108 protein-coding genes, 15 pseudogenes and 1 riboswitch (1 of these 124 cut by a window edge) are annotated in these 112,892 nt (G+C 60.5%); of the genes and pseudogenes, 69 read left to right on the top strand and 54 right to left on the bottom strand.

The window, feature by feature from the left end; all coding sequences use genetic code 11:
* Window positions 1-297: the 5' portion of a type II toxin-antitoxin system VapC family toxin gene (locus OKW35_RS03125; protein WP_090812537.1), read on the bottom strand. Its footprint begins 84 nt before the window's first position; only the first 297 of its 381 coding nucleotides appear in the window; the start codon lies at window positions 295-297; its stop codon lies beyond the left edge, outside the window.
* Window positions 294-500, bottom strand: coding sequence for a type II toxin-antitoxin system VapB family antitoxin (locus OKW35_RS03120; RefSeq protein WP_018420240.1), 207 nt, complete (start codon window positions 498-500; stop codon window positions 294-296). The genes OKW35_RS03125 and OKW35_RS03120 overlap by 4 nt, the downstream gene beginning before the upstream one ends.
* Window positions 501-1,149: 649 nt before the next feature.
* On the opposite strand from OKW35_RS03120, the gene OKW35_RS03115 reads away from it, so the two are divergent.
* On the top strand, window positions 1,150-1,830 hold the full coding sequence (locus OKW35_RS03115; RefSeq protein WP_143037356.1) for a hypothetical protein: 681 nt from the start codon (window positions 1,150-1,152) through the stop codon (window positions 1,828-1,830).
* 68 nt (window positions 1,831-1,898) lie between these two features.
* Window positions 1,899-1,979 (top strand): annotated as a pseudogene (locus tag OKW35_RS03110) (IS6 family transposase); the annotation flags it as partial.
* 131 nt (window positions 1,980-2,110) lie between these two features.
* On the opposite strand, the gene OKW35_RS03105 reads toward OKW35_RS03110, so the two are convergent.
* Window positions 2,111-2,290 (bottom strand): DUF2934 domain-containing protein, encoded by a 180-nt coding sequence (locus OKW35_RS03105; RefSeq protein ID WP_429332147.1) that lies wholly within the window; start codon window positions 2,288-2,290, stop codon window positions 2,111-2,113.
* 11 nt (window positions 2,291-2,301) lie between these two features.
* Window positions 2,302-2,586, bottom strand: a complete 285-nt coding sequence (locus OKW35_RS03100) for a hypothetical protein (RefSeq protein WP_143037355.1) — start codon at window positions 2,584-2,586, stop codon at window positions 2,302-2,304.
* 29 nt (window positions 2,587-2,615) lie between these two features.
* On the opposite strand from OKW35_RS03100, the gene OKW35_RS03095 reads away from it, so the two are divergent.
* A complete protein-coding gene (locus tag OKW35_RS03095; RefSeq protein WP_425199409.1) occupies window positions 2,616-2,792 on the top strand; it encodes a KUP/HAK/KT family potassium transporter in 177 nt (58 codons plus the stop codon).
* 670 nt (window positions 2,793-3,462) lie between these two features.
* Here OKW35_RS03095 and OKW35_RS03090 read toward each other — a convergent pair.
* Window positions 3,463-4,122 carry a TetR/AcrR family transcriptional regulator gene (locus OKW35_RS03090; RefSeq protein ID WP_090812534.1) on the bottom strand — a complete coding sequence of 220 codons (660 nt, stop codon included), beginning with the start codon at window positions 4,120-4,122 and terminating at the stop codon, window positions 3,463-3,465.
* A gap of 420 nt (window positions 4,123-4,542) precedes the next feature.
* Here OKW35_RS03090 and OKW35_RS03085 point away from each other — a divergent pair, with 420 nt between their 5' ends.
* The 4 genes from OKW35_RS03085 to OKW35_RS03070 all read left to right on the top strand — a co-directional run bounded on the left by OKW35_RS03085 (window position 4,543) and on the right by OKW35_RS03070 (window position 7,484).
* Window positions 4,543-5,817, top strand: a complete 1,275-nt coding sequence (locus tag OKW35_RS03085) for a polyhydroxyalkanoate depolymerase (RefSeq protein ID WP_429551236.1) — start codon at window positions 4,543-4,545, stop codon at window positions 5,815-5,817.
* A 56-nt stretch (window positions 5,818-5,873) separates the two neighbouring features.
* Entirely contained in the window at window positions 5,874-6,113 is a 240-nt protein-coding gene (locus tag OKW35_RS03080; protein ID WP_090812650.1) for a hypothetical protein, read from the top strand.
* Between the two features lie 574 nt (window positions 6,114-6,687).
* Entirely contained in the window at window positions 6,688-7,008 is a 321-nt protein-coding gene (locus OKW35_RS03075) for a hypothetical protein (protein ID WP_176078963.1), read from the top strand.
* 26 nt (window positions 7,009-7,034) lie between these two features.
* Window positions 7,035-7,484 carry a hypothetical protein gene (locus tag OKW35_RS03070; RefSeq protein WP_090812532.1) on the top strand — a complete coding sequence of 150 codons (450 nt, stop codon included), beginning with the start codon at window positions 7,035-7,037 and terminating at the stop codon, window positions 7,482-7,484.
* A gap of 1,052 nt (window positions 7,485-8,536) precedes the next feature.
* Here the strand turns inward: OKW35_RS03070 and OKW35_RS03065 are convergent.
* From OKW35_RS03065 to phaP, 6 genes and pseudogenes are all read right to left on the bottom strand, one after another.
* A pseudogene (locus OKW35_RS03065) lies at window positions 8,537-9,046 on the bottom strand (IS6 family transposase).
* A gap of 47 nt (window positions 9,047-9,093) precedes the next feature.
* A complete protein-coding gene (locus tag OKW35_RS03060) occupies window positions 9,094-9,294 on the bottom strand; it encodes a hypothetical protein (protein WP_090812531.1) in 201 nt (66 codons plus the stop codon).
* Window positions 9,295-9,659: 365 nt separating this feature from the next.
* Entirely contained in the window at window positions 9,660-9,908 is a 249-nt protein-coding gene (locus tag OKW35_RS03055; RefSeq protein ID WP_090812529.1) for a hypothetical protein, read from the bottom strand.
* Between the two features lie 171 nt (window positions 9,909-10,079).
* A complete protein-coding gene (locus OKW35_RS03050) occupies window positions 10,080-10,352 on the bottom strand; it encodes a DUF1488 family protein (protein ID WP_429551213.1) in 273 nt (90 codons plus the stop codon).
* Window positions 10,353-10,689: 337 nt separating this feature from the next.
* The gene (locus OKW35_RS03045) at window positions 10,690-10,959 is read right to left on the bottom strand and encodes a hypothetical protein (protein ID WP_090812527.1); all 270 of its coding nucleotides are present in this window, start codon (window positions 10,957-10,959) and stop codon (window positions 10,690-10,692) included.
* A 701-nt stretch (window positions 10,960-11,660) separates the two neighbouring features.
* The gene (gene phaP / locus OKW35_RS03040; protein ID WP_429551235.1) at window positions 11,661-12,236 is read right to left on the bottom strand and encodes a TIGR01841 family phasin; all 576 of its coding nucleotides are present in this window, start codon (window positions 12,234-12,236) and stop codon (window positions 11,661-11,663) included.
* A 1,815-nt stretch (window positions 12,237-14,051) separates the two neighbouring features.
* On the opposite strand from phaP, the gene OKW35_RS03035 reads away from it, so the two are divergent.
* From OKW35_RS03035 to OKW35_RS03020, 4 genes and pseudogenes are all read left to right on the top strand, one after another.
* Complete coding sequence (locus OKW35_RS03035; protein WP_090812524.1) at window positions 14,052-14,792, top strand: 3-ketoacyl-ACP reductase; 741 nt, start codon at window positions 14,052-14,054, stop codon at window positions 14,790-14,792.
* 250 nt (window positions 14,793-15,042) lie between these two features.
* A complete protein-coding gene (locus tag OKW35_RS03030; protein ID WP_090812647.1) occupies window positions 15,043-15,246 on the top strand; it encodes a cold-shock protein in 204 nt (67 codons plus the stop codon).
* Window positions 15,247-15,328: 82 nt separating this feature from the next.
* Entirely contained in the window at window positions 15,329-15,664 is a 336-nt protein-coding gene (locus OKW35_RS03025) for a hypothetical protein (RefSeq protein ID WP_090812523.1), read from the top strand.
* A 228-nt stretch (window positions 15,665-15,892) separates the two neighbouring features.
* Window positions 15,893-16,647 (top strand): annotated as a pseudogene (locus OKW35_RS03020) (IS6 family transposase).
* Window positions 16,648-16,794: 147 nt separating this feature from the next.
* Here OKW35_RS03020 and OKW35_RS03015 read toward each other — a convergent pair.
* Window positions 16,795-18,177, bottom strand: a complete 1,383-nt coding sequence (locus OKW35_RS03015; protein WP_090812646.1) for a hypothetical protein — start codon at window positions 18,175-18,177, stop codon at window positions 16,795-16,797.
* A 257-nt stretch (window positions 18,178-18,434) separates the two neighbouring features.
* Between OKW35_RS03015 and OKW35_RS03010 the strand changes: the two genes are divergently transcribed.
* The gene (locus tag OKW35_RS03010) at window positions 18,435-18,629 is read left to right on the top strand and encodes a hypothetical protein (RefSeq protein ID WP_429551212.1); all 195 of its coding nucleotides are present in this window, start codon (window positions 18,435-18,437) and stop codon (window positions 18,627-18,629) included.
* Window positions 18,630-18,693: 64 nt separating this feature from the next.
* Here the strand turns inward: OKW35_RS03010 and OKW35_RS03005 are convergent, their stop codons facing one another.
* The gene (locus OKW35_RS03005) at window positions 18,694-19,374 is read right to left on the bottom strand and encodes a sel1 repeat family protein (protein WP_244145042.1); all 681 of its coding nucleotides are present in this window, start codon (window positions 19,372-19,374) and stop codon (window positions 18,694-18,696) included.
* 78 nt (window positions 19,375-19,452) lie between these two features.
* Here OKW35_RS03005 and OKW35_RS03000 point away from each other — a divergent pair.
* Window positions 19,453-20,001, top strand: a pseudogene (locus tag OKW35_RS03000) (electron transfer flavoprotein subunit beta/FixA family protein); the annotation flags it as partial.
* A gap of 26 nt (window positions 20,002-20,027) precedes the next feature.
* Here the strand turns inward: OKW35_RS03000 and OKW35_RS02995 are convergent.
* The 6 genes from OKW35_RS02995 to OKW35_RS02970 form a co-directional block, all read right to left on the bottom strand.
* Window positions 20,028-20,501 (bottom strand): hypothetical protein, encoded by a 474-nt coding sequence (locus OKW35_RS02995; RefSeq protein WP_429551211.1) that lies wholly within the window; start codon window positions 20,499-20,501, stop codon window positions 20,028-20,030.
* Window positions 20,502-20,852: 351 nt separating this feature from the next.
* The gene (locus OKW35_RS02990; protein WP_090812519.1) at window positions 20,853-21,242 is read right to left on the bottom strand and encodes a type II toxin-antitoxin system VapC family toxin; all 390 of its coding nucleotides are present in this window, start codon (window positions 21,240-21,242) and stop codon (window positions 20,853-20,855) included.
* Entirely contained in the window at window positions 21,239-21,508 is a 270-nt protein-coding gene (locus OKW35_RS02985) for a type II toxin-antitoxin system Phd/YefM family antitoxin (protein ID WP_090812518.1), read from the bottom strand. The genes OKW35_RS02990 and OKW35_RS02985 overlap by 4 nt, the downstream gene beginning before the upstream one ends.
* A 501-nt stretch (window positions 21,509-22,009) precedes the next feature.
* The gene (locus OKW35_RS02980) at window positions 22,010-22,537 is read right to left on the bottom strand and encodes a hypothetical protein (protein WP_429551210.1); all 528 of its coding nucleotides are present in this window, start codon (window positions 22,535-22,537) and stop codon (window positions 22,010-22,012) included.
* Window positions 22,538-22,716: 179 nt separating this feature from the next.
* Window positions 22,717-23,013 (bottom strand): hypothetical protein, encoded by a 297-nt coding sequence (locus OKW35_RS02975; RefSeq protein WP_429354593.1) that lies wholly within the window; start codon window positions 23,011-23,013, stop codon window positions 22,717-22,719.
* A gap of 213 nt (window positions 23,014-23,226) precedes the next feature.
* Entirely contained in the window at window positions 23,227-23,451 is a 225-nt protein-coding gene (locus OKW35_RS02970) for a hypothetical protein (protein WP_429551209.1), read from the bottom strand.
* Between OKW35_RS02970 and OKW35_RS02965 the strand changes: the two genes are divergently transcribed.
* From OKW35_RS02965 to istA (OKW35_RS02955), 3 genes are read left to right on the top strand one after another with little or no spacing between them, the layout of a single operon-like run.
* Window positions 23,450-23,959: a hypothetical protein gene (locus OKW35_RS02965; RefSeq protein WP_429551208.1), complete on the top strand. Its 510-nt coding sequence runs from the start codon at window positions 23,450-23,452 to the stop codon at window positions 23,957-23,959. The two genes, OKW35_RS02970 and OKW35_RS02965, sit on opposite strands and share 2 nt — an antisense overlap.
* On the top strand, window positions 23,931-24,320 hold the full coding sequence (locus OKW35_RS02960; protein ID WP_429332952.1) for a hypothetical protein: 390 nt from the start codon (window positions 23,931-23,933) through the stop codon (window positions 24,318-24,320). The genes OKW35_RS02965 and OKW35_RS02960 overlap by 29 nt, the downstream gene beginning before the upstream one ends.
* Window positions 24,313-25,197: an IS21 family transposase gene (gene istA / locus OKW35_RS02955; protein ID WP_429551207.1), complete on the top strand. Its 885-nt coding sequence runs from the start codon at window positions 24,313-24,315 to the stop codon at window positions 25,195-25,197. Before OKW35_RS02960 ends, istA (OKW35_RS02955) begins: the two co-directional genes overlap by 8 nt.
* On the opposite strand, the gene OKW35_RS02950 is transcribed toward istA (OKW35_RS02955), so the two are convergent.
* The 5 genes and pseudogenes from OKW35_RS02950 to OKW35_RS02930 all read right to left on the bottom strand — a co-directional run.
* Window positions 25,082-26,077, bottom strand: coding sequence for a tyrosine-type recombinase/integrase (locus OKW35_RS02950; protein ID WP_429551206.1), 996 nt, complete (start codon window positions 26,075-26,077; stop codon window positions 25,082-25,084). The two genes, istA (OKW35_RS02955) and OKW35_RS02950, sit on opposite strands and share 116 nt — an antisense overlap.
* Window positions 26,070-27,011, bottom strand: a complete 942-nt coding sequence (locus OKW35_RS02945; protein ID WP_429551205.1) for a tyrosine-type recombinase/integrase — start codon at window positions 27,009-27,011, stop codon at window positions 26,070-26,072. The genes OKW35_RS02950 and OKW35_RS02945 overlap by 8 nt, the downstream gene beginning before the upstream one ends.
* Window positions 27,008-28,249, bottom strand: coding sequence for a tyrosine-type recombinase/integrase (locus tag OKW35_RS02940; protein ID WP_429551204.1), 1,242 nt, complete (start codon window positions 28,247-28,249; stop codon window positions 27,008-27,010). The genes OKW35_RS02945 and OKW35_RS02940 overlap by 4 nt, the downstream gene beginning before the upstream one ends.
* A 113-nt stretch (window positions 28,250-28,362) precedes the next feature.
* Window positions 28,363-29,088 (bottom strand): annotated as a pseudogene (gene istA / locus OKW35_RS02935) (IS21 family transposase); the annotation flags it as partial.
* A gap of 115 nt (window positions 29,089-29,203) precedes the next feature.
* Window positions 29,204-29,992, bottom strand: a pseudogene (locus tag OKW35_RS02930) (IS110 family transposase); the annotation flags it as partial.
* 113 nt (window positions 29,993-30,105) lie between these two features.
* Between OKW35_RS02930 and OKW35_RS02925 the strand changes: the two are divergent.
* The 3 genes and pseudogenes from OKW35_RS02925 to OKW35_RS02915 all read left to right on the top strand — a co-directional run.
* Window positions 30,106-30,369, top strand: a pseudogene (locus tag OKW35_RS02925) (transposase); the annotation flags it as partial.
* 582 nt (window positions 30,370-30,951) lie between these two features.
* Entirely contained in the window at window positions 30,952-31,173 is a 222-nt protein-coding gene (locus OKW35_RS02920; protein ID WP_429551203.1) for a hypothetical protein, read from the top strand.
* Window positions 31,160-31,519, top strand: coding sequence for a DUF1488 family protein (locus OKW35_RS02915; RefSeq protein ID WP_429551202.1), 360 nt, complete (start codon window positions 31,160-31,162; stop codon window positions 31,517-31,519). The genes OKW35_RS02920 and OKW35_RS02915 overlap by 14 nt, the downstream gene beginning before the upstream one ends.
* Here OKW35_RS02915 and OKW35_RS02910 read toward each other — a convergent pair.
* Entirely contained in the window at window positions 31,450-32,646 is a 1,197-nt protein-coding gene (locus tag OKW35_RS02910) for a tyrosine-type recombinase/integrase (protein ID WP_429551234.1), read from the bottom strand. The two genes, OKW35_RS02915 and OKW35_RS02910, sit on opposite strands and share 70 nt — an antisense overlap.
* 38 nt (window positions 32,647-32,684) lie before the next feature.
* On the opposite strand from OKW35_RS02910, the gene OKW35_RS02905 reads away from it, so the two are divergent.
* Window positions 32,685-33,356 carry a hypothetical protein gene (locus tag OKW35_RS02905; RefSeq protein ID WP_429551201.1) on the top strand — a complete coding sequence of 224 codons (672 nt, stop codon included), beginning with the start codon at window positions 32,685-32,687 and terminating at the stop codon, window positions 33,354-33,356.
* A gap of 290 nt (window positions 33,357-33,646) precedes the next feature.
* Here the strand turns inward: OKW35_RS02905 and OKW35_RS02900 are convergent, their stop codons facing one another.
* The 5 genes from OKW35_RS02900 to OKW35_RS02880 form a co-directional block, all read right to left on the bottom strand.
* Window positions 33,647-33,991 carry a cupin domain-containing protein gene (locus OKW35_RS02900; RefSeq protein WP_429551200.1) on the bottom strand — a complete coding sequence of 115 codons (345 nt, stop codon included), beginning with the start codon at window positions 33,989-33,991 and terminating at the stop codon, window positions 33,647-33,649.
* 413 nt (window positions 33,992-34,404) lie between these two features.
* Window positions 34,405-35,223 carry an IS21-like element helper ATPase IstB gene (istB, locus tag OKW35_RS02895; RefSeq protein ID WP_063500950.1) on the bottom strand — a complete coding sequence of 273 codons (819 nt, stop codon included), beginning with the start codon at window positions 35,221-35,223 and terminating at the stop codon, window positions 34,405-34,407.
* A complete protein-coding gene (istA, locus tag OKW35_RS02890) occupies window positions 35,220-36,719 on the bottom strand; it encodes an IS21 family transposase (protein ID WP_429401526.1) in 1,500 nt (499 codons plus the stop codon). Before istA (OKW35_RS02890) ends, istB begins: the two co-directional genes overlap by 4 nt.
* 324 nt (window positions 36,720-37,043) lie before the next feature.
* Entirely contained in the window at window positions 37,044-38,174 is a 1,131-nt protein-coding gene (locus OKW35_RS02885) for a DSD1 family PLP-dependent enzyme (protein ID WP_429551199.1), read from the bottom strand.
* A gap of 144 nt (window positions 38,175-38,318) precedes the next feature.
* The gene (locus tag OKW35_RS02880) at window positions 38,319-39,239 is read right to left on the bottom strand and encodes a LysR substrate-binding domain-containing protein (RefSeq protein ID WP_429551233.1); all 921 of its coding nucleotides are present in this window, start codon (window positions 39,237-39,239) and stop codon (window positions 38,319-38,321) included.
* Window positions 39,240-39,437: 198 nt separating this feature from the next.
* On the opposite strand from OKW35_RS02880, the gene OKW35_RS02875 reads away from it, so the two are divergent.
* From OKW35_RS02875 to OKW35_RS02830, 10 genes and pseudogenes are all read left to right on the top strand, one after another.
* Complete coding sequence (locus tag OKW35_RS02875; RefSeq protein ID WP_429551232.1) at window positions 39,438-39,842, top strand: RidA family protein; 405 nt, start codon at window positions 39,438-39,440, stop codon at window positions 39,840-39,842.
* Between the two features lie 247 nt (window positions 39,843-40,089).
* Window positions 40,090-40,992: a GNAT family N-acetyltransferase gene (locus OKW35_RS02870; protein WP_429551198.1), complete on the top strand. Its 903-nt coding sequence runs from the start codon at window positions 40,090-40,092 to the stop codon at window positions 40,990-40,992.
* 191 nt (window positions 40,993-41,183) lie between these two features.
* Window positions 41,184-42,508 (top strand): annotated as a pseudogene (locus OKW35_RS02865) (NAD(P)/FAD-dependent oxidoreductase).
* 36 nt (window positions 42,509-42,544) lie between these two features.
* Window positions 42,545-43,822: an NAD(P)/FAD-dependent oxidoreductase gene (locus OKW35_RS02860; RefSeq protein WP_429551197.1), complete on the top strand. Its 1,278-nt coding sequence runs from the start codon at window positions 42,545-42,547 to the stop codon at window positions 43,820-43,822.
* Window positions 43,819-45,276: an aldehyde dehydrogenase family protein gene (locus OKW35_RS02855; RefSeq protein WP_429551196.1), complete on the top strand. Its 1,458-nt coding sequence runs from the start codon at window positions 43,819-43,821 to the stop codon at window positions 45,274-45,276. The genes OKW35_RS02860 and OKW35_RS02855 overlap by 4 nt, the downstream gene beginning before the upstream one ends.
* Window positions 45,277-45,377: 101 nt before the next feature.
* Complete coding sequence (locus tag OKW35_RS02850) at window positions 45,378-46,550, top strand: M20 aminoacylase family protein (protein WP_429551195.1); 1,173 nt, start codon at window positions 45,378-45,380, stop codon at window positions 46,548-46,550.
* 254 nt (window positions 46,551-46,804) lie between these two features.
* Window positions 46,805-47,473: a haloacid dehalogenase type II gene (locus tag OKW35_RS02845; protein ID WP_429551194.1), complete on the top strand. Its 669-nt coding sequence runs from the start codon at window positions 46,805-46,807 to the stop codon at window positions 47,471-47,473.
* Window positions 47,474-47,839: 366 nt separating this feature from the next.
* Window positions 47,840-47,980, top strand: coding sequence for a hypothetical protein (locus tag OKW35_RS02840; protein WP_167368862.1), 141 nt, complete (start codon window positions 47,840-47,842; stop codon window positions 47,978-47,980).
* A 26-nt stretch (window positions 47,981-48,006) separates the two neighbouring features.
* Entirely contained in the window at window positions 48,007-49,623 is a 1,617-nt protein-coding gene (locus OKW35_RS02835; RefSeq protein WP_429551193.1) for an ABC transporter substrate-binding protein, read from the top strand.
* A gap of 152 nt (window positions 49,624-49,775) precedes the next feature.
* A pseudogene (locus OKW35_RS02830) lies at window positions 49,776-49,966 on the top strand (DNA-binding protein); the annotation flags it as partial.
* A 48-nt stretch (window positions 49,967-50,014) separates the two neighbouring features.
* Here the strand turns inward: OKW35_RS02830 and aspA are convergent.
* The 5 genes and pseudogenes from aspA to OKW35_RS02805 all read right to left on the bottom strand — a co-directional run bounded on the left by aspA (window position 50,015) and on the right by OKW35_RS02805 (window position 56,064).
* Window positions 50,015-51,499: an aspartate ammonia-lyase gene (aspA, locus tag OKW35_RS02825; RefSeq protein ID WP_429551192.1), complete on the bottom strand. Its 1,485-nt coding sequence runs from the start codon at window positions 51,497-51,499 to the stop codon at window positions 50,015-50,017.
* A gap of 583 nt (window positions 51,500-52,082) precedes the next feature.
* Complete coding sequence (locus OKW35_RS02820; RefSeq protein ID WP_429551191.1) at window positions 52,083-52,427, bottom strand: cupin domain-containing protein; 345 nt, start codon at window positions 52,425-52,427, stop codon at window positions 52,083-52,085.
* Between the two features lie 12 nt (window positions 52,428-52,439).
* Window positions 52,440-53,460: pseudogene (locus OKW35_RS02815) on the bottom strand (M14 family metallopeptidase).
* Window positions 53,461-53,474: 14 nt separating this feature from the next.
* A complete protein-coding gene (locus OKW35_RS02810) occupies window positions 53,475-54,947 on the bottom strand; it encodes an NAD-dependent succinate-semialdehyde dehydrogenase (protein ID WP_429551190.1) in 1,473 nt (490 codons plus the stop codon).
* A 34-nt stretch (window positions 54,948-54,981) separates the two neighbouring features.
* Window positions 54,982-56,064: a tartrate dehydrogenase gene (locus OKW35_RS02805; protein WP_429551189.1), complete on the bottom strand. Its 1,083-nt coding sequence runs from the start codon at window positions 56,062-56,064 to the stop codon at window positions 54,982-54,984.
* Window positions 56,065-56,200: 136 nt separating this feature from the next.
* Between OKW35_RS02805 and OKW35_RS02800 the strand changes: the two genes are divergently transcribed.
* The gene (locus tag OKW35_RS02800; protein ID WP_429551188.1) at window positions 56,201-57,157 is read left to right on the top strand and encodes a LysR substrate-binding domain-containing protein; all 957 of its coding nucleotides are present in this window, start codon (window positions 56,201-56,203) and stop codon (window positions 57,155-57,157) included.
* Between the two features lie 36 nt (window positions 57,158-57,193).
* Here the strand turns inward: OKW35_RS02800 and OKW35_RS02795 are convergent, their stop codons facing one another.
* The 4 genes from OKW35_RS02795 to OKW35_RS02780 form a co-directional block, all read right to left on the bottom strand.
* On the bottom strand, window positions 57,194-57,691 hold the full coding sequence (locus OKW35_RS02795) for an Lrp/AsnC family transcriptional regulator (RefSeq protein WP_187619384.1): 498 nt from the start codon (window positions 57,689-57,691) through the stop codon (window positions 57,194-57,196).
* Window positions 57,692-57,744: 53 nt separating this feature from the next.
* Complete coding sequence (locus tag OKW35_RS02790) at window positions 57,745-59,142, bottom strand: aspartate aminotransferase family protein (protein WP_429551187.1); 1,398 nt, start codon at window positions 59,140-59,142, stop codon at window positions 57,745-57,747.
* A 183-nt stretch (window positions 59,143-59,325) separates the two neighbouring features.
* Window positions 59,326-60,252: a 2-hydroxyacid dehydrogenase gene (locus tag OKW35_RS02785; RefSeq protein WP_429551186.1), complete on the bottom strand. Its 927-nt coding sequence runs from the start codon at window positions 60,250-60,252 to the stop codon at window positions 59,326-59,328.
* A 6-nt stretch (window positions 60,253-60,258) separates the two neighbouring features.
* Entirely contained in the window at window positions 60,259-61,143 is an 885-nt protein-coding gene (locus tag OKW35_RS02780) for a GNAT family N-acetyltransferase (protein WP_429551185.1), read from the bottom strand.
* Between the two features lie 277 nt (window positions 61,144-61,420).
* Between OKW35_RS02780 and OKW35_RS02775 the strand changes: the two genes are divergently transcribed.
* From OKW35_RS02775 to OKW35_RS02705, 15 genes and pseudogenes are all read left to right on the top strand, one after another.
* On the top strand, window positions 61,421-62,911 hold the full coding sequence (locus tag OKW35_RS02775; RefSeq protein WP_429551184.1) for an aldehyde dehydrogenase family protein: 1,491 nt from the start codon (window positions 61,421-61,423) through the stop codon (window positions 62,909-62,911).
* A 288-nt stretch (window positions 62,912-63,199) separates the two neighbouring features.
* Window positions 63,200-63,868, top strand: a complete 669-nt coding sequence (locus OKW35_RS02770) for a haloacid dehalogenase type II (RefSeq protein WP_187619379.1) — start codon at window positions 63,200-63,202, stop codon at window positions 63,866-63,868.
* 66 nt (window positions 63,869-63,934) lie between these two features.
* Window positions 63,935-65,209, top strand: coding sequence for an NAD(P)/FAD-dependent oxidoreductase (locus OKW35_RS02765; protein WP_429551183.1), 1,275 nt, complete (start codon window positions 63,935-63,937; stop codon window positions 65,207-65,209).
* 67 nt (window positions 65,210-65,276) lie between these two features.
* Entirely contained in the window at window positions 65,277-66,893 is a 1,617-nt protein-coding gene (locus OKW35_RS02760; protein ID WP_429551182.1) for an ABC transporter substrate-binding protein, read from the top strand.
* A 122-nt stretch (window positions 66,894-67,015) separates the two neighbouring features.
* Window positions 67,016-67,969 (top strand): ABC transporter permease, encoded by a 954-nt coding sequence (locus OKW35_RS02755; protein WP_187619376.1) that lies wholly within the window; start codon window positions 67,016-67,018, stop codon window positions 67,967-67,969.
* Window positions 67,966-68,916 (top strand): ABC transporter permease, encoded by a 951-nt coding sequence (locus OKW35_RS02750; protein ID WP_429551181.1) that lies wholly within the window; start codon window positions 67,966-67,968, stop codon window positions 68,914-68,916. The genes OKW35_RS02755 and OKW35_RS02750 overlap by 4 nt, the downstream gene beginning before the upstream one ends.
* Window positions 68,913-70,769 carry an ABC transporter ATP-binding protein gene (locus OKW35_RS02745; protein WP_429551180.1) on the top strand — a complete coding sequence of 619 codons (1,857 nt, stop codon included), beginning with the start codon at window positions 68,913-68,915 and terminating at the stop codon, window positions 70,767-70,769. The genes OKW35_RS02750 and OKW35_RS02745 overlap by 4 nt, the downstream gene beginning before the upstream one ends.
* A complete protein-coding gene (locus OKW35_RS02740) occupies window positions 70,766-71,080 on the top strand; it encodes a (2Fe-2S)-binding protein (RefSeq protein ID WP_187619373.1) in 315 nt (104 codons plus the stop codon). The genes OKW35_RS02745 and OKW35_RS02740 overlap by 4 nt, the downstream gene beginning before the upstream one ends.
* Window positions 71,065-72,435 carry an FAD-dependent oxidoreductase gene (locus tag OKW35_RS02735; protein ID WP_429551179.1) on the top strand — a complete coding sequence of 457 codons (1,371 nt, stop codon included), beginning with the start codon at window positions 71,065-71,067 and terminating at the stop codon, window positions 72,433-72,435. Before OKW35_RS02740 ends, OKW35_RS02735 begins: the two co-directional genes overlap by 16 nt.
* Entirely contained in the window at window positions 72,432-73,601 is a 1,170-nt protein-coding gene (locus OKW35_RS02730) for an NAD(P)/FAD-dependent oxidoreductase (RefSeq protein ID WP_429551178.1), read from the top strand. The genes OKW35_RS02735 and OKW35_RS02730 overlap by 4 nt, the downstream gene beginning before the upstream one ends.
* Window positions 73,598-73,948 (top strand): helix-turn-helix domain-containing protein, encoded by a 351-nt coding sequence (locus OKW35_RS02725; RefSeq protein WP_187619370.1) that lies wholly within the window; start codon window positions 73,598-73,600, stop codon window positions 73,946-73,948. Before OKW35_RS02730 ends, OKW35_RS02725 begins: the two co-directional genes overlap by 4 nt.
* Before the next feature lie 10 nt (window positions 73,949-73,958).
* Window positions 73,959-74,132: a DUF2848 family protein gene (locus OKW35_RS02720; protein ID WP_429551177.1), complete on the top strand. Its 174-nt coding sequence runs from the start codon at window positions 73,959-73,961 to the stop codon at window positions 74,130-74,132.
* Window positions 74,133-74,253: 121 nt separating this feature from the next.
* Window positions 74,254-74,586 carry a hypothetical protein gene (locus tag OKW35_RS02715; RefSeq protein WP_429551176.1) on the top strand — a complete coding sequence of 111 codons (333 nt, stop codon included), beginning with the start codon at window positions 74,254-74,256 and terminating at the stop codon, window positions 74,584-74,586.
* 16 nt (window positions 74,587-74,602) lie between these two features.
* A complete protein-coding gene (locus OKW35_RS02710; protein ID WP_429551175.1) occupies window positions 74,603-75,355 on the top strand; it encodes a cupin domain-containing protein in 753 nt (250 codons plus the stop codon).
* A gap of 139 nt (window positions 75,356-75,494) precedes the next feature.
* Window positions 75,495-77,189 (top strand): annotated as a pseudogene (locus OKW35_RS02705) (methyl-accepting chemotaxis protein).
* Between the two features lie 604 nt (window positions 77,190-77,793).
* On the opposite strand, the gene OKW35_RS02700 reads toward OKW35_RS02705, so the two are convergent.
* Window positions 77,794-78,396, bottom strand: a complete 603-nt coding sequence (locus OKW35_RS02700) for an SCO family protein (protein ID WP_429551174.1) — start codon at window positions 78,394-78,396, stop codon at window positions 77,794-77,796.
* A gap of 262 nt (window positions 78,397-78,658) precedes the next feature.
* Between OKW35_RS02700 and OKW35_RS02695 the strand changes: the two genes are divergently transcribed.
* The 6 genes from OKW35_RS02695 (at window position 78,659) to OKW35_RS02670 (ending at window position 86,267) form a co-directional block, all read left to right on the top strand.
* Window positions 78,659-79,018 (top strand): DUF2946 domain-containing protein, encoded by a 360-nt coding sequence (locus OKW35_RS02695; RefSeq protein ID WP_429551173.1) that lies wholly within the window; start codon window positions 78,659-78,661, stop codon window positions 79,016-79,018.
* Window positions 79,019-79,099: 81 nt separating this feature from the next.
* Window positions 79,100-81,481, top strand: coding sequence for a TonB-dependent receptor (locus OKW35_RS02690; RefSeq protein ID WP_429551172.1), 2,382 nt, complete (start codon window positions 79,100-79,102; stop codon window positions 81,479-81,481).
* Between the two features lie 15 nt (window positions 81,482-81,496).
* On the top strand, window positions 81,497-82,966 hold the full coding sequence (locus OKW35_RS02685) for a PepSY-associated TM helix domain-containing protein (protein ID WP_429551171.1): 1,470 nt from the start codon (window positions 81,497-81,499) through the stop codon (window positions 82,964-82,966).
* Window positions 82,967-83,000: 34 nt separating this feature from the next.
* Window positions 83,001-83,447, top strand: a complete 447-nt coding sequence (locus tag OKW35_RS02680; protein WP_429551170.1) for a copper chaperone PCu(A)C — start codon at window positions 83,001-83,003, stop codon at window positions 83,445-83,447.
* 295 nt (window positions 83,448-83,742) lie between these two features.
* A riboswitch (cobalamin riboswitch) is annotated at window positions 83,743-83,930 on the top strand.
* A gap of 54 nt (window positions 83,931-83,984) precedes the next feature.
* Window positions 83,985-85,046 (top strand): HoxN/HupN/NixA family nickel/cobalt transporter, encoded by a 1,062-nt coding sequence (locus OKW35_RS02675; protein WP_429551169.1) that lies wholly within the window; start codon window positions 83,985-83,987, stop codon window positions 85,044-85,046.
* Window positions 85,047-85,543: 497 nt separating this feature from the next.
* Window positions 85,544-86,267 (top strand): IS6 family transposase gene (locus tag OKW35_RS02670; protein WP_429551168.1). Its coding sequence is split into 2 segments (ribosomal slippage): window positions 85,544-86,053 and window positions 86,055-86,267, totalling 723 coding nucleotides; the frame shifts between segments, so codons are not numbered across the junction.
* A gap of 104 nt (window positions 86,268-86,371) precedes the next feature.
* Here the strand turns inward: OKW35_RS02670 and OKW35_RS02665 are convergent.
* Both OKW35_RS02665 and OKW35_RS02660 read right to left on the bottom strand, forming a co-directional pair.
* The gene (locus tag OKW35_RS02665; protein ID WP_146014416.1) at window positions 86,372-86,596 is read right to left on the bottom strand and encodes a hypothetical protein; all 225 of its coding nucleotides are present in this window, start codon (window positions 86,594-86,596) and stop codon (window positions 86,372-86,374) included.
* A gap of 267 nt (window positions 86,597-86,863) precedes the next feature.
* The gene (locus OKW35_RS02660; RefSeq protein WP_429551167.1) at window positions 86,864-87,202 is read right to left on the bottom strand and encodes an HNH endonuclease; all 339 of its coding nucleotides are present in this window, start codon (window positions 87,200-87,202) and stop codon (window positions 86,864-86,866) included.
* Between the two features lie 91 nt (window positions 87,203-87,293).
* Between OKW35_RS02660 and OKW35_RS02655 the strand changes: the two genes are divergently transcribed.
* On the top strand, window positions 87,294-87,458 hold the full coding sequence (locus OKW35_RS02655) for an IS1096 element passenger TnpR family protein (protein ID WP_187638983.1): 165 nt from the start codon (window positions 87,294-87,296) through the stop codon (window positions 87,456-87,458).
* Window positions 87,459-87,527: 69 nt separating this feature from the next.
* Window positions 87,528-87,956, top strand: a complete 429-nt coding sequence (locus OKW35_RS02650; RefSeq protein ID WP_187638982.1) for an antitoxin Xre/MbcA/ParS toxin-binding domain-containing protein — start codon at window positions 87,528-87,530, stop codon at window positions 87,954-87,956.
* Between the two features lie 604 nt (window positions 87,957-88,560).
* Here the strand turns inward: OKW35_RS02650 and OKW35_RS02645 are convergent.
* Window positions 88,561-89,583 (bottom strand): IS91 family transposase, encoded by a 1,023-nt coding sequence (locus OKW35_RS02645; protein WP_429551166.1) that lies wholly within the window; start codon window positions 89,581-89,583, stop codon window positions 88,561-88,563.
* Window positions 89,584-89,764: 181 nt separating this feature from the next.
* Between OKW35_RS02645 and OKW35_RS02640 the strand changes: the two genes are divergently transcribed.
* The 6 genes from OKW35_RS02640 to OKW35_RS02615 all read left to right on the top strand — a co-directional run bounded on the left by OKW35_RS02640 (window position 89,765) and on the right by OKW35_RS02615 (window position 94,043).
* Window positions 89,765-91,012 carry a site-specific integrase gene (locus OKW35_RS02640; protein WP_429551165.1) on the top strand — a complete coding sequence of 416 codons (1,248 nt, stop codon included), beginning with the start codon at window positions 89,765-89,767 and terminating at the stop codon, window positions 91,010-91,012.
* Entirely contained in the window at window positions 91,009-91,917 is a 909-nt protein-coding gene (locus OKW35_RS02635) for a tyrosine-type recombinase/integrase (RefSeq protein ID WP_429355210.1), read from the top strand. Before OKW35_RS02640 ends, OKW35_RS02635 begins: the two co-directional genes overlap by 4 nt.
* On the top strand, window positions 91,914-92,669 hold the full coding sequence (locus tag OKW35_RS02630) for a tyrosine-type recombinase/integrase (protein ID WP_429551164.1): 756 nt from the start codon (window positions 91,914-91,916) through the stop codon (window positions 92,667-92,669). The genes OKW35_RS02635 and OKW35_RS02630 overlap by 4 nt, the downstream gene beginning before the upstream one ends.
* Window positions 92,670-92,698: 29 nt before the next feature.
* A protein-coding gene (locus OKW35_RS02625; protein ID WP_429551163.1) for an IS5 family transposase occupies window positions 92,699-93,516 on the top strand; the annotation gives its coding sequence in 2 pieces (ribosomal slippage) (window positions 92,699-93,029 and window positions 93,029-93,516; 819 coding nt in all).
* Complete coding sequence (locus tag OKW35_RS02620) at window positions 93,513-93,818, top strand: tyrosine-type recombinase/integrase (RefSeq protein WP_429551162.1); 306 nt, start codon at window positions 93,513-93,515, stop codon at window positions 93,816-93,818. Before OKW35_RS02625 ends, OKW35_RS02620 begins: the two co-directional genes overlap by 4 nt.
* Window positions 93,819-93,872: 54 nt before the next feature.
* Window positions 93,873-94,043, top strand: a complete 171-nt coding sequence (locus OKW35_RS02615) for a hypothetical protein (protein WP_429551161.1) — start codon at window positions 93,873-93,875, stop codon at window positions 94,041-94,043.
* 124 nt (window positions 94,044-94,167) lie between these two features.
* Here OKW35_RS02615 and OKW35_RS02610 read toward each other — a convergent pair.
* The 3 genes and pseudogenes from OKW35_RS02610 to OKW35_RS02600 all read right to left on the bottom strand — a co-directional run.
* Window positions 94,168-94,362: pseudogene (locus OKW35_RS02610) on the bottom strand (transposase zinc-binding domain-containing protein); the annotation flags it as partial.
* An 8-nt stretch (window positions 94,363-94,370) separates the two neighbouring features.
* Entirely contained in the window at window positions 94,371-94,532 is a 162-nt protein-coding gene (locus tag OKW35_RS02605; protein WP_429551231.1) for a hypothetical protein, read from the bottom strand.
* 112 nt (window positions 94,533-94,644) lie between these two features.
* Window positions 94,645-95,367 carry an IS6 family transposase gene (locus OKW35_RS02600; RefSeq protein WP_429551160.1) on the bottom strand — a complete coding sequence of 241 codons (723 nt, stop codon included), beginning with the start codon at window positions 95,365-95,367 and terminating at the stop codon, window positions 94,645-94,647.
* Window positions 95,368-95,941: 574 nt separating this feature from the next.
* Between OKW35_RS02600 and OKW35_RS02595 the strand changes: the two genes are divergently transcribed.
* On the top strand, window positions 95,942-96,970 hold the full coding sequence (locus OKW35_RS02595) for a pentapeptide repeat-containing protein (protein WP_429551159.1): 1,029 nt from the start codon (window positions 95,942-95,944) through the stop codon (window positions 96,968-96,970).
* Window positions 96,971-97,381: 411 nt separating this feature from the next.
* Here the strand turns inward: OKW35_RS02595 and OKW35_RS02590 are convergent, their stop codons facing one another.
* Complete coding sequence (locus tag OKW35_RS02590; RefSeq protein ID WP_429551158.1) at window positions 97,382-97,642, bottom strand: hypothetical protein; 261 nt, start codon at window positions 97,640-97,642, stop codon at window positions 97,382-97,384.
* A 573-nt stretch (window positions 97,643-98,215) separates the two neighbouring features.
* A pseudogene (locus OKW35_RS02585) lies at window positions 98,216-98,407 on the bottom strand (helix-turn-helix domain-containing protein); the annotation flags it as partial.
* A 220-nt stretch (window positions 98,408-98,627) separates the two neighbouring features.
* On the opposite strand from OKW35_RS02585, the gene OKW35_RS02580 reads away from it, so the two are divergent.
* Both OKW35_RS02580 and OKW35_RS02575 read left to right on the top strand, forming a co-directional pair.
* Window positions 98,628-99,485 (top strand): hypothetical protein, encoded by an 858-nt coding sequence (locus OKW35_RS02580; protein ID WP_429551157.1) that lies wholly within the window; start codon window positions 98,628-98,630, stop codon window positions 99,483-99,485.
* Window positions 99,486-99,538: 53 nt separating this feature from the next.
* Entirely contained in the window at window positions 99,539-101,467 is a 1,929-nt protein-coding gene (locus OKW35_RS02575) for a WD40/YVTN/BNR-like repeat-containing protein (RefSeq protein ID WP_429551156.1), read from the top strand.
* A 202-nt stretch (window positions 101,468-101,669) separates the two neighbouring features.
* Here the strand turns inward: OKW35_RS02575 and OKW35_RS02570 are convergent, their stop codons facing one another.
* The 4 genes and pseudogenes from OKW35_RS02570 to OKW35_RS02555 form a co-directional block, all read right to left on the bottom strand.
* Window positions 101,670-102,290: a hypothetical protein gene (locus tag OKW35_RS02570; protein WP_429551155.1), complete on the bottom strand. Its 621-nt coding sequence runs from the start codon at window positions 102,288-102,290 to the stop codon at window positions 101,670-101,672.
* Window positions 102,291-103,040: 750 nt separating this feature from the next.
* Window positions 103,041-103,175, bottom strand: a pseudogene (locus tag OKW35_RS02565) (IS6 family transposase); the annotation flags it as partial.
* A gap of 1,166 nt (window positions 103,176-104,341) precedes the next feature.
* Window positions 104,342-105,472, bottom strand: a complete 1,131-nt coding sequence (locus tag OKW35_RS02560; RefSeq protein ID WP_429551154.1) for an IS110 family transposase — start codon at window positions 105,470-105,472, stop codon at window positions 104,342-104,344.
* A 224-nt stretch (window positions 105,473-105,696) separates the two neighbouring features.
* Window positions 105,697-106,332: a TetR/AcrR family transcriptional regulator gene (locus tag OKW35_RS02555; protein WP_090812293.1), complete on the bottom strand. Its 636-nt coding sequence runs from the start codon at window positions 106,330-106,332 to the stop codon at window positions 105,697-105,699.
* A 93-nt stretch (window positions 106,333-106,425) separates the two neighbouring features.
* Here OKW35_RS02555 and OKW35_RS02550 point away from each other — a divergent pair, with 93 nt between their 5' ends.
* Both OKW35_RS02550 and OKW35_RS02545 read left to right on the top strand, forming a co-directional pair.
* Window positions 106,426-107,199 (top strand): SDR family oxidoreductase, encoded by a 774-nt coding sequence (locus OKW35_RS02550; RefSeq protein WP_090812294.1) that lies wholly within the window; start codon window positions 106,426-106,428, stop codon window positions 107,197-107,199.
* Between the two features lie 722 nt (window positions 107,200-107,921).
* Window positions 107,922-108,194 (top strand): hypothetical protein, encoded by a 273-nt coding sequence (locus tag OKW35_RS02545; RefSeq protein WP_167368816.1) that lies wholly within the window; start codon window positions 107,922-107,924, stop codon window positions 108,192-108,194.
* A gap of 243 nt (window positions 108,195-108,437) precedes the next feature.
* On the opposite strand, the gene OKW35_RS02540 is transcribed toward OKW35_RS02545, so the two are convergent.
* Together OKW35_RS02540 and OKW35_RS02535 are read right to left on the bottom strand one after the other, a co-directional pair.
* A complete protein-coding gene (locus OKW35_RS02540) occupies window positions 108,438-109,274 on the bottom strand; it encodes an MFS transporter (RefSeq protein WP_429551153.1) in 837 nt (278 codons plus the stop codon).
* Window positions 109,271-110,125, bottom strand: a complete 855-nt coding sequence (locus tag OKW35_RS02535; RefSeq protein ID WP_090812296.1) for a class I SAM-dependent methyltransferase — start codon at window positions 110,123-110,125, stop codon at window positions 109,271-109,273. Before OKW35_RS02535 ends, OKW35_RS02540 begins: the two co-directional genes overlap by 4 nt.
* 132 nt (window positions 110,126-110,257) lie before the next feature.
* Here OKW35_RS02535 and OKW35_RS02530 point away from each other — a divergent pair.
* The 4 genes and pseudogenes from OKW35_RS02530 to OKW35_RS02515 all read left to right on the top strand — a co-directional run.
* Window positions 110,258-111,169, top strand: a pseudogene (locus tag OKW35_RS02530) (LysR family transcriptional regulator); the annotation flags it as partial.
* A gap of 218 nt (window positions 111,170-111,387) precedes the next feature.
* On the top strand, window positions 111,388-111,588 hold the full coding sequence (locus OKW35_RS02525) for a hypothetical protein (protein WP_090812297.1): 201 nt from the start codon (window positions 111,388-111,390) through the stop codon (window positions 111,586-111,588).
* 42 nt (window positions 111,589-111,630) lie between these two features.
* Window positions 111,631-112,278: an NADPH-dependent F420 reductase gene (locus tag OKW35_RS02520; protein ID WP_090812298.1), complete on the top strand. Its 648-nt coding sequence runs from the start codon at window positions 111,631-111,633 to the stop codon at window positions 112,276-112,278.
* 9 nt (window positions 112,279-112,287) lie between these two features.
* On the top strand, window positions 112,288-112,698 hold the full coding sequence (locus OKW35_RS02515) for an ester cyclase (protein WP_090812299.1): 411 nt from the start codon (window positions 112,288-112,290) through the stop codon (window positions 112,696-112,698).
* The last annotated feature ends 194 nt before the right edge of the window (window positions 112,699-112,892 follow it).

Below are 112,892 nucleotides of genomic sequence, written 5' to 3'. Positions count from 1 at the left end.
GGGAGTCATCAAAGTTGACGCAAGCAGCGTAAGATCGCTGCTGCCGCAGCCTCGACCATAAATTTGTCTTGCCTCGATCAACTCCATCACCTCGGTCCATGTCGCGTGCGTCGCATGTTGCAGCAGCCCGATGTCGTGGAGCGTACGTGCGCGGGGTGCAGGCGGAGTGCCGCAGGCGAGTTCAACAAGCACGACTGGATGTGTGAGCGCCTGATCGCTGGTGATCAGCTGGGCAAGTCTCATATTCGCGCGACGGAAATGATCAACCCACACAGATGTATCGATGAGGACGCTCATTGAGCCGCAGGCTCCGAGCGGCGCCGCGGGATGTCGGGCATACCGGGCTCGGTGCCACCCAGGGACGCCAGACGCTTACCAGCCTGAACGCGAACAAACGTCTGCATCGCCACCCGAAACAGGTCGGCCTTATCCATGTCAGGGTCGGCGAGCTCAAGAGCGCGCTCGTAAAGGTTGTCGTCGATCGTAACAGTGGTTCGCATTTTGATGACTCCCGGTTGATGCTGAATCGCATCAATTATAGCATCAAATATTTAACGCTTCTTCCTGGGCGAAGGATGAAGCAGGCCGCACGGAGTGTCGAGGGGACTGGGCTGCGTCGGAGGACTATTCCGCCATGGCACCCCGTTATACCTATTGCCGTGAGCCTCTCCCAGCATGGGGCGACAGAGCAGCGAAGAAGGACGGCGCTATGCCTCTCGAACGTTGGCGCCTCGGACCGTGATTCATGGCTGTAGCTGGCGCTAGCCGGCCATCCACGGCCGTTTGCGCGCCCCTGTCAAGTGGACATTCGAACGTCGGCTTCGCTCAGGTAACCGACCTTCCTCGAAAATTATGTTCGATGCGTCCCTCGCTTTTTACCAACTTTCGCAACAGCGCTTTCAGAAACCCATAACGGAAGCGTAAAACCCGTGATCGTTCCGGTAATTTGCGGCCAGGACTGCTGAGGTGCGTTCAACAATTAGGGATGGATTCATTTCGTATACCGGTTGGCCGTAAACCGGGCATGTGCGTCGTTGCACCGTCAAGCCGCGTGGGTCAAGCCCGCGCTGAGGACATGAAGATGACGCGCTCACCTACCGTTCTGTAGCTGACCCGACCATATCAACGAAACTGACGATCAAGCTTCCCGTGGCGTTCGCAGCCTCGCTATTTCCGATGATCGCCGGTGCGATGTACGGACTTCATTCGCAGGATCAGTCGATTACGGCATACCACACCGTTGTCCGCGATAACGTCGCCAACGAACGGGTAGTCACCAGCATACTGGTGACATTCAAGATGCAGGTTCAGGAGTGGAAGGACATTCTGCTGCGCGGGAAGAACCCCGCGAAACTCACGAGCGGATGGGCGGCTTTCGAGCAGCAGGAGCGTTCCGTCCACGAGCAGACCGCCATGCTGCTGGCGAAACTGGGCGACGGCAGGAGCCGTAAGTTGATGGAGCAGTTCGCCACTGCACATTCGATCATGGGTGCGGGTTACAGAAAGGGGCTTGAAGCCTTCAAGGCGGCAGGTTTCGATACCTCCGTGGGGCGCAGTATGCGTGCCGGTGTTCTGCGTCGGACTGTCGCCAGTCGATACTGGCGGACGTCGCTTGAGCGAGGCGCTTCAGGAAGCGGTGGGGCGCAGCGATGTCCCCGCAGGCGGCTATTATCCCGCGCAGGAGTTCGATGGCATTGTCAGCGTCGGCGCGGGGGCGGTTTTCATCTTGATGTGCTAAAAGCCGCATCGCTACAACGGAATGCATCTGGTGAAGCGCCAGGCGCAAATGCGAAAAAGCAGTTGTCGCTGGATCTGAACGGGGCGGGCTGATTTCGAAGCCAACGACGGCATGGTTGGCACAAGCAAGGGAGGTGTCTTATGCGACAGCGGAAGCTTGCATGATCGCCAACGGACAGATGAAGTGTGCTCGCGGAACCCATCTGTCCACCGCCGATCAATTTTACGACCTCGCAATATAAGCAGTACTGTGCATATCGAGCTCGTTCACCCCGCATTCCTCACTGCGACAAAACCCTTTCGAATGCCGGGCAGGCCCGACGGCGCGCCCCCAGGCAGTGGACCGCGCGGGCGGCGGATCGCGGGAGATCCGTCACAGCGTTCCGGGTGGCTCCGTGGGCACACCCGAAGCGTCGGCATGCGCGTCTTCATCGTCGATCTCGGCACGCGCCTGTTCCCAGTATTCCTCAGGTGTCCCCTTGGGCTCGGTCGCCTTTTCCCACAAACGGTAAGCCCTGGTCCTGATGCGTTCTTCCACCGACATGTATTCCATGTTCATGCTCCTCACGAGACCAGAAAAAAGACCTGCTCCGGGTTTGCGGAACTTGCCGTTTGAAACGGATTGCGCGGCGGCAACATGGAGTGCAGCAAGCGCTGTTCCTTGCTGGGGCCGACCGCCGGCACAGGTCGTCCGTCTTCGCGCGCGGTACGAATTTTTCCTCCACTGCCCTTGCCCTTGCCGACAGAAGGTGAAAAGCCATGATCCAACGAACGATCTCCGATGGCGTCGGGCCGCGCATCGCGCGGAACAATTTTTGCAGCACGCCTTCGTATCTGAGGCTCACCCAAGCCCCCATTCATGCGCGAACACGTAGGTCATCGGAGCGCCTGGGCCTGAGCGCAACGAACACCGCGCCGGAACGCCCCTCTTAATCCTCGGCGCACTCGGCGTGGTGCTCGGCGACATCGGCACCAGCCCGATCTATGCGCTGCGGCAAGGCGTGCTCGATGTCGGCGCGCCGACTGAGCAAATCGTCATGCGTAGAACGCGTTAAAGCCGTCAACGTTGAGACAATAAAAATGTCAATTCGCTGTACCACATTGAACGACTTCGCAGCCCACGGCGTGCGTGCTGAAGCAGCGCCGGCTGGCGAATCAGACGTTGCCGTCTTCCTCGCCAGCCTCTCTTCGGCATGGAAGGAAGGTGAGGCACGTCCAACGCACCGAAAGCAACCTAAGGCAAAGCACTGGTGGAGAAGTCGGGTGGATCCGTTCGCCGACGTGGCCGCTAATCGAAGGACGGTTGAATCCGCCCTCTATGCCGGCCAACGTATTGATGGATCGGTTGGCCGAGATGTTTCCGCAGGCGTACGCAAGTCAGGCACAACTACGAACGCTGCAGCGCCGGGGCAAGGCATGGCGAGCAGAGCGCGTAAAAGAACTGATTCTGGGCGGCCTGCGAAAGTCCGCTGATGCGCCAGCCGAAGTGTAGTTGCGGAGACGTCGAAAGTCGCCGGGGGCCGGGCGCTCCGCGCCCGGCAAACCACGAAAGAAGAGAAGAAAGAAAGCGAAACGACAACAATCCGTCCGGGTAACATTCCTTCATGAGGCAACACGACCGGACGTAGTCATTGTCGCCGCCCACAAGGGTTTGCCGCGTTGAGACGACGAGGCAGGGACGCCCGCGGCGACCCGCTCGTATCAGGTGGTCGAATTTGAACGCGCTTATTGAGGCGCTTTACTCAGCGCTTTCCAAACGACTTTTGCGGCGGTCTGAAATGCGCCCAGATCAGGCGCGTTATCTCCAGCTCGACGGATAAAAACGACCAGGCCCTGCAAGTGCGAGACGAGCAAAGCACCTCGGAGCGCGCATTCCCCAGACGTCAGCGCCGGGTTTATTTTCGCAACAAGACTCGTAAAGATTTCCTGGAATTCTCCCGTGATTTCCGCCGTCAAATCGCGCGCAAACTCCTCATGCTCGGCCAAACTCCACGATTCGAGGGCGAAGGCGCTCGTGCTGGTGCCAGGCCGCGTCAGTGCAGCAAACGCCTCGTCGACGATCGCATCGAGGCGGGCTTCCGGCGATCGAAGCTTATCCCTGGCGAGCGTTCGATAAAGCTCAAGGTAGCGGTTGGCCATCGCTCTCAACGTGGCTCGCAACAGGTCTTCCCGGGTACCGAAATAGTGCTGCAAGGTGCTCAGGCGAATACCCGCATCGCTCGCCACACGGCGTTGTGTGAACCCTGCGTTACCTTCGGTAGCGAAAACGCTGATCGCGACCTCGAGGATCTCCGGCACGCGCGTTGTTCTGTTGCCTCGCCGCCGGGGCTCGCCTGGCGCGCTCGAGCCTAGCATTTCCGCCGATGTGATCGTCATTTCTTTCATCTGCGCCCAACTCCTCAGTGACGGGTTATCTCCGCAGGACAGTTCCTTCCGGCCGCCGAAATGGTGCGCCTGACTCGGCTCGCGCCTGGCTCAAGAGGGGATCCGTCAGTCAGTGTCGCCGGGCCGCCGCAAAGCGGAAGCAGCCGTCCCTTCCTGTCATTCGACCTATGTATGGTAGGTCAATAAACCAATTAAGCACAGTTAACATACTGCCCAACACCGGCTTAACGACCAATTGCTTGGGCTTGACCCACCGAGCAGTCGCTAAATCCTCGTACTTATTGGTATTTCTCCCCTCGTTACTGGTCTTGATTATTGGTCTAACGACCACTAGTATTTGGTCATAAGACCTATTTCAGCAGCTCAGGTTGCTGAATGCGTCGAGGCGGCTGCCGTAGTCAAGGAGAAGCTGACGTGTTGATGTCCTACCCCCTGCGCGAGTTGCAAACTGCGATCTGGGCGCCGTTCCTTCCCTGGCTGCAGGCCACCGCCAGCTTCCTTGCAGGTTCCGGCAACGCCGCTTCCGCGCTGCCCACCAGTCAGCTCGTGGCCGGCTGCGAGCTGTTGGCGCGGCTCTGCAAGCGCTACCCGAAACCGGAATTCGGCCTGACCGACGCCGTCGTCGAGGGTCAGCAGGTCGCGGTGACTGAAACTGTCGTGCTGGACCAGCCGTTCTGCCGGCTGCTGCATTTCGAGCGCGCCACGCCCCACAGGCATCCCGTCGCGCTGGTCGTCGCGCCCCTGTCGGGCCATCACGCGACGCTGCTGCGTGACACCGTGGCGGCGATGCTGCAGGATTTCGACGTCTACATCACCGACTGGCGCGATGCCCGCACGGTTCCGCTCGCCGAGGGCGCCTTTCACCTGGACGACTACGTCGCGTATCTGCGCGAATTTCTGCGTTTCGTGGGACCGGACGTTCATGTTGTATCGGTCTGCCAGTCGACCGTGCCGGTGCTCGCCGCTATTTCGCTGATGGCTGCCCATGGCGAGACGACGCCCAGAAGCATGACGCTGATCGGCGGCCCGATCGACGCGCGTCGCGGCCCGACGACCGTCAACGAATTCGCCGTCAGCAAACCGCTCGACTGGTTCGCACACGAACTGATCGAGACCGTGCCGGGTAACTATCCCGGTGCCGGCCGCCAGGTGTATCCCGGCTTCCTGCAGCACGCGGCCTTCGTGGCGATGAATCCCGAGCGCCACCTGGATTCGCACGTGCGCTACTACTGCGACGTGGCAGCCGGCAACAGCGAAGCCGCCGACGCGCATCGCCGCTTCTACGACGAGTACAACGCCGTGCTCGACATGGCGGCCGAATACTATCTGGAAACGGTTCGGGTGGTCTTTCAGGAGTTCTGCCTGGCGCGCGGCACCTGGCAGGTGCGCGGCGAACACGTCCGCCCGGGCGCCATCAAGGCCACTGCACTGATCACCGTCGAAGGTGAGCGGGACGACATCTGCGGGCGGGGCCAGACCCACGCGGCTCACGATCTGTGCACGGGACTCGACGCGTTGCTCAAACACCGGGTGACGGCCCGCGGCTGCGGCCACTACGGGATTTTCTCGGGCCATGCCTGGCGCACTGCGATCTATCAGCAACTTCGTGACCTGATCTATCAGCACGAATCGCACGTCAGCAACGAATCGGCGGCCGACTTGCACACCGGTGTCCTCGAGGACGTGGCGGCCTGACGGCGCACGGCAAGGGGCGCGCCCGATCAACGGCCATGGGGTTGAAGGAGCAGCAGATGAACACCGATCAGAAGTCCTTGCGATGGTTGATCGACAAATGGCTGGCGCCCACGCCGGCCATGCCGGTCCGCCTGACCCGATACGGTCGTGCAAACTCGAGCCATAGACGCTGCGTGCGCGTGGAGTCGTTGCGAACGACCGGCTCGCTGGCCATTTTCTTCTTCCGGCACGATGACGGATCGTGGCGCGTGTTCCCGCCCGCGTCCAGACGGCCAGTGATGCATGCCTACCCATGAACTGGATAGACAGACCTGGCAAGTCAGCTTGGGAAGTCTGGGCGGCCTGGTCGGCCGTGTGATAACACGGCCGGGCTCGCATTTTTAGTACAAGCCGCGGTTTCGCGTTACGGACGTCTGGAATCGCCCGGCCTTAAATGCTGCCTGGTGCTCGCCATATTTGCGGATGGCGAGCGCCAAGGAGATCCTGCCTCGGAGGGGACTGCGATGAAACGGCGTGCGGGCGGTGTTGGAGCAGTGGGGGGCGGTGGCCGTTGTGAGGGTCCTGGCAGTACGACGAACCTGGGACCTGTCCAATGAGCAGGTATTCGAAGCGCACTGCGCTTATCACGCGTGGAACTGCATGTCTATCGTCCCGTTCCCGGCTGGGCACTTTCCTATGTTCCCAGGAGTTCATCGAGACTAGTAGAGATCGTGGGCCGGATCCTGCTGGCAAGGCAATGCCGGCATCAGGTCGGACCGATTTCTGTTTGAGGAACCCGGTCTTGCTGGATGCTGGGAGGTCCGCGATGCGTGCTTACCGGCTTGCGGCGTGAGCGACGGGTCGATAGTCGAGCGATCTGAGGAGAACGGAATGAACATCCTGGAACTGGCGGGGAATGCCGGAATGCTGGTCGTACTTGATGGCAGGATCGGTTGCACCGACTACCGAAGCGTCCATGGAACCCTGGATGCGTTTCAGCGTTTTGTTCATGCGTTGGAGTCGGCATTGAAGAATGGTGAGGAATCCGATTGGTCTCGGTGTCGGGGAGGCCTGTGCGCCGAGTCTTCGTCATCCATGAAGACATGGTGCCGGAGCGCCACCAGGGAGGCCCTCACGCTGACCTGGAATGCGCATATGAGCGCTGGCCATGAAACCGGAGCGGGTGCAGGACATGCTGGTTCCGGATCGTGAGCAAGCTCGATTGAGTGGAGCGACTGATGAAGGTTTCCGCAATCTACACCTGGGTAACGGTGCTTACTGCTATCGCCGCGGGGCTCGCTTCGGGCTCGTCCTACGCCTACGCGCTCGATCCGCAACTCGACTGTCGATCGAACGCACACGCGTTCATCGCCCCGCTGCTAAAGAGCCAGTATATCGATCCGAATCCGATGCGCGTCGAAGCAAACTCGGTCAATGCATTTCGACCGGCGCACGGCAGCAAGTTGACGGCATTTGGCTTTCCCGTCTACGCCGTCCTCGGGTATGAACACGACGATGCACTGTTCAAACGCGGAGATGGCCGGCCCGTCCCGGACTCAGCCTATGGGGTGGTAGTAATCGGCCCCACCGAGTCAGTAGAAGCGCACGCGCGCCAGACCGGCAGCGGCGCTGTCATTCATCAAGTTGTCCCCCTCTTGCTAACGGCCATTTTCTGCAGCGGACCGTGACGCGCCCAGCGATGCCGTCATGCATGCAGTGGGATGGCGTTGTTACATGAGTGTTTGCGTCGCCGTAGTGCAATCAATGGGCCTTCCGGCGTGGTCGACTTGACGTGGGCCGCATGAGTTCTGCAGATAACGTATGGCATCCATCATTAATGGTCACGGTTGGCGGCTTCGACAATTGTCCGCCGCTGCCAGGCGGTGAGTCGCGCCTCAAGTTCGTTTCGATGGCACGATGCGTTCATCCGGTGTCTGGGTAATGCGAAGTGCTGACGGAACGGTCCGACCGCAACGCCTGCGTGCGCTGCGATGCGGAATCCTTTCATGCGTGTGATACAGGGATTTTGCTTTCTTCATCCAGACATCTTACCCGAGCGCCTTCTCAACCTGACAGCGCCGTCTCGGCCGCGCGCAACCGGGCCGCTGACGCAGAAGCCGGTGACTGCTTCGCTTGTCGAAAATTCGAGGAATGCCGCGAAAGTGGCAGGGACGTACGGCCTGTCATCGAGCTAAAGCCAACACTCGCGTAATCGCAACGTGCAAGTAATATGGATTACCAATTACATGGCAGTCAAATGCCGCAGCCCCGCGCAGGAATGACTCAACACTGCCGACGAGGCCGCGGCCACGCTAACCGGCAAGAATTGCATCGGCTAAGTTTTGCAACGAGATACGGCTGTTGTGAGAAGTAAATTATCCAAATAGCCTGGTTTCGCGATGCTTTTTTTCACTCGTCCCCATCGTTCACGCAACTAATCTTGTAGCTAAATTTCAACTAAAGTTGTAACGCCCCGCGTGTCTTGCTACCACGTGTGCGCTTTTTCCTGCGTATGCGCCTGAGCAGGTCACTCGGCTTCCGTGCCATGACCGCTTTGGGCGCCCGGGCCGGCCATTGCGTTGCAACTTTGGTTGGAATCGCACATGGCATTACAACTTTAGTTGACGGCGTCGTCCCGGGAGCGGGAACGGAGAGCACCGATGCCACAGGGGACCGGGGATAAAGGGCTTTGTCGCGGTAAGGTTCAAAGAGCGAGCGGAATCGATATGCGAAGTACTGCTTATGTTGCGAGCTCGTAGAATTGGTCAGCGGCGGACGGATGGGCTCCGCGAGCACATTTCATCTGTCCTTTGGCGATCATGTGCATAATCTCAATGCCGGCCAGAAGGATCCGGGCACAGCGAAAGGTCTTGAACCCCAGCATGGGCCGCGTTCGTCGCTTGATCGCCCGATGATCCTGCTCGACCAGGTGTTGCCGTCCTTGTCGACGGCCCGGTAAAGATACCGCCAGTCCCCCTTGACGCGTACTGTACGTTTCGTCCATCCGCCAGCTCTTACCCACGGGGCGCTTGCGGCGGCGAAACGCTTTCTCCAGCACCGGCAACACCTTGATGGCCCAGCGGTGCACAGTCGAATGATCGACCGAAACGCCGCGCTCAGCCGTCATGTCTTCAAGGTGCCGTAGGCTCAGCGGATAAGCCACGTACCAGCGCACGCAAGTCAGCATCACGTCGAGCGGATAGTGCAGGCGTTTGAGCACTCGGGCCATCGCCGGATTCATCGTCTTCATCGAGCTTTCAGTCGTCCGTGTCGTTCCGCCCATCATAGCGGACCGCCTTACTGCAACAGAACCGCCTTGGCGTACGCGATGGCGAATTTGAGCGCGGCCTTCTCCGAGGCAAAATAGGCGAGTATGCCGAATGCGCTGCGCTTTCCGGTCGGGCTGGTGACAAACGCGCTTGCCGCATACCCTGGCACCGACATCGAGGGGAGAGGCACGATGACGTGTTCTTTGTGATGGATTGGCTTGGACTCCATGCCGTGCCTCGGGTATATGCGATGTGTCAGTCTAAAACGTCGCAGCGCTTCGTTATGTTCGGAATGTTACGTTCGCGGGCAATCCCGACCGTCAATGAATTGGATTTCTGTTGCTCGGAAACGCCCAGGCCGGACCACAATAATTTCCGCGCCCTCTCGACAGCGGCATCGTGTCCGAATGGGCACAGGCGAGCCATCTTGTCTCTGGACAACATCTGAAGAAACCCGTCTTGCACAGAGGGTGGAAGGGCCATCAGGAACTCCAGCTTAATGGGTGTGAACAGTCGATGGTAATGCGGCTGCGGCATTCCATCAGGGCGAGTGCGGGAAAAAGCTAATGTCTAGCGACTGCCGCCTCACAAAGCTCACTCGTGAGATTGCCGTCTGGGTGAGGTCAGGTCTGTTTTCTCGAGCAGCGCATCGAAGGCTTCCCGCGCGTCCTTCAGTTCCTGCATGGCCGCCGCGAATCTGGCCAATGCCAAGGTCGATGGTTGCTCATGTGGGTCTCCTGCGTAGTGCGCTTCCAGCCGTAGTGACGCGGCTTGTACTTCTCGCGCGGCGGTCACCACGCGCTCGAGGGCGTGTGCCTCCGCCGAGACCTTTTTCTCTTTCATCGTCGTTGTTTCCTGGGGACTGGGCGCGACCACCGTCCGGACGCTTCGGTTGGCGTTTGGCGTTGCTTCCCTGAGGCTGCCTGCATTGGAAGCACGCAATGTGCCGACTCTAAAAGATGCGTCCGATTTAATCGGTGCGAGACGTCATAGATGGTCGCCGCTGGAGCCGCGTCATCGGTCCGCAAAGTCTGCTGCCGACAATACTATCGGGGCGCCGGTCTTCTTGAGCATTCTTCTTTCGACGGCTGCCGTTATGCGCTGGTGTCCGTCAGCAAATGCTTTCAATGTGCGCGCCTCGTTAGCACCGGCCGGTAACCAGAAATGCCGTTCGAGCGCGTCGCGGGTGATTGAGCATTGCACCGACTGGTTGCGAAAAGATGCAACGAAAGCAACGACTTTTCCGTCTGAAGAAACGCACGTTTCCGCGGTGAAGGTGTCGTCCATAGTTGCATAGATTCCTTATTGACCGAACGCAGGGTTGCCGCCGAAAGCACCCGCTGGCTTACCCGGTCAATAATAAATCAGATGGCCCCCGGGGTTGACCGCTGTCGAGCCCTATCGTTAAGCGGAAGCGTCACCGCAGCCCATAGAGTAACCGGGCGCAGTGCAGTCGGGATGGTTCGCAGCGGCGCCTGTCCCGAACGATAGCCCGAGACTTTTTTCCCTTGTAGTTGCATCTGCAACCAACTCGCGACTTCGATGGCGTGGTGCAATAGAAACTCCGAAGTGGCTATCGATGAGGCGAGTTCCGCCTAAATGTGCGAGCCCTCCGCGGGTTTGCCTAACTCATCGCCTGTTCCGGACTGGAGACGGATATTTCAGGCGGGAATGCATCGATGCTTTCCAGCAGTCTCTGCAGTCGTTGTTGCTGGTTCGGTGAAAGTCCCTGCGTCGCAAGTGCCTGAAGCACGCGCCTGCGCCAGTAAGTTCTGGTGAATAGAGACTCCGCTCCTTCCGCACCCAGCACCTGCTCGAGATGGTCAGTCGCGGGGTCGATATTACGGAATGTGTAGGGACTCACGCCCGTCGGGTTTCTGTCAGTGAAGGTCATTGCGTGCGCTCTGATTTACCTGCTTTTACTTTCCCGCGTGTGTCCGAAAAAACGGTCGCGCCCAACTTTACTGATATGAAAAATACGAAAAATAGGTCGGGATTTTGAAATCAAGCAATACAGCAAACAGACTGCTGCGATGACCCAATCACACGGCGCTAGCGCCAGCACATACGCCTGCCGCGCGGGTCTCGGGCGGGGAAGACGTGCCATGTGCCGTCATCGTGCCGGAAGAAAAAAAGCGCAACCGAACCTTCCGGTCGCTGTACCTCGACACGTGCGTAACGCCTGCGGCTGGCGCCTGTGCGACTGAATCGGATTACCCGAACCGGCGTCGCCGCAGTTGGCGTCAGCCATTTTTCAACCAGCGAACGCAGGGACCTTTCTGCCGTGTTCATCCGCTCCTCCTTCAGTTTCGTTACCGTCGGCTCGGCGTTGCCCCGTGGCACTCACCTCGATGTGCCTGCGGCCTCGAAGAAAGTGGTCACTTCGCGTGATGGATGCCGGACAAAATCAAACGAAGCTACGGCAGGCGACCTGCGCAACGGCGCTTGAAAATTTCTGGCGCAGGAGACGAGTTCCGCGACCGCGTGCGAGGCGCACCGGGCGCCTCGCACCGCCACAGGCGGCCACCCCGCAAACAAGGCGGGCGGGGTGCTCGCCTGAACGATTTGACAGTAGTGAGCTACGACAAAACGCTATTACTTCTCACTGGTTTCGACCGGTGCTGCAAGCTGTCGAGTCCGCTTTGCCGTGGTCGACGCCGCCGCGCTGATATTGCTCTCCGCAGTCTCTACCGCCTGCTTTGCGGCCTTCCTCGCAGCTTCATACGTCGTGTTCGCCGTCTCGCTTGCCGTGGTGATGAAGGTCTTCCACGCAGCCACGGCGTTTTCGCTTCCTGCCGGCGCGTTCTTCGCGATGCTGTCGACAAATGCCTGTGCATCGTGCTGGAACTGCTTGATTTTTGCTTCGGCGACGGCGGCGAATTCGGCTTGAGTGCTGGAGATAATTTCGTAAACGTGGCGCCAGTATGACTGTGCTTTTTCTATGGCGGGTTGAGCCTGGCCTGCCTGTTGAGCAAAAAACTCCTGCGGCGCTCCGGCCGAACACGCCTTGACCAGGATTTCCTGATTTTCGGCGAGGCCTGATTTGACCGCTTGCACGTTCAACCCGACCAGCTTTTCGATGGCGTCAAATGATTTGGTCAGGATGCCAAATGTTGTGTCAACACCAGCTTTCTGCGCAGCGACGATTTGTTCCGGGGGAATACTGCTCATCATTAACTCCATAGAGGATGCGGGACCAGCGTCCCAAGGTTCCGATGCACGGAATCGCGAGCTATCAGCCACCAAAAGCCACAACGTCGAGCAATTGATGCGATGCAGCAAAATCATTCTAGAGCGGCTCGGGCGAATGTCAATGACCTTTCGGCACGCATCAGGCGCGACCTAGGAGGTCGACGCCGAAAGCCTTACTGGCATTGGCGAAGATGAATTTAAGTAGAAACCCCAGCAGTCAAACGGTACAGACTTCCCACATATTGGTGTTTACGATGACTTGTGCAGCGCCGCAGAAAATTTGTACAGTCATGCTCGTTCCGACGTTGTGCGGAGTTGTTTCCGCTCGCGCGTTCAGTTGCTGGTCGCGACGCGGTACCTACCCGGTTCGCCAGAAGGCTGGTGCACGGCTTCATGCTTCAATGGTGGAGGCATCGAGGAAGCTAGAGGGCGAGACCGCAGCGTCCGCACCCGGCGTGAAAGCGTCATCGGCCCCATCGCCTTAACGGCGCCCTGTTTGGGCAAGGGGGGGACAGTGCTGGCATCGAGCTTCAACGGACGGGTGATTGCCATCGTGAGGGCGGTTCGCCACGTTTCGTAAGCGGAAAAGTCCGGCTCACCGCTTGATGTTGCGTTCGGATTTTCCAGGAACTGTTTTTCGCTTGACGCCGATGTTTGTTCCGGTAAATCATTGTGCTACCAGACGGGACAGCATTTCGGAGTACTGACAAGGTGATGTAGGTGCGCCACATTGAGTCACGAGGTTGTCATGACGAACCAGTAACGTCACTCGACGCCGCGGACAAACCGGCGCTGAAATCTATAAAAGAATAAAGCTGAGAGACCTGAGCGATGAATCGGCATCTACAAAATATTGGCCACCTCGAGCGTAGCGTCGAGGACGACCGCCTCAGGCGCGCGTTGGCCGCACGGCTTGACAGGGCATTCAAACGGGCCCGAATCAGCTCAGCCCACGCAGCGAAGAGGTTAGGCGTGAGTGAAGACGATGTGCAGTATTGGCGCAGCGGCATCACAGTGCCTCCGCTGAACGCCTGTACGCGTCTCGCCGCTGCTCTTAATCTGGATATTCACTGGCTCTGCACCGGGCAGACTCACGTCGTCTAGCGAGCATACTCGCGCGCAGCAAGTCAGGCAGTCCTCCCGTCGGTCTGGATGCCTCTTGCTGCTCCCTTCCTGCTCGGCGTCCCGTCTGCACGAACGCCGCCTGCGGGTAGTGCAGTCCGCCCAGGATTTACCGTTGAGTCGGGTAGCGCTTTGAAAGCTGGCAAACACAACCTCGCATCCGCTAAGGCGCGGTGCCTCGGGCATTACCAGAGGGACCTGGCGCGAACTGCCTCGCTCATTTCGAGCACGCTGTGCGCGGAAAGCATGGCGGCAGCGATAAGGGAAACCGTTCTCCTGTTTGAGGCATCTCGCGGACGCGACGACCTGGAGCCGTTCGCGCGCGCACTTCTTGATAGGTTGGGAAAGCGTGGGAAGCCTGAAGCAGTGAAGGTGCTTCTCGACTTCATCGAGCGTGGCCGCTTGCCAGAGGCGCCACCCACTGCGCCCTCCGGCCCCATCTCTGCTCGCAGGCCCCGAAAGCGTCCAGAGCTTGCACTCCCGGAACGCCAGGACGCAGAGGGCGGACTGAGCAGAAGAGTGAAAATCTCTGGCGCGATGCCGCTGGACACGGGAGCGTCGCTCTTCGCACTGGAAAAGCAGTCATACCGAAGCCGCCACGTCGGTGTCCCGAGTGACTTAACGAGGAAAACTATTCTATTCCCTAACCGTAACAGCAACTGAGGGCAGAGCATGTCAAAGCGAATCGCTTACGTAACCGGGGGTATGGGTGGAATTGGTACTGCGATATGTCAGCGGCTTTACAAGGACGGGCTAACTGTCGTGGCCGGATGTGGACCGAACTCGCCGCGACGGGAACGGTGGTTGGCCGAGCAGGCTGAGCTTGGGTTCTCCTTCACGGCTTCAGAGGGCAATGTCAGCGACTGGGAGTCGACAGAGGCCGCTTTCGCGAAAGTGAAGAAAGCGGTCGGTGAGATTGACGTGCTGGTGAATAACGCCGGCATTACGCGGGACGGGACGTTTCGCAAGATGTCCAGGGAGAACTGGAACGATGTCATTGACACGAACTTGACAAGCCTCTTCAACGTGACCAAGCAGGTCATCGAGGGGATGGTCAGCAGGGAGTGGGGGCGAATCATCAATATCTCATCCGTGAACGGTCAGAAAGGACAGTTCGGCCAAACGAACTACGCCACAGCGAAGGCTGGCATTCACGGCTTTACGATGTCGCTCGCGCAGGAGGTAGCGACAAAGGGCATCACGGTGAATACGGTCTCACCAGGCTATATCGGAACCGACATGGTTCGGGCGGTGCGCCCCGAAGTGCTGGACGCAATCATTCAGGGCATTCCGGTGCGCCGTATTGGGGAGGCGTCGGAAATTGCGTCAATTGTCTCGTGGCTTGCCGGCGATGAATCCGGCTTTGCGACCGGTGCTGATTTTTCGCTCAACGGTGGGCTTCATATGGGTTGAGGCCTCTTTGGACGCGTGGTCCGCGCAGGTCGCTAGAGGTCCCGGCCTGCGTTTTTGACAAGGTGACGACGAGATTCAAGCCGCTTTGCGGCACGCACATTGATGGCTCAATACAGGACCAGTCGCGTCACATTAACGACCGATGTGACGCGCAGAAACGGTGTCAGCGTGGTAAGCCTCTTCCTCCTGATTCGCTGCGCTGTGAAATCCAGCAAACGAAAATGCGGCATTAAACTTTCGTGGAATGAATATGGCAACCGGGGCAGTAAAATGGTTTAACGACGCCAAGGGCTTCGGCTTTATCACGCCGGACGACGGCGGAGAAGACCTGTTCGCCCATTTCTCTGAGGTTCAGGGCAGCGGCTTCAAATCATTGCAGGAGAATCAGAAGGTAAGCTTCGAAGTGAAGCAGGGACCGAAGGGCAAGCAGGCTGCCAACATCAAGCCGCTGTAACAAGCCCGACACTCGTCGCGATGAATGGGCCCGTAATGCGGCCCATTTCGCAAAACAGACGGACAACCAACCGGAGACCGGCATGTGCGATGTGCCGCATATCGAACCCTCGTCCTACCAGGGTACCCGCAAGACGTTGCGCTTTCTTGCACGCGACGCCCGAAATCCTGGCGCAGCCCTGGTTTACTGGCTGGGGGTGACGGAGCCCTCTGCGGAACCCAGCTTTTTCAACGCCATGCAAACATACGGACCGTTGATGCAGCTGGTTCTACCCGACGAACGTCCAGGCGTCTTCGTGAAACGGGACGCCGTTCAAAAAGTCCAGGATTGTGGAGTTGTAAAGCGACTCGTTTTCATGGACGAGTCATCGCTCGACGTTCGATATGGCGGCCCGTGCCGCGACCTCTTCAACGAGTGAGTGACGCTGGCGTGCCTCTGTGGTCGCGGGAGACGGATAGCGTCCGTGAATAACGGCAACGGAACGGTGATGCGACTTCGCAGCTAGCGGCGCCATTGTTCCAGGCGAGCCTTCGCTGCACGGCTGGACATGACCATCAAGCGCGCAAAGGTTACTTCCAGTCGGGTGGGTTTTGTCGCATTAACGCGGTCAAGTAAAATCCGTCGACCGCAACGCATGATAAGCATCATGGCAAAGACGAAAACGCCGCGCAAGACGCCGCCCGCTGGCATTGGCAAGGTACTGAAGCGGCTGCACTACCCGTTGGACGTGATCCTGCTGTGCGTGCGGTGGTACGTGGCGTACTCACTGAGCCTACGTAACCTCGAGGAAATGATGGCCGAGCGGGGTATCGAGGTGGATCATTCGAGCGTACACCGGTGGGTTATCAAGCTGCTGCCGGTGCTTGAAGAAGCATTCCGCAAACGCAAACGGCCTGTGGGCAAGAGCTGGCGCGTCGATGAGACCTACGTCAAGGTCAAAGGCCAATGGAAATACTTGTACCGTACAAGGTCAAAGGCCAATGGAAATACTTGTACCGTGCCGTCGACAAGACAGGTAATACGGTGGATTTCCTGCTGCGCGCCCATCGGGACAAGGCCGCGGCGCGCCGCTACTTCGAGAAGGCGATTGAACAGAACGGCGAGCCCGAGACAATCACCGTGGACAGGAGCGGCGCGAATCTGGCTGCGCTTGAAGCGCTCAATGCCGAGCGTTTAACACCGATCAAGGTCCGTCAAAACAAATACCTGAACAACGTCGTCGAGCAGGATCACAGTGCCATCAAACGCATCATCAAACCGATGCTGGGGTTCAAGGATTTCCGCTGTGCGCGCATCATCCTGTCTGGCATAGAAATCGCACACATGATCCGCAAGGGGCAGATGTGTGACGATGACGTCGCCCCGACTGCAGCTGAACAATTCTACTCGTTGGTAGCGTGAGGAGTACTACCGCTATCACGCTTTGCTCAGGCTGTAATCGTTAGCGCGACAGAACCCGAACTTTCGCGCACCGGGCCCCGCCACCTCGATGCGCTTGATGCGCTTGATGCATCATGGCACGAGGGGGCCTGCCACGCTACCACTTACTCACAACAGGACAGCTTGCTGCAAAAGCTCGAGCGCTTTCAATTCGTCCAATTGCCCCGTGCGTGCTTTACTTGCAAGCGTCTTGATCAATGCTTCCGCTATCGGTTCAATACCATGAAGATTGTCCAGGCTGGTCATGCAAGCGAAGGGGACCAGTACCGGGTTTGGCTGCGGTATGGCGGAGGCGGGGAGCGACTCAAGGGTTGCCGGTGTGGTTGCCGCGGCTTCCCCATTACTTTCTTCAAGTGAGTGACTGGCAAGATCGTCGGGGAAATCACTTGCATGATCTTGCGGGCTGACGACGATCGTCTCATTCTCTGCTGCAACATCCGCCGAAACAGGTGAGGGCCTTTCCAGATCGCCCAGGGCGCCCGCCCGCGCGCGCCCCGTGCGCGCCTTCGCATTGGCGAGCTTTCCTGGTACGCCATCATTTGCAGCGGCCGCAAGCGGCTCGTGTTGTTGAACCGATACGCGACCGCGCGAAGCAGGCGTAAGCATACGCGACACCGACTCTGGGATCTCGGCCTCGGAGCGCGGCGTGTCCAACCAGCCAACTGGCAATCCCAACTGCTCCGTGAACCGGTTTGCTTCGACACTGTCCATGCGCTTCTTGCCATGTAGTCGATCGGCTATGTTGAATGCACTCATCTCCATGACCACGCCAAGTCTTACTTTCGATCCGTTGCGACTCGTGAGAACGTGGAGGTTAGCGCGTCGGATGTTCTCCACCTCAGCGCTGTCGCTCAAAGCCAGCGGTTGCTGTTGGGGTGTCTTAGGAGACGTCTTGTATTTCGAAGGCGAAGCTTTGAGCGGCGCGTGAGGTTTAGTCTCTCCGGCCATTTCGCTTCGACTATTCTTGACGGCTCTGGGTGACACGCCAGTTGCTTTCTTTGGCATTTGCGCTTCCTCGGATAAACTATCTTTAAGAAATGATTGCTGATCGACGTTCAGGGCAGAAGCCCGCGTGGTTGCTTCAGGCACGTTTGATTCGTCGTCCGTTTGAATGAAGTCGAGCGGTGACTTCAGACGAGTGATTGTCTCTGCCGCGAGTACGGGATTGGGCTGGTCAAAAAAGCCGTGCGGCAATCCAAGCGTGGTTTCCATGTGAAAGGCGGTCTCGGGCGTGAACCGCTCGCCCTTCATCAGTTCGGCCACGCGCGTCATGTTCGATTCAAGTGCTATCGCGATATTCTCCGCGCCCACCGCATCGACCAGAAACTGAAACGATCTTGTTTTGAAAATTGAGGCAGTCTGGGCGGGGTCTCGAGGAGGCGCCTTCACATACGGTTGTCCCTGCCGGCTGGGCGGGGATTTTTTTTCGTGGCGAGGTTGGCGTTGGCCGCTGTCCCGGGATCCCGCATATCGCCCGCGGGCTTGACTCATAACGTAGGGCTCCATGCGATGTTGATACTCTGAATATCTTGATTATAGAGGCGACGTTGTCATCTAATGCGTCAGTTGCTACATATGCGTCCTCCGCCACCGGCCTCCAGCGCCCAAAAGACCGTCCTCATGCTGTCACATTTCGACGTTAAGCTTTTTCGCCCTCGGTAGTAAGCCCACCGTTGTGTCGGTCACCGAACGCCCGTCACCGCAACACCTGACGACGATCGTTTCTCCCTTTGCATCAGGAGCATCCCGTGCTGAGCGCCCACGAATTTGCAACATTGATGCTGGTCAAGGACTCCGCCGATCACATTGCCGATCGGGAAGAACTTGGAACATTGCTTGAACGCCAGCTTGTCGCACTGGAGCGACTTGCGGGCGGGGCAGTATGCCATCGCATCACGGAGGACGGGGAGTCTCTTCTCCGTAACCTTGCTTTTATCAATTGATGAGAGAAAACCGTCGGGTGCCTGTCAGGATTTTCCACCCGCCCGACTCGCAGGCGGTACTGCCTCAACGCAGCGCTTCCAGGCGACGTTGGCAACGTTTGTCGTCTCCACCGCGTCGATAGCTCTGCATGGCCTTTGTGCGGTCCGGGGCAACGCTCCTGTCTTCTGCGCCCCACACGCCTTCCCAGAAAAGACCGAGATTGTGTGCCGAGGCTTTATGCCCCAGTTCAATGGCCTGCTCGTAAAGCGAGCGCGCGCGGCTCACGTCCACCTGCATGCCTCTTCCGAGGCGCGCGCTATCGGCCAGCGCGGCGGCGGCCATGCCGCGCAGACGACCTTCGGCGGTTTCATCCTTCATCACATCCTCGAGAATCGCGTTACCTCTTCCCAGGTCCGGCTCCGCTCCAGTCGGGGTGACCAGAGAAATGGCCATTGCCAGTCGCCAGGCTGGATGACGGTTCGCGCCAAGGCGCTCGAGTAACCAGCGTCCCAGATCGGGTGCGCGGTTTAACGTGCTGGTGAGCAGCGCATTTGCGATGGCAGCGAGCGACTCCGGTGACAGGAATCCAGTCTTGTTTGCCGCAATGACGTGACGGGAGAACTTTTCGACATCCAGTGTAGGGTCGGCGCGGCGCAACTGATGCCATTCACGCTCGATCGTCCCAACCCAGCTTTCCATTTGCACGGTGAGCAATCCGTTGGTGAAGAATGCACCTGATTCTAGCTCACCTTTTGTCGATTGCAACCTGCGGATCAGATAGAGACTGCACGAAGACCCTAGCGGTGCGATTTTTCTACATAAGTGGTATCGCAATGAAGATCGATGGCTGCAGCGCGGTGCCCGTCATCGGAAGAGCGCGTTGAAAATACCTGGGGCAGTCAACGGGTGGTTGACTACAACGTGAAGGTCCGCGTGAAGTCGGACAACACGGGTGTCGACATTGCGAGTGTGAAGGTGTCGATGAACCCGTTCGACGAAATCGCCGTTGAAGAGGCGGTACATCTGAAGGAAGCCGGCGTGGCGACGGAAGTGGCCGCCGTGTCGGCGGGCGGTCGCCCAATGTCAGGAAACGCTGCGCACGGCGCTGGCGATCGGGCGCGTACCGCGCGCTTCTGATCGAATCGAATGAAGGCCTGCAGTCGCGAAGCTGCTGAAGGCGCTGGTCGACGAGGAGCGACCGCAAGTGGTGAACCTCGGCAAGCAGGCCATCGACGACGATTCGAACCAGACGGGCCAGATGCCGGCTGCGCTGGCGAATCTGCCGCAGGCGATCTTCGCGTCGAAGGTTGTGTGGCTGACGGCAAGGCGACGACGGTGTCGCGTGAAGTCGATGGCGACGCGGAAACGTTGTCGCTGAAGTTGCCCGTTATGTCGCAGTCCGGACGATAATATTGAATTCATCGCAACGGTGGCTGTTTTATCCCATCCATAAATTGGACGGTCTCGTAGTCACGCACGAGTTTTTCGAAACCACCGCGGACGACGTCGGCTTCCATCGCGTGAAGACCTTTTTCGCCTTGAAAGTTGGATCTGAAGGCTTGATTGAACCGGTTGTTCAAGTAGGAACTGACTTCCTCAATCTTTTCGGGACTCCCTGAGTTCGTGAAGAGAACTGACCTGGGTGAAGCAGCGTCATAGAAAAGGTTGTGCGGCCACTTGGGTACAAAGTTCGCGGGCCTCTCGTCGGTAATCCACATGGAACCGATAAGCTTAAGCTTCCCCTTCATCCCCTTAGGCGTTGTGAACGTCCACACCTTGCGCGGCAGCCGCTCCTGAAGTTCAGCCAGCTTGTGAGTATCGGCGCCAAGTGTACCTATCCGCCCTTCGTTTACATCCGATACGAAGTCTTTCCAGTAGTAGAAGATGTCCAAATCTACTCCGTTCTCAAATTGACGATTTCGGGTCAAACGTCGGGACGGTCGACTGGAGGCCGACGCTTGGCAATTCAGTTCCCAAAGGCGCCTCCAATCTTCGAATGACCGGCGCAGCGGACCTGCAGACGGTGGAAGCGGCTCGCGACACCTGGTACCTCTACCGCTTGAACCGTATCCGGTCGAAGCCATCCGGGCGTACCTGAAGGAACATGAGATTGCACAACCGGTGCCCTACGCATCTTCCCGAAGTCAGTGACTTCGCGCGCCGACGGCTGAAGCCGATGCAGCGTCGCCCGAGTGCGCGGCGACACCCGTTAGAGCGAGCCGGTGTCAAGCAAACAGGCGAAGTCAGGCTTGCAGCATCAGGGTGGGGTGATAGCGCCACACCTTCGGGTCGGCGCTCAGCAGGGGCATCCCCTCGTGCAGCGCCTGGGCGATCATGAGGCGGTCGAACGGATCCGCGTGATCCGCATGGAAAGGAAGCATCGAGACTGCCTCCGTATGTTCACCCGTGATCGGCAGTTCGACGAAACCGGACAGGCGGAACGCCGAGCGGGCATCGCGCGGATGCACGCGCAGGTTGCCTTTCGAATGCTTGATGGCAATCTCCCAGATCGCGGCTGCGCTGACCAGCAACGTATTGGCCGGATCCTCGATCAGGCTGGCGGCCTGCGGTGACAGCTGTGGCGCACCTTCGGCGGCCCACAGCGCGATATGCGTATCGAGCAGCACTTTCACGGAGTGAGTCCCTGCTGCGCGCTTGCCTCGAAGTCGGCGGCGATCGCGTCATCAGCGGCGTTGAACGCCTCGACGGTGGCGGGCACGGCCAGGCCGGCCAGCAGGTGCCGCGCGGCGCCGATGCGCCGCGGCGCCGCGAACGGCAGCAGCCGCGCGACGGGCGTGCCGTTGCGGGCGATGATGACCTCGTTTTCCTGGCCGACCTCCAGCCGCTCGACCAGGCTTGATAGTTTCGACTTGGCGTCGTGCATGTTGATCGTGAGCATGGCACCACCTACGTATTAGCTAATCAATGTTAGCTAGTATGCAGGCATGGGCCGCCAAAGGCAAGCACCAGCATGGGGGTAATCGTTCGAATCGTGCAAATTCTGGCGGTTTGCACGAAAAACGGCCGACAGATCAATGACTTGCGAAACTCATGGTCACGCGACATCCAGGAAACGGCAAACCCTTGTTCGGCAAGCCTCTGCGCCCTGCAACCGCCAGATAATGCACGGGAAGTACGAATACCCCTGTTCAGCTCGCAGAATTCCTTGCGCGAGCCGGTGAAGCGATTCGGCTCGCTTGTATCGACGCATGAACGCGGCGGCCACGATCGCAAAAATGAGACCGCCTGCCCCCGCTCGAGCATTGATTTGACATAATGAAAGTTATCAATTTTTCTGTATGTAGTTTATTCATAAGTTTGGAGCGGATGCCCGATCAGCCACGTCTGTAGTTTCATCCGTTGGCCCGCTCAGACGGCATAGTCGATCTCGCTACGCCTTTTACAATTTCCTGGCTCGATTGCGGATGGCAGCCGGCGTGGACAGGGTGAGCGCGCGAAACCCGCTTTCCTCCAGCTCCGCCCATTCGTTCGTGAACGGTAGATAGAGCCTAATGATCCAGGAGCGACCATCACTTCGTCCATCTCGACGCGCGGCGTACGGATGCAGGATCTCGCCATCGGCTCGCACGCGGTCGAACTGCAATAAACGCTTGTGCGGGTACGGACCACTGTCGAGCTTCTCGTCCATCATCCGGCATAGCGCCGCATGAGAAAAGCCGGGATGGCCTGGCAGGCGCGCCTCATCGATGCTCGCGCGAATCTTTTCGGCTTCGCTTCGATGCGCGTCTTCCAGTTCGGCCTCGTCGAGAACTACTTCATTGACCATGTACGGCGGACCTTCGTACCAGACTGGATCATCCTCGACGAGCCGGATGGCGGTCACTGTACGCGTACCGGTGTCTGTGCAGCGCCACCAAAACGGGCCGCACGTGAATTCGAGACCAATGTGAAATTCAGAAGGCTTCATGGACATGCTCAGTCCTTCGGACAGTTCCGGTTCAAGTCAAGAGCATCGAATCTGGAATCTGCTCTCGTCGAAGAGATGAACGAGACCACACTTGCAGAGATCGTCCGCATCCGGACGATCAGCCGTTTCCCGGCCAGACGCAGCCGGGCCCTTCGTACTCTGAGATCATTCAGCTCAGTTTAGCCTTTGCCGACGGTTGACCGGCACGGCGTCGTGGTGCACACAAAGTCGTAGCCGGACGGCAACGGCCGTAGTGCGAGGAACGCGGGCGCGGTCGCCGCTGCCGCATGCGCGCCGTGCACATGGGATCGACGTTCGCGAGACTCGCCTTTACACAATGGCGATAGTTTTCTTTCCATAGCAGCCAGTTGCAAAATCAGAACCATCGGACCCTCATTCGATCGCGATGTCACGTCGATCGTCCACTTCAGCACATACCGCCGCTGCGGCACGATGATGGATGGATTGGCCAGCAATCACACTTCGCAAGTATCTCTGATTTTATGCGCGTCCTATCCTGGATGGGAGCCGCGCGGAAGCCGGCCGCGAAGGAGTACGGACGGGAAGACCGTTGATTGGGGGCGCGGTAGCGGGGCCACGGAAACGCCTGCATGAACAACGTGGGCGTTTTCTTTTGGCGGGTTTACATCGAGCGTCACATTAACCTTGAAGCCACAATCCTGCGCCTGTCATCGGCAACTTGAAAGTCGTCGAGATCTGACGGTGCGAACGTCATCTTCTTCGTGGTGGTTTTTCTTCCGGGTGCGTTTTCTTCCGGCTTTTGTTTCATAAAGGCCTGGCTGTTCTTCGCTTTTCGCTTCTTCTTCGGCTGTTGCTTTTTGTTCGTGCCGAGCCTGACGGCGAGGCTCGGGCGTAGGCGCGCGCATGATCTGCCCCCAAGGAGGGTCGGTCATGAAGCGCGTCGGACAGCGAAAGTGCCGGCATTGCGGGGCCTGGTTTCGTCCCGATCCCCGCAATGCGCGGCACCAACGGTACTGCAGCGAACCCGCGTGTCGCCGGGCGAGCAAAGCCGTCAGCCAGCGGCAATGGCTGGCCAAACCCGAGAACCAGGACTATTTCCACGGTGCGGAGCACGTCGCGCGGGTGCGGCATTGGCGCGCCGAGCATCCGGGCTACGGGCGCCGAACGCAGCAGAAGTCCGAGAAGTCTGGGGATGCGTTACAAGAGAACTGCCGCGCGCCAACCCTTGCCCCACAAGGCTCGGGGGCCGATTCGGGAGGCGCTGCGTTACAAGAAGTCTTATCGGCGCAACCGGCCGTCCTGATTGGGCTGATCGCCCATTTGACCGACAGCCCGTTACAAGAAGACATCGTGCGCAGCAGCCGGCGGTTGCTACAACTGGGGCAGGACATCTTGCATGGGAGGGGGGAGCATGCCGAGCAAGCGTGTGATTTGCCCTGAGCGGATCCGGCAGATTCCGGCGCACTTCAGTTGGGTCGATCACCGGCTGGTGCGCGAGCGCTACATCGAGCGCTGTGACGCCTGTGCGGCTGCGCTGTACCTGTTTCTGGTCACCGTCGCCGATGCGCAGGGCCTGAGCTACTACGCCGACGCGACGCTCGCACGGCGCCTGTCGATGGCGCCGGCGCGTCTGGAGATGGCCCGCAGCGACCTGATTCGCGTCGGCCTGATCGCCTGGCAAAGGCCGATCTATCAGGTGCTGGCGCTGGATGCGCCGGTGCCGGCGCCGCCGCTGCCTCACGCGGATGTGACGACGCAGCTTGAGCGGTTGCACGCGGCGCTGGGGAAGCGTCGTGCTTGATTATGAAACGTACTGCAAGATTCGCGACTGCCATGATCGGCAGCACCTGACGATCACGCAGACGGCGCGCGCGCTCGGCCTGCATCCGCAAACGGTGTCCAAGTGGTTGAAGGCCGCGCGGTACGCACATCGCGCGCAGCCGCCACGCGCCAGCCGGCTCGATCCGTTCAAGGCGCAGGTGGTGCGCTGGCTCGATGCGCACCCGTACAGCGCGCAGCAGATCTTCCAGCGCTTGCGTGAAGCGGGCTTCGACGGCGGCTATACGATCGTGCGCGACTACGTGAGCAAGATCCGCCCGCCGCGGCGCGAGGCATTCCTGAAGCTCGCGTTCGCCCCGGGCGAGTGTGCCCAGGTCGACTGGGGCGAATACGGTTCGATCGCCGTGGGCTCGACGCGGCGGCGGCTCTCGTTCTTCGTCATGGTGCTGTGCTACAGCCGGCTGATGTATCTGGAGTTCACCGTCTCACAGACGATGGAGCACTTCCTCGCCTGCCACGAACATGCCTTTGCCGCCTTCGGTGGTTGTCCGGCCAAGATTATGGTGGACAATCTGAAGTCCGCGGTGCTGCAGCGGCTGATCGGCCAGGCGCCGGTATTCAATCCGCGCTACCTCGATGCAGCGCGCCACTGGGGGTTCGAGATCGTCGCCTGCAACGTCGGCAAAGGCAACGAGTATGGTGTGGTAAAAAATATGTGCCGGTCGCTTGCCAGCGAGGCTAGGGCAGCATCTTCGCGGAAATCGAACAGCACATATTATTCGGCTACAGGGTGCGGAGGAAGGACATCAGGTCGGGCTGGTCGCGCCATTGCTTTTGTCCTCCGGCAACGCCTTCCACTTCGCATGTCGCCAGCGCCCGCGCCTTTGTTTCCAGATTGATCTCGGCATAGATATTGGTCGTCTCCAACGAAACGTGTCCAAGCCAGCCGCGTATCGTATTGATGTCGACACCGGCCTGGAGTAGTTGCGAGGCGGTCGTATGGCGGATCACATGTGGGTGCACACTCTTTCCGGCAAGTGATGGCGCGTTGGGGACAGCACGGACAGCGCAGCGCTTGACCAAGGCGTGAATGCCGGAGCGCGTCATCGTCTGGTGGAACCGGTTGAGGAACACCGGCGCGGCTGCGGCTCTCCCCTCGGACTGTAAGTGCAACGCGTCGAGCGTGGATTTCCAGAGCGGGCAGCGGCGATGTTTGTTCCCCTTGCCGACAATTCTGACCGAGCGCGTGTGCCAGTCAACGTCGCCAATCTTGAGCTGCGCAGCTTCGCTTGCACGCGCTCCGGAGTTATACATGAACAGCAGTAACGCATGTTCGCGTTGCCCTTGCGCCGTATTCACGTCGGAGGCAGCAAGCAGAGCGTCCATTTCCTGCTTGCTAAGATAGCTGATCTCCGGCCGACTGGTTCTCTTGACGGGGATCAGATGAATCTGCGCCCACCAGTCGACGTATTCCGGTGCATGTTCGCCGACGAAGCGGGCCAGCGCGTGAATGCTGCCGAGCCGCTGATTTCGTGTGCTGACCGTGCAGTGGCGCTGTTCTTCCATGTGCGTCAGGAACAGGCGCACCATTTGCGCGGAGAGATCGTCAACGGTCAGGCGGTCGATACGCTTGTCGACCTTGGCGGCCAGATACGGAAGCAACAGCACGAGCATGTCGCGGTAACTTCTTTGCGTATTGATGGCAAGGTTACGTTCGCCCACCAGATACTCGATCAGGAAACGTCGGATCCACGGGCCCAGCAGGGAGGAGTTATTCATGTTGCACCTCAAGGACGTAAGTTTCAAAGCGCGTGCCAGCTTCATTCAGCAACTCGGGCGTCAGGGTAAGGTAGCGTTGGGTGCCCGCGAGATCAATGTGGCCGAGATAGGTGGCGAGCTGCGGCAACAACAGTTGCAAATCCGCGCCGCTGCGATACCAGGCGATTAGTCGGTGCACCGCGCCTGAGTGCCGCAAATCATGTAGCCTCGGCTGGCAGGACGCACCACCTTCGCGTTGGATATTTGCCAGGGTGCGCTGTCGCTGAAAGGCCCTGCACACAGCTTTCTGGCTCAGGGGGCGACCATCGCGTAAGCAGAAGAACGGCGCAGCCGGTGCCTGCCCAAATCTCTGGTTGCGTTGCCGTGCATAAGCTTGCATTGCACTATTCAGATCTGCGCCTAGCGGAACCAGCCTCGATCTGTAGAATTTGCTCTCGCGCACGTGCAGGACGGCTTCGTCGAGATTGACGTCCTGCATGGTTAGCCGCAAGGCTTCGCCATGGCGGAGGCAAGCGCCGTACAGAATCAGAATGAGTGCACGCAAAACGTATGCATCCAGCAGACCGTATGGACTGCATGCCGCCGACGCCACGTCGAGCAGGCGCTTTAGCTCATCGTGCGAATAAATATAGGGTGTCAGCGGTGGCGGCAATTTCGGACTGTAGCGAGGAAGCGGAGAAGCCGTGACATACCCACGCGAGAGGGCGAAACGAAACAGGCAGTCAAGTACTGACCTTCTCTTGCCCCAATGGTTGGTCAGAGGCCTGTGGCCAGTCAGGAAGTCGTGTACCTGTTCGACTGTGACCGACTCCACATTAATGTTGCCATCAAGCCGGTGGCAGAATGAGGCAAGCGTGGCCGCCTCAGAATTGAAGCGCATGCCCAACGCACGTTTGTGGCTAACGTATTGGGCGACAAGTTCGGAGAGCTTCATAGTAGACTCCCCAGATCGATTTCGGCCACACACCGCAGTCCGGTCAGGTCAACCTTCGCATAGGCTCTCGTCGACGAAGCGCTGCGATGGCCGAGATGGTCCCCGATCTCCTTCAGGGCAAAGCCAGCGTCGAGTAAATGCCGGGCGTTGGCGTGCCTCAGGCAATGTGCGCCACGTCGCGGGATATCGATACCAAGCGTCGCGAGACGCGAGCGGACAATGCTACTTACGCGTCCGGGTGATCGCGGTCGGATCGGCGCTTCGACCGACAGGAACAGCTCGCGATGGGCGCTTCGCGGACGCGCTTCCTTCAGGTAGCGCAGAATCGCGTTTCCAACTGTTGCCACCAGCGGGTATTGCTGTGTGCAACGTTGTTTGGGACGATTGACATGAAGGATCTCGCCGCACCAGTCTATATCCTCCAGACGGAGCCGGACTACCTCGCCGCGCCGCAGTCCGTAGACAACCAGCAGCATGATCATCGCACGGTTGCGTAGATCGATTGTGCTGTCGCCGACAAAACTGGCGACGAATCTTTGCACATCTTCCCAATCCGGCCTGAGCGGCAAACCCTCCTCTCTGTACACCACTGGTGCTTCAATGCCCGACGCAACGTTGGTAGCCCACCCTTGTCCTTCTACGTACCGGAAGAAATTACGGAGCGTGCTCGCAAGCGCGTGTAACGAAGCTCTGGCCCAACCATGGTTGCTTTGGTACCCAAGATAGGCGTCGACATCGTGGATAGTAAGAGCAGCGAGTTCCTTGTCAGGGCGACAGACCGTTGCCAGAAAATGACCGATCTCATCACGACAGGTTGAAATCGTAGCAGGAGAAAGTCCTCGCTGGTCGCGCATGAAGTCGACGTAGTGCTCGACATAGCGAACAAATGGTTCTCTCGTGGGATGCCGTTCCTCCAGACACCCCAGAAAGCGCAGCCAGGCCGTGGCGGTATGGATGAACAGAAGCCGCGAGCTGCGGGACTCGTTCGTGCGCTCACTTCGGAGAAGTCGAAGCCGATGGTCAACTGCAAACGCGATTTCCTCGTGCGTTATTAACCGCGGGCGGGACAGGTCAATGCTCTGTGAAAAAACCAGCAGGATCCAGGCGATCTTCCGGACCGACTTGGGCGGATAACCCTGTTCCTGACAGTGGACGAGGAAGCGCTTCCTCGATTCCAGGCAGGGCGCCAGATTGTGGGCAGCAAGAACATGCGGACGCGTAAAGAGAGTCTCGAACATGATATTCCCGCATTGATGATCAGTGGAATATCAGTATCGGCCTGAAATTATGTCGTCATGAAACGTCAACCCGGAAGACCATGCAGGGGCATTGAGAGCTACCGCGACATATTTTTTACCACACCATACTCCCAGCCACTGGCGACGTTGCAGAAGTCCGGATCGAACAGGTAGTGCGAACACATCACTGCGAAACGCGGATTGACCGTGCGACCCTTGCCTTTGTGAACCTTGTCTACGGCCGTTTTCATATTGTCGTAGATGCCCCGGCGGGCCACCCCGCCGAAGGCCGCGAACGAGCGCGTATGGGCATCGAACAGCATCTCGTGCCCCTGGCTCGGATAGGCAACCAGCCAGAACGCCCGCGACGCACATAGCTTCATGTGCGACACCTGCAGCTTGCGGTAAATGCCGCCGACAACCAGTCCTTCCTCGGACCAGTCAAACTGGAATGCCTCGCCCAGCTCGAATCGCAACGGCACAAACGCCGATTTCGAAACCGCCTTGCCTTCGCCTTGCCGCCAGGCCCGGATGAAATCGGTCACCCGCGAGTAGCAGCCGTCGTAGCCGCCCGCCTTGATCTCCTGGAACAGCATCCAGGCGGTGCGCCGCTCCTTCTTCAGTCGCCGCGCGTCGACACTGAGCGCCTGCACCAGCACCTCATGAAACGGCGTCAACCGGGTCGGCTGGGAGCGCCGCTGATACTTCGGCTCCTCCTGAACATCCATGTTCAGATATTTACTAATCGTGTTGCGCGACAGGCTTGTGAGACGTGCTATCTCGCGTACCGACTTGTTCTGGCGGTGGAACATCCGCCGCACCTTGCCAATCATCGTCATCGGGATCATCCCCAAACACCCTGCCAGAAAAACTAGCAGGATAGGTTGATTGCCCGGCTCAATTTTCAGTCGGCGCGATCCCTACATGTGGCTGAATTTTCGGTCGGCGTAAACAGTGCAGGTTCACTTTTCCGCCCGAGCCGGTCTGCTTCGGCACGATGCCAACCCATGCGGCAAACTCCCGCCCCGAACTGAATGCTTTCGGATCACCCATCATTGAGACGACTGCCGTTGCCGTCAGCAGCCCGACGCCGCAAATTTCGCTAACCGCTTTCACCGCCTTGTCGTCCTTCTTCCACTCGCGCATCCGGCGCTCGATCTCGGCAACCTGTTCGTCCAGCTTCGCCAGTCCATTCCACTGCTCGCGAAACGTATCGATCAGCACGGCAGGCAGGCGCTCCGCGATCCGTTCGAGCACGACCGGTATCTCTTTGTTCAGCTTGTTCCGGCCCTTGCTCATGATCTCTCCATATTCCATCAGCAGTCCACGCAGGTTGTTGATCTGCATCGTGCGAAATTTGATCAGCTGCTGCCGCATACGGTGTAGCGCCAGCATCGCCTGCTGTATCTCGGTCTTCACCGCGACGGCCTTGCCGGGTTGCTGCACAGCCATCCAGATTGCACGGGCGTCTGCCGCATCGTTCTTGTTGCGGATGTTGAACGCCTTCACAAACTTCGCCGGCATCAGCTTTACCACGTGACCCATGTTCGTAAGTTGCCGGGCCCAGTGGTGCGATCCGCCGCACGCCTCCATGCCGATCAGGCACGGAGCCCGGTTCGCGAAGTACTCGAGAAACTTTGCCCGCTTGATCGGCTTGTTCACGATTTCTCCGGTTTCCTGATCGACGTAGTGGACCTGAAACACCGACTTTGCAATGTCAATCCCAACTGGCGTAAGCTTCACGACGGATCCTCCGGTTTGCCTGGAAACTTCGTATTTTCCACGTAGGCACATCGGCCTGTGAGGATCCAGCTTCCTTTGCGCTCATATACTCGGGTGGGACGCGTTCATTTCATTTCCTGCTCCATGTGCTGCCCGGTGGCTTCCATCGTATCCGTCACTACGGACTGCTCGCCAACCCGGTGCGCCGCGCCAGTCTCGCGAAGGTCCGCGAACTGCTGCACGTCGCGACCGACGTCAACACATCAGCTCACGAAACCGTCATCGAAACGCGCCCCGCCTTCATCTGCCGGCACTGCGGCGCGCCGATGATCGTCATCGATATCCTTGCGCGCACTGCACCGATCCGCGCACCACCCACGCGCCGGGGCGAGATATGAGCGTCACTGTTCCAGGACGAACAACCCGACCCTCGGCTTTGCGGCAACGCGGTCCACGAGCAGACCCTTGCGTCTGCCGCTTCGCACAGGCCCTTGCAGGTCCGTTCCGCCATCACGATGGCGCCACTGCACCGCTTCGGCACAACCTCAGCCCTCAGCCGGCCTCCCGCCTGACCACGCATCCCGCAACACCGCTCGCCATCCCGGGCAATCAATCGCCATAGCCCCGAAGACTCCATTGCATCAGAGCACTCCGCGGTTTCCTCCCTTCAGGTTTATTCAACGCCTGCCCGCACGCGCCGGCGCGCACCCCGAGTCCACGGACATGGGCAGGCATCGAACAAACCTCAAGACAAGCAACACTCTGCATCGCGAATCGAATGGCCGTTTCCAAGGTATCGACAACAGCTGGCGCAGAGTCGACTTCAACCGATCTCCCCACGCGAAACGAAAACCAGCCCGGCCTCCTTCATCCCGCGCGATTATCCAGCCCCGGGTGGCTTGACCAACTGATCGGGTTTCGAATTACCGCGTGCAGCTCGCGTCCCGCAAAGGCTCACCTTGAGGACTTGAGTCAGCCATATGGATGCAACTAACAGTCTGGCTTCATCACATCCGTATCAAGATCCAGACCCAAACCCTGCCTGCAAAGGCAGCGGGGCGGAGTTTACGCGACGGTTTATCTACGTGGCGGAAATCAGCGGCGCATCCGTCTTCCGTCTGTTCTCTAAAATTGAAGACAGGCGGCAGCAGCTTAAAGGCCCCTGGTTGAACTCACGAGGTCTAAAAAATGGACATGATTGACCTGATGCCAGATGTCGCGGCGGCCCGACATGAAATCTCGTTTCGCCTGGCCGGGCAATGCAGTGAGGTCGCCTGTGTGATCACGCGGGAAGCGCCTGAAGCGCAATTCTGGCTGCCCGGAGACGCTGATCAGGTCCGCATGCTCAAGGCATTTGCTGACGGACGGCGTCGCATTATCGCGGTCGCCGAAAGAAAAGTCCGACTGCGTCCGGGCAAACCGGTCAGGCTCACTACCAGGATTTCGAGGCCGGAGGTTAGTCCTCCGGCTGCCGCCCGTCACCAGTCAATGCGGTGTTTCTCATCAGTCTCGCGGTGCCGGCGATCATCGTCCACGTGCAGATACTGACTGGTTGTCGTCAGGGACGCATGTCCGAGGTTGTCGCGCACGAGTCGCAGATCCAGTTGCTGGTCTGCCATATGTGAGCCTGCGCTGTGACGCAGCCAGTGCGCCGACGCCTGCTCGAGGCGGTCTGCGCGCAACGCATGGTCGTCGCCGCGCGGGCGCAACGATCCTGCGGCGCCGCTGAAGACGTCCTTCACGATCCGGTGCAAGGCGGCGCGCGTGAGTGGCCTGAGAGACTGGCCGATCGGCAGCACAAGCGGCGTGTCCTCGCGGGGTGAGGGGAGCGCTGGCAGTCCACGGGCTCGCCGGTATGTGCCGAGTTCCATCATCATTTCCGCGGTGGCGGGCACCAGCCGCTCCTTGCCACCTTTGCCCATTCCTTCGAGCCACCAGCGCTCCTGGCCGTTTTCGTCGCCCCGACGGAAGAACCGGCCCATCGTATTCGTGCCGACCTCCGTGATCCGCAGGCCCCCCAGATAGAGCAGGGTGAAAAGCCAGCGCACGCGCCCGTGATGTTCGCGCTCGCGACTGGTTTCCCTGGGCATGCCCTGAATGTACGTTTTGACTTCGAGCCACAGTTCGGGCGACAGATACCGGACGATGCGCGGCCTGGCCCTGCGCGCGCGCTGGCGCGAGAGCGACAGGGGATTGCCGGCCAGATACCCGGCCTGCACCAGCCACGCAAACATGACGTTGAGGATCACCATCGCCTGCCGCTGGCTCGATGCCGACAGGGGGCCGTAGAACGGTCGCCAGCGCGGATCGTTGCGGGGATGCTTGCGTCCGCCATCAGCGGTCCACCGTGCCGCGGGTTGCGGATCGACGAGAAAGTGCTGGTAGACCAGCAGGTCTTCGTGCGTGAGCGAGGAGAGCGGTTTGCCTGGCTGCACGAGCGACCAGAGCAGCAGCCGCTCGGCTTCCTTGCGGTAGCTGTCGAAGGTCGCCGGCTTGTCGGCAAAGCGCGCGAGCCATGCCTGTATTGCCTCCAGGTCATTTGCCGCGGCAATCTGCGCATGGCCGCCGATCGCGCGGTTCGATCCCGTGCGACCGTCAAGCGCCGCAGGGATAGCGAGCGTTTCGAGCGGAGCGGGTTGCAGCGCAACGCCGCTGCGGGCGGCCGGATTCGACATGAAGGTGAGCTTTTCCGGGAAGCGCGTCGAGGCGCGCAATGGCAGGCGGTTCTGCGTGGCAATTTTCAACATTATCGGAAACGGCGCTTGAGCAGCGGACGGCCGCGCTGCTTGCCGCCCAGGTTGAGGTCCGCGAACTAGAGAAGGCACAGGCCCAGGGGCATGCGGCGCGGCAGGCGCTCGAGGGGGACAGCGTGCGGCTGAAGCATGAAGCGGTGGCACGGGACCGCGAACTGGACAAGGTGCGCGAAGGCTTCTCGCGGGACCTCGAGAAGCTGCGCGCGGATGCCGGGCGCGCCGGTGAGCGCCTGCGTGCCGCGGAAAGACGGGCGCTGCTCGAGATTGATCGCGAGCGTGGCGCCGCCGCGAAACTGCGGAAGGAACTCGATGCCGCGGCGAAGCGGGCCGACCAATGCGAGGCGGACCATCGCCGCGTGGTCGAGATCCTGCAGGCGCAGCTGGGTGACGCGCGCCATCAGGCCGGCGTGCTGCAGGGGCGCCTGGATGCCGCGCAGGCCACGAACGTGACGTTGCAGGAACAGCTGGTGGCACTTCGTCCGGCGGATACGCGCCCGGCCCGCGCGAAGGTGGCGCCTGCACGCCCGATTGCGGGCCGCGCGGCGGTGACACGCACGTCGCGTCAGGCAACGGCAGCACCGGCGGAACCGGCGACGGCCAGCAAGACCACGGTGCGCCGCAGGCGGGGGTAGGCGAGGTGGAGAAAAACAGCCGCCAGGAAAAAAGGCGCAAGGCCCCGGCTTGACCGCCGATCAGCGCACTGATGCGCTATGGCGAGCGGATCGTGCGCGTGATCGCCGAAGCGAGCGGCCAGCGCGTGATCATCGGGTCGGCGTTCACGCGGCCTGGATATGGAGGCCGGTTCCGATGGCGGATCAGCCGGAGCCGGACCAAGTCGTTCGCGCCAGGCGGGGGGCGACGTGCGTCACGCTGAGGCGGGGGGACCAAGGCTTCGCAGCAGCTTATGTCGCCCCGCTCGTCGTTAAAGAATGACGTAGACCTTGCGCATGGTCTCGTCGACCTCCCAGAGCCCTTGGGTGTTTGACGCAAAAAACATGGTGTCACCAGGCTCAAAGTGAACCGCATCTTCGTTGTCTGGGGTAAATCGTCCCCGCCCGGACAAGATATGCATCACTTCGGCTTCCTTTACCTTGCGTAGATACGATCCCGCAGTGCATTCGAAGATACCGGTGTTAACCGACTCGCTGCCCTCGATGGTCTTCCGCAAGCCGGAGATCCTGATTGGGTCGGCGCCTAAAGAATCTACCGTTCCACGATCCTCAAGACCTTCGAAAGTGACGCTCTGTTTGATCTGATGGACTTTCATGTTTTGCCTAATGTTGGAAGTTGACGGTTTAGCCACTGCTTAAACCAGCCTTCACCCACTGGATACTTCCGATGTTTGGGGCTCGAGGTCGATGAGCGAAGGGATTGATATGATTTTGCTGACGCTATGTGGGCCCATGACGCACCCACATTACATGGTGCTAGCTATAGCGCGACAACGCTCGAAAAACTCTAAAAAAGCGCGGATACGTCGTTCGGATTAGCTCGCGCAGCATTTCGTGTGGCGAACCCGCGGGAAGAATTCAACAGCCGTGATGCATGCACCGCCCGGTCCAGTTAGTGGGGGCGAGGCGTGTTTCGAGTTCCGCCCTCACCGGTCTGTGGATATCGTCAACTACGATGTCCGGTTGCGCGACAACTATGATGGCCGGTCGACGGGGGTAATTGTCGCTGTCAATTGGCTATAGTTGTCGCTCCGTTGTGGTCGTCCGTGGGTAATTGACGCCGCCGCTCTTTCTGTTTGTCGCTGGCGTTGCGGCGCCGATAGCTTTCGACATTCAGCTCGAAGATCGTCGAGTGATGAACAAGCCTGTCTATGGCGGCCACCGTCATGCCGGGGTCCGGGAAGACGTTATGCCAGCCCGAGAACGGCTGATTTGCCGTTATGAGAAGACTTTTGCGCTCATACCTTTCAGCTATCAACTCGAACAGCACGCTGGTTTCAGCCTGGTCCTTCCTGACGTAGGACAGATCGTCCAGGATGATCAGATCGAAGCGGTCGAGTTTGGCGAGTGCCGAGGGCAATTGCAGACTCTTTCGCGCAGCCTGAAGTTTCTGCACCAAGTCACTGGTACGCGTGCATAGAACGCGGTACCCTGCATCGATCAGCGCGTGTCCGATGGCGCTTCCAAGATGGCTCTTGCCCCCGCCAGGTGGCCCAAACAGGAGGATCGTGGCGCCCTTCTCGAGCCACGCATCGCCGGTGGCCAGCGCCATGACGTGTGCCTTCGATACCATGGGCACGACACTGAAGTCGAACGTGGCAAGAGTCTTGGTCGGGTCCAATTGTGATTCGACACGATGACGTTCCAGTCTGCGTTTCGCCCGTTCAGCCAGTTCATGCTCGAACAATACGCCCAACAGTTGCGAGGCTTGCCAGCCTTCTTTATCCGAGCGCTGGGCGAAGTCAGACCACAGCCGACCAATCGTTGGCAGACGCAGTTCATTGAGCATCAGTCCCATGCGGCCGATGTCGTAAGTTGGTGCGCTCATGCGAACACCTCTTCATCAAGCAACGCGTCGTAGATCGAGGCATCCGGCATCTCGACCGACACAACGGGACATTCGGCCTCACGCGGCGCGAATTCGTCGAAGAGCGCCTTCAGATCGGGCAGTTTCCCGAGCGCGAGCAAGGCGTCGAGCCGTTCTGCCAGTTGAGCCTCCACGCCGTGGTTCCCGGCCAGATCGAGCAGGCCCACCATGGTCTTGCAGGCGTTGCGCGGGCTCAGCGCTTGATCCAGGCGTTCCCATGTCCGGCGGTAAGCTTCGCGCGGAAACAGATCGTCACGAAACACGAGACCCCTGAAGGCCTGAGGTTTGCGTTTGAGCGACTCAATAAAATGCCGGTAGTCAATGGCGCGTCCGCGGCCTTTGCTCGTGCGTGTGACGCGCGCCGTGCTGTGTACCAGCGCGCCAGACAGATAGCAGTCAAGCCGATCGTTATAGAGCCGCACCTTCAGGCGATGTCCGATCAGGCGTGACGGCGCGCTGTAGAGGCTGTTGTCCACCGTAAAAGTGCCACAGCGCGTCACGCGCGCCTCGTCCTCGACGAAGTCGGTGGTACGGTGCTCAGGCAGATCCCGCAGGTACTCACGCTCGACCTGGAATGCGGCGGCATTGCGCCGGTTGCGGCGCATCACCACACTGCGCACAAATTCGTCATAGGCTGGCCGGTCGTCGAAATCCCGATGACCGCGCAGTAACAAGGCCTGATCGACCGCTTCCTTCAGCCATCGATGCGAGGATTCGACACTACCGTTCTCGTGGCCCAAGCCTCGATTGTTGCGCGTGCCTTCCATCCCATAGTGCTCAAGCAAGGCCTTATAGCGAACCGTGAAGTCTTCTTCTTCCTGAAGATTCTTAAAGGCGGCCGACAGGCTGTCAGAGCGGTGTTCGCTCGGGCAGCCCCCCGCCTGCCATAGAGCGTTTTGCAAACCTGCCGCAAGAGCCTGGAAGCTCTCTCCGCTATCAACGACGCTGGCGTACTCCCAGCGCGAGAACGCCAGCACAAAGTGATAGAGCATGTGTCCGAACGCGACGCCGGCGATCGTCACACCCAGTTTCTCCATATGCGTGAAGTCGGACAAGCCCCGTACGCCGGGCTGATACGTCTGGGGGAAGAACACTTCCTTGCTGGGCCCTTCCAGCGCACGCCACCGGCTGACATGCCGCTCCAACGTGCGCCGCATTCCGTCGGGGAAGCGACCAGAATGGTCTTCCTGCAGTTTGCGCAGCAAGGTGACCGCTTTGAGTTTCGGGAAACTGCGTAGTAATGGCACGACTTCGCTATCCCAAACATCAGCGAACGGATTGGCGCGCGTGCGCCATTGACGTTCTGGCTTCTGCGAGGGCAACTCAGTGGCGTTCGTCGCGCGACGTGCAGTGCGCACGCTCATACCCGCTTTCGCGGCGGCAACTTCCTGGGTGTGATCTTTGCGCTTGGTCATGTAGAGATGAACCTGTCGATCGGTAATGTGAGTACCAGGCATTGGTTGACTGTTCTTTTAGCTTCAGTCAGCCATCCTAAGCCCCCGCCGAATCGGCGCTGCCGGTGGCTCGTCGTCTGCGGCGGCTACGCCGCCTTCGACTCCTCACCACCGGCCATCATAGTTGTCGCAAAAGCGGACTTCCCAATTGTCGCGCACCACCGGTCTGGGGCTTGCAACGGCGGCGCACCCTGTTACGCGCCTGCGTCCGTGAAGTGAGGCGTGGCCGGGGCGGGGGATCCGCGCATTCGATCGCGTCATTCCTTGACGGCTTTACGCATGACCCTGCGTCACCACACGCGCGCTGCGTCCTGCGTTCGGAGCGCCTTACCAGCCGTAGAAACGCGGCCACGTTTCAACCGTATCGTCAGGACCGATGGCCTGATAAGCCGGATGCTGGGCTCCTGTGGCACACGCATGGTTGGGCAGGATGCGCAGACGTGTCCCGATTGGAAACCGCTTCTCGATCTCGTGGTCTGGCATGCCGGATCGGGAGATGATGCCGTGCTCCTGATTCGCGCCGCTCATCACATACTCGCCCAGCACTTCGCCGTTTTCCAGGCAGACGAGCCCGTAACCGAAGTTCTGCTTCTGGCCCTGTGTGCCGCGATCGCGGCTCATTGCCATCCAGCCCGCATCGACGATGGCCCAGCCTTTCTCCCTCTGGTGGCCAATCACGGTGGTCAATACGCTCAATGCGATTTCGGAGGTGTCGTTGATCCCCACGTTATGCATGACGAGATCGAACATCACATAGACGCCTGCGCGAACTTCCGTCACGCCTTCCAGATGCTCGGCAGCCAGCGCTGTCGGCGTCGATCCGATGCTCACGACGTCACACTGCAGGCCCGCTGCCCGAAGGCGCTCAGCGGCTCGCACGCAGCCCGAACGTTCCTGCTCGGCGATGCGCACCAGTTCGTCATGTGAATCGTAGTCGTAGCTGGAACCCGCATGGGCAATTACACCGCCGACGTGCATGCCGCCCTTCGATAAGGTCGATGCGACAGTGATGAGCAGGTCGTCGTCGGGTGCGATACCCGAACGATGGCCGTCCACATCTATCTCGATCCATACTTCGAATGCTTCATCATGGTCCCGGCCGAAGGCGACGATGGCCTCAGCGCATGGCACGCTGTCGGCGACAATCTTCAGGGCGCAGCCCTGTCGCCTCAGCGCCAGCGCCTGCGAGAGTTTCGTCGGGGCCATGCCCACAGCGTAGACGATGTCACGGATGCCGCTTGCGAAGAACTGTTCGGCTTCCTTGAGGGTGGACACGGTGATGCCGCGTGCGCCGGCGTCCATTTGGGCCCGTACCACCTGCTCGCACTTGGTTGTTTTCACGTGCGGGCGAAAACTCACGCCGAGCGCGTTCAAGCGTTGCTGCATCCGCTCGATGTTGTGGTTCATGCGCTCGACATCGATCAATGCTGCGGGCGTGTTCAGCGACTGCAATCTCATCTGCGGCTCCTTGCGATTCTTCGCGCGATTGGTGTCTCGGTGTCGGCATGGTGCCGTGCGGACAGAGTCGCCACTATAGGAGCTTGCTGCGAGCTTGTGTTTAACGAAGGGTAAAGCGACCGTTAAGCCATATTGAATGTCACGTCAATTGCGCCAGGGCGTGGGGCTGAAGGCTCGCTTTGCGGCATCGAGAAACACGCGCTGGCGGATCGTCAGGCCCTGACGCGTGGACGTCAGCGCCATTACCGGCGCGGGTTCGAGGCGCCATGCCAGCAAGACGCGCTTCAGCTTTCCCTCGGCGATCAGCCGTGCGGCATCCCACTCGGATCGTTCGATAATGCCCAGGCCGTCCACCGCCCAGTCAGTGACCACGGTACCGTCGTTCGACGACAACGCGCTATTGAGCCGGATCGTGACGGCTTTGCCTACGCGCTTTCCCGCGGCATTGTGTTGAGTGAAACGCAGGCGGGTCACGTCTTCGTCGTTTTCTCGCAAACTCAGGAATTCGTACCGTGTGAGCTGGGATGGATGCTCGAGCTTCGATAGACGACGCGCAAGGACCGGGCTTGCGCACAGGAAGCGGTCGTTCGGCGCGAGGTAATGTCCTATCCAGGAGGACCCTTTGACGTTGCCGATCGATACGACCGCGTCGGCGCCCGACGCTGCCGTGAGCGGGCTTTCCGACAGGATGAGCGAAATCGCAAGACTTGGGTGGGACAGACGCAGATCGCGGACCAGCGGTGCGACGTACGCGCGTCCAAAGCCGAACGGTGCCACGACGCGCAAATGGCCGCTCACCCCGCTCGACTCTCCAGAGACGCGGGAAGGAATCGACTCGATCCGTTCCAGGATTTCAATCGCTTCCTGAACAAGGTGCTGGCCCTCGTTGGTGAGTGAGATGCCTCTGGCCGCGCGCGTCACAAGGCGAAGCCCCAGCCGTTCTTCAATGCGTTGAAGGCGTACCGTGACCGCAGGCGGGGTGAGATCCAACAGCCTCGCGGCCGCGGCAAGCGATTGTGACGCGCCCAGCGCACGGAACAGTTGCATGTCTTCCAGTTGGAGCATTAAGAGATATTTAACGAGAGGTTTATTGGATATTAAACACGACAAAAACATTTTTTCCTATAGTTCGTCGCATGAACCTGACAACTGCGGTGGGCGCGTGATGCTGCAGGAGGGGTAGCACGAGTCAATAAAGCCCGATAGCAAGGTGCCTTCTGCTGGACAGTGGTCGGCGAGCTTCTTTTTAAAACGGTGGGCTTCATGGATCAGTACGAAAGCGGTACGCATTTCCCCGAGACGAGAAATCCCGCCGGACTGGCAACGCCGGGTGGGCACTACAGTCATGTTTCGATCGCAAATGGCCTGATTTTTGTGTCCGGTCAACTTCCAATCGATTCGCGCGGCGAAAAGCTCACGGACCGGCCGTTTGAAGCGCAGGCGGAGCAGGTGTTGGCAAATCTGGCTTCCGCGCTTGGCGGTGCGGGCAGCGATGTCAAGAAACTGGCCCAGGTCCGAGTCTATATCGTTGATGTTGCGCATTGGGCGAGCTTCAATGAGATCTACGCGCGTTGGGCCGGCGATGCCAGGCCCGCTCGCGCCGTGGTGCCGGTTCCCGCGCTCCATTTTGGTCTGAAGATCGAGATCGAAGCGGTCGCATTGGTCTAGCGTAACCAGTGCAGATTTGCGACGGCGCCAAGCGTCGCGCTTGAGACGCTTAGCAGCGGGCGCGACGAACGTAACGCTTACATCAGGTGCGGCGCGGGCCTGCCACTTTGTGGGCGCTAAAGGCGCAACCGCAACGTCAGCCCGCAAGGCTGGGCGCAAGCATCGTGTCCGTGCTTGCGTGAGAGATCCATTCTCGGGAATGGCTAGCCCGGGTAGCGTAAATAGCAGCATTGGGTAGGGTAACTTAATGAAACAGGAGCATGTCGTGAACGTTCCATCCCCGACGACGAAACTTCGGTATCGAACGTTCACCTCGGCCGATATACCGGCAGCTCATGCCCTCTCAATGGCGCTCAACTGGCCATACAGGCCGGAAGACTGGCAATTTTCTGCTGACTCGGCAAAAGGGTTCGTGGCTGAAGAATGTGGTGTCGTGATTGGTACGGCGCTGTGCTGGAAATTCGGAACGGACCGCGCTTCTCTCGGTCACGTAATTGTGTCATCCGGACATCAGGGGCGAGGCATCGGCCGTAAGCTGATGGAAGCCGTCCTCGATGAGCTGGGGCCACGCATCACTTTCCTGCATGCGACGTCAGCTGGCCAGCCGCTCTACGAAAAGCTGGGTTTTAACGTGTGCGGATCGTTGGAACAATATCAAGGGAACATCAGCAAGACTTTCCCGGTCCCGTTGCTCGATGGCGAGCGACTGCGGTTGGGGACTTCTGCCGATTTCCCTGAGCTCATTGGTCTGGCTGCGCGCGCTTCCGGGCTGGAGCGCAATGCGATTTTCTCCGCATTGCTGAAGTTCGGGGAAAGCGTCGTGCTCGAACGTGAGGGCGAAGTTGTCGGATTCTCGGTGCTCCGCCGCTTTGGCCGGGGTCATGTGATCGGCCCCGTTGTCGCACTGCGTTCGCGCGACGACGCTCGTGCGAGGGCTCTGACCGGCTATTGGCTGACCGGACGAGAGGGCGAATTCGTTCGTATCGACGTCCCTTCGGGAACGAGTTTGACCGACTGGCTAAGCGGACAGGGATTGAAGCGCGTGGACACAGTCTTGAAGATGGTTCGCAATGCGCCCGCTGGTGCACATCGTGGCGCGCCCGATCCGGTCTGCCGGCTGTACGGGCTTATCAGTCAGGCGATGTTCTAGGTGTTGCCACGCGCGACAAAATCTGCCGCCACGAACTTTGGATGGGCCGGATTGCGGCGTCGCACCATCTGACCATTAAGCCAGCCTTAACGGTGGGTTAATTGGTCCCTTAGCAACGCGAGCCTAAGGCGATCGATAATCCCTGACATACGATGCACCACAGAACAGAACTTGGGAAGGAGCTTCCGCAGATGCGCGTACCGTTGACCCGTGTTGATACCACACCGACGCTACCGCGAAGCGCTGATGTCGTCGTGATTGGCGGGGGGATCGTCGGTGTGTTTACCGCATGGTTTCTGGCGAAGCGGGGCGTGAAAGTCGCGCTCATCGAAAAAGGCATAGTCGGCGGGGAGCAGTCCAGCCGGAACTGGGGCTGGTGCCGCCAACAGAACCGCGACGCGCGCGAATTGCCGATTGCGACCGAGAGTCTGCGGCTGTGGGAGCAGTTTGAAGCCGAGTCCGGCGAGACCACCGGCTTTAGCCGCAGTGGCCTGCTGTACCTGAGCAACGACGACAGCGAACTCGCCACCTGGGCGCGCTGGTGCGAATTTGCGCGCACGGCGGGTGTCAGGACGGAGGTGCTCGGCAGCAAACAGGCTACCGAGCGGGCTATCGCGACAGGACGCAACTGGAAGGGCGGGGTGTTCGCTCCCACGGACGGCATTGCGGACCCGGCGAACGCCGCGCCGGCCGTGGCTCGCAGCATCATGAAGCTGGGTGGGACGGTTCATCAGAATTGCGCGGCACGTGGCATCGAAACCGAAGGCGGCCGGGTCAGCGGCGTGGTGACCGAACAAGGCACGATCCGCACGAAGACCGCGGTGCTGTCGGGCGGCGCATGGGCTTCCTCGTTTTGCCGGCAGCTCGGCATCCGGCTGCCCCAGGCAAGTATTCGCTCATCGGTCATGTCGGTCTTGCTGCCCAGGGGCACGTTGCCGGATGCGCTGCACACCTCGGCCATCACCATCACGCGACGTGGTGACGAAGAATATACGCTCTCAATCAGCGGATTGGCAAAGCTTGACCCGACGCTCCAAAAAATCCGCTACGCAAAGGACTTCATGCCGATGTTCGGACGCCGCTGGCGCAGCCTCAGTCCGGGAAATCTGGAAGGCGTACGTTCGGTCATGAAGCAATGGGGCGCTGGCGGCTCGACCGGCCGACGCCGATGGAAAAGATGCGGGTGCTGGACCCCTGTGTCGATGAAGCCACGCTCAGGGAAATTCGCAAGCGGGCGATCGATCTCTGTCCGGTGATCCGGGAAAGTCGGATTGCGGCATCGTGGGCGGGTTACATTGACACGACGCCGGACGGCGTTCCTGCCATCGGCGAAGCGAAGGAACTGCCTGGCTTCGTGCTGGCCGCAGGCCTGAGCGGTCACGGGTTCGGCATCGGGCCGGGATGCGGCCATCTCGTTGCGGATCTGGTTACGGGCGTGAAGCCGATCGTCGATCCCGAACCCTACCGTCCTGCGCGACTCAACGAATCGGTGCGGGGAAAGGTTGCCGACTTTTAAGACCAGTTTTTGCCGCTTGCGCGCTTGGAGTTTGTAATGCATTTCAGTTCTTACTGGCTGGACACGTCTGAGCCATTCGTTAGCAACTCGCCTGACGTGCCCGGTGGAAGTTGCGACGTGGTCGTCGTTGGCGGAGGTATAACGGGCACGGCGGCTGCATTGGCACTTGCGAAAAAAGGCGCACGCGTCATGGTCTGCGAAGCAGGAACCGTGGGGCAGGCGGCGTCGGGACGCAATGGCGGCATGTGCAACAACGGCTTCGCGCAGGATTACGCTTCACTGTCGCAGCGCATCGGCACGGAACTGGCGAACCGGCTATATCGCGCGTTCGACGCGGGCGTCGATACGGTGGAGCGGCTGGTCAGGGAAGAGTCGATCGATTGCGATTTCGTCCGCAGGGGAAAACTCAAGCTCGCGGCGAAGCCCGAGCATTACGACAAGCTGGTGCGAAGTCAGGCGTTGCTCGCCGCGAGCGTGGACCCGGATACGCGCCTTGTGACGAAGGCAGAGCTTCGTGACGAGATCGGCTCGGATCGTTATCACGGCGGGTTGATCTTTGAGAAGAGTGCCGGGATGCACGTCGGTCGCTATGTTCGTGGTCTCGCGAGGGCTGCGCAAGCGCGCGGAGCGCACATTCTGGAACATACGCCAGTGCTGGGGTTACAGAGGGAATCCCGGGGCGCATACGTGGTCCGAACGCCGCGGGGCGAGATCCGCGCGCCGCAGGTGCTTCTGGCAAGCGGCATCTCGCAGGTGGGACCGTTCGGCTGGATTCGACGCAGGATCGTGCCGGTTGGGGCCTTCATCATCGTCACCGAGCCCTTGTCGCCGGAACTGCTGAACCGGTTGCTGCCAACCCGCCGGATGGCCACCGACACCAAAAACTTCGTCAACTTCTTTCGTGTCACGCCCGACAACCGGATGCTATTTGGCGGTCGTGCGCGCTTCGCGACGTCAAACCCCAGTTCGGACGAAAAGAGCGGACTGATCTTGCGACAGCAGATGGCCACTGTGTTTCCCGAACTGGCGAACGTGCGCATCGACTATTGCTGGGGCGGCATGGTCGACATGACGGCCAACCGCCTGCCGCGCGCGGGCCAGCGAGACGGTGTCTACTACTCAATGGGTTATAGCGGCCACGGCACTCACATGGCCACGCTGATGGGCACACTGATGGCAGAGATCATGGACGGACGCGCCGATCTCAACCCGTGGAAAGACTTCGACTGGCCTGCTATCCCCGGTCACTTCGGCAAGCCATGGTTTTTGCCGTTCGTGGGCGCATGGTACCGACTCAAGGACACACTGCAATGAATTCACCTGTTCGTCACCTGATGCAAGCGGGAAGGCTGGACCGGTTCTTTATCGACGGCGAATGGATTATGCCCGAGGGTACCGATCGGGTCGCGGTCGTCTCCCCGTCCACCGAAGACACGCTCTGCGAGATTCCGCTCGGCAACGCACGCGACGTCGACCTGGCTGTGCAAGCCGCGCGCAGAGCGTTCGCGCGATGGTCCGTGACTTCGCCGCAGGAGCGCGCCACGTTGCTCGACCGCGTTCATACGTTGATCATCGAGCGCGCGGAACTGTTCGCCACGGCGCTGGCAACGGAAATGGGTGCGCCTATCAGCTATGCGCGCGCCGCGCACGTGCCGCTCGCGGCCGAACATATCCGGGTCGCGCGTGACAATGTGGCGAATTACCCGTTCCGCGTCCAGCGTGGAACGACCGCGATCGTGCGCGAGCCGATCGGCGTGTGCGCGCTGATCACGCCGTGGAACTGGCCGATCTATCAGATCACGGCGAAGGTCGGTCCGGCGCTGGCAGCGGGCTGCACCGTGGTCCTTAAACCCAGCGAGCTCTCGCCGCTGAGCGCGTTGCTGTTTGCGGAAGTCATCTCCGATGCCGGAATTCCTGCCGGCGTATTCAACCTGGTGAGCGGCACAGGCCCCGAAGTGGGCACCGCGCTGGCATCCCATCCGCAAGTTGATATGGTGTCGATCACCGGTTCGACGCACGCGGGCGTGCGGGTCGCACAGGCGGCCGCGCCGACTGTCAAGCGTGTGGCGCAGGAGCTCGGTGGCAAGTCCCCCAACGTCGTGTTGCCGGATGCCGATCTGCCGCGTGCCGTCTCGCTGGGCATCGCCGCCGCGTTCCGGAATATGGGCCAGTCGTGCAGCGCGCCTACCCGCCTCATTGTTCCGCGCAGTGTCCTCGACAAGGTTAATGAGCTGGCGGTGGCAGCGACGGAACAGATGATTGTTGGCGATCCGTTCGCCGAAGCGACGACGCACGGTCCGCTGGCGAATCGCATGCAGTTCGGCAGGGTGCAGCAGATGATCGACGCGGGCATCGACGAAGCGGCGAACCTGATCGTGGGTGGCCCCGGAAGGCCAGCCGGATTTGACAAGGGCTTCTACGCACGCCCGACGATCTTCTCGGATGTCCGTACCGATATGACCATTGCCCAGCAGGAGATATTCGGGCCGGTCCTTGCGATCATTCCTTATGACACGGGCGAAGAAGCGATCACCATCGCGAACGACACCGTCTATGGGCTCGGCGCGCATGTTCAAGGTACGGACAAGGAACTCATGCGTGCGGTAGCCGCGAGCATCCAGTCGGGTCAGGTGCATCTGAACTACCCGGCATGGGACCCGCAGGCTCCGTTCGGCGGGTACAAGCAATCCGGGAACGGGCGCGAGTATGGGATCGAAGGCATGGAAGAGTACATGGAGGTCAAGTCGATCCTCGGGTACTACGATTGAAACAGTCGCCAGGCCGGACGCGGTGACACTGCAGATTTGAAGCTGTTTGCTTTCTAAAGGTGCTGAGATTGGAACCCTCCGTAAACCCTGAGACATTGAGAATGCTTCAAGCGCACTGGGCGACGCTGCGACGCGACCTGCATGCCCATCCCGAGTTGCGATTTGAAGAACACAGGACGGCAGACGTCGTCGCGCGTGAGCTTGAAGAGCTGGGCTATGCGGTGTTGCGCGGGCTGGGAGGGACGGGAGTCGTCGCGAGCCTGCCCGGTGCGAACCCGGATCGGGGAATCGTGCTCCGTGCGGATCTGGATGCGTTGCCGATCCAGGAAGCCAATGACTTCGCGCATGCATCAGGCGCGGACGGAATCATGCATGCCTGCGGGCATGACGGCCATACGGTGATGTTGCTGGGTGCCGCGCGCATCCTGAAGGAACTGCCGCAGTTGCCTGGCACGGTTCATTTCGTGTTTCAGCCAGGAGAGGAGGGGGGCGCGGGCGCGCGGAAGATGATCGATGACGGGCTGTTCGAGCACTGCCTGACCGAGGCGGTGTTTGGCATGCACAACTGGCCCGGATTGCCTGCCGGACATTTCGGTTTGCGCACGGGCCCGATCATGGCCGCGGGCTCCCGATTCAGGATCTCGGTAACGGGCAAGGGCGCTCATGCGGCGCAGCCGCATCTCGGTCTCGATCCGATACCGCTGGCGTGTTCGATGGTTCTCCAGTGTCAGACCATCGCGGCACGGCACAAGGATCCCGTGGATCCCGCCGTCATTTCGGTCTGCATGTTCCACGCAGGCAATACGGACAATGTCATCCCGGACAGCGCCGAGTTGCGCGGGACGATTCGCACGCTGTCGTCGGGCTTGCAACAAAAGTTGCAGCGCGACATCGAACTCATGTGCGATGGGCTGGCCGCCGCCTATGGCGCGCAAGTCGAGGTGACGTTTTTCCAATACTACCCTGCGACAATCAACACGCCGGCCGAGACCGCACTTTGCGAAGCGGTCATTCGCGAGACCTTCGGCGACGAACGCCTTAACCCGGACGTTCCGGCGAACATGACATCCGAAGACTTCGGTTTCATGCTGGAGGAGCAGCCCGGCGCTTATGTGCTGATCGGTAATGCCCCTATGGGAATGGCCGCGCCGGGTCTGCATCACCCGAAATACGATTTCAACGACGACATCATTCCGGCCGGCGTCCGGTACTGGGTCGCTTTGGCACAGCATTACTTCGGTACCGTCCAGCGCAAGCGTCGCATCGAGGAATAGACCAGCGGCGCCTTTCAGCCGCAGAGAAGAGGTCGAATCGACCAGGATTGGATCATCGGGCTTAATCCAGTCCCTCTTCGAAAGGGCAACCCGGTGGGCACCGTGGAGGTGACCTTTGCAGAGTTGGACTTTTTCACAACGCGCAGTCGCCTAAGCCGTTTTAATTTGTAGTACTTAAAGTATATCCCAGGAATGCGCTTCCTGTTTTTGCCGGTGAACTCTACGCGGGTTCACAACACGAGAGGACTGAAACCATGATTGATTTTGAGCCCAAGTACATCACATTCGACTGCTACGGCACGCTGACGAATTTTCGCATAGGTGAGATGACTCGCGAGCTGTACGGAAATCGCCTCCAGGGCGCCGAATTGGAGCGCCTCGTCTCCTTCTTTACGGCTTACCGACGCGACGAAGCGCTCGGCGCCTGGAAGCCGTTTCGCGATGTGCTGGTCAACGCCGCGCGCCGGGCGTGCAAGCGCATGCATATCGAATTTAGCGAATCGGAAGCGGAAAAATTCTACCTCGCCGAGCCGACATGGGGCCCGCATCCGGACGTGCCGGAAGGCCTTTCGCGCCTCGCGAAGAAATACAGGCTGGTCATTCTGACGAACGCACCGGACGAGCACATCCAGAGCAACGTCGACCAGCTGGGCGCGCCGTTTCATCGTGTGTTCACCGCAGAGCAGGCTCAATCGTACAAGCCGCGCATGCAGGGCTTCGAGTACATGTTTGACCAGCTGGACTGCAACCCTGAGGACGTGCTGCATGTCTCATCGAGCCTGCGGTACGACCTGATGACGGCGCACGACATGGGCGTCAGGCATAAGGCGTTCGTCAACCGTGGCCACGAGCCGGGCACGCCGTACTACGAATACTACGAAGTCGAGACCATCGGCGATCTCGCCACCCAGATGGGCCTGTGATCCGTTGCCTTCAGTTACGCAGGGGCACCGATGAAACTCGACTCGCACCTCCTCGACACCGCGCCGGCCGGCGTCACGAGTTGCGAGGGCGCCGTCGAGGCTCATGTGGACGCCGCCATCATCGGTGGCGCTTTCACCGGGCTGACCGCGCCGCTCGCGCGGGGCAGCCGCGGGATGCAAAAAGCGACCGTATCCTGCAGTCGAACATGGCGGAGGTGTTTCCGGGCGTTGGCAACGCGCGTAGCAACTATCGCCGGACGGTGTCGTCGACAGGACGGCTGACTGTCTGGCTCGCGCAGGACGGCAGGATGAGATCGATGTTTCGATGGGCCACAGGCGCCACGGCACGCAGATGTCGACGCACTGATGGCTGATGTGAGCGCCGGAAACGCCAAGGCGAACCCATGGTGCGATTTGGACTGGCCTGCCATTCCTGGACATACCGGCAAACCATCGTTCCTGCCGCTCGTCGGCGCGTACTTCCGGATCAAAGACGCCTTTTATTGACGAACAACTCCGTGTGGAGGAGACAGATGCACAAGATAAATATGTCCGAGGCTGCCGCCAGCGTCGGCGATGAACTTCAACAACTCACCCGCGCAGGGGTGTCGCGACGCAATCTGCTTCGCGCGATGGCTGCCGGCGGCTTGCTCTCGATGACTGGCGCCGGACTGATGGCGGCGAGCGGGTCGGCATTCGCGCAACAGAATCCGAAAAAAGGCGGAAAGATTCGCGTCGCGATGCAAGCGTCGTCCACCGCTGATACGCTTGATCCTGCGAAGGGCGCGCTTGGCACGGACTATGCACGCGGATACATGTTCTACAACGGCCTGACCGAATTCGACTCGCATCTTGGCGCAAAAATGGCCCTGGCAGAGTCCATTGAAACGAAGGACGCGACCGTTTGGGTCGTCAGGCTGCGCAAGGGCGTGCAGTTTCACGACGGCAAGGCACTCGCGCCCGCCGATGTTGTCTATTCGATCATGCGCCACAAGGACCCGGCGACCGCCTCAAAGGCGAAGACGCTCGCGGACCAGATCACGGACGTGAAGGCGACGGGCGCGAATGAGGTGACGATCACGCTCGAAGGTGCGAACGCCGACCTGCCGGTGATTCTGGCGACCTCGTACTTCAAGATCATCAAGGACGGCACGAAGGATTTCACGACGGCTGTCGGCACGGGTCCCTTCAGGTTCAAGGAATTCTCGCCGGGCGTGCGCACCGTCGGCGTGCGCAACGAGACCTACTGGAAGACCGGACTGCCGCATCTCGATGAGATAGAACTCGTCGGCATCGGCGACGAAGCGGCGCGGGTCAATGCGCTACTTTCAGGTGACGTGCAACTGATCAATGCAGTGACGCACATCTCGGCGCAGCGGATCAGGGGGACACCTGGCTTTTCTGTACTCGAGACGAAGACAGGACAGTACACCGACCTGATCGTGCGGGACGAAGGCGGCATTACGGGCAACGAGGATTTCCGCCGCGGCATGATGTATCTGTTAGATCGCGAACAGATTCTTCACGCGGCTTTTGGCGGCTACGGGGTGATCGGCAACGACCAGCCTGTTGATCCGACCAACAGGTACTATCTGGCGGGTCTGCCGCAACGAGGGTTCGATCCGGACAAAGCGAAGTTTCATTTCCAGAAGGCAAAGCTCGGCGCCGCTCCGCTGCAACTGTACGCGTCGCCGCCGGCCACCGGCTCGGTCGAAATAGCGATGCTCCTCCAGGCGGTCGCGCCGCGCGCTGGGCTCAATCTTCAGGTGAGCCGTATGCCTCCAGACGGTTACTGGTCGAATCACTGGATGAAGCATCCGCTCAGCTTTGGCAATGTCGACGCAAGGCCGAGCGCCGATGTGCTCTTTACGCAGTTCTTCAAGTCCAACGCGCCTTGGAACGAAGCGAACTGGAAAAACCCGAAGTTCGATCAGATGCTCCTCGCCGCCCGCGGCGAACCGGACGATGCGAAGCGCAAGAAGATCTATGGCGACATGCAGGTGCTCGTGCACGAAACCGGTGGGATTGGCATTCCGTTGTTCCTGAGTTCACTCGATGCGCATACGTCGAAGCTCAAAGGGCTCGGCTCAATCCCGCTCGCTGGCCTGATGGGCTTCATGTTTGCGGAACACGTCTGGCTTGAGTCCTGACCGGGGCCGATTGCAGTCACGCGCCGCTGCCGCGCGGCGCACCCTTTCCATTCAGGAGGCGTTTGTATGAAAGCCAACGCCGCAACGGCCCACGCCATGTCAGTATTGATGCTGTGCTGCGCGCTCATTGCACAGATGGCGCGCGCATGATGGAGAGCCGTGTGCGCATCGACCATCTCGGCCTTCCTGCTGATCTCGGTGCGGCCGCCGGCGAACTGATCGCTACGCTTTGGACGCGCGCGGCGCATTGCGCGGCCAGCTCGAGGCGCAGCGCGTCGAGGCGGCGCTTGAGCAGCGCTCCCCGGCACTGCTTGCCCCGCAGGTCGAGGTGCGGAATGTGGATCTTCGACCATATCTCGCCTGCGTTCCGCAGGCGAGATATGGTTGGCGGCTATGGAATGGGATCGGCAGACGATAAGCTCTGCTCTGCGTCCTTTCCGCGAGTGGTGGAAACCAGATCGACCAGGTTCTCATAGACTCGGGGCTGAATAAGAGCCTCTGGACGCAGCGCCTCGTCGAGCTGGGCCTCCGTCATCAACTGTCGGCGAAGAACGACCTCCCTGATGGTCGTGCCGTGCGCGTGAGCTTCCGCTGCAACGGCCGTCGCGTTCTTGTAGCCGATGTACGGGTTCAATGCCGTTGCGAGCGCGAGGGACCGCTCCATCGTCGCGCGCAGATGCTCCGCATTCGCCGTGATACCCTTCACACACTTATCGGCGAGCGCCGTGCAAGCTGCAGTCAAATGTTTGAAGCTGCGAAACAGCGCGCTTGCCATGATGGGCTCAAAAGCATTGAGCTGGAGCTGGCCGCCCTCAGCGGCAAACGTGACGGTGATGTCGTTCCCAAAAACCTCAAACGCCACCTGGTTGACGACCTCCGGGATAACTGGATTGACCTTGCCAGGCATGATGGAAGAGCCCGCCTGCATGGGTGGCAAATTGATTTCCCCAAAGCCGGCGCGAGGACCGCTGGAAAGTAATCGCAGGTCGTTGCACGTCTTTGATAGCTTGACCGCGATGCGTTTCAGTACACCCGATATTTGAACGAATGCTCCGCAGTCCTGCGTAGCCTCAATCAGATTCGGTGCTGTACTTAGCTCTATACCGGTAATCCGTTTCAGTGCTTCCAGCGCCTTTTGTGCATATTCCGGGTGAGCGGTGATACCGGTGCCAATGGCCGTAGCTCCGAGGTTGATTTCCCGAATCAGCGCCGAAGCTTCGCGCAAGCGAGCCATATCCTCTTCGAGCATGACCGCGTAAGTTGAAAATTCTTGCCCCAAGGTCATCGGAACGGCGTCCTGAAGTTGCGTGCGGCCCAGCTTCAGCAGGCCGGCAAACTCCAATGCCTTATCATCGAATGCCGCATGCAGTCGCGCCATAGCTTCGAGCAGATGCTCGATGGCGAAGAATGTCGCGATTCGAAGTGCCGTCGGATAGACGTCGTTCGTGCTTTGTGCGAGATTGACGTGTTCATTCGGATGAAGATGCTTGTAGTCACCCCGCTTGTGGCCCATCAGTTCAAGGGCCCGGTTGCAAATAACTTCATTGGCGTTCATGTTGGTGGATGTCCCGGCGCCGCCCTGGATGACATCTACTATAAACTGCTCATGCAGACGACCATCACGCACTTCGATACATGCGGCGACTATGGCGTCGCGCAGTGTCAGCGGCAACAACCCAAGTTCCGTGTTGGCTTCGGCGGCGGCCTGTTTCACGGCCGCGAGTGCGATAACCAGGTTGGGATAGGACGAGACAGTGATTCCCGAAATTTCGAAATTTTCCTTCGCTCGTAGGGTGTGCACGCCATAATATGCTTGCTGCGGTAACTGCCGCTCGCCAAGAAGGTCGTGCTCGACACGGAACTCCTGATTGCTCATAGCTCTCTCCAACGGGTTTTTTGATAACAGTTCAGCTGTCCGGATGCTCGACGATGCGCCAGGGCACTTGGTCGGCTCCGGTGAACAATCGATTTGCCATCGCCGGGCGCGACGCTTTGAGGTGAGTCACGACTTATCGGCGGAGCGACGAGTGCGAACACGCCCGCCAGATGAGTCACGCTTTCGCTACGCGATAGCCCCGTAGCGACCGTCGGAAGATGGGTTTCGGCAAACTATCGCTTCGCTTCGATCGTCGGGATTCATTCACTATGCATTCAAGCCTTTCGCCTACACGATGATCAGTCTGCGGCACCAGGGCTGACGATTGGCGCCGGTGTGAGCGTCATGGCGATGACGTACGGCACTACCAGGCGGCACGTCGATATCATCTGCACGCCTTATAAAGCAGTGCCTCAATTAGCATACAAATCGGGCTTTCTCACACCTCCAACCGCTTCAGCTCATCCACGCCACGTCGCTTCACTGACTTTGGTTCGCGCTGGAGCGAAACCCGCAAGCAGCTGAACAAGCTTCAAAATAACTGGATTGGGCACCGCCAGACGCACTTCATAACGCGCGTAGTCTATAAGATCACGTACACCTTGCGCATCGTTTCCTCGACCTCCCATAGTCCTTCCGTATCGGCTTCAAAAAACAGCGTGTCGCCTGCCGTGAAATGGATCATTGTTTCGTTATCGGGCGTGAAGCGGCCGCGCCCTGCCAGGAAATGCATCACTTCCGCCTGTTTCACCGAGCGGCGGTAGGTGCCCGCCGTGCATTCGAAAATGCCGGTGTCGACTGCCTCACTGCCCTTGATGACGCACTGCACGCCCGACACGCCGACCGGCGAGGTGCCGGGCAGACCCGCCGTACCCCAGTCTTCCAGGTTTTGCAGACTGATGCTGTGTTTGATCGGTTGCACCTTCATTTCTCATTGCCTTTATTCGCAGTTTGGGTCGCGGAGGTTGCCCGTGGTTTGCCAGATTGCTGGCTGGAACGTTCGCTCGACTGTTTGCTCGACTTGCCCCAACCGCACGACCGTAACGCCGGGGCGCAGCTGGCGCAGCGAGGGCATCACGAGCATGCAGTTCGCGTAAGGCGTTGCCACCGCCTCGCCGTTCGACCAGCCGATTACGGTGCCGGCGTCCGGAATGGTTTCGAGACCCGTGTACGGGCCTGCGAAACGGAAATCCGTGCTCGTCGCGACGACCGGCTGTGACGCGCACGATATGCGGGCTTCCGGCAACGGTGCGAGCCAGCCAGCGGGCAGATCGGTGTCGTCGACCACGCCCGCGAGCAACAGGAAACGCGCGGTTGTATCGCGCGCCAGGGCCACCGCGGCGCGTTCCCAGTGTTGTCCGCATTCTATGAGCAACGCATTCTTCGGACTGTTCGCGTCGCCGAAACCTTCATAATCGCGCAGCCGGCGGCCTTCAGGATGGCCTGCGTCGCAAATCACGGTGGAGGGCGTGCCGAGCCGTATGGCGATGTCGATGCCTTTCCGCAGCGGCCCCGCGACGATCAGCGGCGCGCTTTTTTCATGCATCGAATGCAGATCGAGCAGCGCGTCCACCGTGTCGATCACTGGCCGCATTTCCCGCGCGCGGGCCAGTTCGCTCGAGGTGCGCGATGTGTCGTCGAGCACGGCCGCGGTCCACACGCGGTTGAAGTCCTGGTCGATGAAGCGGGCCGCGTCGGGCCTCGCGGGGTCGAAACTGCGATAGGCCGCGACGTTCGCAAAGGCGAGCGTGAGACGGCCGCGGCGCGGCTCCAGCCGATGACGCAACAACGCGTCCACCACGATCGCGCCGCACACCTCGTTGCCGTGTGTCAGCGCATTGATCATCACGTGTGGGCCGGGCACACCGGAATCAAACGTGTGCACATATGGGACCCCCCGATGTCGATTGCGCGTACACCGAGATATCGGGAAACTCGACTTCGATCGGATAGGCGTCCATGCTCGTGTCTGCGCTCATTCGAGATTGCCGTGGCAGAGGTATTTGATCGACAGGTAGTCGTCCAGGCCGTACTTCGAGCCTTCGCGTCCGTAGCCCGATTCCTTGACGCCGCCGAATGGTGCCGCCTCGCTCGAGACCGCGCCTTCGTTGATGCCGACGATCCCGGCTTCGAGCGCGCGCGACACGCGGTCGATGCGCTTGACGTTCTCGCTGTAGAAATACGCGGCGAGCCCAAACGGCGTGTCGTTCGCGGCGGCAACGGCTTCGGCTTCGTCGTCGAAACGGAACAGCGGCACGATCGGACCGAAGGTTTCCTCGCTGTTCAGCTGCATCCCGGCGGTGGCGTCGGCGAGCACGGTCGGCGCGTAGTAGTGCGGGCCAAGTTCCTTGAGATGCTTGCCGCCGGTCAGCACGCGCGCGCCGTGCAAGATCGCGTCGTCCACGTGGCGGGCGATCTTGTCGAGCGCGCGGTTGTTGATCATCGGGCCGATCTGCGCGGCGGGGTCCGTGGCGGGCGCCACTTTCAACGCGCCGACCCGCTCGGCCAGCATCGCGCCGAAGCGCTCATACACGCCGGCCTGCACATAGACGCGATTCGGGCACACGCAGGTCTGGCCGCCGTTGCGGAATTTCGCGGCCAGCAAGCCGGTGACGGCGGCGTCGAGGTCGGCGTCGTCGAACACGAGGAAGGGCGCGTTGCCCCCCAGTTCCAGCGAGAGTTTCTTCAGTGTCTCAGCGGATTCCCGCGCGAGATACTTGCCGACCGGCGTCGAGCCGGTGAAGGTAATCTTGCGCACGCGCGCATCGTGCAGCCAGTCGGCGACGGTGGCGACCGCGTGATCACGCGAGGCGGTGATCAGGTTCAGCACGCCCGCTGGTACACCGGCTTCATGCGCGAGCAGCACGAGCGCCGAGGCGGTGAGCGGCGTGTCTTCAGCGGGTTTGGCGACCACCGTGCAGCCGGCGGCGAGCGCCGGCGCGATCTTGCGCGCGATCATAGCCAGCGGAAAATTCCACGGCGTGATCGCCGCGACGATGCCGATCGGTTCCTTCAACGCTATCATGCGTTTGCCGCGCTGCTGCTGCGGAATCAGATCGCCGTAGATGCGCGTGGCTTCTTCCGCGAACCATGCGACATACGAAGCGCCGTACGCCACTTCGCCTTTGCCTTCCGCGAGCGGCTTGCCCTGTTCGAGCGAAATCAGCGTGCCGAGCGCGTCCTGATTCGCGACGATCAGCGCATGCCAGCGGTGCAGTACGGCGGCCCGTTCCTTTGGCAGTCGCGCCCGCCATGAGGGCAGGGCACGCGCGGCTGCATCGGTGGCGGCGCGGGCGTCGGCGGGACTGCTGTCGGCGACTTCGGCGATGACCTCGCCGGTGGCCGGGTCGGTCACGGCAAAGCGCGCGTCGTCTTGCGCGGGCGTCCAGTCGCCGTCGATGAAGTTGTCGGAGCGAATGAGTTCGCTCAGTTCGAATGTGCGTGCCATATGGCCTCCTGTTGCCTGAACGCAATTAAACCAGTTAAGCGAATCTCGCGGCGATCGACTGACCGACTTCGGTAGTGGTCGCTTTGCCACCGAGGTCGCCGGTATGCGGGCCTTCGATCAGCGTCGCCTCGATCGCGGCGAGAATCGCATCATGCGCCTCGCGTTCCGCCCCCTCGTGGTTGCCGAGGAAGTCGAGCATCATCGCGGCTGACCAGATCATCGCGATCGGATTGGCGATATTCTTGCCAGCGATGTCGGGCGCCGAACCGTGCACCGGTTCGAACAGCGAGGGAAACTTGCGGTCCGGATTCAGATTGCCCGACGGCGCGAGGCCGATCGTGCCCGTGCAGGCAGGACCGAGATCGGAGAGGATGTCGCCGAACAGATTGGTGGCGACCACCACGTCGAAGCGATCCGGGTTCAGCACGAAGCGCGCGCAGAGAATGTCGATGTGCTGCTTGTCCCAGGTCACATCCGGATACTGCGCCGCGATGCCGGCCGCGCATGTGTCCCACCACGGCATGCTGATCGCGATGCCGTTGCTCTTGGTGGCGACCGTGATCTTCTTGCGCTCGCGCCGTTGCGCGAGTTCGAACGCGAACTTCAACACGCGCTCGCTGCCGTGCCGCGTGAAGACGGATTCCTGCAGCACGAATTCGCGCTCCGTGCCTTCGAACATCACGCCGCCCACCGACGAGTATTCGCCCTCGGTGTTTTCACGCACGATCCAGAAGTCGATGTCGCCCGCCTTGCGGCCCGCGAGCGGCGAAGGCACGCCGGCAAAAAGGCGCGCCGGGCGCAGGTTGATGTACTGGTCGAATTCGCGGCGGAACTTCAGCAGCGAACCCCACAGCGAGATGTGATCGGGCACCGTGTCGGGCCAGCCGACCGCGCCGAACAGGATCGCGTCGGCCGTTTGGAGTTGCGCTTTCCAGTCGTCCGGCATCATGTTGCCGTGCTTTGCGTAGTACTCGCAGCTCGCCCATTCAATGTGCTGATATTCCAATTCGATGCCGAAGTGTTTCTTCACCGTGTCCAGCACGCGAATGGCTTCCGGCATCACCTCGACACCGATGCCGTCGCCGGGTATGACTGCAATGCGATATTTCTTCGACATGTTTTGCTCCTTGCTTGAGGCTTCTGAACGGTTCAAGAATAGTGATTTTATTCCTGTTGTTTGCGACTAAAATGATCGCTTTAGTTAAGCCACTGTGCACGATTCGTGTACAACCGTGTTGGCGACCAGGCGACCTATGAATATCAATCCGTCACCCGATCTCGGCGATTTGCGTGTGTTTTGTGAAGTGGCGCGCAAATCGAGCTTCAGCGCAGCGGCGGAGGCGCTGTCGGTGTCCGCGGCGTATGTCAGCAAACGCATCAATGTGCTCGAGACGACGCTCGGCACGCGCTTGTTGCATCGTTCCACGCGCCGGGTCGCGATCACGGAAGCGGGTGAACGGGTCTACACGTGGGCTGAAAGGATTCTCGACGATGTCGATCAACTGGTGGAGGACGTGTCTACCACCCGCCGCATTCCTGGCGGCAAGCTGCGCATTTCCAGCAGCTTCGGCTTCGGCCGCCGTTTCGTCGCGCCCGCGCTGGCCCGTTTCTCCGAGAGCTATCCCCAACTGAGCGTGCGGCTCGATCTGTTCGACCGTCTCGTCGACGTGGGCGGCGAAGGCTTCGACCTCGATATTCGCATCGGCGACGAGATCGCCCCGCATCTGATTGCGAAGCGGCTCGCGTCAAATCATCGTGTACTGTGCGCTTCGCCGGAATACCTCGCGCGGCACGGCGCGCCGCGGCAACTCGCCGATCTGTCCTCGCACGCATGTCTCGCAATCAAGGAGCGCGATCATCCATTCGGTCTATGGCGCTTGACGGTGCGCGGCGAAACGGCGTCGATCAAGGTCACGGGACCATTGTCGACCAATCACGGCGAGGTGGCGGTGCAATGGGCATTGGCCGGGCGTGGCATCGTGTTGCGTTCGATGTGGGAAGTGCGGCCCTTGCTCGACAGCGGCCAGTTGCAGCAGGTTCTTCCCGAAGTCGCGCAACCCGCGAACCTGTGGGCGGTGTACCCGGCGCGGCTCGCTCAGTCGGCAAAAGTGCGGGTATGCGTCGACTTTCTAAGCGAGGAATTCGCGCAATGGAGACCTCCGGCTGACGATGCGGCCGGCGTGAACATGGCCGGACCTGCCGCGCGTTAAGCGGCAAGCTCCAGGAGATCACGGGTAAAGCACCGCCTAGTGATGGTTCTGCGAGAACAGTGCTTCGAGCGGGTAGTGACTCTTCACGAATGGCGACTTGATAATCACGTAGCTGAAGTATTTGTCGATGCCGACATCGCGCTCCAGCAGACCCTCGACGATGCTTTGATAATGGCTCACGCTGCGCGTGACGAACTTCAGCAAATAGTCATAACCGCCGCTCGCCAGATGACACTCGACGATCTCGTCGACGTCTTTGATCGCGTTCACGAACTTGATGAAGTCTTCCCGCCGATGATCGGCGAGCGTGACCTCCGTAAACACAAGCTGCACGTCGCCGAGTTTTTCGAGCTGGATCTGCGCACCGTACCCGATGATGTAGCCGGCGTTCTCCAGACGCTTGACCCGGATCAGGCACGGACTGGGCGAAAGGCCGACCGCGTCGGCAAGCTCGACGTTGGTTATGCGGCCTTCCTTCTGCAACTGGGAAAGTATGCGCAGGTCAATCCGGTCCAGCTTGCAGTCGCTACTCATCGTAACGTTGTCGCTCCGGCGAAAGGTGAAAGGGACTCGAAGGGCCCTCTACTCTAGCACGCAGTGGCATGAGTTTTGACCTTCAGCGCGGCCCGTACATCGGCTTGTCCGAGAACGTCGTCGAGGGTTTTCTCGAGGCGCTCGAACATCAGATCGAACTCCGCTTCCGTGTACGACAGCGCCGGCGCAAAGCCGAGAATGTTGTCGCCGAACGCGCGGAAAATCAGGCGGTTTTCATACGCCGCGGCGGCGATCCGTTCTGACAGTTTCAGCGACGGGTCGAATCCGGCCTTGCTGTCTTTGTCCGACACCAGCTCGAGTGCACCGAGCAGGCCGCGATGGCGCGAGTCGCCCACCAGCGGATGCGCGAGCAACGCGTCGAGGCCGCGTGCGAACCGCGGGCCGCGGGCGACGCCGTTCGCGAGCAGGCCGCCTTCGTGATAGAGGCGTATTACCTCGAGACCGATCGCCGCGCTCACCGGATGCGCCGAGTACGTATGGCCGTGGCCGACAACCGCTTCGGCGTCGCCGTCGGCAATGCCTTGATAGATTTCGTCTGACATCAGCACGGCGCCCATCGGCGCATAGCCGGCGGTCAAGCCTTTTGCCATGGTCATCAGATCCGGCTCGACGTTCTCACCCTGGCAGGCGAATAGCGGACCGGTACGGCCGAAACCGGTGATGACTTCATCGGCGACGAACAGAATACCGAGCTGACGGCAACTGTCGCGCATCGCTTTTAGCCAGCCGACCGGCGGCACGATCACGCCGCCCGAACCCTGGATCGGTTCGCAGAAGAAGGCCGCGACGTTGTCCACGCCCAGTTCGGCCACTTTCGCTTCGAGCGCAGCCACCGAAGCGGCGATCAACGCGGCGTCGTCGGCGAAATCGTTACGGTACGCATACGGCGACGGCAGATGATGCTGGTTCGGCAACGGCAGATCAAAGTTGCGGTGAAACGCGGGCAACGCGGTGAGCCCCGCGCCCATCGTCGACGAACCGTGGTAGCCACGTTGCAGCGCGATGATGTGTTTCTTCGCCGGCCGCCCGGTTGCGTTGAAGTAGTGCGTGATGAAACGGATGGCCGAATCGACTGCATCGGACCCGCCGAGTGTGAAATACACATGTTGCAGCGAAACGGGCGACACTTCCACCAGCTTTTGTGCGAGTTCGATTGCCGGGGCCGAGCCGAAATGGAAATAGCCGGTCGCGTAGGGCAGTTTCTTCATCTGCTCGGTGGCAACGTCGACAATGCTTTGCTGGCCGTAACCCACGTTCACGCACCACAGACCTGAGAAGGCGTCGAGCAGCTCGTTGCCGGCCGCGTCGCGCAGGAACGCGCCGTGGGCGGACTCGAGGACGGTGACGCCGCGCGCCTCGTGCGCGCGGTAGCTGATAACCGGGTGAATCAGATGTTTGCGGTCGGCTTCAATGAGCGAATGAATCGGCATGATGGTTTCTCGTCGCGGAAAGGGGCTGTTGACCGCTCCATACTACTGACCTACGACGATCACGTGCTCACCTAAACAACCGTCCGAAAAGCGCGTCCGACGCGTTTTGATACCTGGTCTCGGCATTTTCTGCTGCGGACGCAGAAAAGCCGCGACGGGCGGGCGTTTCAGGCAGCGGCGCGTTCAATATCCCTGTGTCCGATCAATCTGACCGAGCATCGGCCGGCCTTCGCGATGGCGGCGCAGATTCTCGAGCACCACGTTGACGGCGCTCTCCGGCCGTGTCGCACTGGCAATATGGGGTGTGATACGCACACACGGATGCGTCCACAACGGATGGCCGGAGGGCAGCGGCTCGGGATCGGTGACGTCGAGAATGGCACTGTGCAACTGGCCGCTGTCCAGCGCCACCAGCAGATCGTCCTGATTCAGATGCGGACCGCGCCCGGTTTGAATCAGCGATGCGCCGCGCGGCAGCTTCGCGAACAGTTCGGCATCGAGCCGGCCGCGTGTCGCCGGTGTGAGCGGCAACAGGCAGATCAGGATGTCGGTGCGAGCGAGAAACTTATCAAGCGCGGCTTCGCCCGCACAGCATTCGACGCCTTCGATCTCGCGCGGCGATCGGCTCCAACCTGCGCAGGCGAAACCGAATAGCCGCAACTTGCCCAGCACCGCCGTGCCCAGCACGCCGAGCCCCAGCACGCCAACGCGGCGCTCGCCGGCCGGCTTGAGCGGCAGTTCACGCCAGATCTGTTGTTGCTGCTGGAGACCGTAGTCGAACAGATCGCGATGAATCGTCAGCACCGCTTGTGTGACGTATTCGACCATTCCTTCGATAATCCCCGGCTCGATCATCCGCACCACCGGTATATGCGCCGGCACGCCCGACAGGTCGAACTGATCGATGCCCGCGCCGACCGAGAAAACGATTTCCAGGTTCGGGAAGGTGCGGGTGGGATCTTGCGGCGGTTGCCAGGCGGCGAGGTAGCGGATCGCGGCCGGGTCGCCGAGATCGGGCCAGACGTGAAACGGCAGGTCCGGTGCTTTCTGCGCGAAGAGTCTGGCCCATTGCGCGCCACGCGCCGGGTCGGCCTTATAAAGGAAGGTCATGGTGGATCAGCAGATCGCCTGGTTGATGATGCCGTATTGCAGATAGGGGCCTCTTTTGCCCGCACCTGCAAGATCAGCCGGCGTGGCGGGTCGAACCATTTTGACGACCGTATCAACGCGCGGAACTCCCAACTGTGTCAGCCATTCGGTCAGCCCGCTCTCGCCTGGCGTATCGATACGTACGAACACGCCTTCGTTGAGCGCCAGCCAGTGGCTGATCAACGCCTTGGCGCGGCTCGAATCCTCCGACGCGGGCGCGACCACGGGCCCGATCGCAAAGCCTTTCCCGAAGCGGCGAAACAGCGCGAAGCCGACCAGTTCGCCGTCGCGATCGAGGGCGATGCCGTCGGCGGTATTCAGCAGCGCGGGCAGGACTTCGCCCCTGTCGAGGCCGCTTGCCTGCGATGCCAGTTCGACCATCCGCGCAGTATCGCTCGACCCGAGCGGACGCAGCCGCTCCCCGGGCGGCAAGGAAACGAGCGGCGGCTGGAATGCCGCGCCTTGATGCTGGTCGAGCATGCCGACCGCGCGAAAACCGAGCTTCTCGTACAAAGGTTGCCCCGCCGGTGTGGCATGCAGAAACGTGATCCGGCTGCCGAGTTCCTCCAGCACCAGATCCATCAGCTTGCTGCCGATGCCGCGCCCTTGCTGTTCCGAGGACACGATCACCATGCCGAGCGATGCCCGGTCGGCACCGTATTTCCAGCACAACGCCGTGCCGATCACGCCGCTCGCGTCTTCCGCGACGAAACCCGCACCCAGTTGCGCGACGAAACGCCAGTCGTCCGCGCGATGCGGCCATTTGAACTCAACACCCAGCGCATGCGCGGCGGCGATATCGTCGTGGGTGAAAGGTCGATAGGTAATCGAACCGGTATTCGAATCGGACACGCCGTACTCCCTGAATGGCTGAAAGCTTACGTCGTCACTCTGTCATCCGGTGCGCGGTGTGACTAGGACGATCGTTCTATCTTTGGCACTCGAAATGGCCGAATCCCGAATCAATACAAAACGCCGCGTTTGATGGCTCATTACAGGCGCGTTCTGCTGCGCGAGGATTTTTATCGGCGACATATGCCGCGCCTACGGCTCTATGATTTTGTCATAGCGGCGGCATCTAAAGACGCGCCGAGAGAGACCGACAGCCAGTCACACAGGAAACCTTCTCATGGACAGCTTCAATCCGGACGACGTCGCGATTCGCAGCGGACATTACATCGGCGGTGAGTATGTGGATGGTGACCTGCGCAGTGGCGGGCGCTGCATCGAGGTGGCGCGGCCCTCTGACGGCGCGATCTATGCCTGCGTGCCGCTTGCGGACGCCGGGGTGGTGGATCGCGCGGTGGAGAACGCGTGGCAGGCTTTCAGAACCAGCGGTTGGGCGCGCATGGCGCCGCGTGAGCGCGCAAAGATCTTGCGTCGTTTCGCTGAACTGATCGAAGCCGATGCGTCTTATTTAGGCCGTCTGGAGGCGCTCGGCTCGACCCGCCCGATTGTTCAGGCAATGGGCTGGGACGTGCCTTTCACCGCTGAAGGCATCCGCTTCTACGCCGAATTCGCCGACAAGCTGGGCGGCGACGTGGCGGCGACCGACCATGACCACCTCGGTATGACGATCGCCGAGCCGTACGGCGTGATCGGCGCGATTGCGCCATGGAATTTCCCACTGGTGATGGCTTCGTGGAAGATCGCGCCCGCTCTCGCCGCGGGGAACGCGGTGGTGCTGAAGCCTTCGGAGATGACACCGTTCTCGGCGTTGCGGCTTGCCGAACTGGCTGTGCAGGCGGGCGTGCCGGCGGGCATCCTGAACGTGGTGCAAGGCGACGGCCGCGTCACCGGCGACGAACTGGTGCGCCATCCGAAGATCAGCAAAGTCACCTTCACGGGCTCCACGCGCACCGGCGCCGCGATCATGGCGGCGTGCGCAAACAGCGGTACGAAGCCGGTCACGTTGGAGCTGGGCGGCAAGAGTCCGCAGATCGTGTTCGCCGACGCGTCGCGTCTCGACGACGTCGCACGGCGGATCGCAGGCGCCATCACTGGTAACGCCGGTCAGGTGTGCGTGGCGGGCTCGCGGCTGCTGGTCGAGCGAACCCTTGTCGAACCGCTGGCAGAGCGCATCGGCAAGGTCTTCGCCGAGTTGAAACCGGGCGCGACCTGGACCGCAAGCACCACGTTGTCGCCAATCATCTCCGCGCCCCAGGCAGCGCGCATTGAAGCGATCGTCGGCCGCACGCTGGATGCGGGCGCGACGCTGCGCTATGGCGGCGTCAGGACCGACGGTGGCGCTCACGGCGCGTTCTACAGCCCCACCTTGCTCGCGGACGTCACGGCTGATTCCGAAGCAGTACGCGAAGAGGTTTTCGGCCCGGTTCTGACGCTGCAGCCCTTCGATACCGAAGAAGAAGCGCTCGCGCTTGCGCAGCACCCCGAGTACGGGCTCGCTGCTGGCGTGCACACCGCCGACCTTGGCCGGGCGCTGCGCTTCGTGCGCAGCCTCGAGGCGGGCACGGTCTGGGTCAACCGCTACGGCCGCACCTCCGACTTCATGATGCCGACAGGAGGCTTCAAGCGCTCCGGCATCGGCAAGGACCTCGGGCGCCAGGCCTATGAGGCGAATCTGCGTTTCAAGAGCGTGCTGATCGACCTACTGGCCTGAACACCTGCCATGCGGATGGCGTGCGGCCGCAAACCGAGCAGGGAAAAGGCTTTCAGCCCGAGCGCCGCATTGTGTGCTGTCAGTGACCTCAAAACGCATGGTTTGTATCACCGGCAGTGCGCGAATCAGGAACATCTATGTTTTTGCGCTGGTTAAATCTTTTACAGGAATGAGATTTCCCTGTCGCTGGCGTTTGCGCTTTGACGCGTTACTCCGGCCCCTTGAAGTTAGTTGCTGTTTTCGCCAATGAACTCCAATGCGGGTTCCCCATCACGATAGGACTGCACCATGATCGACTTCGAACCGAAATACATCACCTTCGACTGCTACGGCACGCTCACCAAATTCCGCATGGCCGACATGACGCGCGAAATGTTTGGCCATCTGCTGAACGCCGAAGACCTCGAAAAGCTCGTCGCGTTCTATTCGGGCTATCGCCGCGACGAAGTGCTCGGTGCATGGAAGCCATATCGCGATGTGGTGGTCAACGCATTGCGCCGTGCCTGCAAGCGCATGAACGTCGAGTTCAATGAAGTGGAAGCAGAAAAGATTTATACGGCCGTGCCGACCTGGGGTCCGCATCCGGACGTGCCGGAAGGTCTCTCGCGTCTGGCGAAGAAATACAAGCTGGTGATTCTGTCGAACGCGTCGAACAACCAGATCCAGAGCAACGTCGACAAACTCGGCGCGCCGTTCCACGCGGTCTTCACGGCCGAGCAGGCGCAGTCGTACAAGCCGCGTATGCAGGGCTTCGAATACATGTTCGACCAACTGAACTGCAATCCGGAAGACGTGCTGCACGTGTCGTCGAGCCTGCGCTACGACCTGATGACTGTGCATGACATGGGCGTCAAGCACAAGGCATTCGTCAATCGCGGGCACGAGCCTTCAACGCCGTACTACCAGTACTACGAAGTCAGCGACATTCCGCATCTGGCTTCGGAACTTGGTCTGTAGGCGCCGCTTGCATACGCTGAAAACAGCCAATCCCCTCGCTCATTGCTGCGCTCAAGGACAGACCCGATGAAGCTCGATTCCTACTGGCTCGACACGGCACCGCCCTTGCTCTCGGCGTGCGAGGGTCCGCTCGAAGGTCAGACCGATGTGGTGGTAATCGGCGGCGGCTTCACCGGGCTGTCGGCGGCGCAGGCGTTGGGCAAGCGCGGCGCGTCGGTGACGGTGGTCGACGCCGGCCGCATCGGCGGTGGCGCGTCCGGGCGCAACGGAGGACAGGTCAACACTGGTGTCGCGCAGGATTTCGTCGCACTGGTCGCGCAACTCGGTCTGGAGCGGGCGAGCGCCTGCTACCGCGCGTTTTCCGATGCGGTCGACACAGTCGAGCGTCTGATCCGCGAGGAAAACATCGACTGCAACTACATCGCGACCGGCAAGCTGAAACTGGCGTCCAAGCCGCACCACCTCGCACGTCTCGAGAAAACGGCAGAGGCGATCAGGCGTGAAGTCGATACGGATATCGAACTGATCGATCGCAGCGGTATCCGCAGTGAAATCCAGTCGGACAGTTTTCACGGTGGATTGCTGCACCGGCACGGCGGCCAGATGCATATGGGCAAGTTCGTCGTCGGTCTCGCGGAGACCGCGGTGCGCCGCGGCGCCAGGCTATACGAAAACGCGGCGGTCACCGCGATCGTAAGAGACGGTGGCGGCTTTCGCATCACCACGGCGCGCGGCGACGTGCGCGCGAAGCAGGTCCTGATCGCAACGGGTCCGTCGCGGCATGGACCGTTCGGCTGGTACCGGCGGCGTCTCGCGCCGGTCGGTTCGTTCATCGTCGTGACGGAGCCCGTGTCACCGCAGTTGTTGGCACAAGTATTCCCGAACCAGCGCGCGTACACCACCACGCGGCTGATGCACAACTATTTCCGCGTGACACCCGATTCGCGTTTGCTGTTCGGCGGCCGGGCGCGTTTCACCGCGTCCGAACAGCCGTCCGATGCGAAGAGCGGACGCATCCTGCAGGAGGGTCTCGCCGGGATGTTCCCGGCGCTGGCCAACGCCCGCATCGACTATTGCTGGGGCGGTCTGGTGGACATGAGCGCTGACCGTCTGCCGCATGCCGGGCAGCACGATGGCATCTATTTTTCCATGGGATACAGCGGCCACGGCACGCAAATGTCGACGCATATGGGTCAGGTGATGGCCGATGTAATGGATGGCCACGACGGCAGAAACCCGTGGGGCGACTCCGCATGGGCTGCTATTCCGGGCCACACCGGGAAGCCCTGGTTCCTTCCGCTCGTAGGGACGTATTACCGTATCAAAGACATTTTTTATTGATTCTTCGTTGTTGCTTTTGCCATTAAAAACCACGCAGCTATCCCTGTCACCCCCGCGGAGAAGTTCGATGAATAAGGAAACCTCGCAACATGGCGCTCTTCAACTCGGTACTGAGTTGGAGCGGTTGACGTCAAAAGGCGCGTCACGGCGCGCCGCGCTGCGCGCGATGGCGGCGGCCGGGATGATGTCGGTGACGGGTGCAGGCCTGCTGAGCGCGAGCGGCGCGGCGTTCGCGCAGGCGAAGCCGAAGCAGGGCGGCAAGATCCGGGTGGCGACGCAGTCCGCTTCGGCCGCCGACACGCTCGATCCGGCCAAGGGCGCGCTTGCCACCGACTATGTCCGCGGCTTCATGTTCTACAACTGTCTGACCGAACTCGATTCGCATCTCGGCGCGAAGATGGCGCTCGCCACCTCGCTGGATACGAAAGACGCGACCGTGTGGGTCGTCAAGCTGCGTTCCGGCGTGCAGTTCCACGACGGCAAGGCGCTCGCGCCTGCCGACGTGGTGTATTCGATCATGCGTCACAAGGATCCGGCGACCGCATCGAAAGCGAAGACGCTGGCCGACCAGGTCAAGGAAGTGAAGGCGACCGGTCCGAACGAAGTGACGATTACCCTGGATGGCCCGAATGCCGATCTGCCGGTGATTCTGGCCACCTCGCATTTCCAGATCATCAAGGACGGCACCAAAGATTTCAAAACCGCGGTCGGCACCGGCCCATTCAAGCTCAAGGAATTCTCGCCAGGCGTGCGTACGGTCGGCGTGAGGAACGAGAAGTACTGGAAGCCGGGCCTGCCGCACCTGGACGAAATCGAACTGGTCGGCATTGGCGACGAATCGGCGCGTGTGAACGCGCTGCTCTCGGGCGACGTGCAGCTGATCAACGCGGTGCATCCACGGTCGACCACGCAGATCAAGGGCGCCGGCGGTTTTTCCGTGCTGGAGACGAAGACCGGCCAGTACACCGACCTGATTGTTCGCGACGAAGCCGGCATCACCGGCAACGACGATTTCCGGCGTGGCATGATGTACCTGCAGGATCGCGAGCAGATGCGCCGGGCGATCTTCCAGGGCTACGGCGCGATCGGCAACGATCAGCCGATCGACCCGACGAATAAATACTATCTGGCGGGCCTGCCGCAGCGACCCTTCGATCCTGACAAGGCGAAGTTTTATTTCCAGAAGGCAAAGCTCGGCAGCGCGCCGCTGCAGATCTTCGCGTCGCCGGCCGCAGACGGGTCGGTAGAAATGGCGATGCTGCTTCAGCAGGTTGCGCCGCAGGCGGGCCTCAACCTGCAGGTAAGCCGCGTCCCGGCCGACGGCTACTGGTCGAATCACTGGATGAAGCATCCGTTGGGCTTCGGCAATGTCAACGCGCGTCCCAGCGCTGACGTGATCTTCACCCAGTTTTTCAAGTCCGACGCACCATGGAACGAAGCGAACTGGAAGAGTCCCAAGTTCGACCAGATGCTGCTTGCGGCGCGTGGTGAGCCGGACGACGCGAAGCGCAAGAAGATCTACGGCGATATGCAGGTGCTGGTGCATGAAACCGGCGGCATCGGCATTCCGATGTTCCAGAGTTCGCTCGACGCCCATACCGACAAGCTCAAGGGGCTCGGCTCGATTCCGCTGGCCGGCCTGATGGGCTTCATGTTCTCGGAAAATGTCTGGCTGGAAACGTAACCTGAAAAGCTTTCGAGCCCGACCGGCTGGAAAGCCAAACGGAGCGAATCGGTCAACATCCGCGATATCAGGTACGCCGCTTCGAAGCGGCGCCCGGGTTCATAATAGGAGGAGACATTTCGATGAAAACACCTGTGCAACGACTCGTCGTCGCCCGCCTCGGCCTCGCGCTGCTCACGCTGCTGCTGGTGTCGGCGGTCGTGTTCGGCATCACGGGGTTGCTTCCCGGCGACGCGGCCCAACAGGCGCTCGGCCAGGCGGCAACCCCCGAAGCCGTCGCCGCCCTGCGGCATCAGTTCGGTCTCGACCAGCCCGCGCTGCAACGCTACTTCGAGTGGCTCCTTCATGTGGTCAGCGGCAACTTCGGCACGTCGTTGTCGAACAATCTGCCCGTCAGCCAGCTGATCGCGACGCGTCTGCCGAACTCGCTGGTACTGGCGGGTCTGACGGCGCTGGTCTCGGTGCCGATAGCGCTGTTGATCGGTATTTCATCGGCGATGTTCCGCGGCTCTCTACTCGACCGCACGCTCAACGTGCTGACGCTCTCCACGGTCGCCGTGCCCGAGTTTCTGATCGCCACCATCGCCGTGCTGATCTTCGCCGTCAAGCTGCGCTGGCTGCCGGCGTTGTCATATCTCTCGGAGGTCCATTCGTTCGGTGCGCTGCTGCGCATCTACGCAATGCCGGTGATGACGCTGTGCTGCGTGCTCGTCGCGCAGATGGCGCGCATGACGCGCGCCGCGGTGCTCGATCAGCTCAGTTCGTCGTACGTGGAAATGGCGGTGCTCAAGGGCGCCTCGCCGGCGCGTGTGGTGCTACGGCATGTGTTGCCCAACACCATCGGACCGATTGCCAATGCGGTGGCATTGAGCCTGTCGTATCTGTTTGGCGGCGTGGTGATCGTCGAGTCGATTTTCAATTATCCCGGGCTCGCGAGCCTGATGGTGGACGCGGTGACCAACCGCGACATGCCGCTCGTGCAGGGGTGCGTGATGGTGTTCTGCGCGGCGTATCTCGCCCTCGTGCTGATCGCCGATCTCTGTCAAATCGTCTCCAACCCGAGGCTACGTCGATGATGAGCCAACCTACCAATCCCCCCCCCATTCCGCACGCGGACACGGAACTGTACGACGTGCAGCGCGACGAACTGGTCGTCGAGCCCGCACCCGTCGAAGCGGTCGCGTTGAAGCAGGGCATGTTCAAACGTCTGGTGCAGCGCTTCTCCGTACTCGGACTGATCGGTCTGACGGTGGTCGCATTCTGGCTGCTGGTCGCGTTTGTCGGACCGCTGGTCGCGCCGTATAAAGGCGGTGCGCTGACGTCCACGGAAATTTTCGGCCGCTACAGCGCAGCGTATCCGCTCGGCACTGACTATCTGGGTCGCGACATGCTGAGCCGGATTCTCTACGGCGCGCGCTACACGGTCGGCCTCGCGCTCGCCGCGGCGGTGCTCGCCAGCGTAATCGGCACGTTCTTCGGACTGCTCGCGGCGGTGTCCGGCCGCTGGGTCGACGAAATTCTGAGCCGTCTGTTCGACGCGCTCATTTCGATTCCGAGCAAGGTGCTCGCGCTCGTCGTGATCGCCGCGTTCGGTTCGTCGATCCCGATGCTCACGACCGTGGCTGCCCTGGCTTATATCCCCGGCGCGTTCCGCATTTCGCGCTCGCTCGCGGTGAACCTGATGGGCCTCGAATATGTGCAGGTCGCGAGAGCGCGCGGCGAACGCATCTTCTATATTGCGCGGGTCGAGGTGCTGCCCAACATGATTCATCCGATGCTCGCCGATTTCGGCCTGCGCTTCGTGTTCATCGTACTGCTGCTGAGCGGGCTGAGTTTTCTCGGTCTCGGCGTGCAGCCGCCGAATGCCGACTGGGGTTCGCTCGTGCGCGAGAACATTGGCGGCCTGTCGGAAGGCGCGCCTGCCGTGCTGATGCCGGCTGTCGCGATCGCGACGCTGACCATCGGCATGAATCTGCTGATCGACAACTTGCGGCGTCGCCGCCATAGCCACGGAGGTGCATGATGGCTGATCGTGCTGAGCGGGACATGATTGAAGTGAAGGGACTGCGGGTTACCGCGGGTGTGGCACCGTGGCCGGTAAGCGAGATCGTCAAGGGCGTCGACTTTTCGGTGAAGAAGGGTGAGGTGCTGGCGCTGATCGGCGAATCGGGTTCGGGCAAGACGACCATCGCATTGTCGCTGCTCGGCTATGCGCGGGCGGGCTGTTCGATCAGCGGCGGCTCGGTGCGGATCGGCGAGGTCGACGTGTTGTCGCTCGATGCCAAAGGACGCCGCGCTTTGCGCGCGCGTACTGTCGCATATGTCGCGCAGAGCGCCGCGGCGGGTTTCAATCCGGCGCGTACGATCATGGATCAGGTGACGGAGCCGGCGCTGCTGCATCAATTGATGACGAAGGCGGCCGCGCGGAACAAAGCGGTTGGCCTCTTTCGCGCGCTTGCGCTGCCTGCACCCGATACGATTGGCGACCGTTATCCGCATCAGGTATCCGGCGGGCAGTTGCAGCGCCTGATGGCCGCAATGGCGTTGATCACCGATCCGGCTGTCGTCGTGTTCGACGAACCGACTACCGCGCTCGACGTGACCACGCAGATCGAAGTGCTCGCGGCCTTCAAGAAAGTGATCCGCGAACTCGGCACGACCGCCGTGTACGTGTCGCACGATCTGGCTGTGGTCGCGCAGATGGCGGACCGCATCGTGGTGCTGAACGGCGGTGCCGTCAAGGAGAACGGCGTGGTCGCGCAGGTGCTCGACGCACCTGTCAATGCCTACACACGTCAGTTGCTGGCCGCGAGGCGCCACCCGGAGTCGTCGTCAGAAATGCCACAGCAGGCCGGCAAGCCCGTTCCGCCGGTGCTCGAAATTCGGGGACTGGCCGCAGGCTATGGCCGCATCGACCGATCAGGCATACCCGCCGTGTGTGTGCTCCACGACGTAGGCCTCTCCATTCCTCGCGGTAGCGCGCTCGGGGTGATCGGCGAATCGGGTTCTGGGAAGACCACGCTCGCGCGCGTAGTGGCGGGCCTCGTCGACCGTACACGCGGCGAAGTACTTTTCAACGGTGAGCCATTGCCCGCACAGATGTCGCGCCGCACGCCCGAGCAGTACCGGCAGATCCAGATCGTGTTCCAGAACGCGGACACGGCGCTAAACCCGAGCCATTCGATCGCCGACATCCTGGGTCGTCCACTCGCGTTCTATCATCATCTGCGCGGCGCTGCCGCGAATAAGCGCATGCTTGCGTTGCTCGATCTGGTGAAGCTGCCCGCCTCGATCGCCACGCGCACACCTGCCGGTTTGTCCGGCGGCCAAAAGCAGCGCGTGAATCTCGCGCGCGCGCTCGCCGCCGATCCCTCGCTGATTCTCTGCGACGAGGTGACGTCCGCGCTCGATACGGTGGTCGGCGCGGCGATCCTCGACCTGCTCGCGGAATTGCGGCGCGAGCTGGCCGTGTCATACATGTTCATCAGCCACGACATTTCAACCGTACGCGCCATCTGCGACGAAGTAATCGTGCTGTACGCGGGACAGCGAGTGGAAGCGGGACAGCGCGACGTGCTCGCCGCGCCACCCTATCATCCGTACACGGGTTTGCTGGTCGATTCGGTGCCTGAGTTGAAACCGGGCTGGCTCGACGCGCGTCGCCATGTCGCTGCCTGCGCACTACCGGCGATGGGCGAAAGCGCCGCTGTCTCCGCGTTGTGCTCATTTCGCGCGCGCTGCCCGGTACGCATCGACGGTATGTGCAATACGACGCCGCCGCCGGTCAGAAAGTTACCTTCCGGTGCTGAGATTCTTTGCCACCATCCGGCCGCCGAGCTCAGCCGTTTGCAAGCGCTGGAGACGATCCCGGCATGAACCAGCGATTTGTACGGCTCGCGGAAACGGACCGCAAGACCTTCCCTATCATCGTGGACGGCGTCGTGCGCGAGGCCGCCGAAGGCGACACGCTGATGGTCGCGTTGCTCACCAGCGCGAGCGCGTTGCGCGATTCCGAATTCGGCGATGGCCGCCGCGCCGGTTTCTGTCTGATGGGCGCCTGCCAGGACTGCTGGGTGTGGTCCGCGCAAGGCGAGCGCGTGCGTGCGTGCAGTACGCCCGCGACGCCCGGCATGTCGATTGTCACGAAGCTGGCTGAAGCCGGGGAGGGCGTATGGCCCCGCGTGTAGTCATCATCGGGGCCGGGCCGGCGGGCGTGCGCGCCGCGCAGGCGCTGGTCGAGGCGGGGCTGCGGCCCACCGTCATCGACGAAGGGCGGCGTGACGGCGGGCAGATTTATCGGCGTCAGCCGGAAGGGTTTTCGCGCAGCTACGCGACGCTCTATGGCACCGAGGCCGAGCGTGCCGCGTCGCTGCATCAGGGCTTCGATGCGTTGAAGAGCCGGATCGACTATCTGCCGGACACACTCGTCTGGAACATCTCGCCGAACATCGTGCACCTGGTGACAGGGACGCGGTATCACACGCTTGCGTTCGACGCGCTGATCGTCTGCAGCGGCGCGACGGACCGGCTGATGCCAGTCAAGGGCTGGCACCAGGCCGGCACCTATAGCCTTGGCGGCGCGCAGGTCGCGCTGAAGTCACAAGGCTGCGCGATCGGTTCGCGCATCGTGATGATGGGCAGCGGTCCGCTTCTGTATCTGGTGGCCGCGCAGTACGTGAAAGCGGGCGCGCTGGTTGCCGCGGTGCTCGACACCGCGACGTTCATGCAGCGCGTGGCCGCGTTGCCGCGCCTGCTGGCGATTCCCGCCGCGCTCAGAAAAGGCATCGCGTTGACCCGCGTGCTGGCCGGCGCGCGCGTGCCGGTTCATCGTGGCGTGCAGCCGCTCGAAATCAAAGGCTCGCCGCAGGACGGCGTGAACGCGGTCGAGGTCGCGCTGCCCGGTGGCAAGCGCCTCGAATTGGCATGCGATGCCGTCGCGCTCGGTTATCACCTGCGGCCCGAGACACAACTCGCGGACCTTGCCGGCTGTCGTTTTTCGTTCGACGAGAACACGCAACAGTGGCTGCCGCAAATCGACGCCGACGGCCGTAGCAGCATCAAGGGCATCTATCTGGCGGGCGACGGCGCGCGCGTGCGCGGCGCCGACGCGGCGGAACGCTCCGGCCGTCTGGCGGCGCTGGCCGCTTTGCAGGATCACGGCATGCCGGTCGACGGCGTGGAGCGCTTGCGCGCCGAACTCGTGCGCTTCACGCGTTTTGCCGCGGGCTTGCGTGAGGCCTTTCCGTGGCCGTCGAAATTCGCAGCGTCGCTGCCGGACGAAACGATTGTCTGCCGTTGCGAAGCGATCACGGCGGGCGAACTGCGTCGCGTGGTGCGCGCGACCGGCGCGAAGGAAGCCAATCGCGCCAAGGCGTTTTCGCGCGTCGGCATGGGCCGCTGCCAGGGGCGCTATTGCGGGCATGCGGGTGCCGAAATCATTGCCGCAGCAGCTTCTGTGCCGCTGTCGTCCGTGGGACGGCTGCGCGGCCAGGCACCCGTCAAACCGCTGCCAGTCGCACTGACCGAGGAGGCTGGCGAATGAGCACGACAAGCAAAAACGAAGCCGATGTGATCGTGATCGGCGGCGGCATCGTGGGGACGACGACGACCTTCTTCCTGCGCCAGCGCAATCGCTCGGTCATCCTGCTCGAACGCGGCTTGACGGGCCAGCAGGCGAGCGGCGTGAACTACGGCGGCATTCGGCGGCAAGGCCGCGCATTGCCGCAACTGGCAATGGCGAACCGCGCGCTGCGTACGTGGCAACGCTCGGCGGAACTGCTCGGCGAGGACATCGAGTTTATGGCGTCGGGCCATACGCGCGTGTGCTATCACCAGAAGGACGTCGAGAATTTCGATCAGTACGCAATCGACGCGCGCGCCTGTGGTCTCGAGCTCGAAGTGCTGCACGGCGAAGCGACGTTCAGGCGTTTTCCGTTTCTCGGCCACGAGGTGCTGGCGGCCTCGATCTCGCCGCTCGACGGCCATGCCAATCCACGCCTTGCCGCGCCCGCGTTCGGCCGCGCGGCAGCGCGGCTAGGCGCACATGTGATCGAGGACACGGAAATCGTGCGCGTGGAAAAAGATGGCGGGCGGTTTCGCGTGGAAAGTGCGCGCGGCGATGTTTACTGGGCGGCGCAGCTCGTGATCTGCGCTGGCGTGTGGGCAACGCGTCTTACCGAACAGTTTGGCGAAACGGCGCCCATCACCGCGCGGGGTCCTCAAATGTGCGTGACTGAGCCGGTGCCGTACGTATTCAGGTCGTCAATGGGTGTGTTCACGTCGGTCAAGGAAGAGAGCATTTACTTCCGCCAGATCCCGCGCGGCAACATCATTGTCGGCGGCGGTCCTGCCGGTCCGGCCGATGCCGTGACGAGCCGCGCCTCCGTGTTGCCAATCAACACGGTGCGGCAACTGGCGCAGATGCGCCGGCTTGTGCCCGCGTTGGCACCGCTGAACGTGATTCGGGTGTGGAGTGGCGTGGAAGGCTACCTACCCGACGGAGAGCCGGTGATCGGTCCGAGCAGTCAGGTCGGCGGTCTGTTCTACGCGTTCGGCTTCAGTGGGGCCGGTTTTCAGATCGGTCCGGGCGTCGGCGAAACGCTGGCGGAACTCGTCGATACGGGCAGCACGGCCATTCCCCTCGACGCGTTTTCCATCCGGCGTTTCGAGAACCAACCGGCGGCCCGCTCGACCATCGTGACGTCATGAAACAGTCCATCAGCCTCACTGCCGCCCGCGCTTTCATCGAAGCCCATTTCGACGAACCGGTGACGCTCGCTCAACTCGCCGCGTTGTCGGCACTCAGCGTGTCACGCTTCGCCACGTTGTTCAGGCAGCAATACGGATCGTCGCCGTATCGCTATCTCTGCGGCCTGCGGATTCAGCGCGCGCAGACGCTCTTGCTCGAAGGCGTGCCGGGATCGATTGTCGCGACGGAGGTCGGCTTCTTCGATCAGAGCCATTTCGGCCGCCATTTCAAGCGATGCTGCGGCATGACGCCCAGCATGTTCGCTCGGCGCACCGCGACTCACGGCCGCCGCCTTGTCGGAAGGTGAGCTTAAGCAGATGGGCGCAAAGCCTGCCGCGGCCGAAGCTCGGCGATTCAACGAGGTCGCCTCTCACTGGGACCGGATATTTTTACGGGCATGGATCGTTGGAGATCGAGAACGAATGCTTTATCAGAAAGTCCAGGTTTCGGCCATGCTCGACCCTGCCAGCACTGCAGGACGCTTTGGCTGAATGCGAAGAAACGTTCCGCGGCGGCACAGTGGCGTAAAGCGGCACCTTCGATGAGATCGGCGGCCGGCGTCAATGCCGCTATGCCTGCGCTTGTCATATGAGCCAACGTTGGAACCACACAGTGATTTTCGATCGCAGCATTACTGTCGCGCAATGCGGTGCACGCGCCGATCGAAAGGCTGGAGAGGGATGGGTTCATTCGCGGACATGCGAGCAAAAAGGGTACACCCGCCTGCCGATTCGAGTGCGTGCCACGAGCGGCATTTTCTTCTGTTCGGGATGCGATAAACAGTTACACAAGCTGACGATCAGCGACTACGATCTGGCGGCTGAATGCAGAGGCGTGCGCCAACAAAGCGTTAGAACTGAAAGCCGAATCACGTCACGCCCAATTTCCGCCACAGTAGTTCCAGTTGCGGCCCAACACAACCTGCATCTGGCAAAAAGAATCTGAACGACTGGAACACAACATGTCCAAATTGCAGCAAGCAGTATCGGAGCATTGCAGTTCCCGATCGTTTGTCGATCTCCGGAAGTTCGCGTCGGATAAAAGCCAGGAGATTGAGGCGACTGGTTCGGCCGACGAGAGCCGCTTCCTTTCTAGTCGCCGCGTGCTAGATGGGCCGCCGGGCCCCGTGAGCGTGGGCGTGATAGCGCTCGACGCCGGATGCGGTAAGGTGCCGCCCCAGCCGGTAGATGAATTCATCATCGTTGCGGAAGGCGAGATCACGTTGACGCAGGCAGAGCATGCGCTAACGCTGGGGCCAGGCGACAGCGCGGTGTTGGGTCATGGCGCGGAGTTTTCCTGGTCGGCGCGAGGGCCCGTATCGATCATCTTCATGCGTTACCACGGCAGCCAGTATGCTGACGGGAAGATTGTCCCGATCGAGCACGCGCCGCAGCTGGAGCCGTCCGGAACGCCGCCTGCGGAATTGCTTCTCACGCCCGCGCCGGTCTGCCGCAACTTCACGGACTACCGCTCTGTGGATGGAGAATTTGTCTGCGGCACCTGGGATTCAACACCCTATCACCGGAGTGCAATGTTTTATCGCCATTGCGAGCTGATGTATCTCCTGGAAGGCAGTGTCACATTCGTGGACGAATCCGGCAGGACGGGGACCTTCGAGCGCGGTGACATTTTCCTCGTCGAGCAAGGCGCGCAGTGCAGTTGGGATAGTCGCGAGCACGTCGCAAAGGTATACGCGATTTATCGTCCGGCATAACGCCGCCAATCGTCCGCGGATCACGCCCCTGATGTAGCTTCGCCCGCAGGCAGTCCATGTCTGCGGGCTTTTTTTGACGCGCCAGCGTGGGTGCACTCGCGCAAATGCAAGTTCAGTCATAAGAGGCATAGACCCTACGATGCTATCGTCCATTCGCGCACGCGTTGTTCTTGCATGCGTAGCGCTGGTAGTTTTCTCCGTCGTCTCCAGTACTGCCACCGACTATTCGATCGCGAAGGCAAGCATGGGGGCTGCAATCTGGCGGCTGAGCCGGGGCCCATGCTTAAACAGATCGCGGTCGCGGGTGGATTCTTTGACGTCGGCGTCGGCTACCCGGACAGAACGGCAAAGTTCACCGACTGGCCGAACATTCCTACCAGCTACGATCCGACTAGCCGCCCCTGGTACAAAAGCGCCGTGCAAGCCGGCAAACCGGTTGTTCTCCCTTACGTCAGCACGAGCGGGGCGTTGCTGGTAGCTTTGGCAATTCCTGTGATACGTGACGGCGTGTTGAAGGCTGTGCTGGTGGGCGATGTTGCATTGGACAGCGTCGTGGAGAACGTGAAGTCGATTCATCCAACGCCGGAAAGTTTCGGAATGCTGATCGACCACGGCGGCCGCGTTATTGCGCATCCAGATCCAAAGCTGCGGTTCAAGCCGGTCACTGACATTGCGGCCGATTTCGCTGGGGTCGCGACCGGGTCGGCTGGCGCGGGGAACGCACCGATGAAACTGGCTATCGACGGAAAAACGAAACTGGTACGTGCAAAGGACGTGCCGGGTACCGACTGGGACGTCGTGGTCGCCCTCGACGAGTCCGAGGCGACTGCCGGAATGCGTTCGCTATTGGGTGCGTCACTCGTATCGCTCATTGTAATCGTCGGCATCGCATCGGTTATAGGGGCCGCCATCACCACGACTGCGTTCCGTCGCCTTGGGCACGTCTGTCAGGCAAATGACTGCGATCGGCTCGGGCACGGGCGACCTGACGCAGCGCCTGCCGGAGGAGGGCAGGGACGAAGTGGCCAACATCGCGCGTTCGTTCAACCAGTTCGTCGCCAAACTTCAAAGCGTGATGTTAGATATCCGTGGTGCCAGCGAATTGGTGCGTGCCGCTGCAAATGAAATTGCGGCGGCGAGCCACGACCTGTCGTCCCGCACTGAGGCGGCGGCGGCGAGCCTGCAGCAGACGGCCGCATCGATGGATCAGATCTCGGGGACGGTCGACCAGTCGGCCGCGGCGGCCCGCGAGGCCGACGAGCGATCGGGTATCGCGACGCAAATCGCCTCGCGCGGAGGTGAGATTGTGTCTGATGCGGTCGGCACAATGGGAGAGATCGAGGAAGCATCCGGCCGGATCGGTGAAATCGTTAGCGTAATCGACGGCATAGCGTTCCAGACCAACATTCTCGCGCTCAATGCTGCTGTCGAAGCCGCGCGCGCGGGAGAGCAAGGTCGCGGCTTCGCCGTGGTCGCACATGAAGTCCGTAGCCTGGCGCAGCGCAGCGCACAGGCTGCGCGCGAAGTGAAGCAACTTGTGGAGGCGACGGTCTCACGCGTTGCCGAGGGATCGTTCCAGGTGCGTCAGGCGGGCGAGACGATGAGCGAGATCGTCGCCAATGCTGTCGATGTTCAATCGGTCATCACGGGCATTGCTCGTGCAACGACCGAGCAGACACGCGGGATCCAGGAGGTCAATCTTGCGGTCATGCAACTCGATGGAATGGTGCAGCAGAACGCGGCACTCGTTGAACAGTCAGCAGCGGCGGCGACCTCCTTGCAAGCACAAGCAAGCTCGTTGGCATTTACCATTGGGAAATTCAAGGTTGAGTAATAGCGCTGCGCCCGACGGGCAATCACTGGATTTTTCGCACATTTTTTTCGCACCGCTTACGACGCTTCGCGCTTTCCGGTGTGGCACGGGTCTGGAAATCTTGCGACCTGTCCGTAGTGCCGCGCCCAATAAACACTGTACAGGTCACTAAACGCTGACGATGAACCGCACGATGACGGAAAACTTCTTTTCGTATCGCGTGCACAGATTGCAACCTTAGATGCTATGTACCCCTTTTTTGATGCCTGTTCTGGTTGTGTCGTGATGGTACGCCGACATCCTTACTTTAAGGTTTCCCCAGTTCGCCTCCTCCCGTTGCGAAGAAAGCCCCCATCCATCTGTCGAGCCCAATGACGCCTTTGTGTCAACCTGAGCCGGTCGTCGTCGGGCAATGTGCGGCCATTTCCTGACAGGCGAGGGACAAGGCGGAGCAACTGCTCTCCCGCAAAACTGGTATGCGTGGAACTTCGGGCGGCGACAACAAGCGCTCCTCCGGGCGAATCTGACCGGACTCTCCGACGTACGTCCGACTCTATCTGTTAAATACACCGTGGGTGCGCGGGCTCGTTCGCGGCCTCTTCAGCACCGTCGCGGGCGCCTGTCGTCAGGTCTCATCGGCCAATTGACGCAGATCGTGCACAAATGCGTCGACCGGATCGTCGTTCGCACCGATCAGGCGTGCATGCCCTTTCGCATCGAATATGTAGATCGCCGAGCTATGGGTTACCTCGTATCCACCGTTCGCGCGGGGCTTGTCAGCCTGGTACGCGACGCGATAGCGTTGCGCGAGCGCCTTGATCGCGCTGTCGGAACCGGTCAGGCCGACGTCGTGCTTTGCGTCAAACGCATCGACATACGCATGCATCACTGCGGGCGTGTCCCGCGCCGGGTCGACACTCACGAACAGGACCTTCACATGCTGTGCGGCGCCGCCCAGTTGATGCGTCACTTGGGCCAGTTTGGCCAGCGTCTCCGGGCATACGTCCGGGCAATGCGTGTAGCCGAAGTAGACGAGTGTGACATCACCTGCCAGGTTCGCCTGGCTAATCTGCTTGCCGGCGTCGGAGGTCAGCGCGAAATCCAGATCGGGCAAATGCCCCTGGACGTCCGTGAGCTTCCACGGCTCTTCATGGTGGCAGGCGGCAAGTGAAACAGAGAGCATTGCGCCGACAACGAGACGCACACAGCGATCAAAGAATGGGGGCATGGATTGGTGCGGCATTGCCGTCGCAAAGATCAGGATTGGGAAGTACAGTCTATTGCGGAGAGCTTTCATTCGTCTGCCCGCGTAGTGCCTCATCCGCTTTACAACTCTCAACGACAAGGCTCCATTCGAGGGCCGTTGCGCCACAGGCCGCGTCACACGAGCGCGTCAAAATGTCGCGCGTAAGGCGGGAAGCGAAGAGGGAGTGCTTAACCTGCTTACAGAACCAGTGCTAAACTGCGCCCGCTAACAAATTCAACCGCTCATGACCCTCCACTCCCGTCGTCGACTCTGCGCATGGCTTGGCACGCTCGCCATGTGCCTCGTCGTGTTCGTGCCGGCCGTGAGCCAGCTGGTTGCGTCGGCCCGCACCGGTGAACCGGTCGCAGTGCTCTGTTCGGCCACGCAAACGGATAGTGTCAGTCATCATGCGGGCGACCCGCTATCCGCCTGCGGCTACTGCGATCTGCTCGCGACCCACACGGCGCTGCCACCGATACCGCCGGCCGTTGCGCCGGTGCTTCTGTTGCCGGTCGCAGTTGCGGCAGCCGTGCTGTCCACACGCTTCATGCCGATCGGCGCTTTTCCGTCCGGCCGCCCACGGGACCCTCCCGCATTTTCCTGACCGTCGTTCGCCGCAGCAATAGTACGCGCCCATCCAGGGCGCGCATGCGGCCATTCATCAACGCACGCAGGAAAGAATCACATGCCTTGCTTCGCTCCGCGAAAAGTTTGCGGCGGCACGCGCACGCGCCGTGTCGCATTCGGATTGTTGCCCCTCGCGCTCCTCGGCCAACCTGCATTCGCAGATACAGCCGGTGTCACAGCCGCCCCCGCCGCAGCCTCTTCCGTTATCGCGACCGGCGCGGACCACGCCGTCACCACATTGCCACCGGTTTCCGTAACCGCGAGCGGCGCCGGGAGCTATCGCCCCGTCGTTGATCCGAATCTGCCCGCTTCGACCGAGACGGTCACGCGCGACCAGTTCGAAAACTGGAACGTCGTCAACACGGAAGACGTGCTGAAGTATCTGCCGAATCTTGCAGTGCGCAAACGCTTCATCGGCGATCTGAACTCGATCATCGCGGTGCGCGGCACGAGTAACGTACAAAGCGCGCGCGGTCTGGTCTATGCGGACGGGCTGCTGCTGTCGAATCTGCTCGGCAACAGCTATTCCTTTCCGCCGCGCTGGTCCATGGTGTTTCCGGATGAGATCCAGCAGGTAGACGTGATCTACGGCCCGTACTCCGCGCTCTATCCGGGCAATTCGCTCGGCGCAACCGTGCTGATCACGACGCGGATGCCGACCAGATTCGAAGCGGACGCGACCGTGAAAGCGTTCACGCAGCACTTCGACCTGTATGGGGTTAATCAGAATTTCAACGGCACTGAGACGAGCGCGACGATTGGCGATCGTATTGGAAAGTTTTCGTATTTTGTCGGCGCCAATCATTTCGAGAACACGAGCCAGCCTTTGCAGTTCGCCACGCTCGCAAAGTCGACCACGCCGGCAAAACCGGGCGACACGCCGGTCACCGGCGCATATTTCTATAACAACCAGACCAATGCGCCGACCGCAGTACTCGGCGTGAACGGCGAAGGGATCGAACGAACGATCCAGGACCAGCTGAAACTGAAGATGCAGTACGACTTCACGCCGACCGTGCAGGCCGGCTTCACGCTTGGCTACTGGCATCAGACCTATAACAGCGAGACGTCGACATTCCTGCGGGATGCGAACGGCAATCCGGTATATAGCGGCAAGGTTGCGATCAACGGCTTCGAGTACAACATTCCGGCCGCCGCGTTCGCACCGAGCCTCGGCACCAGCGAGAACTGGCTGTACGGCGCGTGGCTGAAGACGCACAACGCTACCGGCTGGAACGGCGAAGCGATCGCATCGTACTATGACGTGTCGAACAGCGTTGCACGCACCGCCAACGCTGGCGGACCCGGCAACGGACCCGGCGTCGTTACGTTCGGGGACGGCACCGGCTGGAAGACGCTGGACCTGAAGACCACCTACACACCGGCGACGCCGCAGGCAGGTTTCTGGAATCACGCCCTCACGTTCGGATATCACTACGACAACTATTTCCTCGACAACGAAACCTTCAACACCGCGGCATGGCGCGACGGTTCAGCTAGCAGCTTCGCCAACGCGTTCAAGGGCCGCACACAGACTCAGGCTGCCTATGCGCAGGACGCGTGGCGCTTTCTGTCGCGCTGGAAATTCGTCTACGGTGTGCGCTATGAGGACTGGCGTGCCTACGACGGCTCCCAGTCGCTCAGTGCGACGACTCTGCCCATTGCCGGAGCCGACCAGCATCATTTTTCGCCAAAGGCGTCACTGTCACTCGACGTCACCGACGATCTGACGCTGCGTGCATCGATCGCTCGCGCGTACCGTTTCCCGACAGTCGGAGAACTGTTCCAGGGGCAGATCAACGGTTCGTCGATCATCAACAACAACCCGAATCTGCAGCCCGAGGACGACCTCTCAAAAGAGTTGACCGCGGAATGGGCACACTGGAATGGTTTGTTCCGGCTGTCACTGTTTCAGGACGATGTGAAGAACACGATTTTCAGCCAGACCGACACGACCGTGATTCCGAACATCACGAACTTCCAGAACATCGGCAAGGTGCGCTCGCGCGGCGTGGAAACCAGCTATCAGGGGCAGGACGTGTTCGTGCACGGCCTCGACCTGATTGCGAACGCGGCGTACACGCAGTCGAAGATTCTCGCCAATGCGCAGAATCCCGCGACGGTGGGCAAATACTTCTACCGGATTCCGCTCTGGCGCGCGAACGTCGCGGCCACGTATCACTTCGACGCCCGTTCGGCGCTAACGCTCGCGGTGCGCTATTCGGGGCGGCAGTACAACACGCTGACCAATACCGACTCGAATCCGGATGTGTTCGGCGGGACGAGCACGTATACGGTTGCGGATGCGAAGTTCACGTTCCGGCCGACGAAGCTGAGCGAGATCGGCGTGGGCGTCGACAATATTTTCGACTCGCGCTACTTCGTCTATCACCCGTATCCGGGCCGCACCTTTTACGTCGAAGGTCGGCTGCACCTGTAAAGAAAGGGGTATCTCATGTCCACTACCGCAACCGACTCGAGTTCGACACCGGTCACCGCCGTAGCTGCGAGCCGCGGCTATCGCACGCTGTGGCGCTGGCATTTCTATGCCGGTCTGTTCGTGATGCCTTTTCTCGTGGTGCTCGCATTGACTGGCACGCTGTACTGTTTCCAGCCGCAGATCGAGCCGCTGCTGTATCCGCACAGGCTCGTGGTCGAGCCGCGCGATGTGCCGCGCCTCGCCGAAGATACGTTGCTGGCGAACGCGCGCCAGGCGCTGCCGGCGGGCTCGCTAGCAACGACCGCACGCATCTCGTCGCGCGCAGATCGCAGCGCGGAGTTCATTTTCCGCCTGCCGAATGGCGAAAAGCAGAGCCTCTACCTGAATCCGTACGACGGCACGGTGCTCGGCACGCTCAGTGTCGAACACCGCTTCATGCAGATCGACCGGATGATTCACCGCAAGCTGCTGCTCGGCAAGCTGGGCGAACTGCTGATGGAACTCGTTGCGTGCTGGACGCTCGTGATGATCGGCAGCGGTATCGCGTTGTGGTGGCCCCGCGCGGGCACGACGCTGCGTGGCGCGCTGGTGCCGCGCTTCACGCTGCGCGGCCGACCGCTTTGGAAAAGCATGCACGCGGCGCTTGGCATCTGGCTCGCCGCAGGTGCCCTCGCATTCGTCGTGACCGGCTTGCCATGGACGGGCTCATGGGGCAAGCATTTCAAGTCGCTCTCGGCAAGTGTCAACCTCGGCTCTCCACCGGGCTCGTGGGGCGGACTGCCGCTACACTCGAGACTGCCGCGGGGGGCCGCTCAACTCTCAGCCGTGGTGGGCAACGCGGCCGATAGCCAGAAGGCTGGCATGGATTCGATGCCCGGCATGACGATGGACGATCTGCCGCTGCCGCAGATACCGTGGGCCGCGGGCGCAGCGACGGTACCGCAGTCGCAGGATGCCGCCCCCACGGTATGGACGCTCGGCCGCGTCGTGACGCAAATGCGTGCGCTCGGTCTGCCCGATGACTACGACGTCGCATTGCCCGCCTCCGCCAGCGGCGTATATACGGTGTCGTATTTCCCGCCGGACCCGAAGCTCGAGCGCACGGTCTATATCGACCAGTACAGCGGTGCGATCCTGAAAGATATTCGCTACGGTGATTACGGCGCGGTGGGAAAGGCGGTGTCATACGGCACGTCGCTGCACATGGGTCGCTACTTCGGCCTCGCCAACCAGATCGTTTGCGCGGGGCTCTCGCTCGGCCTCGCGACGCTTGCCTTCACTGGCTGTGTGATGTGGTGGAAACGCCGACCGGCGGGCACGCTTGGGGCGCCCGGACGTGATCGCGCCATTGCGTCAATGCGCGGCTGGAAGCTCGCGCTCGTGCTGCTCGGTGCGGTGTTTCCATTGATGGGCGTCACGCTCATCGCGGTCTGGCTGGCCGACCGCATGCTATCTGGCCGCCCGCTCCAGCCGCTGGCGGACTGAAGACGCAGTGCAACCCTGAACCCAGGAGATCAACATGAAGCCCACACTCAAATTCATTCTGTTTGCCGCGCTTTGCGGTTGCGCGGCAGGTGCTGCAGCGGCTCCCGCATCCGTGATGGTTTCGGACTGCTGGATACGCCTGCTGCCGGGCGATTTACCATCGGGCGGCTATTTCAGCGTCATGAACATGAGCGGGAAGCCGATCGACCTGACCGCCGTGCAAACTGACGCGTACGGCATGGCGATGCTTCACCAGACGCAGAGCAACGGCAGCACGTCTAAAATGGTGATGGTCCATAAGGCAACCGTGCCTGTGAACGGCACGCTGTCGTTCACACCGGGCGGATACCACGTGATGCTGGAACAGCCGAAAAAGCCGCTCAAGGTGGGGATGTCGATTCCGTTCTCCTTCACATTCAGCGACGGCGAGCAGGTGAAGGCCGAGTGCGAGACGAAAAGTCCTGCAACAATGGATCACTGAGCTGCCCTTCGTTCGGCGCGCGGTCCGATTGAAACACCCGGCGGGCGCCGCACAAACCCCAAATTTCGACCGGAGCAATGTATGCGTGCTGTCGATCGGTTGACGCGTGCGACGTTCCATCTGAATGTGGGCGCCATGCTGGCCGCTACGGTGCTCTTCGTCCCTGTCCTTGCATGGCTGCGGTCGACCGGCGAATCCCGCGCCGCGCACCTGAACTGCGAGCCGTGCCCGCGCCTTCGTCACCAGCGCCTGCTCAGGATGCCGGTGAGGGAAGCTGTCCGCGCCAGTTCTGCGCGATAATCGGCGATGCGATGGCTGCCGCAAGGCATTAATAGGGAATATGGTGAGGCGACTGCCAAGGCCATAGCTGTGCCCGCAACTGTGAGCGCGAAGTCCGACGCCATGAAGCCACTGGGCAACCGGGAAGGCGACGCCGGACGATGACGCGTGAGCCAGGAGACCTGCCACGCCCGGGATGCAAACGCGCCCGGCCCAAGCCGCCCGTATCGGGAGGTTCAACTGGCATGCGAGGAATTCATGCAACGGCGCTATCTTTCACATCTTTTCGACGACGGTCCGCATGCGCTACGCGGCAAGGTCATCGGAATCTTGTCACTGCTCATTGCAGCCAATATCGGCATCTGGATCTGGGCACTGACCGCACTTCATGGCCGGTCCGCCCTGATCGGTACCGCGTTGCTTGCCTACACGTTCGGCTCGCGTCACGCGGTCGACGCCGACCACATTGCAGCGATCGACAATACGACGCGCAAACTGATGCAGGGCGGAAAACGGCCGGTTGCCGTGGGGTTTTTCTTTTCGCTGGGTCATTCGACGATCGTCATCGCGCTGTCGATTGCCGTTGCTTTCGCAGCGGTTACGCTGAAAGCGCGCTTCGAAGGCATGAAAGCGATCGGCAGCGTAATCAGCACCTCCGTTTCAGCAGGCTTCCTGCTGGTGCTGGCAATCGTGAACGTGATGATTCTCGTATCGGTCGTGAAGACTTTCCGGCGTGTCCAACGCGGCGAGCGCCTGGTCGAGGAAGATCTCGACATGCTGCTCAACAGGCGCGGTTTTCTGTCGCGAATCTTTCGTCCGCTGTTCCGGCTCGTCTCGCGTAGCTGGCATATGTATCCGATCGGCTTCCTGTTCGGGCTGGGCTTCGATACCGCCACGGAAGTCGCGCTATTCGGCATTTCAGCCGCTCAGGCGGCCAACGGCATGTCGCTCGCGACGATTCTGATTTTTCCGGCGCTTTTTACCGCTGGCATGTGCCTGATCGATACTATCGACGGCGTACTGATGCTCGGCGCCTATGGCTGGGCGTTCATGAAGCCGGTTCGCAAGCTCTACTACAACATCACCATCACGTTCGTGTCGGTGGTCGTGGCCGTGTTGATCGGCGGCATCGAAGCGCTGGCACTGATCGCCGACAAGCTGGATGTGAAGGGTGGCTTCTGGGATATCGTCGGCGCCGCGTCGGACAATTTTGGCTTGCTCGGCTACGCGGTGATTGGCATCTTCGTCGTCAGCTGGTTGGCTTCTGTACTGTTCTACAAGCTCAGGCGCTACGACGATTTGCCCGTCAATCTCGGCTGATCAAGATTGGTTCAGACGCATCGACGGTCCGAGGTAAGAGTGCGGACGATCGGAGCCGTATGGTGGAGTGCGAAGCGCGGATACTGGCTGAGAACCTGTCCACGGCTTCGACAACCAGCGATCACTCGCGCGACAATGGCGATCCGGAAGAGCCTGAACGTGCCGGGCATTGGGCATTGAACGGATGCGCTTCTGACACCAGCCGATTGAGGCGCGCACCCGCATCGAAGCCCGAATTACGGCCCACCACGACGGCTTGGGTCTTTGTGCTCTGAATGTATTGTTATGGTTGGGCTTCGGCCGCTCCTTCTTCGCGGATAAATGACTGCTGAGGGTCGACTCCTGCCCGACGTGACCGATCAAGGCCGGGCGACTCCGCCGGTTCTACGTCGGGCGGTGGTCGGCCATCTTCTGCCGTTCGCTGACGCACCAAGCCGGGGCTCTGTCGCGCTAAGGCGATCAGGTAAAATTGATCGACCCAAATTGATACGACCAGAATGGCTATGACGGGCAAGACGCCGCGTAAGACGTTGCCGCCGGGAATCACCAAGGTGCTGAAGCGACTGCATTACCCGCTGGACGTGATCCTGCTATGCGTGCGGTGGTATGTGGCCTATTCGCTTAGCCTGCGTGATCTTGAGGAGATGATGGCCGAGCGCGGCTTCGAGGTCGACCATTCGAGCGTGCATCGTTGGGTCATCAAGCTCGTACCGTTGTTCGAGAAAGCCTTTCGCAAACACAAACGTCCGGTTGGCAAGAGCTGGAGGATGGATGAAACCTACGTCAAGGTGCGCGGCCAGTGGAAGTACTTGTATCGCGCTGTGGACAAGGCTGGCAAGACCGTCGATTTCCTGCTTCGGGCCCATCGTGACAAGGCTGCCGCCCGTCGTTACTTCGAGAAAGCCATTGCTCAGAACGGCGCGCCTGAGACCGTTACCATGGACAAAAGCGGCGCCAATCTGACCGCCATCCAGAGCATCAACGCTGAACGGGAAACGCCCATCAGAGGTCCGTCAGGTCAAGTATCTGAACAACATTGTCGAACAGGACCATCGTGCCATCAAGCGCATCATCAAACCGATGATGGGCTTCAAGAATTTCCGGTGCGCCCGCATCATTCTGTCAGGCATCGAAGTGATGAACATGATCAGAAAAGGGCAGATGAAGGACGACGGAGTCGCGCGAACCGTCGCCGCCCAGTTCTATTCGCTGATGGTATAAGGAATCCTTACCATAGTCGGATTTTTCGCCCTCGTCGACCTTATCGCGACACAACCGTTTTTCTTTGCCTGCGGGGCGCGGGCTACATACAGCGGTGGAGTCGCTCAGCCGTTCCACGACTCGACGTTCAGGACGATCCGTGCGACCGGGTTGGCCTCTGCGGACTGTGGAGCGAACTTGATCTGGGCGAACGTGACGACGCCGAGAGCGACGACCAAAAGCGCTCCGGACGCGGCGATGCGGGGAAGGTATTTCACAGAGACCTCATTTTGATGGCTAACCAGGAACCGGCGAAGCTGACAGGCGTGTCGAATCACCTTCAGCGGCATGTCTGTCCGCCAACCGGGCAACGCCGGACACGGTCGTCAGATCGCATTTGCCGATTGGACGGGGCTTGTGCAGTGCACTATAAATGGTTTATTCGCGTGCGCAGTGCGACACCCTGTCGCCAGCGGATTCTTAATTGCTTGAGCGTTTCGTGTATGAAAGATTTCTGTAGGCCGTAACGTGCCGTCATGCTATGTGGGCGATTCTCGCAGGCACGGACGATGTCGAGGTGGCCGCCTCGACAGGCTCCCCGCTGGAGCCCGCTAGACCTAGGCTACATTGCGCAGCTTGGAGCTGCGCTCTGCTTGCTTCTCGAGGAAGCGCTTGTAGTGCGCCTCCAGGTAGACCGCCTGTTCTGCATTGGGCGTCTTGCGCAGACGGGTATGGTCACCCACCGGACGGGCACGTTCCGCCTCGTCGATCGCATCAGAGAAGAGCAGATTGCCGGTCTTGGGGTGGACTGACATAAGGTAGCCGTCGTAGACCTTGTCCAAAGTGCCCGCGAGCAGCAAGCCATTGCTCGGGTCCAGCTTCTCTACATCGGTGCTGTCCTTCCATGGCTTGGCATGACTCGCGACCAGCGCTCTCAAGGTGTAAGCGCCGGTCACTGCACACTGGCCCTCCCAGGAGACCGCGCCGAAGCTGGGGCTGAAGTCGGATCCCAGCGAACATGGCCGATGCGGAGCTTATAGTGGGTCGATGGACTCCGACCCTTCCGATCCGGCTTCCGTTCTCCAGTCGCGAGTCAGTCTGCGCGGCGTCAGCCCGCCGGTCTGGCGGGGACTCCTGGTTCCCGAGCAGATCACGATTGCGCAGCTGCATCAGGTGATGCAGCTCGCCATGGGCTGGAACGACGAACATTGAAGATGGGTTTGCGGCCGGTATCAATTGCGCTATGATTAGGTATCAACTGATACTTTAATCGGGAGTCGCATGTCACTGATTACGCCTGAAGCAGTGGCCGCGGTCATGGAACTGCGGCAGGTCCCGCACACGCTCGCGGAACTCGAGGCACTTGTCCGCGACGGCCTGCCCAAGTCCGCGCTGCGAGCGGGCGTCGAACATGCGACGCAGGGTACCGACGCCCGGCGTGCGCTACTTGCCCGCATCATCCCCGAAGCGACCTATAAGCGGCGTCGCGATCGGCTGACGCCAGACGAATCGGAAAAGACTGAGCGGCTGGCCAGGATCGTCGCGACGACGGCCTACGTCTGGAACGACGAAGAGGACGCGCGGGAATTCCTGTCGACGCCGCACCCGGAGCTCGAAGGGAGGGCGCCGCTCGATGTTGCGCTGACCGAGCTCGGCGCGCGCCGGGTCGAAGAGCTGCTCTGGAAACTGTTTTATGGGTTGCCGGCGTGAAGGTGTGGGACGAACGCCTCTTTGTGATGCCGTCGGTCGGACATTCCTAGATTGGTATCCCGGTGACTTCCGTGCAGATTACGACGGTAGCGTGATCCAGGCGCGACAAGGGTTTCTGGTCTGCCCCTGTATTAATATTTAATAAAATCAAATAGTTGCTGTCTGGTCTTTGTGTGTCACATGAAGACCGGGCGGACGGCGCTCGCCCAGCGGACCTGGGCTCTGACAGGGTCATTGGCTATTGTTTTGCCACGATAAGGCAGAGGATTTTTAGCGAAGCGCAGACGGCGCACGAGGCGCGCGTTGGCACAACGTGCGGGCCGTCTGTGCTTCGCTAAAAATTCTTTGAGCTAAACCGCTCCGCAGACGGTTGGGCTATGGGCATTGAATCGAAGCGCGCTTGCGATGTTCACGACGACAGTATTCGCAGCGTCCGGGATGAACGGTTGGCGGTCCGGGTTGAGCAAGGAATGTCCGCGCAACGCAGACGATGAACAATCGACGCGGGGTGCGTGCGTGGACGGTCGGCGCCGTCTGGCCAAGCGTGTCCAACGGTGCCTGCGGGACGCGCTGGAACCGGTGTTGCAGGAGAAGGGGTCGAGATTCATCGGGAATTCGCCGGTGGTGCTCGCGGCGGCGCACAGGGTAACAGCCGGTCGATGCACAGCATGCGCCCGCGCGAGCACACCGGACAGTCGCGGAGCGAGCGGCCTGTGAGTTTCGCGTAGCGGTCGCGATAGTCAGGTTCGGGAACGCTGCAGGCCATGGCGGTGGGTTCGACGTTGAGCAGATGACGGCATACGGTCAGCCGGGGCTCACGCAGGCGATTGCTGAGCAACCCGTAGTGGCGGATGCGTTGTAGCCCACGCGGCAACACATGCAGCAGGAAGCGCCGGATGAATTCGTGGGCGTCCAGGTGCATCACGCGCGGCCGGCCCGGATGACGATAGTCCTTCCAGCGGAACGTGACGTGGTCGGCGCTCAGGCCGACGAGGCGGTTGTTGGAGATCGCGACGCGGTGTGTGTAGCGGCCGAGGTAGTCGAGGACCTGCTGCGGGCCGCCGAACGGCTCCTTTGCATAGACCACCCACTCGGTGTGCCGCGAACCGGCCAGGTAGCGGGCAAATTCGCGTCGTTCGGCCAGGTGCGCCAGCGAGGAGAAGAACCGCAGTTCGCCCACGTCGAAGGCGTGCTGCAACCGTTCGAGGAACAGTCGCCGGAACAGACGCGAAAGCACCCGCACGGGCAGGAAGAAACCAGGCTTGCAGGCTACCCAGCGGCTGCCGTCGGGTGCGAGGCCACCGCCCGGGACGACGCAGTGCAGGTGGGGATGATGCACAAGATTCTGCCCCCACGTGTGCAGGATCGCGATGAAGCCGATGGTCGCGCCGAGATGGCGTGGATCGGAAGCGATCGTCTGTAGCGTTTCGGCCGTGGCCTGAAACAGGATGTCGTAGACCACGCGCTTGTTCTGGAAGGCGACCGACGCGATCTCCTCGGGGATGGTGAAGACAACATGGAAGTACGGTACGGGCAGCAGGTCGGCCTGGCGGTCCTCGAGCCATTGCGCGCGGGCGAGCGACTGGCACTTCGGACAGTGCCGGTTACCGCAGGTAACGGAGTGCACTCCGTTACGTGCCTTATGGGAAGTTCTGTCTAACGGGGAGTTGCAGATCAGATTCGACACGAATGCGGCTGGCCGCGTCGGTTTGGTGTCTGGTTGGTCGTCGGTCAACTCCCCATAAAATCTCGGTTCTCCTTTGCTATGGTCGTCTGGCCTTCCCCGGCAACCCTCATAGGAGGACGTGATGCTAGACACCTACCTGGTAGCACCCAAAACCCTGAAACGCCTGCGCTCGGGGCCCAGCGGAGCCTTCATTGATGACTTTGCTGATGCGCTCGAACGGGACGGATACTCCGCGGCCAGCGCCGTACGTTATCTGCGAGCCGCCGACCATCTGGGCCGCTTCATGCTGGCGCACGGCGGCACCCTGGCCGATGCGGATCCACAGACTCCAGAAATCTTCTATCGTCATCTGCCTACCTGCACCTGTCCGGAAGCAAAAGGAGGTAAAGCCAACCACCATCTGTATTTCGGTGCCAAGCGCTTTCGCGAATACCTGATTGAGATCGGCGTCTGCCAGGACAACAAGCCCTCGATTGCCGAGATTCGAGAGCCGGCAATCGTGAGCGGTTTCCGGCGATGGTTGCACACGCACCGAGGCGCGAAAGCGTCGACCATTCGGCTCTACTGTCGCGATGCCGCAGTGATGGTGGAGGTGCTTGGTAGCGACGCGACCCAGTGGGACGCAAAGCACATGCGCACGTTCCTGTTGAACAGTGCCTGCAACTGTGGCATCGGTACCGCAGAAAAGCTGGTCACCAGCGCGCGGGCCTTCCTGCGTTATCTCGGTGTTGAGGGTTTATGTCGCGCCGGACTCGATCAAGCGGTTCCGGCGTTGGCGCACTGGCGCCTGGCGACACTGCCACGGTGTCTGAGCGCTGACGAAGTTGACCGTCTGATTGCCGCATGCGATGGCAATTTACACGGGCGCCTTCGCGATCGCGCGATTGTCCTGTTGCTGGTGCGACTCGGGGTTCGCGCTGGTGACCTGGCGAACCTTCGCATGAGCGATATCGAGTGGGAAACCGGGACACCGCGCGTCTCGGGAAAGGGGCGCTATGAAGTTCGTCTGCCGCTGCCGCAGGATGCCGGTGAGGCACTTCTGCGGTACATCGAGTCGCGACCTCGAGTTGCCTGCAGCGACCACGTCTTTGTTCGAAACATCGCCCCTTTCAAGCCGTTTATCTCAGGCGATTGCATATCGTCGGTAGTGAAGCGCGCACTAAAACGTGCCGGGGTGAGTTCGCCCGCCAAAGGCGCCCATCTGCTGCGCCACACAGCGGCGACCGAGATGTTACGTCATGGGCTTCCCCTCGACCAGATTGGCCAGGTCCTGAGGCATCGCGGCATCGACACCACGGCCTATTACGCCAAGGTCGACGTCGCGCTGCTCAGGCAAGTCGCGCAGCCATGGCCGGAGGTGACGAAATGATGCCGGCCGTGGAGTCCTATCTTGCCGCGCGGCGTGCGGCCGGCTTCAAACTACTGAACGCAGACTATCTGTTGCACAGCTTCGCGTGCTTTGCCGTCAAGCGCGGTGAAACGCACGTTCGCGCGCAAACCGCAATCAACTGGGCCGCTGAGGCTGCGTCGGTGGCCCAGCGTGACGCGAGGCTAAAGACCGTGTGTCGGTTCGCCCGGTATCTGCGTACCGAAGATCAAAGCCATGAGCTGCCGCCCGCCCGGTACTTTGGCTACCGAAAGACACGCCGCGTCCCGTTCATCTACTCGCGCGCCGACATCAAGCGCCTGGTCAACGCAGCCTTGCAATCGGGTCCTCGCGATATGTTGCAACCACAAACGTATGCGACATTAATCGCCCTGCTGTCAGTCACGGGCATGCGGATCTCTGAGGCCCTGAACCTGCGGCGTGCCGACATTACACCCGAAGGATTACTCATTCGAAAGAGTAAATTCCAGAAGACCCGTCTGGTTCCACTTCACGAGACGGCGGCGGAGGGTTTGCAGGGGTACTTGACCCTGCGGCTGCAGGCCCGTCCGGGTGACGACCATGTGTTCGTTGATGACGATGGTCGACCACTCAGATATACGGTCGCTTACTGGACGTTCCAGAAGCTGTTGAAGATTGCCGGCATCGGCACCACCCACAACGGCCACCGTCCCCGCCTGCATGAGCTCAGGCACACGTTCGCCGTCAGGGCACTGGAGGTGAGCCCGGAAGGCCGGGACCGCGTTGGGCGGCACATGTTGGCCCTTGCGACCTACATGGGTCACGTCAACATCAACGCCACCTATTGGTATCTGGAGGCCACTCCCGAGCTTCTGCATGACATTGCTGTCGCCGCAGAGGGGTTTCTCACTGGAGAACAGAAATGATCCCGATCGCACCGCACATTGTGGCATTTCTTCGTCAAAACCTTGCTCATGAGAGAGGCGCCAGCCAACACACCTGCGACTCCTATGCTTGCACCTTTCAGCTCCTGTTCGAGTTCGCCGCCGGGCGACTCAGGATGACGCCGTCGTCGCTAGCGCTGGAGCAGCTCGATGCGAGACTGATCAGCGACTTCCTGGAATATCTGGAAGATACGCGCCAGAACTCGCCTGGGACTCGCAATGTCCGGCTGGCTGCAATCAGGTCATTCTTCCACTTCCTTGAGTATCGCGAGCCCGCGATACTCGAGCAGGCGCGACGAATCCTGGGCATTCCCTACAAGAAAACTGATTCCCGGTTAGTGCCTTATCTGGTCGAGGAAGAGGTTCAGGCCCTGCTCGATGCGCCCGATCCATCAACGCGCGAGGGGATCCGGGACCGGGCGATGCTGCATCTGGCCATCTGCGCCGGACTGCGTGTATCGGAACTGACGGGTTTGCAAGTCGCCGATGTTGTGTTCCCGTCGATGAGCATTCGTGTTCACGGCAAGGGTCGGCGGGAGCGCGCGTTGCCCCTGTGGAAAACGACCACTAACGCGTTGCGTGCCTGGATGGCGGTACGGGGAACTGCTGCAGTACCGGAATTGTTCGTCAATGCTCGCGGTGAAGCAATGAGTCGCTGGGGTTTCGCGTATATCCTTAGAGGCCAGTTCAAAAAGAGCCCGGAAGGGCTGTTTACTTTTCCACGAAACGGTTAACCTTGGATGCCTAAACAACGGATCAAGGAATGCCGGCACCTATCATCGATGACGAACTGTGGGCACTGATCGAACCGCTACTTCCACCGCCCAAACCGCGACGCAAGCGCTACCCTGGACGGCTGCCGGTCTCGGACCGTGCAGCACTCAATGGCATCCTGCTCGTGCTGAAGACAGGGATGCGATGGAACCTTCTGCCGACCCGGCTGGGCTTCGGCTCTGGAGCGACTTGCTGGCGTCGGTTGCACGACTGGCAGCAGGCCGGTGTGTGGGACAAACTGCACGGGCTACTGCTCGACAAGCTTCGCGAATCTGGCCAGCTCGATTTGTCATATGCGGCTGTCGATTCATCGTCCGTGCGAGCCGTTGGGGCGGGCCAAAAACTGGGCCAAACCCCACCGATCGCGCACGACCAGGGTCCAAACACCACGTCCTCGTAGACGCGAACGGCGTTCCTGTCAGCGTGATCGTGACCGGCGCGAACCGCAACGATGTCACGCAACTGCTGCCGCTGGTCGACGCTATCCCGCCGATTCGCGGCACTCGCGGCCGACCGCTTCGCAAGCCCAAGGTCATCTACGCCGACCGTGGCTACGACTCCGACCCGCATCGCCGCAGACTTCGCGAGCGCGGCATCAGACCGGTCATCGCCAGGCGCCGCACCGAACACGGCAGCGGCCTCGGCAAGTTCCGTTGGGTCGTCGAACGGACTCATTCGTGGCTCCATGGTTTCCGTCGTCTTCGCATTCGGTTCGAACGCCGATCTGACATTCACGAAGCATTCCTCAAACTGGCCTGCTCACTCGTCTGCTGGAACATCTTCGGCCGAACTGAGCGGCCTTTTTGAACTGGCCTTTTAGATACCACGCTGAGACAGCTCGTCATACGTGTCCCTCGCTATCGAAGAAGCAGGTATCACCACACGTGTTGAGGCACACCTGCGCAATGATAGTACTACGAAGCACTCAGGATATTCGGAAAGTGTCCTTATGGCTCGGGCATAGCGATCTGGCGACCACTGAAATCTACACTCGCGCTGATCCAACTGAGAAGCTCGAAGCCCTCAACGCGATCGTCCCACCGCATCTGCGCAGGGGTTCGTTTCGGCCATCCGATAAGGTAATCGCGATGCTCAGGGCCAAGCTTTAATGGAGAGTCAATGGGGGTGGTGAGTCCGCTTCGCGCTAGCTCCGGGCCAGAAGAGTGTTTATCCCGAAGGCCAATGGCAAGCTGAGGCCACTGGGCATCTCGACCCTGCGAGACCGGGTGTGCATGACAGCAGCGATGCTGGTGCTCGAACCGATCTTCGAAGCCGACCTTCCATCCGAGCAGTACGCCTATCGGCCGGGCCGCAATGCCCAGCAAGCGGCCTGAGCGCAAGCGCCAGTTCGCCGAGCCACCTCTGCACCCCATACGCTTCGACCTCCGCGAAGTCTTGCCGATCGACACCCGGCGCGCCCTTGTTATCCTCTCCCCGTTAGACAGAACTTCCCATAACGCAGGAGTTATAGGCGATGCGCTGATGTCCGCATGTGTCGCACTGTTCGACGTGGCCACCGAGCGCTGCGGTACGACACTGCTCGATCGCGCTCATGACGCGACGCTGCTCCCGGCTGAGCGAGTCGACATGGACTTCCCGATACGTTGGCCCGTGGCGACGCAGAACGTCCGCCAACTCCAGTGCGGCGCGCATGATCGCGCTCAGCTTACGGACGGCGGCGCGGAGCAGATCGATGTAGGAGATTGTAGAGGCAGTCGGTCGAACGGACTGGTCGTCGCGCAGACGGTGCTGGTTGCGACCTTCAGATAGCGCGACGTGGTGGCGAGGCTGCGATGGCCGAGCAGTAACTGGATGGTCCGCACATCGGTACCTGATTCGAGCAGGTGCGTCGCGAACGCGTGACGCAAGGAGTGCGGAGGGTTCTGTCGCGCTAACGATTACAGCTTGAGTAAAGCGTGATATCAGTAGGACTACTTACACTGCCAACGAGTAGAATTGTTCGGCTGCAGTCGAGGCGACGACATCGTCACACAACTGCCCCTTGCGGATCATGTGTGCGATCTCTATGCCAGACAGGATGATGCGCGCACAGCGGAAAGCCTTGAACCCCAGCATCTGTTTGATGATGCGTTTGATGGCACGGTGATCCTGCTCGACGACGTTGTTCAGGTATTTGTTTTGACGGACCTTGATCGGTGTTAAACGCTCGGCATTGAGCGCTTCAAGCGCAGCCAGATTCGCGCCGCTGCAGTCCACGGTGATTGTCTCGGGGTCGCCGTTCTGTTCAATCGCCTTCTCGAAGTAGCGGCGCGCCGCGGCCTTGTCCCGATGGGCGCGCAGCAGGAAATCCACCGTGTTACCTGTCTTGTCGACGGCACGGTACAAGTATTTCCATTGGCCTTTGACCTTGACGTAGGTCTCATCGACGCGCCAGCTCTTGCCCACAGGCCGTTTGCGTTTGCGGAATGCTTTTTCAAGCACCGGCAGCAGCTTGATAACCCACCGGTGCACGCTCGAATGATCCACCTCAATACCCCGCTCGGCCATCATTTCCTCGAGGTTACGTAGGCTCAGTGAGTACGCCACGTACCACCGCACGCACAGCAGGATCACGTCCAGCGGGTAGTGCAGCCGCTTCAGTACCTTGCCAATGCCAGCGGGCAGCGTCTTGCGTGGCGCCTTCGTCTTTGCCATCATGCTTCTCATGCGTTGCGGTCGACGGATTTTACTTGACCGCGTTAATGCGACAAAACCCGCTGGTCGGGGTTCCTACGGCAAGTTGCGCGCGGGATGTGCACTCATTGGTTCATCGCTTTGAACGTGCTGGCGCTTTTCATTGCTGGCGTTGCATGCTTATTTACTACCCGCGATTCACTCGATGAGCTTGACGTATTCAAAGCGATATTCGCGTTCACTGTATTTGGCTTGTTCGTGATCTGGGTGGTGACGGCCGCAGTACTGCGGTGGCGATTCATCAGAAGGCGGCGTCGAGCACTCGGCCCACGGGAACAAATCAATGCGTCGATCGAACAGCGAGGGGTCGGTGCTTTCATTATCGCGGTCGCACTAGGTTGCGTTCTGCCCCTCGCACTCGTTGTCACGGGCGAGTCGTTGGAAGTTTCGACTATAGGTGAAACGACCTTAAGCAGGATCAACGCATTCAGGGAGCTCAACGCCGAAGGAAAGACTCTGCTCGCAAAACCCCCGAGTGCTGAAGTATTGGACAGCCTCCGGGGCAGTCTTACGCAGAGGTTGAACGGCTTGAGCAAGGGTGGACAGGCTGATCCTCTCCGAGCGGAATTTCCGAGGCGCGAACTTCGAGTCGGCCATTCTGACGGGTGCAGATTTTCGCCATGCTGACCTCGAAGGCGCGTCGTTCGCCGACGCGCACATCGAAGGTGCTCAATTTGACTGGGCAAATCTGACCGGCGCCGTTTTTTGGTTTAGTTTTGCGGAAGCTTCAAATTTCAGCCACGCAACTTCACCCGGAGCGAGGTTCGAGGGAGCACGTCTGGAAGCGGCGAACTTTTCCGATGCGCATATGGAAGCCGCAGAATTTTCGGGCGGGGCGGAAATGGTTGGTGCCATTTTCAATAGCGCCGAGCTAGGCGGGTCCACCTTCAGGGGCGCGCATTTGAAAGGATCGTCCTTTTCATGCGCCAAGATGGCCGGAGTAGATCTTAGTTACGCTCAGCTGTTCGATACCGACTTTGACGGAGCTGAAACGCCGTTGATAGATCTTCGCGGTACGCTATGGGATGCATTCTCTTCGAGTGAGCGCGAGACTTTGAGCGCGTCGAAATCCGCGGTGCGCTACGAGCGCAATGCGTACGGGTTAGATTATTGCAGGGCGCCCGACAACTCACAGCGCCGCTTCGACTCATGCTTGACCGACACTACCCATTCCACTCAATTCGTCTGTTTCAAGTCGTGGTATCCGGCAGGCATCGAGGGGTACCGGAAGCAGTTATATGGCCTGCTCACAAAGTTAGCGTGCTCCGACGCGATAAAGGCAACGGCGCTTCTGCGAAACGTATATCAGAGTCTACGGGCTGCCGAACCGGATTCCCGACTCGAACACGAGTTTCTACTTCTTTTGTGGAACCGGCGGCAAGATCCGAACTGCCAAGGTGTGCAAAATATAGCCGCGCTGGAGCTTATGTTGAATGCCGATCCTAGCCTCGTGGACAAATTGCCGAGCGGTCCCAAAGCCAAAGAACGACCCGCTTCCGGTTCCGTGCCGCTTAATGAGCGGCGGCAATACTTCGGGCTTACCTTTGCTTGGGAGGCCTATTGGTGACAGGCCAACGCGAGCGACATTCAAACGTTCATGGCGACCGGGAATACTCGAGCGGAAATCTTTGCCTTGCCGTATCCCGTTCCCATCCCACCAATCCCGATTCGCATGGCGAGCCCCACCTCGCTAGGGAGATGTTACTCGCGTGGCAGAAAACTCCAGCATCAACGGTTGATGCTGGATCGCAATAACGCTGCTTGAATCGCGACGTATCTGACGCAGCATCAGCGGCCTACCCTCGTTGGGCGGACAGGCTGATTACAATTTGCCCATCGCTGTCGATCCTAACAACACCAATACCTTGTACCTAGCGGGGTCCGCGTACGCGGCTGACGTTGTAGAAGGCGACCGTCAGATTCTGAAAGGTTTCCGATCGCTGAATTTGCAGTTGCCAACTCAATCTGGTCACCTGCTTTATTGATTTTTCCCTGAGGATGTGGATCGTGTTCGCCATGAGCATGCTGCGGCAGCGCCTACTATCAACGTCATGGCAGTTAGCACGCCAGTTATGGCCCACTCTTCCACGCCGTCTCCTGCGTCAGGCTGATTGCCAAACAACATTTCGATCCATTGTGGCCAAACCAGCGACGCCGCCAGAGTTGTCGCGCTTAGCACGGCAAACGCAAACCAGACCACAAAATTGCCGCGCAATTTAATAAAAATGGTATCTTTCATCGCTGTATCTCCTATTTATTTTGTTTGGCGTGGTGTTTATGGGAGGCGAACCCGTGAGTTAAGTACCGCGTCGATTTTTGTTATTATGTGATTAACTACGTGATTCGCACCGAACTTCGCATTTTCGTGGAGTCTCTCTTCGGGGGGCGCCCATCTACAAATGTATGTCTCATTGAGCATGTGCCGTGGCCTGCTGACGAAACAACCAATATCGCAGATTTGACTTTAAAAGGCCTGCAAAAAATACTAGGACAAACTTTTGGTGCATGCCGATTTTTTTCATTGGAAATCATGAATCGCGATAACTTCTTCTGCGCTCATCTTCGAGTGTTAGAGGGGCGCGTTGCACTGTTCAAAACAGTCGGCTCCATCAAACCAGAATCGATGCTTCCTCGATTCCCAACGGACTAGACGCGTTCGATGAAAATAAGGGACCGACAGCAAAGGATGGGGGACGGCCGCAGGGGACGGCCGCTCTGCGGGAGACAAAGCGGCCGTTCGCACGGGTTGTACGACCGCGCCGCTCCCTCGTAAGCGTGTTCTGATCACCGTCTCTTTATGCTCGGTGGCTACCCGAGCCGTCGGTTCCATCCTTTTGGCGATGCGCACGAGTAGATTGTCCTCGAGGACATCGCGCAGGCGGCCGAGTGCGTGACTGATTGCGGATTGACTGAGGTTCAGCCGTTTGCCGGCCGTCTGGATTGCGTGAGCTCGCGCGCATTCTACCTTTGCGTTCCTCGGAATGAGTGCTAGATTTAAATGCATTCGCTCCGAGAAATGAATCCGAGTGTTTTTACGCTCAACGCTCGCTGGCGATAGCAGGTCGATCTTTCTTGTCATCCTATTATTTGACACCGTCACTGTTTGTTAGCGTGAGTCCCGAGTTATTTGACACCGTCACTGTTTGTTAGCGTGAGTCCCGAGTATTCTCCTGATAGCGATCCAATCCGGAGAAACTATAATCGCGACACCACAGGAGCAATCGATGCCCCGTAAAGAGAGCGAGAACGAGCGTGAAGATCCGCGAACGTTCGAATTGCGCAGGGAACATTTTCTGCGCTCTCGCCGCCCCCCGGAAGGCCTGACGGTCACGCAGGCACGAACAAGCGCATTACAGAGCAGCGCGCGGCTCGGTGAATTATCAGAAGCCACATTGGAACTCGCCGATACTCCACCGCGGCGCGAGTTGGAACTGGAGGCGCCCGAGGGACACGGCTCGGTGACCACTGCGCCCGAACTCCGATTCGCACCCTCTGGCTTCGTCGGCGAGGCGGCAGCAGTCAAACTTAAGGAGAGCGACGGCGAAGAAGCCATCCTCAAGATCGGACTTGACGCCGACGAGCAAGCAGGGGTTGTCGTCGAAACCGTGAGGATTTTCCAAGTCGATGGTCACGATTGGCGTATCGTGCCACGCGGCAATGTGGCCCGCGACGGTACACACGTATGGTGCTTGCTTTCGAATGGAGGGGTTTTCGCCGCGGCCGGTGTGGTGCGGGAGCGCTCCGTGATCGCAGCGTTATTGGCGAGCTATGCCCTGCGTATTTTCCTGCATCCTCTCTTTCGCGAACGGCAGAGTTTTTCGCAGGCGGTCAAGACAGTGGTAAAGGCCAAAGACTGGCGCGCTTTGGCAAAGCGATCCAAACTTGTCCTCGATGATGCCGATGCCGCGGATGTGAAAACGGCGCTCGACCGGCTGCGGCGCAATCTGCCGGCGGTCTCGAAGATCAAATCGCCTAGAAACGGGCCGGTCGAATGGCAGATTCTTGAGATGCTGTCTCTGACGCCCGAGGGCCAACAACTCCTGGATGACTTGGACATTCTGGCTGAGCGGAAGCGATTATGAGACCAGGTTGGCGTAAGGTGGGACCTACAAATTTCGCTGGGCGCATCAAGTCGTTGGCCATCGACCCGACCAACGGTAGCGTGCTCTACGCCGGCGCAGCCAATGGGGGCGTGTGGAAAACGACCGACGCAGGCGCGAACTGGTGGCCGCTGTTTTCCAAACAACTCTCGATGGCGGTCGGTTCGGTGGCGATTGCAGCCGCAAACCCAAATATCGTCTATGCCGCGACGGGCGAGGACGTTGATGGTTGGGGCCCATCCTACGATGGCGTAGGCGTTTATAAATCTACAGACGCCGGGGCCACCTGGTACCTGACCTCTGGAGGTCCCGGCTCGCGATGCGGGCGCGTGGTAGTGGGCGCAACCAACCCAGAGCACGTGCTGGTCGCAAGCGATATTGGCCTGTTCTATTCGAACGACGGTGGCGGCACGTGGACCCTGCCGCTCCCAGGTCACGTCACCGACGTGGTAGCCGATCCGGCCGATGCCGATAACACCTTCCTCGCGGGAGTCTGGAACGACGGTATCTACAAGAGCACGGATGGCGGCGTCACATGGCACCGAAGCAACGGGTCCATTCACGCTCATGCTGGGAGTGGAACGAACGCCGGCTGGATTAAGCTTGCCGCCGGCCGACTGCTCGGCCAAACCGTTTTCCTAACGAAGCAGGGTCCGGACGGCGGTTCGATATACCGATCCGCCAGCGGGGCGTCGAAATGGTATTTCGTGGTGGGCGGAATCGAAGCTGTGAAATATAACCAATGGACGAATCTGATCGCTTGCCGGCCGGATAACGCGATTTTTCTGTACGCCGGTGGAGTTGGATTGCAGCGTGCGCTCCCGGCGCCTAATTGGGGCGCGGTGGCGTTCACGCCTGTAGGCGGAACACACTCGGATCACCACGCGCTGGTCTTTGATCCCGGCAATTTTGACGTTTGCTATTTGGCGACCGATGGCGGTGTTTATAGATCAACCGATGCCGGAGCCACATGGACCATCCGGAGCAACGGTCTGATTGCGACGCAACTCTATACGATCGCTTCGCATGAACAAGGCGACTTTCTCTTAGGCGCGCCAACCCAGGACCAGGGCATTATCTGCAACCGCGGTAACACCGGTTCTGATTGGGTCGACACCGGCGCCGGTAACGAGGGCGGCACGTTCGTGGTGGATGAGAACAACGGTGACAATGCCTTCTGCACACCGTCGAACTCGACCTTCCAGCGAACCACTGACCGATGTGCCACCTGGACGAATCTAGTCGCAGCGATCAAGAACCTTGGCGTGATGACCGATATTGTCATCACGGCGCTTGCCGTGCGTCCCGGCGATTCGCGGCTCGTAGTTGCCGGGTTGCGGAATACGCGGCGGCGGCCACGCCAGCACACCGAACACGACTTGATCCGCAGCACCGATCAAGGGAACACTTGGTCATTTGTGCTCACCAAGCAAGAGGACTTTAGCGCCGTCGCCTTCGCACGCGGCGATTCCACCGTTTGCTTTGCCGGGACAGATCAAGGGAATGTCTATCGCAGTGATGACGTGGGCGTATCTTGGGCCATTCCGTATGCTGCTGGCGCAGGACCGCTATCGGACATTATCACCTCTATCGCGGTTTCGTGGGCGAATGCCGACGTGCTCTATCTCGGACTCGGGAACTTCACAGCAGGCAGCCGCGTGTGGAAGTCGGTCGATCGTGGCGCGCACTGGAGTAATGCAAGTGGAAGCGGAACGACCATGCTGCCTGCCATTCCGGTGAATGCCTTGGTGGTGGACGATCACGACGATCAAACGGTCTACGCGGCGACAGATATCGGAGTTTTTGTGACTCGCGACGGGGGCGTCTCTTGGCAGGACTTCACGGGCGGCTATCTGGGATTCGTATTGCCGCGCGTGGTCGTTTCCGGTCTTGCACTGGATCGCACCAGTCGGCGGCTATTTGCGAGCACCATAGGTCGCGGCGCGTTCTACCGCCCGCTTTGATTCTCGGTCACCCAGACTGTGCTGGATCGTCTCCCGCCGGCAGCCCGCGCCTATGCCATCGCGGGTGATGCCGGACCCTCAAATATCGCTGATCGCGCGTCTCGCTTGGATTCCGACGGCCCTTCTGCCTCGTCGGGACAATTCAACTTGTCCCGCCACCGGGCGGGCGATCACTAACAGCAGCTAGCGGTCAATGGGTCGGTTAATGCCAGTACCGAAGCGGATCGCGATATTGTGGATAGTGTAAGTTGAGCCACGCCGACAGTCTGGCCCAGTCGGGATGGTTGGTACCGGTTTGGGCAGACCATATTGTCGATCTTTCGAGAACCTGACCGTTCGAGCGATCACGGACAACCAGGCTGCCCAGTCCGCTGGAACTATTCGTCTGTGATTCAACCAGATACCGCGGCAGAATCCTGAGCTCCGCGTCCTTCGCCCACCCGTATACCGCGCGAACTACGCCGGTCGAATCTCGCAACTCCGTGGGTCCACTTCCCGGCCGCACGGCTGTCCAACCCTCAGGAAACTCAGCGACAACCTCGTTTTTTCCTTCCCTTACCCACTTCGCGTGCCATGCTTTCGCCATCGCCTCGCGTACGTGAGACACCGACTCGTAGCCAGTAGGCAGCTCGATCGCCATCGGAAGAGTAATGAGGTTGTCCTTCCAGAGTTTGGTTTCGTTGTCGACGCGCTCGACTACGTCGAACGCCCCGGCTTCGAATGGGTTCTCGGGCCGGCCGCTTACTTTCACGTTCCCGCTGGGCAGGCCTTCGAAAAGGCGCTCAGCATCGTGGCGGGTGAGTTTTGTCTTTCCTTTCTTCATGGTCTCACTACAGCAAGGTTATCTCACTAACATGGAGGCTGTGACGTCCAAAGTCGGGCGCCACGTTCTCCAGCGTGCGCGAAGACGCGCGATTCTATTTTGCGCCATTTGCCTGTTACCGACTCGCGGGCTGGCAATGGCGCGGCTTATGCCTGCTCATACTGCCCGACATCAGATGGATCGAGCAACGCAAGTCAGAGGATGAGCGGACAGGCGATTATCGACTACTCGCTAACGCTCATTCTACGAGAGCGGCTAACGAAGGAGATGGCAGAATCCGGGCAACTGAACGCCCGAATACGACCAACTGTTGCAGTTTGACGTCACACCGCCTCAACTGCAGTTCCTGAAGCTGAAACGGTCGCTCGCCCTTTCTGGTCGGTAAAAAAAGTATCTGAGGCCCCGGACCGTCATACTTAAAGGCTTATATTTCCGTTCACCGGGTCTCACTAGCCGAAGGCGCCGCTCTGTACGGGTAACCATCCTTTGCTTACCTGTAGACGAGATTGTTGTCGTTCCCGTTCCAGTCTGTGGCATCCCCAACGGTTTTGCCCGTCGAGTCCTCATAATGCCAGGTTCTCGTGTCAGGCAGCGGCGACACCCCGGTCGTCGACTGAGACTGAGACGGATTTTGCACGATGACGGGCCTCTGGGCGCGCTCGTAGTAGTTCGAGTCCTCCCACTGCGTCAGCAACTCGCAGTCTTCGTCTGAACGCGTTTTTTCCCGGCAGTTGGCGTTTGCCGGGTCAAACGCGCTGTCCGAGTTATCGAACCCAGAAGCTTGATGGCCCACCGGTGCACGGTCGAATGATCGACTGCGATCCCGCGTTCGGCCATCATCTCCTCGAGGTTGCGCAAGCTCAGCGGGTAGGCCACGTACCGCCGGCACCCGGCGAATCACCAATGCTACAGGATTGTCAAGAAGGGCATTTCAGTCATTTGACTACTTAGCATACCTATTCAATTACCCGGCAAGGCGAGGCTGATGAAGAATTTCATCGGGCCGGATGAAGCGGTAACGGTTTGAAGGGTATTGAAGACCGTGGCGACGCTCCGAAAATTTTCGGTTTCCAGCACGCTCGGAGGGAGCCCGCGACATTGTCACTTCCCCAACTGGCATGCAGCAAAACGAAGGCTACACCCATGCCAAGGCGGAGTGTAGGCAGATTGATTACTGCCTAACCGTTGACACTTTGGCGTCGGTCCACGATAACTGCGTTGCATGATTCTGCAAGGGCCCGATGGTCGAGGCCCCTCTGTCGCCGCTCGCACGGATGTTTGTCAGTCTGACCCGGCCGAGCCGTTGTTTGTCCCACATTGCTTCCCCTACTCAGCCGTTCGGGCAGGCTCCGTCGTCGAGCCTAGACGTTGGCCGTCGCGATCGCGCGTTAGGATGACATCCGGGACATTCTGCGGCTGCCGACCGCTGGAGTATCGTCGGCGCGGCTCGTTATGATGGGCTGCATGACGGACCCGACGTCGTGTCGGCCAGCCTGGTTCGAATATGGCGTCACTGACCCGAGCTGCGCGATGAGTTTGCCCGTAATGCCGAGGGCGATGCCAATTTGCGCTACCGCATAAATATTAGCGTGCTTACAGTCTGGTCAATCCGGCCGCACGTCAGCCCTGCCTGTCACGCAAGTGTGGCGCCGCCAAGCCGTCCATCTGCTGCCCCTTGATCACGAGAAAGATTGCGATGAACAAAGTTGCGAAGACGCTGCCACGTGTTCGAACCGAGATGAGCCTTCACGTATTAGCCTACAACCTGATATGACTTTCCGTGTCAATCGGAATGTGTGGTTTGCAGTCTTCTCATGCGCAAATGAATTCCCTGAGGGCGGCGTAGCAGTAAATCTCGACGGTGGATCATCCTGATATCCGCGGGTTGGTTACCGCATTACATGGACCGTCTCATGAGCCTGCCGCATTCTTAAGCCGCAAGTCGGGTGATATCCGTTGCGGGGTTGTGCCGCGGGTTACTCGAGTAGCCGGGCTACGCCGCCTTCAGGAAACTCGTGGATCTATGGGGTGAGCGACGTGGTGCTTCGTAATCAGGTTGCCTCTCTGCGATAAGGTAACGCGAGCGACATCGCCAAGCGCCCGATGTCCCAGATGAAACCTGACAGTTCACGGGCGACGGCCACGACCGTCGTATTGGCATTCTTGCCACGCGCGGCCAGCCTCCGGTATCGGCGACATAGACGAACCTGCGCGTCCCAGGCGCGATCGATGATGGCCTTGGGAATGCCTTCATGCCGACACTGAATGTCGGCGCTTACACGTGCCGGATGCCGATAGCTCCAGGCCGCCTCCACGAGCAACTTTCTGGCGTAGCTATTGCCGGTCTTGGTGATGCTTCCCTGCCGTCGCTTGTCACCCGATGAGTGTTCTGACGGGACGACGCCGAGCCATGCCATCAATTGACGCGGATGCTCAAAGCGTGACAGATCGCCGAGTTCGGCAAGCATTCCAACGGCCGTGGTGAACTGCACACCGCGCATGGCCTGCAGACCCAGAACGGCCGGATAGAACCGCCAGTTTGTCACTGCCTCACGCAAGGCGGCTTCAACACGCTGGCATTGCGCGAGCCGATCTTCGATCGTACGCCGAAGTTCCTCGAACGCGAATTGTTGCCATTCGCTACCGAACGCATACTGGCTCACCCAGCGTCGGTGAGCTGGTCCCCAGTCGGCATGACCAGCATAGCGTACATCGTGCGCGAGCAGGAACGACTTGAGCCGCTGCCGCGCCTGTCTCAAATCGTCTTTGGCCGTCATCCATGCGCGGGCGAGGTCGAGAAATGCCTCGTCCTCGACGGTCGGCACGTACACAGCTGACAGGTCACCGGCCCGTAGGGACCGCACAAGCTTGACCGCATCGCGCCGATCCGTCTTGACGCGCTCGCCGGGCTTTCTGGGAATCAATGACGGCGCGCACACCATGCAGTCGAATCCCTTCTGGACCAGTTGCCGGTAAAGGCCGTAGCCACATGGTCCTGCCTCGTAAACAACGCGTACGTGTCGCGCTTTCGATTGAAGACGCTTGCACAGGCGATCGATATCCGTCTTCGTCGTACCGGTCTTGCCGAGCAGTTCGACCTCGCCCGTGCCGAACGCATAGGCGACAGTGATCGAATCCTTGTGAACGTCGAGTCCTACGTACAGCGTGCTATCGTGTTCCATGCTGGCCTCCGTGCGGGAAATCGCCGGGTGTGGCACCGTCCACACCGTGCGGCTCTGGCAGCGATGCTAACCCGCGTTTGATTCCTCACGGCGGGCCAGCCTCTACCTCACGGAAAGTCATAGTGTCTTAACGAAGGCAGTCGTTCGCGTATCGATCTCGCTTGACTCCTTGTGGCCGAGCCCCGGCGGTACAGCCGTGTCGTCTTTGGTGAAAACCAATGCACTTACGGAACCGGGTTCCGGCGATGACCTTGAGGCCAAGGCCATGCTGACAACGCAATATCAGCCAGCCGCTTCAGTGTTGCCCTGCATGCACGGTCACAGGCTTGCGCCGACATGCCTTGCACAACTGCGCAATAAAAGCGTGCGAGAGCTTCGGTGTCGGTCTCAGGGGCAAGCTCGCCCTCGGCGACGGCACGGTCGAGGCGTGCCTTGATGGCCTGTAACCCAAGCTCGCGCCGCGCGGCGACCGTCTGGGCGACAGACTCGCTCTTTTCGGCATGTTGAAGAACAGCAGTCGAAATCATGCAGCCGCGCGGCCTTCCCAGGTCAGTAAAGCGTGCCGCGGCGTCGTGCAGGTAGAACGCTATCGCATCGTAGGCCGGCATCTTCCCCTGCAGCGCTTCCAGACACTGCTTGTTCTCACGCTCGCTGATATGGTCGAGCGCCTGTCTGTAAAGGTCCTCCTTCGAACCGAACGTTGCATAGAGGGACGGCGGCGGAATGCCCATGGCCTGGGTCAGGTCGGCGATCGACGTGCCTTCGTATCCACGCTCCCAGAACAGCCGCGCGGCGACATCGAGCCCCACATCGCGGTCCAGCAACCTCGGTCTGCCACGTTTCCGGGCGGGCTCGCTCATTTTATATCGATTCCTATAAAAATCGTTGACAGGTGTCTTCCGACGTTATTATTATAACGATCACTATTAAATTTAGTCGAAAAGGAGTGGTCGATGTCTGCAAAACTTTCAAGCAAGGTGGCCCTTGTAACAGGAAGCTCGCGTGGTATTGGCCGTGCTGTAGCACTGGCCTTTGGGAGAGAAGGGGCCGCGCTCATCGGTGTGCACTACGCCAGCAACGCGGAAGCTGCTCACACCACCATCCGCGAGATCGAGGCGCTCGGATCAAAAGCCGTCGCCATCAATGCGGACTTGAGTCGCGGGAAAGAAGCAACGGACAGTATCTGGGAGCAGTTCAAGGCAGCCGCGATCGCCGCCACGGGCGAACCTCGGCTTGACATTCTCGTCAACAATGCTGGCGTAGCACCGGCGATTCCTCTGTCTCAGACCAGTGAATCCGCCTTCGACGAGGTCATGACCGTCAACTTCAAGGCACCGTTCTTCCTGATTCAGGCTGTTGCAGATCACATCCGCGACAATGGACGAATCATCAACGTTTCGACGGGCTTTACGCGTGTCGCGGCTCCAACGCATCCTGCCTACGCCGCGTCGAAAGGTGCCCTTGAAACCCTCACACTGGCGCTTGCCCCTGAGTTTGGTTCTCGCGGCATCACGGTGAATACGGTCATGCCGGGCGTGACGGAGACTGACATGAATGCGGCGTGGATAACGGTACCGGAGGCGCGCGCCGGCGCGGAGGCCATGTCGGTGTTCTCGCGAGTGGGTCAACCTGCCGATGTGGCTGACGTCATCGCCTTCCTTGCATCGAATGAGGCACGCTGGACTACGGGACAGGTGATCGACGCGACGGGTGGTGCCCGCCTCTAACCATTGCGTCCGCTAGATATGAAAGGTCGCGCCAGCGCGTAAAGGATGGTGGACGTATGCGTACGTGCACTACTAAACGAGAGAAATGGCGCGACTCGCTCGCGTCTCCAAGCCGCCACCATGGGCGAAGCGTTCTGGTGGTGTGCATGGCCGATGCGAGTCCTATTTCATCTCTAGGCCATCGGCTCGTCACCTGATGGCAAACAGCCGCGTCAACTACAGTTGCTCGGTGGCAATCGAGTGATCCTGTGACCGGAACCGCGCGGGCTGCGGACATTGGCTTCATGCTCGGCACTGTCCGTTTGTGTTTAGGTTTATAGGATGCCTGCCCTGGACCACGGGCATAGACGTACGCCCCAGGCGCATGCGGGCAGGCGTCGTATAAACCTCAAGGGAGGAAACCGCGGAGTGTCCCGGCACGGCCGGAACCTTTAGCGCTATGGGGATTGGAGAGGTAGCACGCGGCGTGGGGCTGACGCAGAGGTCGGACGAAGCGCGTTGATGTGGAGGGGGTGTACATTGGCGAAGCTGCGCGGTGTACGTTTGTAACGGCAGGCAGAACGCGGCACCGGCTGGTCCAGGTCAGGGACGCAAGCGTCCGCTATCGGATCCCTTTGCCGGAGAGCCGACGGTCGGCTTGAATGTCTCGAAACGCTTGTGGTCATGCTGCGGCTCGCTGTACGGGTGGCGCGCGGATGGGTGCGCTGCGCTCGAGGACATCGATGACGATCATCGGTGCACCGCAGTGCCGGCAGATGAAGGTGGGACGCAAAGCGGGAGCGGTGTCGTCGGGTTGCCTCGCCCTTCAGCATGAAAACAGAGTCGGTTTCTTCTCCGGGACCACTACCGTTGGGGCGGAGCCCTATTACCGCGCGAGCGGTTTCGTCCAGTGGCCGGGCCCGGACGGTCGACCTGTGTTGCTGCGGTTGCGCCGCAGCATCGCCGCCAACTTCCGTAGCCGACCCACTGCTGCCGCCCGGGTCGAGGGTGCTTGAACGGCAGTTTGCAATTGCAGCGGCCGTTCGTCGGGTCGCGTCGGACGACGAGTGATCGGTAACGGCGACTTCTCACGCTGACTGCAGGCTGAGTTTGTCTGTTGCAGCCTCTTCCTTCAGAAGGGCATGAACGGGACAAACTAGAGTAATGGCTCAATCGCGTCTACAGGCCGACCTTGATCGTGCGGAATGGAGAGCCTTTCGCAGACGGGGCAGGATCCTCGATAAGGAGCAGGAACGAGATCAGCCCGCGGATCGTCGGAACAGTTGGCGCAGCGACAGCGCGTGCAGCAGAATCGAGCTTGGCACCACGAATGCCGGGGTCAACACATCCGGATAAGCGCCGGCACCGATGCTTGGCACATTCGGAACGATTAGCTGGAACGGACCCGGCGAAGTGATCACCCCCATAGTGACTGCAATTGCGAAATCCGCGAGGCCGAAGATGTTCCAGATGATTGCCGCTTTCCGACCCTCGGCCGTGCCGGTTGCGACGGCGATTGCCGCCGGTACGGCGAACACGCCCGTCAGCACATCGCCGATTCCCGCCGGCAAAGCGAACACGCTGGGCATCTCCCCACGCAGCGAGGCAGCGAGCGCCCAACTGCCGAATACGCGATAGAGCTGAATGGCAACGAGCCAGGTTACCGGCATCGCATCGAGCACCTGACCCACCCGCCTCGACAACAGCAACAGTGGCGCACCGATCAGCACCGGTAGAAAGATCGCCAACGGCAGCAACGGCACCGGTGACGGCGACGTGCTGGTGCGGAAGACGCCATTGATGGCCGCGCTCCAGGCGACAGCGAACCAAAGTGTGTATGGAATCGTGACCGCAAGCCAGGTCGTGCGGCGTTGGCCCGGCGTCAGGTCGGTGCTTTCGAGGCCGAGCCATAAACCGACCGCGATAACTGCGTGGGCCGTCAGCTGGTGTGCGGTGGTTGGAACGCCGCTAGCCGGGATTATCGGCAGCCAGTAGATGAAGTCAGTCCACAGGACCGTCAGCGGTGCGATCCAAAGCAGGCCGCGCCAAGCGGGACGCGGTTGGACGGTACCAACAGGAACAGGGGCGGTGATCATGAGCGGTTCTCCATGTGATTCCGGGGCTTCGTGGAGGCGGCCTCGAATACCGCAGTGAGAATGCCGAGTCGGCCTTCCATGAGATTGCGTCCCAAGTTGGTGAAAAGCTGCGCGAAGTCTGGCCCCAGCACCACACTGAGATTTGGCGAGGGCGGAGGCCCGGATGCACGCCGTTCGGTGATCCAGGACTTTGCGGCCTCGCTGTCGTCTTGCCATACCAGCGTGCGGAAACCTGCTTTTTCGATTGCTTCGTGTGTTGCATCGGCCGTCAGGAGAAAGCTTGTGGCCGGGGTTCGCGCCCACGGAACCGGATAGTGCAGTTTGCTGCCGTTTGCGACGACGTCGAACGTCGCAAATCTGCCGCCCGGCTTCAGGACACGCCGGATCTCTCGGTAAAGCCGCGCGCGATCGGCGATGTTCATCGCCACATGCTGCAGCAACACGACATCAAAACGGCTGTCTTCGAAGGGAAGTTCCAGCGCGCTGGCGGTGCGAAACGACACCTGTTCGCTCTGCCCAGTGCGCTGGGTGAGATAGCGCGCGGCATCCACGAACGGTTCGCTGAGGTCAATACCCGTAACCCTGCAGCCACGGGTTGAAGCCAGAACACGGGCCGGCCCGCCGATGCCCGAACCGACGTCCAGCACCGACGTGTCGGCGGTGATCCCGGCCAATTGGGCAAGCTCGGCAGTGGCAGCGAGCCCACGGGTGTGAAACTGGTCGAGGGCGTCCAGTTGCTGCGGTGTGAGCAGCTGATCCTCCCGTCCAAGGACTGCGAGTGCGGCTTTCAGCCGCTCGGTCAGGCCGGTCGCGCGATAGTGATCGCGCACGCCATCAAGCACATCGTTCATTGCGAGGTTCCTCCACGGTCTCAAGCGGATTGTTCCGGGCTCGCGCGTCGGGATCTGCGCGACGCCTCATCTGCAGGCGTAGGTGTACCATGGCATCTCGCGAGCGACTATTCATCACAATGTTGATGGGCTATGAAGCAGAACTTCACAGTCAGGCAGGGCGCGCTCGATGGCGTGGAGGCGTTCCTCAGCGTTGCCCGGCATCGCAGTTTTCGCCGGGCGGCCGCCGAACTCGGCGTGACGCCGTCGGCCGTCAGCCAGGCAGTGCGCGTACTTGAAGCGCGCATTGGCGCAGCGCTTTTCATACGCACCACGCGCAGTGTGGGTCTGACAGAAGCGGGCGAACGGTTTCGTTCGCGTGCAAAGCCTGCCTTCGAAGAGCTTGTCGCCGCCAGTGAGGTTGCGCGCGGACTCGGCCAGCGGCCCGCCGGATTGTTGCGTCTTTCAGTGCCGCGCGCGGCGGCGCCGATTCTGCTGGAACCCCTGATTGCATCGTTCTGCAAGGCTTATCCCGAGGTCGAAGTGGAGATCGACGCAAGCGAGAAGCTGATCGATCTCGCAGCGGAAGGATTCGACGCCGGCATGCGGCTAGGTCAGTTCGTCGCCGCCAACATGGTCGCGATACCGCTGACGCCTCCGGTTCGTTTCGTCATCATCGGCAGTCCTGCCTACTTCTCAGACCGCAGCCGTCCCGAACGCATCGACGATCTGCGCGAACATGCATGTTTGCGATGGCGGTGCTCCAACGGTGCGCTCGCGCCGTGGTCATTCAACGACAACGGCCGCGCGATCGAGTTCGCCGTGTCGGGCCCGCTCATCGCCCATGATTTTCCTACCATGCTGGGTGCGGCAATCGAAGGTGTAGGCCTTGCCCAGCTACCTGAACCGATGGCCGCCGAACGGCTGAGAGCGGGAAAACTGGTGCAAGTGCTGGAGCCGTTCGCGCCGGTGATACCGGGTGTGTTTCTCTACTATTCAAGCCGTCGGCAGATCATGCCGAAGCTGCGTGCGTTCATCGATCACGTAAAGAACTACTCCGCGGGCCGTGGCAAAGCGCGGGCGCATCATGACTCTGGAAATGCAGGTACTGAAGCCCGACATGAGCGGCTTGCTCGTCGGGACAACCATCTCGGGCGCCGAAGAGATCGCCAGGCTCGCGCCATGGGCGAAGTTGGTCAAGGCCATCCCGCCTTTTGCGGAGCTGATGCATTCGCCCAGCATGCTGATAGGTGGCAACCGCGCGGGCGTGTTCGTGTGCGGCGATGACAGCGATGCGCGGGCCGTGGTCGCAACACTTCGACGCCGAGCCGGTCGATGCGGGACCGCTCGCCCTTGCGCGCTACGCGGAACCGGCGGCCATGCTGCTGGTGCAACTGGCTTACGCACACGGGTTCGGCATCAGGATCGGGCTGTCGTTACTCCACGAGAAAGCGGCGAGCGTGCCTCATGACCCGCGTGCCTGAGTATTGACGTAGGGCTGGCTATGACCAACCGAGGAGGATGAGATGAACGTAGGCGTATTGGGATCAGGTGATGTCGGCCGAGCACTGGGCGCCGGCTTCGTCAAGCATGGCCAGGACACGATGCTGGGCACCCGAGATCCGCACAAGAAGGAGATACAGGACTGGGTCCGCAATACAACCGGAGCCAGGGCCGGGACGTTCGACGAAGCCGCTCGGTTTGGCGAGATCGTCGTGCTAGCCGTGCTCGGCCGCATCGCTGAGAGCGTGATCGAGCTTGCGGGGCCGGAGAATCTCGCCGGCAAGACCGTCATCGATGCAACCAACCCGCTCGCCGACGAGTCGCCGGTCAACGGGGTCCTGAAATATACGACGGGACCGAACGAGTCGCTCGGCGAGAGGATTCAGGCGAAGGTTCACCTCGCCCACGTGGTCAAGGCTTTCAACAGCGTCGGCAACGCGCTCATGGTGAATCCCCATTTTTCTCAAGGCACGCCGACGATGTTTTTGTGCGGCAACAGCGACGATGCGAAGGCCCGGGTTGGCGCAATCGCCCGGCAGTTCGGATGGGAGCCCTACGACTGCGGAAGCATCGTATCGGCACGCGCGATCGAGCCGCTGTGCATGCTGTGGTGCCTGCCGGGATTCCTCAGGAACGACTGGCAGCATGCGTTCAAGATGCTGACGAACTAAGGAGAAGCGATGGAACCGCTTCAAGTACCGCTGAAGGGTGATCCCGGTCTGACGCTGGAAGAGATGAAGCGATTCGTGGCCGATCACTTCGAAGACTTCGTCAACCGGAAGAAACCGGAAGTCGCATCGGCGAACTTCAGCGCGGATTTCCTCGGCCGCGACGAACCGTCGGGTCATCAGGTCGGCCCCGAAGCCGCGATGGCCATGATGAAGGCGGCTTATCAAAAGTGGCCGGACTTGCACGTCACGATCGAAGACATGATTTCCGAAGGTGACAAGGTGATGGTCAGAAACACGTGGCGCGCCACCGACGTTATCTCCGGGAAAAAGATTGAGTTTCACGGCTTTGTCCTGTCGCGGTTTGCGAACCGGAAAATTGTCGAACGATGGGCCACGTTGACGACACCGTGTGAGGCTTGATTCGAGAGCGGAGGACCACGAGCATGAGCGCCCGTTACATCCGCATCGGTGACCAGGGTGTCGGGGCGAGTTCGATCCGGGCGCGGACTGCATACAGGGTCAGCCCGCGCGTAGACGGCAGGCGTCTCCGCTCTACTCAGAACCATAACGTTGAGGAGGCTGTTTTCTGAACACGTGGTCGACCGGAATCCGTT

Origin of the sequence: Paraburkholderia sp. MM5477-R1, assembly GCF_050436385.1 — a bacterium.
Taxonomy (GTDB): domain Bacteria; phylum Pseudomonadota; class Gammaproteobacteria; order Burkholderiales; family Burkholderiaceae; genus Paraburkholderia; species Paraburkholderia tuberum.
Note: the sequence above shows the minus strand (reverse complement) of the source record. Positions and strands in the feature narration are given on the sequence as shown.

Coding starts and splice junctions, on each gene's coding strand:
- OKW35_RS03120 (WP_018420240.1), bottom strand. CDS start 500: ATGCGAACCACTGTTACGATCGACGACAACCTTTACGAGCGCGCTCTT.
- OKW35_RS03105 (WP_429332147.1), bottom strand. CDS start 2,290: ATGGAATACATGTCGGTGGAAGAACGCATCAGGACCAGGGCTTACCGT.
- OKW35_RS03090 (WP_090812534.1), bottom strand. CDS start 4,122: ATGAAAGAAATGACGATCACATCGGCGGAAATGCTAGGCTCGAGCGCG.
- OKW35_RS03085 (WP_429551236.1), top strand. CDS start 4,543: ATGTCCTACCCCCTGCGCGAGTTGCAAACTGCGATCTGGGCGCCGTTC.
- OKW35_RS03080 (WP_090812650.1), top strand. CDS start 5,874: ATGAACACCGATCAGAAGTCCTTGCGATGGTTGATCGACAAATGGCTG.
- OKW35_RS03075 (WP_176078963.1), top strand. CDS start 6,688: ATGAACATCCTGGAACTGGCGGGGAATGCCGGAATGCTGGTCGTACTT.
- OKW35_RS03070 (WP_090812532.1), top strand. CDS start 7,035: ATGAAGGTTTCCGCAATCTACACCTGGGTAACGGTGCTTACTGCTATC.
- OKW35_RS03060 (WP_090812531.1), bottom strand. CDS start 9,294: ATGGAGTCCAAGCCAATCCATCACAAAGAACACGTCATCGTGCCTCTC.
- OKW35_RS03055 (WP_090812529.1), bottom strand. CDS start 9,908: ATGAAAGAGAAAAAGGTCTCGGCGGAGGCACACGCCCTCGAGCGCGTG.
- OKW35_RS03050 (WP_429551213.1), bottom strand. CDS start 10,352: ATGGACGACACCTTCACCGCGGAAACGTGCGTTTCTTCAGACGGAAAA.
- OKW35_RS03045 (WP_090812527.1), bottom strand. CDS start 10,959: ATGACCTTCACTGACAGAAACCCGACGGGCGTGAGTCCCTACACATTC.
- phaP (WP_429551235.1), bottom strand. CDS start 12,236: ATGAGCAGTATTCCCCCGGAACAAATCGTCGCTGCGCAGAAAGCTGGT.
- OKW35_RS03035 (WP_090812524.1), top strand. CDS start 14,052: ATGTCAAAGCGAATCGCTTACGTAACCGGGGGTATGGGTGGAATTGGT.
- OKW35_RS03030 (WP_090812647.1), top strand. CDS start 15,043: ATGGCAACCGGGGCAGTAAAATGGTTTAACGACGCCAAGGGCTTCGGC.
- OKW35_RS03025 (WP_090812523.1), top strand. CDS start 15,329: ATGTGCGATGTGCCGCATATCGAACCCTCGTCCTACCAGGGTACCCGC.
- OKW35_RS03015 (WP_090812646.1), bottom strand. CDS start 18,177: ATGAGTCAAGCCCGCGGGCGATATGCGGGATCCCGGGACAGCGGCCAA.
- OKW35_RS02985 (WP_090812518.1), bottom strand. CDS start 21,508: ATGCTCACGATCAACATGCACGACGCCAAGTCGAAACTATCAAGCCTG.
- OKW35_RS02980 (WP_429551210.1), bottom strand. CDS start 22,537: ATGAAGCCTTCTGAATTTCACATTGGTCTCGAATTCACGTGCGGCCCG.
- OKW35_RS02965 (WP_429551208.1), top strand. CDS start 23,450: ATGAAGCGCGTCGGACAGCGAAAGTGCCGGCATTGCGGGGCCTGGTTT.
- OKW35_RS02970 (WP_429551209.1), bottom strand. CDS start 23,451: ATGACCGACCCTCCTTGGGGGCAGATCATGCGCGCGCCTACGCCCGAG.
- OKW35_RS02960 (WP_429332952.1), top strand. CDS start 23,931: ATGCCGAGCAAGCGTGTGATTTGCCCTGAGCGGATCCGGCAGATTCCG.
- OKW35_RS02950 (WP_429551206.1), bottom strand. CDS start 26,077: ATGAATAACTCCTCCCTGCTGGGCCCGTGGATCCGACGTTTCCTGATC.
- OKW35_RS02945 (WP_429551205.1), bottom strand. CDS start 27,011: ATGAAGCTCTCCGAACTTGTCGCCCAATACGTTAGCCACAAACGTGCG.
- OKW35_RS02940 (WP_429551204.1), bottom strand. CDS start 28,249: ATGTTCGAGACTCTCTTTACGCGTCCGCATGTTCTTGCTGCCCACAAT.
- OKW35_RS02920 (WP_429551203.1), top strand. CDS start 30,952: ATGGATGCAACTAACAGTCTGGCTTCATCACATCCGTATCAAGATCCA.
- OKW35_RS02915 (WP_429551202.1), top strand. CDS start 31,160: ATGGACATGATTGACCTGATGCCAGATGTCGCGGCGGCCCGACATGAA.
- OKW35_RS02910 (WP_429551234.1), bottom strand. CDS start 32,646: ATGTCGAATCCGGCCGCCCGCAGCGGCGTTGCGCTGCAACCCGCTCCG.
- OKW35_RS02905 (WP_429551201.1), top strand. CDS start 32,685: ATGGCAGGCGGTTCTGCGTGGCAATTTTCAACATTATCGGAAACGGCG.
- OKW35_RS02900 (WP_429551200.1), bottom strand. CDS start 33,991: ATGAAAGTCCATCAGATCAAACAGAGCGTCACTTTCGAAGGTCTTGAG.
- istB (WP_063500950.1), bottom strand. CDS start 35,223: ATGAGCGCACCAACTTACGACATCGGCCGCATGGGACTGATGCTCAAT.
- istA (WP_429401526.1), bottom strand. CDS start 36,719: ATGCCTGGTACTCACATTACCGATCGACAGGTTCATCTCTACATGACC.
- OKW35_RS02885 (WP_429551199.1), bottom strand. CDS start 38,174: ATGAGATTGCAGTCGCTGAACACGCCCGCAGCATTGATCGATGTCGAG.
- OKW35_RS02880 (WP_429551233.1), bottom strand. CDS start 39,239: ATGCTCCAACTGGAAGACATGCAACTGTTCCGTGCGCTGGGCGCGTCA.
- OKW35_RS02875 (WP_429551232.1), top strand. CDS start 39,438: ATGGATCAGTACGAAAGCGGTACGCATTTCCCCGAGACGAGAAATCCC.
- OKW35_RS02870 (WP_429551198.1), top strand. CDS start 40,090: ATGAAACAGGAGCATGTCGTGAACGTTCCATCCCCGACGACGAAACTT.
- OKW35_RS02860 (WP_429551197.1), top strand. CDS start 42,545: ATGCATTTCAGTTCTTACTGGCTGGACACGTCTGAGCCATTCGTTAGC.
- OKW35_RS02855 (WP_429551196.1), top strand. CDS start 43,819: ATGAATTCACCTGTTCGTCACCTGATGCAAGCGGGAAGGCTGGACCGG.
- OKW35_RS02850 (WP_429551195.1), top strand. CDS start 45,378: ATGCTTCAAGCGCACTGGGCGACGCTGCGACGCGACCTGCATGCCCAT.
- OKW35_RS02845 (WP_429551194.1), top strand. CDS start 46,805: ATGATTGATTTTGAGCCCAAGTACATCACATTCGACTGCTACGGCACG.
- OKW35_RS02840 (WP_167368862.1), top strand. CDS start 47,840: ATGGCTGATGTGAGCGCCGGAAACGCCAAGGCGAACCCATGGTGCGAT.
- OKW35_RS02835 (WP_429551193.1), top strand. CDS start 48,007: ATGCACAAGATAAATATGTCCGAGGCTGCCGCCAGCGTCGGCGATGAA.
- aspA (WP_429551192.1), bottom strand. CDS start 51,499: ATGAGCAATCAGGAGTTCCGTGTCGAGCACGACCTTCTTGGCGAGCGG.
- OKW35_RS02820 (WP_429551191.1), bottom strand. CDS start 52,427: ATGAAGGTGCAACCGATCAAACACAGCATCAGTCTGCAAAACCTGGAA.
- OKW35_RS02810 (WP_429551190.1), bottom strand. CDS start 54,947: ATGGCACGCACATTCGAACTGAGCGAACTCATTCGCTCCGACAACTTC.
- OKW35_RS02805 (WP_429551189.1), bottom strand. CDS start 56,064: ATGTCGAAGAAATATCGCATTGCAGTCATACCCGGCGACGGCATCGGT.
- OKW35_RS02800 (WP_429551188.1), top strand. CDS start 56,201: ATGAATATCAATCCGTCACCCGATCTCGGCGATTTGCGTGTGTTTTGT.
- OKW35_RS02795 (WP_187619384.1), bottom strand. CDS start 57,691: ATGAGTAGCGACTGCAAGCTGGACCGGATTGACCTGCGCATACTTTCC.
- OKW35_RS02790 (WP_429551187.1), bottom strand. CDS start 59,142: ATGCCGATTCATTCGCTCATTGAAGCCGACCGCAAACATCTGATTCAC.
- OKW35_RS02785 (WP_429551186.1), bottom strand. CDS start 60,252: ATGACCTTCCTTTATAAGGCCGACCCGGCGCGTGGCGCGCAATGGGCC.
- OKW35_RS02775 (WP_429551184.1), top strand. CDS start 61,421: ATGGACAGCTTCAATCCGGACGACGTCGCGATTCGCAGCGGACATTAC.
- OKW35_RS02770 (WP_187619379.1), top strand. CDS start 63,200: ATGATCGACTTCGAACCGAAATACATCACCTTCGACTGCTACGGCACG.
- OKW35_RS02765 (WP_429551183.1), top strand. CDS start 63,935: ATGAAGCTCGATTCCTACTGGCTCGACACGGCACCGCCCTTGCTCTCG.
- OKW35_RS02760 (WP_429551182.1), top strand. CDS start 65,277: ATGAATAAGGAAACCTCGCAACATGGCGCTCTTCAACTCGGTACTGAG.
- OKW35_RS02755 (WP_187619376.1), top strand. CDS start 67,016: ATGAAAACACCTGTGCAACGACTCGTCGTCGCCCGCCTCGGCCTCGCG.
- OKW35_RS02750 (WP_429551181.1), top strand. CDS start 67,966: ATGATGAGCCAACCTACCAATCCCCCCCCCATTCCGCACGCGGACACG.
- OKW35_RS02745 (WP_429551180.1), top strand. CDS start 68,913: ATGATGGCTGATCGTGCTGAGCGGGACATGATTGAAGTGAAGGGACTG.
- OKW35_RS02740 (WP_187619373.1), top strand. CDS start 70,766: ATGAACCAGCGATTTGTACGGCTCGCGGAAACGGACCGCAAGACCTTC.
- OKW35_RS02735 (WP_429551179.1), top strand. CDS start 71,065: ATGGCCCCGCGTGTAGTCATCATCGGGGCCGGGCCGGCGGGCGTGCGC.
- OKW35_RS02730 (WP_429551178.1), top strand. CDS start 72,432: ATGAGCACGACAAGCAAAAACGAAGCCGATGTGATCGTGATCGGCGGC.
- OKW35_RS02725 (WP_187619370.1), top strand. CDS start 73,598: ATGAAACAGTCCATCAGCCTCACTGCCGCCCGCGCTTTCATCGAAGCC.
- OKW35_RS02720 (WP_429551177.1), top strand. CDS start 73,959: ATGGGCGCAAAGCCTGCCGCGGCCGAAGCTCGGCGATTCAACGAGGTC.
- OKW35_RS02710 (WP_429551175.1), top strand. CDS start 74,603: ATGTCCAAATTGCAGCAAGCAGTATCGGAGCATTGCAGTTCCCGATCG.
- OKW35_RS02700 (WP_429551174.1), bottom strand. CDS start 78,396: ATGCCCCCATTCTTTGATCGCTGTGTGCGTCTCGTTGTCGGCGCAATG.
- OKW35_RS02695 (WP_429551173.1), top strand. CDS start 78,659: ATGACCCTCCACTCCCGTCGTCGACTCTGCGCATGGCTTGGCACGCTC.
- OKW35_RS02690 (WP_429551172.1), top strand. CDS start 79,100: ATGCCTTGCTTCGCTCCGCGAAAAGTTTGCGGCGGCACGCGCACGCGC.
- OKW35_RS02685 (WP_429551171.1), top strand. CDS start 81,497: ATGTCCACTACCGCAACCGACTCGAGTTCGACACCGGTCACCGCCGTA.
- OKW35_RS02680 (WP_429551170.1), top strand. CDS start 83,001: ATGAAGCCCACACTCAAATTCATTCTGTTTGCCGCGCTTTGCGGTTGC.
- OKW35_RS02675 (WP_429551169.1), top strand. CDS start 83,985: ATGCAACGGCGCTATCTTTCACATCTTTTCGACGACGGTCCGCATGCG.
- OKW35_RS02665 (WP_146014416.1), bottom strand. CDS start 86,596: ATGCCGCTGAAGGTGATTCGACACGCCTGTCAGCTTCGCCGGTTCCTG.
- OKW35_RS02655 (WP_187638983.1), top strand. CDS start 87,294: ATGGACTCCGACCCTTCCGATCCGGCTTCCGTTCTCCAGTCGCGAGTC.
- OKW35_RS02650 (WP_187638982.1), top strand. CDS start 87,528: ATGTCACTGATTACGCCTGAAGCAGTGGCCGCGGTCATGGAACTGCGG.
- OKW35_RS02640 (WP_429551165.1), top strand. CDS start 89,765: ATGCTAGACACCTACCTGGTAGCACCCAAAACCCTGAAACGCCTGCGC.
- OKW35_RS02635 (WP_429355210.1), top strand. CDS start 91,009: ATGATGCCGGCCGTGGAGTCCTATCTTGCCGCGCGGCGTGCGGCCGGC.
- OKW35_RS02630 (WP_429551164.1), top strand. CDS start 91,914: ATGATCCCGATCGCACCGCACATTGTGGCATTTCTTCGTCAAAACCTT.
- OKW35_RS02600 (WP_429551160.1), bottom strand. CDS start 95,367: ATGATGGCAAAGACGAAGGCGCCACGCAAGACGCTGCCCGCTGGCATT.
- OKW35_RS02590 (WP_429551158.1), bottom strand. CDS start 97,642: ATGAAAGATACCATTTTTATTAAATTGCGCGGCAATTTTGTGGTCTGG.
- OKW35_RS02580 (WP_429551157.1), top strand. CDS start 98,628: ATGCCCCGTAAAGAGAGCGAGAACGAGCGTGAAGATCCGCGAACGTTC.
- OKW35_RS02570 (WP_429551155.1), bottom strand. CDS start 102,290: ATGAAGAAAGGAAAGACAAAACTCACCCGCCACGATGCTGAGCGCCTT.
- OKW35_RS02560 (WP_429551154.1), bottom strand. CDS start 105,472: ATGGAACACGATAGCACGCTGTACGTAGGACTCGACGTTCACAAGGAT.
- OKW35_RS02555 (WP_090812293.1), bottom strand. CDS start 106,332: ATGAGCGAGCCCGCCCGGAAACGTGGCAGACCGAGGTTGCTGGACCGC.
- OKW35_RS02550 (WP_090812294.1), top strand. CDS start 106,426: ATGTCTGCAAAACTTTCAAGCAAGGTGGCCCTTGTAACAGGAAGCTCG.
- OKW35_RS02545 (WP_167368816.1), top strand. CDS start 107,922: ATGACGATCATCGGTGCACCGCAGTGCCGGCAGATGAAGGTGGGACGC.
- OKW35_RS02540 (WP_429551153.1), bottom strand. CDS start 109,274: ATGATCACCGCCCCTGTTCCTGTTGGTACCGTCCAACCGCGTCCCGCT.
- OKW35_RS02535 (WP_090812296.1), bottom strand. CDS start 110,125: ATGAACGATGTGCTTGATGGCGTGCGCGATCACTATCGCGCGACCGGC.
- OKW35_RS02525 (WP_090812297.1), top strand. CDS start 111,388: ATGACAGCGATGCGCGGGCCGTGGTCGCAACACTTCGACGCCGAGCCG.
- OKW35_RS02520 (WP_090812298.1), top strand. CDS start 111,631: ATGAACGTAGGCGTATTGGGATCAGGTGATGTCGGCCGAGCACTGGGC.
- OKW35_RS02515 (WP_090812299.1), top strand. CDS start 112,288: ATGGAACCGCTTCAAGTACCGCTGAAGGGTGATCCCGGTCTGACGCTG.